At 63.0% G+C, this 84163-nt stretch carries 59 protein-coding genes, 2 pseudogenes and 1 riboswitch; of the genes and pseudogenes, 32 read left to right on the forward strand and 29 right to left on the reverse strand.

Annotation, left to right across the window (positions count from 1 at the left end; translation table 11 throughout):
* Nucleotides 1-141: 141 nt before the first annotated feature.
* Both mqo and ABI582_RS27310 read right to left on the reverse strand, forming a co-directional pair.
* Complete coding sequence (gene mqo / locus ABI582_RS27305; protein ID WP_174371609.1) at nucleotides 142-1650, reverse strand: malate dehydrogenase (quinone); 1509 nt, start codon at nucleotides 1648-1650, stop codon at nucleotides 142-144.
* A 601-nt stretch (nucleotides 1651-2251) separates the two neighbouring features.
* Entirely contained in the window at nucleotides 2252-2485 is a 234-nt protein-coding gene (locus ABI582_RS27310) for a hypothetical protein (RefSeq protein ID WP_442120833.1), read from the reverse strand.
* 145 nt (nucleotides 2486-2630) lie between these two features.
* Between ABI582_RS27310 and ABI582_RS27315 the strand changes: the two genes are divergently transcribed.
* Nucleotides 2631-3215: a YajG family lipoprotein gene (locus ABI582_RS27315; protein WP_016484885.1), complete on the forward strand. Its 585-nt coding sequence runs from the start codon at nucleotides 2631-2633 to the stop codon at nucleotides 3213-3215.
* Between the two features lie 167 nt (nucleotides 3216-3382).
* Here the strand turns inward: ABI582_RS27315 and ABI582_RS27320 are convergent, their stop codons facing one another.
* Nucleotides 3383-3589, reverse strand: a complete 207-nt coding sequence (locus ABI582_RS27320) for a hypothetical protein (protein ID WP_016501484.1) — start codon at nucleotides 3587-3589, stop codon at nucleotides 3383-3385.
* A 159-nt stretch (nucleotides 3590-3748) separates the two neighbouring features.
* On the opposite strand from ABI582_RS27320, the gene ABI582_RS27325 reads away from it, so the two are divergent.
* Nucleotides 3749-4009 (forward strand): hypothetical protein, encoded by a 261-nt coding sequence (locus ABI582_RS27325; protein WP_442120834.1) that lies wholly within the window; start codon nucleotides 3749-3751, stop codon nucleotides 4007-4009.
* Between the two features lie 117 nt (nucleotides 4010-4126).
* Here ABI582_RS27325 and ABI582_RS27330 read toward each other — a convergent pair whose 3' ends face one another.
* On the reverse strand, nucleotides 4127-5296 hold the full coding sequence (locus tag ABI582_RS27330; protein WP_442120835.1) for a 1-acyl-sn-glycerol-3-phosphate acyltransferase: 1170 nt from the start codon (nucleotides 5294-5296) through the stop codon (nucleotides 4127-4129).
* Nucleotides 5297-5418: 122 nt separating this feature from the next.
* Between ABI582_RS27330 and ABI582_RS27335 the strand changes: the two genes are divergently transcribed.
* From ABI582_RS27335 to ABI582_RS27350, 4 genes are all read left to right on the forward strand, one after another.
* Nucleotides 5419-5601, forward strand: coding sequence for a CPXCG motif-containing cysteine-rich protein (locus ABI582_RS27335; protein WP_019472473.1), 183 nt, complete (start codon nucleotides 5419-5421; stop codon nucleotides 5599-5601).
* A complete protein-coding gene (locus tag ABI582_RS27340; protein WP_016501480.1) occupies nucleotides 5601-5861 on the forward strand; it encodes a putative signal transducing protein in 261 nt (86 codons plus the stop codon). The genes ABI582_RS27335 and ABI582_RS27340 overlap by 1 nt, the downstream gene beginning before the upstream one ends.
* 15 nt (nucleotides 5862-5876) lie before the next feature.
* Nucleotides 5877-6497: an SOS response-associated peptidase gene (locus tag ABI582_RS27345; RefSeq protein WP_442120836.1), complete on the forward strand. Its 621-nt coding sequence runs from the start codon at nucleotides 5877-5879 to the stop codon at nucleotides 6495-6497.
* Between the two features lie 180 nt (nucleotides 6498-6677).
* A complete protein-coding gene (locus ABI582_RS27350) occupies nucleotides 6678-7496 on the forward strand; it encodes a M48 family metallopeptidase (protein ID WP_442120837.1) in 819 nt (272 codons plus the stop codon).
* A gap of 150 nt (nucleotides 7497-7646) precedes the next feature.
* Here ABI582_RS27350 and ABI582_RS27355 read toward each other — a convergent pair whose 3' ends face one another.
* The 3 genes from ABI582_RS27355 to ABI582_RS27365 all read right to left on the reverse strand — a co-directional run bounded on the left by ABI582_RS27355 (nucleotide 7647) and on the right by ABI582_RS27365 (nucleotide 10516).
* Nucleotides 7647-8231 carry a TMEM165/GDT1 family protein gene (locus ABI582_RS27355; protein WP_016501477.1) on the reverse strand — a complete coding sequence of 195 codons (585 nt, stop codon included), beginning with the start codon at nucleotides 8229-8231 and terminating at the stop codon, nucleotides 7647-7649.
* Nucleotides 8232-8318: 87 nt separating this feature from the next.
* Nucleotides 8319-8459: riboswitch (yybP-ykoY riboswitch) on the reverse strand.
* A gap of 39 nt (nucleotides 8460-8498) precedes the next feature.
* Nucleotides 8499-9497, reverse strand: coding sequence for a methyltransferase (locus ABI582_RS27360; RefSeq protein ID WP_442120838.1), 999 nt, complete (start codon nucleotides 9495-9497; stop codon nucleotides 8499-8501).
* Between the two features lie 53 nt (nucleotides 9498-9550).
* Entirely contained in the window at nucleotides 9551-10516 is a 966-nt protein-coding gene (locus ABI582_RS27365) for a 2-hydroxyacid dehydrogenase (RefSeq protein ID WP_442120839.1), read from the reverse strand.
* Between the two features lie 161 nt (nucleotides 10517-10677).
* Here ABI582_RS27365 and ABI582_RS27370 point away from each other — a divergent pair, with 161 nt between their 5' ends.
* The 8 genes from ABI582_RS27370 to ABI582_RS27405 all read left to right on the forward strand — a co-directional run bounded on the left by ABI582_RS27370 (nucleotide 10678) and on the right by ABI582_RS27405 (nucleotide 23187).
* Nucleotides 10678-12360, forward strand: coding sequence for a fatty acid--CoA ligase (locus ABI582_RS27370; protein ID WP_442120840.1), 1683 nt, complete (start codon nucleotides 10678-10680; stop codon nucleotides 12358-12360).
* Nucleotides 12361-12692: 332 nt separating this feature from the next.
* Nucleotides 12693-14579, forward strand: a complete 1887-nt coding sequence (locus ABI582_RS27375) for a DUF1302 domain-containing protein (RefSeq protein WP_258655233.1) — start codon at nucleotides 12693-12695, stop codon at nucleotides 14577-14579.
* 25 nt (nucleotides 14580-14604) lie between these two features.
* Nucleotides 14605-15969: a DUF1329 domain-containing protein gene (locus ABI582_RS27380; RefSeq protein WP_442120841.1), complete on the forward strand. Its 1365-nt coding sequence runs from the start codon at nucleotides 14605-14607 to the stop codon at nucleotides 15967-15969.
* Nucleotides 15970-16390: 421 nt separating this feature from the next.
* A complete protein-coding gene (locus tag ABI582_RS27385; protein ID WP_442120842.1) occupies nucleotides 16391-19108 on the forward strand; it encodes a LuxR C-terminal-related transcriptional regulator in 2718 nt (905 codons plus the stop codon).
* A 159-nt stretch (nucleotides 19109-19267) separates the two neighbouring features.
* A complete protein-coding gene (locus tag ABI582_RS27390) occupies nucleotides 19268-20875 on the forward strand; it encodes a response regulator (RefSeq protein ID WP_442120843.1) in 1608 nt (535 codons plus the stop codon).
* Nucleotides 20872-21564: a sensor histidine kinase gene (locus ABI582_RS27395; RefSeq protein ID WP_338746087.1), complete on the forward strand. Its 693-nt coding sequence runs from the start codon at nucleotides 20872-20874 to the stop codon at nucleotides 21562-21564. The genes ABI582_RS27390 and ABI582_RS27395 overlap by 4 nt, the downstream gene beginning before the upstream one ends.
* A gap of 146 nt (nucleotides 21565-21710) precedes the next feature.
* On the forward strand, nucleotides 21711-22355 hold the full coding sequence (locus tag ABI582_RS27400) for an MBL fold metallo-hydrolase (protein ID WP_442120844.1): 645 nt from the start codon (nucleotides 21711-21713) through the stop codon (nucleotides 22353-22355).
* Between the two features lie 109 nt (nucleotides 22356-22464).
* A complete protein-coding gene (locus tag ABI582_RS27405; protein WP_016501466.1) occupies nucleotides 22465-23187 on the forward strand; it encodes an OmpA family protein in 723 nt (240 codons plus the stop codon).
* 118 nt (nucleotides 23188-23305) lie between these two features.
* On the opposite strand, the gene pta is transcribed toward ABI582_RS27405, so the two are convergent.
* Together pta and ABI582_RS27415 are read right to left on the reverse strand one after the other, a co-directional pair.
* Nucleotides 23306-25393 carry a phosphate acetyltransferase gene (pta, locus tag ABI582_RS27410; RefSeq protein WP_442120845.1) on the reverse strand — a complete coding sequence of 696 codons (2088 nt, stop codon included), beginning with the start codon at nucleotides 25391-25393 and terminating at the stop codon, nucleotides 23306-23308.
* Between the two features lie 31 nt (nucleotides 25394-25424).
* Nucleotides 25425-25727, reverse strand: coding sequence for a DUF3565 domain-containing protein (locus ABI582_RS27415; protein WP_338746090.1), 303 nt, complete (start codon nucleotides 25725-25727; stop codon nucleotides 25425-25427).
* Between ABI582_RS27415 and ABI582_RS27420 the strand changes: the two genes are divergently transcribed.
* Nucleotides 25726-26211 carry an FKBP-type peptidyl-prolyl cis-trans isomerase gene (locus ABI582_RS27420; protein WP_016484906.1) on the forward strand — a complete coding sequence of 162 codons (486 nt, stop codon included), beginning with the start codon at nucleotides 25726-25728 and terminating at the stop codon, nucleotides 26209-26211. The genes ABI582_RS27415 and ABI582_RS27420 overlap by 2 nt on opposite strands.
* Nucleotides 26212-26355: 144 nt before the next feature.
* Nucleotides 26356-26838, forward strand: coding sequence for a glutathione peroxidase (locus ABI582_RS27425; RefSeq protein WP_338746091.1), 483 nt, complete (start codon nucleotides 26356-26358; stop codon nucleotides 26836-26838).
* 124 nt (nucleotides 26839-26962) lie between these two features.
* Here ABI582_RS27425 and ABI582_RS27430 read toward each other — a convergent pair whose 3' ends face one another.
* Nucleotides 26963-28153: a glycosyltransferase family 4 protein gene (locus ABI582_RS27430; protein WP_442120846.1), complete on the reverse strand. Its 1191-nt coding sequence runs from the start codon at nucleotides 28151-28153 to the stop codon at nucleotides 26963-26965.
* Between the two features lie 307 nt (nucleotides 28154-28460).
* Here ABI582_RS27430 and ABI582_RS27435 point away from each other — a divergent pair.
* Both ABI582_RS27435 and ABI582_RS27440 read left to right on the forward strand, forming a co-directional pair.
* A pseudogene (locus ABI582_RS27435) lies at nucleotides 28461-29060 on the forward strand (PAS domain-containing protein); the annotation flags it as partial.
* A gap of 171 nt (nucleotides 29061-29231) precedes the next feature.
* Nucleotides 29232-29648, forward strand: a pseudogene (locus tag ABI582_RS27440) (methyl-accepting chemotaxis protein); the annotation flags it as partial.
* Between the two features lie 188 nt (nucleotides 29649-29836).
* On the opposite strand, the gene cysZ reads toward ABI582_RS27440, so the two are convergent.
* Nucleotides 29837-30565 (reverse strand): sulfate transporter CysZ, encoded by a 729-nt coding sequence (gene cysZ / locus ABI582_RS27445; protein ID WP_442120847.1) that lies wholly within the window; start codon nucleotides 30563-30565, stop codon nucleotides 29837-29839.
* 332 nt (nucleotides 30566-30897) lie between these two features.
* Here cysZ and trxB point away from each other — a divergent pair, with 332 nt between their 5' ends.
* The gene (trxB, locus tag ABI582_RS27450) at nucleotides 30898-31860 is read left to right on the forward strand and encodes a thioredoxin-disulfide reductase (RefSeq protein WP_003247318.1); all 963 of its coding nucleotides are present in this window, start codon (nucleotides 30898-30900) and stop codon (nucleotides 31858-31860) included.
* A gap of 59 nt (nucleotides 31861-31919) precedes the next feature.
* Here trxB and nadC read toward each other — a convergent pair whose 3' ends face one another.
* Nucleotides 31920-32768: a carboxylating nicotinate-nucleotide diphosphorylase gene (gene nadC / locus ABI582_RS27455; RefSeq protein WP_442120848.1), complete on the reverse strand. Its 849-nt coding sequence runs from the start codon at nucleotides 32766-32768 to the stop codon at nucleotides 31920-31922.
* A 242-nt stretch (nucleotides 32769-33010) separates the two neighbouring features.
* On the opposite strand from nadC, the gene ABI582_RS27460 reads away from it, so the two are divergent.
* The 3 genes from ABI582_RS27460 (at nucleotide 33011) to ampE (ending at nucleotide 36664) form a co-directional block, all read left to right on the forward strand.
* Nucleotides 33011-35176, forward strand: coding sequence for a DUF1631 domain-containing protein (locus ABI582_RS27460; protein WP_442120849.1), 2166 nt, complete (start codon nucleotides 33011-33013; stop codon nucleotides 35174-35176).
* A gap of 88 nt (nucleotides 35177-35264) precedes the next feature.
* Nucleotides 35265-35837 carry a 1,6-anhydro-N-acetylmuramyl-L-alanine amidase AmpD gene (gene ampD, locus ABI582_RS27465; RefSeq protein ID WP_019472451.1) on the forward strand — a complete coding sequence of 191 codons (573 nt, stop codon included), beginning with the start codon at nucleotides 35265-35267 and terminating at the stop codon, nucleotides 35835-35837.
* A complete protein-coding gene (ampE, locus tag ABI582_RS27470) occupies nucleotides 35834-36664 on the forward strand; it encodes a regulatory signaling modulator protein AmpE (RefSeq protein WP_442120850.1) in 831 nt (276 codons plus the stop codon). Before ampD ends, ampE begins: the two co-directional genes overlap by 4 nt.
* 79 nt (nucleotides 36665-36743) lie before the next feature.
* Here the strand turns inward: ampE and ABI582_RS27475 are convergent, their stop codons facing one another.
* Both ABI582_RS27475 and cra read right to left on the reverse strand, forming a co-directional pair.
* Nucleotides 36744-37532 carry a TatD family hydrolase gene (locus tag ABI582_RS27475; protein ID WP_442120851.1) on the reverse strand — a complete coding sequence of 263 codons (789 nt, stop codon included), beginning with the start codon at nucleotides 37530-37532 and terminating at the stop codon, nucleotides 36744-36746.
* Between the two features lie 2 nt (nucleotides 37533-37534).
* Nucleotides 37535-38530, reverse strand: a complete 996-nt coding sequence (gene cra, locus ABI582_RS27480) for a catabolite repressor/activator (protein ID WP_338746099.1) — start codon at nucleotides 38528-38530, stop codon at nucleotides 37535-37537.
* 284 nt (nucleotides 38531-38814) lie between these two features.
* Between cra and ptsP the strand changes: the two genes are divergently transcribed.
* From ptsP to ABI582_RS27495, 3 genes are read left to right on the forward strand one after another with little or no spacing between them, the layout of a single operon-like run.
* The gene (ptsP, locus tag ABI582_RS27485) at nucleotides 38815-41667 is read left to right on the forward strand and encodes a phosphoenolpyruvate--protein phosphotransferase (protein ID WP_442120852.1); all 2853 of its coding nucleotides are present in this window, start codon (nucleotides 38815-38817) and stop codon (nucleotides 41665-41667) included.
* Complete coding sequence (gene pfkB, locus ABI582_RS27490; RefSeq protein ID WP_442120853.1) at nucleotides 41668-42615, forward strand: 1-phosphofructokinase; 948 nt, start codon at nucleotides 41668-41670, stop codon at nucleotides 42613-42615.
* Nucleotides 42612-44351: a PTS fructose-like transporter subunit IIB gene (locus ABI582_RS27495; RefSeq protein ID WP_338746102.1), complete on the forward strand. Its 1740-nt coding sequence runs from the start codon at nucleotides 42612-42614 to the stop codon at nucleotides 44349-44351. Before pfkB ends, ABI582_RS27495 begins: the two co-directional genes overlap by 4 nt.
* 60 nt (nucleotides 44352-44411) lie before the next feature.
* Here the strand turns inward: ABI582_RS27495 and ABI582_RS27500 are convergent, their stop codons facing one another.
* The gene (locus ABI582_RS27500; RefSeq protein ID WP_174370526.1) at nucleotides 44412-44633 is read right to left on the reverse strand and encodes a DUF3820 family protein; all 222 of its coding nucleotides are present in this window, start codon (nucleotides 44631-44633) and stop codon (nucleotides 44412-44414) included.
* A 202-nt stretch (nucleotides 44634-44835) separates the two neighbouring features.
* Between ABI582_RS27500 and ABI582_RS27505 the strand changes: the two genes are divergently transcribed.
* Nucleotides 44836-45312 carry a ferritin-like domain-containing protein gene (locus tag ABI582_RS27505; RefSeq protein WP_138737424.1) on the forward strand — a complete coding sequence of 159 codons (477 nt, stop codon included), beginning with the start codon at nucleotides 44836-44838 and terminating at the stop codon, nucleotides 45310-45312.
* On the opposite strand, the gene ABI582_RS27510 is transcribed toward ABI582_RS27505, so the two are convergent.
* Nucleotides 45309-46799: a sensor domain-containing diguanylate cyclase gene (locus ABI582_RS27510; RefSeq protein ID WP_338746103.1), complete on the reverse strand. Its 1491-nt coding sequence runs from the start codon at nucleotides 46797-46799 to the stop codon at nucleotides 45309-45311. The genes ABI582_RS27505 and ABI582_RS27510 overlap by 4 nt on opposite strands.
* 318 nt (nucleotides 46800-47117) lie before the next feature.
* Between ABI582_RS27510 and ABI582_RS27515 the strand changes: the two genes are divergently transcribed.
* The 6 genes from ABI582_RS27515 (at nucleotide 47118) to ABI582_RS27540 (ending at nucleotide 52871) form a co-directional block, all read left to right on the forward strand.
* A complete protein-coding gene (locus tag ABI582_RS27515) occupies nucleotides 47118-47522 on the forward strand; it encodes an NUDIX hydrolase (protein WP_442120854.1) in 405 nt (134 codons plus the stop codon).
* A gap of 472 nt (nucleotides 47523-47994) precedes the next feature.
* Entirely contained in the window at nucleotides 47995-48933 is a 939-nt protein-coding gene (locus ABI582_RS27520; protein WP_442120855.1) for a GSCFA domain-containing protein, read from the forward strand.
* A gap of 1 nt (nucleotide 48934) precedes the next feature.
* Nucleotides 48935-50233 (forward strand): hypothetical protein, encoded by a 1299-nt coding sequence (locus tag ABI582_RS27525; RefSeq protein WP_442120856.1) that lies wholly within the window; start codon nucleotides 48935-48937, stop codon nucleotides 50231-50233.
* A complete protein-coding gene (gene murB, locus ABI582_RS27530; RefSeq protein WP_442120864.1) occupies nucleotides 50217-51077 on the forward strand; it encodes a UDP-N-acetylmuramate dehydrogenase in 861 nt (286 codons plus the stop codon). The genes ABI582_RS27525 and murB overlap by 17 nt, the downstream gene beginning before the upstream one ends.
* Nucleotides 51074-51529 (forward strand): NUDIX domain-containing protein, encoded by a 456-nt coding sequence (locus tag ABI582_RS27535; protein ID WP_442120857.1) that lies wholly within the window; start codon nucleotides 51074-51076, stop codon nucleotides 51527-51529. The genes murB and ABI582_RS27535 overlap by 4 nt, the downstream gene beginning before the upstream one ends.
* Nucleotides 51530-52271: 742 nt before the next feature.
* Nucleotides 52272-52871 carry a class I SAM-dependent methyltransferase gene (locus tag ABI582_RS27540; RefSeq protein WP_442120858.1) on the forward strand — a complete coding sequence of 200 codons (600 nt, stop codon included), beginning with the start codon at nucleotides 52272-52274 and terminating at the stop codon, nucleotides 52869-52871.
* Between the two features lie 238 nt (nucleotides 52872-53109).
* Here ABI582_RS27540 and ABI582_RS27545 read toward each other — a convergent pair whose 3' ends face one another.
* The 13 genes from ABI582_RS27545 to ABI582_RS27605 all read right to left on the reverse strand — a co-directional run.
* Nucleotides 53110-54444 (reverse strand): OprD family porin, encoded by a 1335-nt coding sequence (locus ABI582_RS27545; RefSeq protein ID WP_442120859.1) that lies wholly within the window; start codon nucleotides 54442-54444, stop codon nucleotides 53110-53112.
* 205 nt (nucleotides 54445-54649) lie between these two features.
* On the reverse strand, nucleotides 54650-54874 hold the full coding sequence (locus ABI582_RS27550) for a hypothetical protein (RefSeq protein WP_049277257.1): 225 nt from the start codon (nucleotides 54872-54874) through the stop codon (nucleotides 54650-54652).
* Between the two features lie 287 nt (nucleotides 54875-55161).
* Nucleotides 55162-56565 (reverse strand): heavy metal sensor histidine kinase, encoded by a 1404-nt coding sequence (locus ABI582_RS27555; RefSeq protein WP_442120860.1) that lies wholly within the window; start codon nucleotides 56563-56565, stop codon nucleotides 55162-55164.
* Nucleotides 56540-57214: a heavy metal response regulator transcription factor gene (locus ABI582_RS27560; RefSeq protein WP_012270545.1), complete on the reverse strand. Its 675-nt coding sequence runs from the start codon at nucleotides 57212-57214 to the stop codon at nucleotides 56540-56542. Before ABI582_RS27560 ends, ABI582_RS27555 begins: the two co-directional genes overlap by 26 nt.
* A gap of 9 nt (nucleotides 57215-57223) precedes the next feature.
* Nucleotides 57224-60316 carry a multidrug efflux RND transporter permease subunit gene (locus tag ABI582_RS27565; protein ID WP_258655286.1) on the reverse strand — a complete coding sequence of 1031 codons (3093 nt, stop codon included), beginning with the start codon at nucleotides 60314-60316 and terminating at the stop codon, nucleotides 57224-57226.
* On the reverse strand, nucleotides 60313-61476 hold the full coding sequence (locus tag ABI582_RS27570; RefSeq protein WP_442120861.1) for an efflux RND transporter periplasmic adaptor subunit: 1164 nt from the start codon (nucleotides 61474-61476) through the stop codon (nucleotides 60313-60315). The genes ABI582_RS27565 and ABI582_RS27570 overlap by 4 nt, the downstream gene beginning before the upstream one ends.
* A gap of 271 nt (nucleotides 61477-61747) precedes the next feature.
* Nucleotides 61748-62482 carry a YkgJ family cysteine cluster protein gene (locus ABI582_RS27575; protein ID WP_442120862.1) on the reverse strand — a complete coding sequence of 245 codons (735 nt, stop codon included), beginning with the start codon at nucleotides 62480-62482 and terminating at the stop codon, nucleotides 61748-61750.
* Entirely contained in the window at nucleotides 62479-62790 is a 312-nt protein-coding gene (locus tag ABI582_RS27580; RefSeq protein WP_016501439.1) for a hypothetical protein, read from the reverse strand. The genes ABI582_RS27575 and ABI582_RS27580 overlap by 4 nt, the downstream gene beginning before the upstream one ends.
* Nucleotides 62791-62878: 88 nt before the next feature.
* Nucleotides 62879-63778 carry a chemotaxis protein gene (locus tag ABI582_RS27585; protein ID WP_049277265.1) on the reverse strand — a complete coding sequence of 300 codons (900 nt, stop codon included), beginning with the start codon at nucleotides 63776-63778 and terminating at the stop codon, nucleotides 62879-62881.
* A 206-nt stretch (nucleotides 63779-63984) separates the two neighbouring features.
* Nucleotides 63985-65169: an HlyD family type I secretion periplasmic adaptor subunit gene (locus ABI582_RS27590; protein ID WP_258655292.1), complete on the reverse strand. Its 1185-nt coding sequence runs from the start codon at nucleotides 65167-65169 to the stop codon at nucleotides 63985-63987.
* Nucleotides 65166-67334 (reverse strand): type I secretion system permease/ATPase, encoded by a 2169-nt coding sequence (locus ABI582_RS27595; RefSeq protein WP_016501436.1) that lies wholly within the window; start codon nucleotides 67332-67334, stop codon nucleotides 65166-65168. The genes ABI582_RS27590 and ABI582_RS27595 overlap by 4 nt, the downstream gene beginning before the upstream one ends.
* The gene (locus ABI582_RS27600) at nucleotides 67331-68767 is read right to left on the reverse strand and encodes a TolC family outer membrane protein (RefSeq protein WP_016501435.1); all 1437 of its coding nucleotides are present in this window, start codon (nucleotides 68765-68767) and stop codon (nucleotides 67331-67333) included. The genes ABI582_RS27595 and ABI582_RS27600 overlap by 4 nt, the downstream gene beginning before the upstream one ends.
* Before the next feature lie 63 nt (nucleotides 68768-68830).
* Nucleotides 68831-84163: BapA/Bap/LapF family large adhesin (locus ABI582_RS27605; protein ID WP_442120863.1), on the reverse strand; the 15333-nt coding region annotated here is incomplete at its 5' end.

The following is an 84163-nucleotide window of genomic DNA, read 5'->3' on the forward strand; positions in this document are numbered from 1 at the left end:
GCGGGCTCGCCCGCTCCCACAGGGATGAGGGCAGCGCCGAACCTGTGGGAGCGGGCAAGCCCGCGAAGAGGCCAGCACAGGCTGATAGAGATCCAGGCATAAAAAAACGCCCCGAGGGGCGTTTTTTCGTTACCGGGCGGTTCAGGCGTAGTGCTTGGCCGCCGGGCTGCTTTCCACCAGGTCCAGCGCCACGTCGTTGTCGGCACTGATCTTCTGGTACAGGGCAGCATCGGTTGCCAGGGTCTTCTCGCGCGCCGGGAAGATTTCCTTGAGCTTGGCAGCCCAGGCACCTTTGGCCTGCTCGGGGAAGCAGCGCTCGATCAGTTCCAGCATGATTGACACGGTCACCGAAGCGCCTGGCGAAGCCCCGAGCAGTGCGGCCAGGCTGCCGTCCTGGGCCGAGACCAACTCGGTACCGAACTGCAGCACGCCGCCTTTTTTCGGGTCTTTCTTGATGATCTGCACGCGCTGACCAGCCACCTCCAGGCGCCAGTCTTCGGCCTTGGCCTGCGGGTAGAAGCGACGCAGGGCTTCCAGGCGCTGCTCCATCGACTGCATCACTTCGCTGACCAGGTACTTGGTCAGGTCCATGTTGTCACGGGCCACGGCCAGCATCGGGCCGATGTTGCCCATGCGCACCGACAGCGGCAGGTCCATCAGCGAACCGTGCTTGAGGAACTTGGTGGTGAAGCCGGCGTACGGGCCGAACAGCAGCGAAGTCTTGCCGTCCACTACGCGGGTATCCAGGTGCGGTACCGACATCGGCGGGGCGCCCACGGCGGCCTGGCTGTAGACCTTGGCCTGGTGCTGCTTGACGATTTCCGGGTTGTCGCAACGCAGCCACTGGCCACTGACCGGGAAGCCGCCAAAGCCTTTGCTTTCCGGAATGCCGGACGCTTGCAGCAGCGGCAGGGCCGCGCCGCCGGCGCCGAGGAAGACGAAGCGGGCGTCGACTTCGCGGCTGCCGCCGCTGTTGACGTCCTTGATGCTCACGGTCCAGCCTTTGCCGTTACGGCGCAGGCCGACAACCTTCTTGCTGTACTTCACCTGCGCATCCGGCGAGTCGCCCAGCAGCTTGAGCAGCTTATTGGTCAGGGCGCCGAAGTTGACGTCGGTGCCTTTGGCTACGCGGGTAGCTGCAATGTGCTGGTCAGCCGGGCGGCCTGGCATCATCAGCGGCATCCAGTCGCTCATCACCGCCTTGTCTTCGGTGTATTCCATGTCAGCGAAGGCATGGTGCTGCTTGAGCAGCTCGAAGCGCTTCTTGAGGAAGGAAACACCCTTGTCACCCTCGACGTAGCTCAGGTGCGGGACAGGGTTGATGAACGCACGCGCCGAGCCGAAGTTGCCCTTCTTGCTCAGGTAGGCCCAGAACTGGCGCGACACCTCGAACTGGGCGTTGATGTGCACGGCCTTCTTGATGTCGATGCTGCCATCGGCGGCCTGGGGCGTGTAGTTAAGCTCGCACAGGCCAGCGTGGCCGGTGCCTGCGTTGTTCCAGGGGTTGGAGCTTTCCGCGGCTCCGGAGTCCATCGCCTCGACGACCTCAAGCTTCAGGGTCGGGTCAAGCTCCTTCAGCAGTACGGCCAGGGTGGCACTCATGATGCCCGCGCCTACCAGTACTACATCAACCGATTCGTTCTGCGCCATTTAACGCGTCTCCACAATCTACAGCTACCTAATTGACAGCATAGGACCTGGGGTAGCCAGGGTCGCCATGTCCGACTTTTCGCAGTTCTTGCAACTTCCGCGGACACCGCCAATCAGTCTTCGGGTTCAGCTATTGAACGCCGTTTGCCACGGGTGCGGCAATTCGACTTATGGTCAAGGTGTCGTGCGTGCGTTATGGAACGGTTCAGACACTCATACGGGATGAGCGCATTTGCCGCCTGTTCAGGGCTGTTCGGGACACATCTGCCGCTTTTGCACATGCCAGACTGTTCATTTGCTCGCCACACTCTTGTGAAGTTGTGAAAACCGTTTTTTCACGCTCTTTTGGAGACGTGAACCTCAAAAGGGGACTGCGCGATGGCAACCCGCAGGTTCATGCAGTGTGAAGGGCCGGAAAAGCAGGCACGACAGCCGATGCAAGACCTGAGTGGAAGGCTCTCTGTGGGCGAAGCGGGTGAAGTTGCCGGGGTCAATCGGCGAGTGCGGGGCCCGATCAGGAGACGTCCTTATAATCGGGGGGAGATTATAGCGATGTCGCAGGCAGAAATGTCGCCATTCGTGGTTTTTATTGCAGCGTTTGTCAGGCCGCGAGGATGCGCAGGTGCCAGCGGCGGCTTGCGCGGGCGCAAACCCGGGCGTCGGCGGGCAGCTCGCGGCCCAGCCAGGCCACCTGGATTTCACCGACCTGGACCCAGCCGCTGCCGCTTGGCACCTGGCTGCATTGCTTGAAAGCCAGGCATTTGCCTTGGCCATCGAGGCGGGCGTAGGTGAGGTGGCGCGGGCGTTGGAAGAGCAGAGTCCAGAGCGAGGCCATGGCGGCGAGTCCTTTGCGTGAGGGCTTGGCGCAAGGATAAGGGCGGGGCCATGAAACGATTGTGACAAGCGGTTCGCGCCGATGACTGGCCTGTGCCTGGCTAGGTATACTGTGGGCCTTTGCCGCATTTTCTGGAGAAACGCGCATGTTGCAACGTCTGTTGTTCGGTTTGATTGCCGTGGCCAGCCTCAGCCTGGTCGGTTGTGCCCACAGCCCGCAACAACTCAACCCGCAACCCACGCTCAAGGCCCAGCTCGCCCCTGTGGGTCACGGCCAGCCGGTCGTTGTGCGGGTAGTTGACGGTCGGCCTTCGCAATCCTTGGGCACCCGTGGTGGCATGTACCCTGAGACCAGCACCATCAGCGTCAGCGGTAACGACGTGGTACCCAAGCTGCAGGCCCAGGCCGAAGCTGCAGTGCGCCTGCTGGGCTTCACCCCGACGCCGAACGCCTCTGGTGCCCCCCAGCTGACCGTTACCCTGGCCGAGCTGAAATATCAGTCGCCCAAGGACAACCTGTACGTGACCGAGGCCACCATCGGCGCCACCTTCCGCGCCGACGTGCGCAATGGCGGGCGCAGCTACAGCGGCCGTTACGGCGCTTCGCTGGACCAGCGTTTCGGCATGGCGCCGAACCAGGACACCAATACCCAGTTGGTGGGTGATGTGCTGAGCGATGCCCTGACCCGCCTGTTCAAAGACCCGACCATCGGGCAGGTGCTGGGCCAGTAAGCGTTCGGCAGCATGAAAAAACCCGCTCCCTGTGCCAGGTAGCGGGTTTTTTGTTGCCTGTGCTGGCCTCTTCGCGGGTAAACCCGCTCCCACAGGTACAGCGCAGGCCTTGGATTCGGTGCGGTCCCTGTGGGAGCGGGTTCACCCGCGAAGAGGCCGGTTCAGGCTTACGCTGCTTCTACGTAGAAATCCAGCAAGCTGAAGCCAGTCCCGGCATCCACCTCTGGCAAATCTTCATGCACATGCCCGCCCAGCGCACAGTAGACCAGCCACTGGCGGTCCTGCACATTGATGGCAAAACCATCGATCAACGCCTGTTGTTCATCGCTCTGGGCAACGAGGTAGAGGCGGTCCTGGTTTTCGGCATGCAACATGAACAAGCTCCGGGTCATGAAAGGCCGACAGGGTGGCCTGTTCAGATGACGAGCGGATGACAGATGAAATTTAATGACACTTTGTCGCCCATGCCGGGCGCCGAACAGCGACTTGGGTAGAATGCGGGCCTTTGCCGCTGCTCACACCGAGGTTGCGTGATGTCCTTGCAAGTGCTCTGGGGGTTCCTGGCCGCCCATCCCACCAAGTTGATCAACCTGCTGGCGCTGCTGCTGACCTGCCCGGGCGGGTTGCTGCTGCACAGCGCACGGCGGCGCGAGGCCGAGACCCGCGAATACATGGCGGTGGAGGAGGGGGTGGTGGACGCGTTCGAGCTGCGGGTGCCCAGGTACTTCTACATCCTCGGGTTCGCTTGCCTGGCGATGGCGCTGCTACTGTCCTGGTTCAGTACTTGGGTCTGAGAAATCGGGGCCGCTTTGCGGCCCATCGCGGCACAAGGCCGCTCCTACAAGAGATCGCGTTCCCCTGTAGGAGCGGCCTTGTGCCGCGATGGGCTGCAAAGCAGCCCCGGCAATCTTTCAGGCTACAGGTGCCTGCTGCCTGACCTGGTACTGGTTACGCACCGGCGTCGCATACTGCAACACCAGGTAAGGCCGCTGCTCTTCGGGGCAGGCGTCCAGGCGGCGTTGCCATTCTTCCTTGGCCTTGGCCAGCTCGTCCGCTGGGAACACTTTCTCGGCACTTGGCACCTGCAGCGCCTCATCCTTGCTGTCCCACATCGCATACGCCAGGTAATGCACCGGGAACAGGCGGTAACCGCCAAGGATCTGCCGGTCGATTTCCGCTGCCAGCTGCTTGGTGTCCTCGTGGTACGCGGTCACCGGCGCGGTGAAGTTGATGTGCACGCGGCCCTTGTAGCCGGTAATGCCCTTGGCGATGCTGTTGTCATCCTCGCCCGGCGCCTTCGTGTAGGTACCGGTAGTGGCACGAATGTACAGCTCGCGGGCCTTGGCCTGGTCGCACGGGTCGTATTCGTAGCTGATCGACACCGGGGTCAGGTTCAGGCTCTGGATCACCGCACCGAACGGCTCGTCCTTGCGGCTCATGTGGAACATCTTGAGGATCGCCGAATCGGTACGGTCGTCACCGTCCTTGGCGCGGCCTTCGGCCTGGGCGATCCAGATCGACGTGGCGTCGTTGCGGATCGAGTGGTTGATGTAGGCCGAGAGCAACTGGTAAGCCGCCAGCTTCTCGCGGCGCCCGCTGATCGAGCGGTGCACGATGAAGCTCTTGTTCAGGCGCATCATGTCGCTGACAAACGGCTTTTGCAGCAGGTTGTCACCAATGGCAATACGCGGAGTGGGCAAGCCTGCGTGGTACACCGCGTAGTTGACAAAGGCCGGGTCCATGACGATGTCACGGTGGTTGGCCAGGAACAGATAGGCGGTGCCGGCCTTGAGCTGTTCCACGCCCGAATAGGTAACGCCGTCGGTGGCGCGGTCGATGGTTTGGTCGACGTAGTACTCGACTTTGTCCTGCAGGGTCGAAACGCAGGTGACGCCGGCGAATTCCTTGCGCAGGCGGCGGGCAATCAGCGGCTTGAGCAACCAGCCGAACGCACCGGCCGCACGCGGGAAGCGGAAGTGGGTGAGGATATCGAGGAATGCCGGGTCGCTGAGCAGGCGTGCCAGAACGGCAGGGACCTCAGCGTCGTCGTACGGTCGGATGGCATCGAATTCGCCCATCATGCTCTCTTGTTGGAAACGGCTAGGGTAATAAGGTAAGGGCGGGCTCCGAAAAACGGCTCGGACACACACAGGCCCTGTAAACAGACCGGCAATTATACGCATAAGTCACCCCGGAGGCCGCGATGCTGGAAACTGCGAACTACGATTGCCCTTATTGTGGCGAAGAAGTCGAAACCACGGTGGACCTGTCCGGTGGCGATCAGGAGTACATCGAGGACTGTCAGGTGTGCTGCAAGCCTATCCGCTTCGTGCTGCAGGTTCATGGCGAGGAGTGGATGCTGGATGTTTTCGGTGAGAACGACTGATGCGACGGATCTACGAACCTGAAAACCTGCTCGAAGCCGAAATGCTGGTCGGCATGCTGGCCAGTGAAGGCATCAATGTGCAACTGGTGGGCCGTGACTTGATGGGGGGCGTAGGCGAACTGCCCCTGCAAGGGCTGCTCGGGCTTGCGGTAGCGGATGAGCAGGCCGAGTACGCACGGCAGCTGATCGATGCGTACAATGATGCCCAGCCACTGGTTGGCGACGAACCGGAGAGCTTCCCCGGTACCTTGATCTGCTAGGTTCTGAATTCGCCCATGTGTGGACGTTATGCCCTGTTTCGCTGGCCCCAGGCGCTTGCCAGCCTGCCTGGCTTCCCCGAAGGCCAGCCGGCCCAATGGAACATTGCACCCGGGGCTTCGGTGCTGATCCAGCGCCAGCTCGACGGCCGGCAGCAACTGGCCAAGGCGCGCTGGGGGCTTACCCCGGCCTGGCTCACCGACCTGTCCCGTACCCCTGCCCACGCCCGTGCCGAAACCTTGGCCGAGCAGCCGATGTTTCGCGATGCATTGCGCCTGCGTCGCTGCCTGATGCCTGCCAACGGTTTTTACGAGTGGCGTGGCAGCGTGCGTAAACGCCCGTACTGGCTAACCCCGGGGGAGGGCTCGTCGTTGTATTTTGCAGCAGTGTGGGAGGCCTACCCGGTGCAGGACCAGGTGTGGCTGAGCTGTGCAGTGGTGACCCAGGCAGCCATGAACCAGCGTCGGCCGCTGATACTGGACGAGGCGGGGCAGGCGGCCTGGCTTGACCCGGATACGCCGGTTACCCGCTTGCACGAGTTGCTGGCCAGCCCGCCGGCAACCTTGCGGGAGCGGGCCTTGGCCAATTTCGTCAATGACCCGAAACTGGATGCGCCGGAGTGCCTGACCCCGGCCTGATGCTCTGCCTTCACTGGCCCTTTCGCGGGCACGCCCGCTCCCACAGGTCGCTCGGTATACCTGTGGGAGCGGGCATGCCCGCGAAGAGGCCGGTACAGGTGAAGAAAATCTTCCCTACGGCTATAGCGGGCACTGGCGACTCGGCCTAGGATACGGCGCATGTAAAAAGGGAGTGTTTTCATGCGTAAGTCTTTTGTCGTCAGCCTGCTCAGTGCTGGCATCCTGCTGGCCGGTTGCCAGGCGGTGAACACCACCAGCGGCGGTGCTGTCGGCGTCGAGCGCCAGCAGTACATGTTCAGCATGCTCTCGACCGATCAGGTCAACCAGATGTACGCCCAGTCGTACCAGCAGACCCTGGGTGAAGCATCGAGCAAGGGTGTGCTCGACAAGTCCAGCGCCGATGCCAAGCGTGTGCAGGCAATCGCCAGCCGCCTGATCGCCCAGGCACCCAAGTTCCGGCCGGATGCCGCGCAATGGAACTGGGAAGTCAACGTCATCAAGAGCGATGAGCTGAACGCCAACTGCGGCCCCGGCGGCAAGATCATCGTCTACACCGGGCTGATCGACCAGCTCAAGCTCACCGACGCGGAAATTGCCGCAGTAGTGGGCCACGAGATTGCCCACGCCTTGCGCGAGCACAGCCGTGAAGCCATGTCCAAGGCGTACGGTGTGGAAATGGCCCGCCAGGGGGCCGGTGCCATCTTCGGCCTCGGCCAAGGCAGCATGGCCATGGCCGACACAGTGGTGAACTACGCCATGACCTTGCCCAACAGCCGGGCCAACGAGAACGAGGCCGACCTGATTGGCCTGGAGCTGTCGGCGCGTGCCGGCTACGACCCGAACGCCGCGATCACCTTGTGGAACAAAATGAGCAAGGCTTCCGAGGGTGCACCGCCTGAGTTCATGAGTACTCACCCGGCGTCCGAAAGCCGCATTGCCTCGCTGCAGTCGGCGATTCCGAAGGTGATGCCGCTGTATCAGGCTGCGGCCAAGCCGTAAGACTTTGTTTTCGGTTTGCGCGGTCCCATTGCAGGAGCAGCCTTGTGCTGCGAAAGGGCCGGTAAGGGCAGTCCACTTGGGGTGCCTGTACCGGCCTCTTCGCAGCGCAAGGCTGCTCCTACAGGCTTTGCGTCAGGCTGTAACGTTCGGTCAGCCCACCCAGCCACTGGCTTTCATCGCCGTATAGACCGCAACGATGGCCAGCACGAAGAACGCCGTGGCCGCCAGGCGACGGATCAGGGTCAATGGCAGTTTGTCTGCCGCGAAGTTACCCGCCAGCACCACCGGCACGTTGGCGATCAACATGCCCAGGGTGGTACCGATGATCACCATGATCAGGTGCGGATACTGCGCCGCCAGCATCACGGTGGCGACTTGGGTCTTGTCACCGATTTCGGCCAGGAAGAACGCGATCAGCGTCGTCAGGAACGGCCCGAAGCGGCGCGCCGGGTTCTCGTCGTCATCCATCTTGTCGGGTACCAGGGTCCACAGCGCAGTGGCAGTGAAGCTCGCGGCCAGGATCCAGTGCAATGCCGAGTCGCTGAAGAAGCTGCCGAACCAGGCACCCACGGCACCGGCCGCGGCATGGTTGGCCAGGGTGGCGGCGATGATGCCGGCAATGATCGGCCACGGCTTGCGGAAGCGGGCAGCGAGAATGAGCGCGAGCAGTTGCGTCTTGTCGCCGATTTCGGCGAGGGCAACGATGGCGGTGGGGACCAGCAGAGATTCCAGCATCAGGATTCCTACGGGGGCGGGTCGACACGGCTATGACACGTACAGCCTCCCCGCCCCGGGTAAGGTGTGCGTGTCATAGGTCTTGTCAAACCCTGGATCCGTCTCTGCGGATCTCTCCATGCAGGCTGGCATGGTGGGTCGCACGCGCCATGGTCTGTTGACCAAGTATGTTGACGCGTACCGGGCGAGCTGGGTGCTCGCGGGAGACTACTCCCCTAGGACGGTGCGGATTCTGCCTAGTCAAAACGCTTTCGGCAAGCGCTGTTTTTATCCGCGTGTTGCGTGATAAATCCGGAAACCGTCAGCGTCGGCGCGCACCTGGCAGTTGCCCAGCGCACCTTCGATCAACGGCTGGTAGCGCAGGAAGCTGTTGGCAACAAGGCGCATTTCGCCGCCTTTTCGCAGATGAACGGCCGATTTTTTCAGCAGGTTTTCCGAAGCCTGGTAGTTGGTATGCACCCCGGTGTGGAACGGCGGGTTGCTCAGGATCAGGCTCAGTTCGGTGGGTGCCGCGTCGATACCATCACCACTGATTACGTCGCCTTCCAGGCCGTTGGCAGCCAGCGTCAGGCGGCTGGCCGCCACGGCGAAGGCATCCACGTCCAGCAAGGTTACCCGGCTTTGTGGATAGCGGCGCTTGACCGTGGCGCCCAATACCCCGGCGCCACAGCCGAAGTCCAGCACATGCCCGCCCGGCAGGCCATCGAGGTGCTTGAGCAGCAGGGCGGTACCGCGGTCGAGGCGCCCGTGGCTGAATACGCCAGGCAGGCTGACCACTTGCAACGGGCCGTCTTCCAGGGCCAGTTCGAAGCGTTCGGCCAGGCTTTCCAGCGGCTTGGCCTCGGGCGCCTGCTCAATGGTCACTTGCCACAGCTGGCAGTGCCGGGCGCTGTCCAGCTTGCGCGGTTTGCCAAAGGCTTGCAGCTGTTTGGCCGCGCCTTCGATACCGCCGCGCTTTTCGCCGACCAGGTACAGCTCACGGCCGGCCAGGCGCGACGCCAGGGCATTGAGCAGGTAGGCGGCCAGTTCGCGGGACTTGGGCAGGAACAGCACAGCGCTGTCGAAGGGCACTTCAGGCGGTTCGACACCATGGTGGCTGCGGCCGGCAAAGCGGCTGTCGAGCAGGGCCTGATCGCCTGCGTGCCACGTCCAGGCCTGGGCCTGCAGCAATTGGCCGAGCAGGCCATCGGCGGGGGCGCCGGCAATCAGCAGCGGCCCCTGGAACAGCTCTGCCTGGCGGAGCAATACTTCACTGCGCGGGTCCATGGACGACGCCTCCTGGAAAAAGTGGCGCAGTGTAGCAGAGGCGGCCGCCCCGCTCAGCTGACCACGCGGCGTGGCTGACCGGCGAAGAAGGCCTGGGCGTTCTCGCTGAGCTGGCCGACAATGCGTTGGCGCGATTCCACTGCCCCCCAGGCGCTGTGCGGGGTGATGATCAGCCGCGGGATGCCGGGTTCGAGCAACGGGTTGCCGTTGACTGGCGGCTCCACGCTGAGCACGTCGGTGGCCGCGCCGCCCAGGTGGCCATTGCGCAGGGCATCGGCCAGCGCCTGCTCGTCAATCAGGCCGCCACGGGCGGTGTTCACCACCAGCGCACCGGGTTTGAGCAGGGCCAGTTCGCGGGCACCGAGCATGTGCCGGGTGTGCTCGTTCAACGGGCAGTGCAGGGTCAGGGCGTCGACTTGTGGCAGCAGCTCGTCCAGCGGCAGGCGGTCGGCGCGTTCCGGGCGGCCGGGAATCTGCCCGCTCAGCACGCGCATGCCGAAGGCTTCGGCCAGCCGCGCCACCGCGCCGCCCAGTTCGCCGTGGCCGAGCAGGCCGAGGGTTTTGCCTTCAAGCTCGACGATAGGGAAGTCCAGCAGGCAGAACTGGCTGGCCTTGGCCCACTGGCCGTCGGCTACTGCCTGGTTGTAGTCGCACAGACGGGTGGCCAGGGCCAGCAGCAGGGCGAGGGTGTGCTGCGCTACGGACGGCGTGCCGTAGCCCTGGCAGTTGCACACCGTGATGCCTTGGGCGCGCGCTGCTGCCAGGTCGACATTGTTGGTGCCGGTGGCGGCCACCAGGATCAGCTTGAGCTGTGGGTTGGCGGCCAGGGTCGCGGCGTCGAGCATGACCTTGTTGCTGACCACCGCCACGGCGCCCTGCAGGCGCTGGCTTACCTGGTCAGGGCGGGTTGCATCGAACAGCTCCAACTCATCGAACTGGCTTCGTAGCGGGGAAAGGTCAAGGTCACCAAGGTCCAGGGAATGGTGATCGAGAAACACGGCGCGACGCGGGCTTGGCATCAGTAAGGCTCCGTTGGCAGGGCAGGGATGATCCATCACCCGGACAATGCCACTCATACCCCGCGCAGCCAAATCATTCCTTCGGCTGATTTAGCCGTCACATTCGCGAACTACAGTTGTTCCCAGACTTGTCCGGCCCGCTTTTCAGAAAAGGGATACCCATGCTGCAGACCCGCATCATCAAGCCCACCGAGGGCGCCTACGACTACCCGCTGCTGATCAAACGCCTTTTGATGTCCGGCAGCCGTTATGAAAAGACCCGCGAAATCGTCTACCGCGACCAGTTGCGCCTGACGTACCCGCAGCTCAACGAGCGCATTGCGCGCCTGGCCAATGTGCTGACCGAGGCTGGGGTAAAGGCGGGTGACACCGTGGCGGTCATGGACTGGGACAGCCACCGCTACCTGGAATGCATGTTCGCCATCCCGATGATCGGCGCTGTTGTGCACACCATCAACGTGCGCCTGTCGCCCGAGCAGATCCTCTACACCATGAACCACGCCGAAGACCGCGTGGTGCTGGTTAACAGCGATTTCGTCGGCCTCTACCAGGCTATTGCCGGGCAGCTGACCACCGTTGACAAGACCATGCTGCTGACCGATGGCCCGGACAAGACCGCCGAGCTGCCCGGCCTGGTGGGCGAGTACGAGCAACTGCTGGCAGCCGCCAGCCCACGCTACGACTTCCCGGACTTCGACGAAAACTCGGTGGCCACTACCTTCTACACCACCGGCACCACCGGCAACCCCAAAGGTGTGTACTTCACCCACCGGCAACTGGTACTGCACACCCTGGCCGAAGCTTCGGTCACCGGCAGCATCGACAGTGTGCGCCTGCTCGGCAGCAACGACGTGTACATGCCCATCACGCCGATGTTCCATGTGCATGCCTGGGGCATTCCCTACGCCGCCACCATGCTTGGCATGAAACAGGTATACCCGGGGCGCTACGAGCCGGACATGCTGGTCAAGCTGTGGCGCGAAGAAAAGGTCACGTTCTCCCATTGCGTGCCGACCATCCTGCAGATGCTGCTCAACTGCCCGAACGCGCAAGGGCAGGACTTCGGCGGCTGGAAGATCATCATCGGCGGCAGCTCGCTCAACCGTTCGCTGTACCAAGCCGCCCTGGCACGTGGCATCCAGCTGACCGCCGCGTATGGCATGTCCGAAACCTGCCCGCTGATCTCCGCCGCGCACCTGAACGACGAGCTGCAGGCCGGCAGCGAGGATGAGCGCGTCACCTACCGCATCAAGGCCGGCGTACCGGTGCCGCTGGTCGAGGCGGCCATTGTCGATGGCGACGGCAACTTCCTGCCGGCAGACGGCGAGACCCAGGGCGAGTTGGTGCTGCGTGCGCCGTGGCTGACCATGGGCTATTTCAAGGAGCCGGAAAAGAGCGAGGAACTGTGGCAGGGGGGCTGGTTGCACACCGGCGATGTTGCCACCCTCGACGGCATGGGCTACATCGACATCCGTGACCGCATCAAGGATGTGATCAAGACCGGTGGCGAGTGGGTGTCTTCGCTCGACCTGGAAGACCTCATCAGCCGTCACCCGGCCGTGCGCGAAGTGGCGGTGGTTGGGGTAGCCGACCCGCAATGGGGCGAGCGCCCGTTTGCCCTGCTGGTGGTGCGCGATGGCCAGGCCATCGATGCCAAGGCGCTCAAGGACCATCTCAAGCCATTTGTCGAGCAAGGGCACATCAACAAGTGGGCGATTCCTAGCCAGATTGCCGTTGTTACTGAAATTCCCAAGACCAGTGTCGGCAAGCTCGACAAGAAACGCATCCGCCAGGACATCGTCCAGTGGCAGGCCAGCAACAGCGCGTTCCTTTCCACGCTGTGACCGCCGTGCGGGTCGCGCGCGTCAGAACGCGACCCGCACGCTAGAGGCCCCGGCGCCTTGCCAAATGGCAGAAATGCGCCATCCTTGAGCTCTGCCAGCCCGCAACCGGGACAACACTGCAGCGAGTTGGCGGCATGGAGCGCAAATCACACTTTAGAGGGATCAAGCGCCTGTGCCTTGCTGGCTATAGTCGGGGCCAGGGGATTTTCAGGAATGGGGGAGGGCGACACGCGCAAGCCGTGTCGCCGCAGGTGCAAACCTGCAAACCGGTCGCTCGGGCCGTTCTTGAAAGGACTCACTGCCATAACAATAAAGTACATGGAGTAGCGTCGATGAAATCTGCAAACCTGTTCTGGCGCCGGGCCAAGTTGCCCCTGGCCGTCAGCCTTGCTTCCACGCTCGCAAGTCCTGCTTTCGCTGTCAGTTTCAACATTGGTGAAATCGAAGGCCAGTTCGACTCGTCGCTCTCCATCGGCGCCAGCTGGTCGACGGCCAACCCCAACAAGAACCTGATCGGGGTGAACAACGGCGGCAAGGGCCTGTCGCAGACATCCGACGACGGCCACCTGAACTTCAAGAAGGGCGAAACCTTCTCCAAGATCTTCAAGGGCATTCACGACCTGGAGCTCAAGTACGGCGACACCGGCGTGTTCGTGCGCGGCAAGTACTGGTACGACTTCGAACTGAAGGACGAAGGCCGCGAGTTCAAGGACATCAGCGACTCCGGCCGCAAGGAGGGCGCCAAGTCGTCCGGCGCCCAGTTGCTCGACGCCTTTGTCTACCACAACTATTCCATCGGCGATCAGCCGGGCTCGGTGCGCCTGGGCAAGCAGGTGGTGAGCTGGGGTGAGAGTACCTTCATCGGCGGCGGCATCAACTCGATCAACCCCATCGACGTGTCGGCGTTCCGCCGCCCGGGGGCCGAGATCAAGGAAGGCCTGATCCCGGTCAACATGTTCTATATCTCGCAAAGCCTTACCGACAACCTGTCGGCCGAGGCCTTCTACCAGATCGAGTGGGACCAGACGGTTGTTGATAACTGCGGCACGTTCTTCTCGCAGCCGGACATCATTGCCGACGGCTGTACCGACAACCTGCGTGTGCTCAACAGCAGCCGCACGGTGCCAGGTGCTGCCCAGCAGTTCCTCGCCACCCGGGGCGTGAACATCAACGAGGAAGGCGTGATGGTGCGCCGCGGCGCCGACCGTGATGCCCGCGACAGCGGCCAGTTCGGCGTGGCACTGCGCTATATGTTCGACCCGCTGGACACCGAATTCGGTGCCTACTTCATGAACTATCACAGCCGCGCGCCGATCTTCAGCGCCACGGGCGCTCCACCATCGGTGTTCGCCGGCCTGAGCGCGCTGCCTGCCCAGTTGCGGGCGCTGGCACCGCTGATTGTGGCTGGCAACTCCGAGTACTTCGTCGAGTACCCCGAGGACATTCGCCTGTACGGCCTGAGCTTCTCCACTACGCTGCCTACGGGTACGGCCTGGAGCGGTGAAGTCAGCTATCGCCCCAATGCCCCCGTGCAGCTGAATACCACCGATATCCTGTTCGCGGGCGTGCGTCCGATTGGTGGCGCGCTCACCAACGCGTCGCTGCTCTCCGGTACCCCCGGCCAAGACCTGCACGGCTACCGTCGCAAGGAAATCACCCAGTTCCAGACCACCCTGACGCACTTCTTCGACCAGGTAATGGGCGCCAGCCGCATGACCGTGGTGGGCGAGGTGGGGGTCACCCACGTTGGCGGCCTGGAAAACGCCCGCGAGACCCGCTATGGCCGTGACCCGGTCTTCGGGCCTGGCCCGCTGCCTGCCACCGGCGGCGCGGACACCTGCCAGGCACTCAATGCCAGCACCATCGCCGGCGCCGGCGCCGGGGCATCCACCACCAACCTGAATCGCAAATGCGAGAACGATGGCTACACCACCAGCACTTCCTGGGGTTACCGCGCACGGGTCATCTGGGACTACAACGACGTCTTCGCCGGGGTGAACCTCAAGCCCAGTGTGGCCTGGTCGCATGACGTTTCCGGCTACTCGCCCGGGCCTGGTGCCAACTTTGAAGAAGGCCGCAAGGCAGTCAGCCTGGGCCTGGACGCCGAGTACCAGAACACCTACACGGCCAGCCTGTCGTACACCAACTTCTTCGATGGCAAGTACAGCACCGTGGATGACCGTGACTTCGTCGCGCTCAGCTTCGGCGTGAACTTCTAAGCATACAGATCCAGGACGACACGACATGAACAAGACCAGAAGTCTGCTGCAAGCCGGTGTACTGGGCCTGTCCCTGCTGGCGACCAGCGTCATGGCTGCGGTATCCGCCGACGAGGCGGCCAAGTTGGGCAGTACCCTGACCCCGATGGGCGCGGAAAAGGCCGGCAACGCCGATGGCTCGATCGGCCCTTGGGAGCCGCTGTCGAAGAGTGCGGGCAGCGTTGACGGCAAGGGTTTCCTGGCCGACCCGTATGGCAGTGAAAAGCCGCTGTTCACCATCACTGCGCAAAACGCCGAGCAGTACAAGGACAAGCTTTCGCCGGGCCAGATGGCCATGCTCAAGCGCTACCCGGACACCTTCAAGATCCCTGTATTCAAAACCCATCGCGGCTCCACGGTACCTGCGGACGTGTTCGCCGCCATCAAGAAAAACGCCACCCAGACCACGCTGACGGAAGGCGGCAACGGTTTGAACAACTTCAACACGGCGGTGCCGTTCCCGATCCCGAAAAGCGGCCTGGAAGTGATCTGGAACCACATCACCCGTTACCGGGGGGGCAGTGTCAGCCGCCTGGTGATCCAGGCCACGCCACAGCAGAACGGCTCTTTCAGCCCGGTTTACTTCTCCGACCAGTTCGTCTTCCGCGACAGGATGAAGGATTACGACCCGAACAACCCAGGCAACATCCTGTTCTACTTCAAGCAGGAAGTGACCGCGCCAGCGCGCCTGGCCGGGACTGTACTGCTGGTACACGAAACCCTCGACCAAGTGAAGGAGCCGCGCAAGGCGTGGATCTACAACGCCGGCCAGCGTCGCGTGCGCCAGGCGCCGCAAGTGTCGTACGACGGCCCGGGTACCGCCGCCGACGGCCTGCGTACCTCGGACAACCTGGACATGTTCAACGGTGCGCCAGACCGCTACGACTGGAAGCTGGAAGGCAAGAAGGAGCTGTACATCGCCTCCAACGCCTTCAAGCTGGATGACCCCAAGCTGAAGTACGCCGACATCATCAAGGCCGGGCACATCAATCAGGACCTTTCCCGTTACGAGCTGCGCCGCGTCTGGCACGTGGTCGCAACCCTGAAGCCGGGCCAGCGGCACATCTACGCCAAGCGGGACTTCTACATCGATGAGGACACCTGGCAGGCCGCAGTGATCGACCAGTACGACGGCCGTGGCCAGCTGTGGCGCGTGTCCGAAGCCCATTCCCAGCCGTACTACAACAATGAGGTGCCGTGGTACACCCTGGAAACCATCTACGACCTGCAGTCGGGTCGTTACCTGGCCCTGGGCATGAAAAACGAAGAGAAGCGCGCGTACGACTTCGGCTTCACTGCCACCAAAGCTGACTTCCAGCCCGCTGCACTGCGCCAACAAGGTGTTCGTTGACCTGAAACCCCTTCACTCCGTGTGATCCCCAGAACGCCCCGGCCTGTCCGGGGCGTTTCTGTTTCCTGCTCCGGCGATAATTTCCAGTCAAACACAGGCCCTGTAGGAGCAGCCTTGTGCTGCGAAGAGGCCATTGCAGCCAAAGATTTTCTTTAGCCTTACCGGCCTCTTCGCAGCACAAGGCTGCTCCTACAGGTACTGCACTGGCGTTGAAAGCTGTGCAATCCCTGTGGAAACGGGCCATAAATCTGCTGAATACCTACGCAAACCCTCGCCCCAGCCCCCTGTCCATCAGCCATGTTGCTTTTTGTCGCAGTCTTTTCCGGGGCAATTGCGCCCATCATCTTCAAATGCGCTGCGTTACCGGCTAGTCTCGCAAGCATCCATATCGCCGTAGTCCTCCACCCAGAACGAGCCGGCCATGACAGATTTGTCCCGTACACATGGATTTGCCAGCCAGGCCTTGGGCCTGCTGGACGGGCGTTTCTTCCGGCCGCCGCTGCCGGACGGCCATGTGCCGCGCCTGCGCCTGTGTCAGCGCTTGCACGCCGGGCTGGGTGGCCGGTTGCTGCTGGTCAACGCCCCGGCGGGTTTCGGCAAAAGCTCCCTGGCCATCGAATTTTGCGAAGCGCTGCCCGAGCATTGGCGTAGCCTGTGGCTGGGCCTGAGCCAGCGTGATGCCGACCCAGGCCGCTTTCTTGAACGCCTGCTCGAAGGCCTGCAGCAGTACTGCCCGGCACTGGGCGGGCAGGCCATGGGCTTGCTGAAAATGCGCCAGCGCCACCAGCCATTTGCCTTCGAAGAGTGGATCGACGGCCTGCTCGACGAGCTGGCGCTGTACCTGCAAACCGATACCCCTTTGCTGCTGGTACTCGACGACTATCACCTGGCCCAGGGGCCGGTACTCGACCGTTGCCTGCAATTCTTCCTCAACCACCTGCCCGCCGGCCTGGTGTTGCTGGTTACCAGCCGCCAGCGCCCGGACTGGCACCTGGCGCGTTTGCGGCTGTCGCGCCAGCTTGTCGAACTGAACGAACAGGATTTGCGCCTCACCGACGAAGAGTCGCTGGCGGTGATCGGCCGGCAGCCAACGGCCCTGCGCGGCCAGGCACTCGACAACCTGATCCAGCGCAGCGACGGTTGGGTGGCCGGTTTGCGTTTCTGGCAACTGGCAGCCAGCGAGTCGGCGGACGAGCAAGCCTTGCCCCAGGCCTTACATGGCGGCGAAGGCTTGATCCGCGACTACCTGCTTGAAGAAGTCATCGACATGCTGCCCACCGACGTACAGGCGTTCCTGTACGACACGGCCTGCCAGGAGCGCTTCTGCGCCCCATTGTGCGATGCCTTGCGTGGCCGCCAGGACAGCGCCGCAGTGCTGCGCTTCCTGCAGGCGCACCAAGTATTTTTGGTGCCGCTGGACGAGCATGGCCACTGGTTCCGCTACCATCACCTGTTCTCCGACCTGCTGCGCAGCCGGCAGGCCAGCGAGCCACTGGCCGGTCTGCAACTGCGTGCCTGTCGCTGGTTTGAAAAGCAGGGCCTGCTGGACGAGGCGGTAGAGCAGGCGCTGCGTGCCGGCCACCTCGATGTCGCTGCCGACCTGGTGCAGAGCCTGTCCGAGGAGCAACTGCTGGCTGAACAGAACGTCGGCATGTTGCTGCGCTGGAAGATGGACCTGCCCGACAGCCTGCTGATCAGCACGCCCCGGTTGATCGTGCTGTACAGCTGGGCGTTGGGCCTGGCTTGCCAGCTGGACGCCGCCGAGGAACTGGCCGGCTACCTCAGCCGCTTTCTGCCCGCGCCTTCGGCCACCGCGCAAAAGTCGATGCTGGCCCAGTGGCTGGCGCTGAGTGGGGTCATTGCCCGCGGCCGTGGCGACCGCGAACGCACCTTGGCCTATTGCGGCGAAGCGCTGCAGAGCTTGCCGTGCAAGCGCTATGGCCAACGCCTGGTGTGTTTGTCGACGTTGTCCAACCTGGCCATTGCCGATGGCGACTTCTGGCGGGCCCGAGGCTGGAACCGCGAAGCCCTGGAGCTGGCCCAGCGGGTTGGCAACCCGTTGTTCGAGGCGCTGGCCCATTATGACCGTGCGCGGGTGCTGCATGCCCGTGGCGAGGTGTTGCACGCACTGGACGAAGTGCGCCAAGGGCTTCAGCGCCTGCAAGGGCTTTCGGCGCAGCGGCTGTATGCCGTGCGCGCGCGCCTGACGCTTTACGAAGGTTACCTGCTGGTCTCGCGCCTGCAGCCGGCCCAGGGCCGTGCGCGGTTGCGCGCGGGGCTGGGCGAGGCGCGGGCCTGCCGGGATATCAGTGTGCTTATCGGCCATTGCGTGATTGCTACGCTCGATGGCAGGGAAGGGCACTTTTCAGAGGCTTTTGCCGAATTGGCCGAGGCCGAGCGCCTGATGCATATCTGGGACGTGCCCCCGGTCTACTACCTGGCCATGATTACCCTGATCAAATGCGAACTGTGGCTGGCCCAGGGGCGTACCGACCTGGCCGAGTCCTGGCTGCTGCGCCTGGGCCAGACCTACGGCGGCGAGCAGCCGGCAGCCGCACCGGAGTTCCACCCGCTGCTGCCGTTGCACATTGCGTTGCAGCAGGCGCTGCTCGAGCGCATCCAGTTACGCGGTGACGACGCCTTACAACGCCTGGCAAGCCTGGTCGAGCGCGGCCAGGCCAGTGGCGGCATGCTGCTCACCGTCAGCGCCCTGTGCCAATGGCTCTCCCTGCTGCTGGACGAAGGCCGGGAAGGGCAGGCCGCGCAGTTGCTGCCAAGCCTGCTGGCATCCGCTCATGGCGGCGTGCTGCAACCGTTCCAGCCGCTGCTGGAAAAGCACCCGCACTGGCTTTCTGAGCAATTGCAGGCAGGTTCGTCATGCCCGGTTCAGGCAGAATTGCTCAAGCGCCTGCCGCAGCAGCGAAGCGCCACCACCGGCACCGGCGAAGCCCTGAGCGGCCGCGAACTGGCCGTGCTCGAACTGATTGCCCAGGGCTGTTCCAACCAGCAGATCAGCGAGCGGCTGTTCATTTCCCTGCACACCGTGAAGACCCACGCCAGCCACATCAACAGCAAGCTGGGCGTTGAGCGGCGTACCCAGGCGGTTGCCAAGGCCAAAGCCCTGGGGGTGCTGGCGTGATACTGGCCCTGCAGGTCATTGCCCGCTAAAGTGATGGCCAGCGGCCATGGATTGTAGCCGGCAATGCTCTACCCTCATCTTTCCCGACCGGCTGCCGATACAGCGATCGGTGGCATCGCTTCGCGCGATTTTTCAATCATTCCAAGGCAGGTCGTGTTGATGCTGCAGTACGGGCAAAAAAGCTTTCTGATCGTCGACGACTTTACTGACTTTCGCACGTCGACCCGTTCAATGCTGCGCGAGTTGGGCGTGCGCGACGTGGACACCGCCGACAGCGGCGAGCAGGCGCTGCGCATGTGCGCGCAGAAGCGCTATGACTTCATCCTGCAGGACTTCCACCTGGGCGACGGCAAGAAGAACGGCCAGCAGGTGCTTGAAGACCTGATCATCGACAAGCACATCAGCCATGAGTGCGTGTTCATCATGGTCACGGCCGAAAGCAGCCAGGCCATTGTCCTCAGCGCCATCGAGCACGAGCCCGATGCCTACCTGACCAAACCGTTCAACCGCGTTGGCCTGGCCCAGCGCGTCGAAAAACTGTTCCAGCGCAAGACGCTGCTCAAGCCGATTTTGCAGGCGCTGGACCGCAATCGCCCGGCCGAAGTGCTGGCCGCCTGTGCCGAGCTGTGCAAGAAAGACCCGCGCCTGGCACCGCTGTGCCTGCGTTATCGGGCCGATGCCCTGCGTAACCTCAACCGCTTCGAGGAACTGGAAAAGTTTCTCAAGGCCATTCTGGCCAGCCGCCCGCAGCCTTGGGTGTACGCCGCGCTGGGCGCCCTGATGCACAAGCGTGGCCAGAATGCCCAGGCCCAGGGTGTGTACGAGCAGGCGCTCAAGGCGTTCCCGATCATGCCCGGCCTGTACGACGGCATGGCCGAGGTGTTGGTGGCCCAGGGCCATACCCGGCGCGCGCAAAACCTGCTTGAAGAAGCCGTGCGGCTGTCGCCACTGTCGGTACGTCGGCAGTCGACGCTGGGCAAGCTGGCGCTGGAAAACGAAGACTTCGAGAGCGCGTCGAAGGCGTTCCGCCATGCGGTGAACCAGGGGCAGAGCTCGCGCTACAAGGATGCTGAAAACAACCTTGGCCTGGTGCAGGCGCTGATGAGCAAGAACGCAGGCTTCGGCCTGGACGCCCGTACCCGGGTCGAAATCAACACCACGCTCAGCGAGGTCGCCAAGGAAAACCCCGAGGACCAGGGCTTGCAGGTACGTGCGCGGATGATGAAGGCCGCCAGCCTGCAACAGGCGGGCGACCCGGAAACAGCCGGCAAGCTGACCGAACAGGCGATCCAGCGCCTGGACAAGATGAACCAGTTCTTCTCGGTCGATTCGGCCCTGACCGTTGCCGCCCAGTTGCAGGCAATGGGGCAGGAAGCCGCCGCCCTCGGCGTGCTGAAGAGCTGTGTGGAAAGTTATGGCGATGACCCCAAGGTCATGGAGAAAGTGGGCAAGCTGACGGACGACCCCAGCGTGCTCAACGCCATCACCGAAGCGGTCACCCTCAATCGCCAGGGTGTGCGCAGTTACCAGGGAGGGCAACTTGGCGAGGCGTTGCAGATGTTCCGCAAGGCGCTGGGTATGCAGCCGAAGAACATCAGCATCGCCCTTAACACCGCCCAGGCGCTGCTGCGCATTGGTGGTGAAAACCCTCAGCCCGCGATCATGCAGGAATGCCAGGACGCCTTGACCAGCGTGGCCGGTATCCCTGCCAGCGACAATCGCTATGACCGTTACCGCAAACTGCACATCCGAGTGTTCGGCGCATGAATCAAGACAATCAGGGGCTGGATTTTTCCACGGTGATCGCCTCCACCGTGCACGACCTCAAAAGCTCGTTGTCAGCGCTGATCCAGTCCCACAACCAGTGGGTGGAGCGCTTGCCCGAAGAGCTGCGCGGTGGTGCCGAACAAGGGATCATGGAGCACGAGTTTCGCCACCTCAACGGCATGCTGGTGCAACTGCTTGGGCTATACAAACTGGGTGTCAACCAGTTGCCGGTGTGCCCGGACTACCACGAGCTGGATGATTTCATCGAAGCCCAGCTGGCGGCGCATCAGGAAGTGCTCAAGCACAACGACATTCTCGCCACCTGGCGCATCGACACCGACAACCCGCTGGGCTTCTTCGACCGCGAACTGGTGGCCTCGGTGATTGCCAACGTCATCACCAACGCCACCCGCTTTGCCGGGCACGCCTTGCTGATCACCATCGAAGAGGCCGACAACCAGCTAGCCATCTGCGTGAACGATGACGGTCCGGGTTATCCAAAGCACATGCTCGAGCGCCAGGAGGAGTACATCCAGGGCATCGACTCGACCAGCGGCAGCACCGGCCTTGGCCTGTACTTTGCGGCGCGGATCGCGGCACTGCATGAAAGCGGCGGGGTGCGCGGGCGGATCGAGATCTCCAATGGCGGCGCGCTTGGGGGCGGGTTGTTCAGGTTGTTCCTGCCTTAAGATATGTGACGTCCATGAGATCGAGCGCCGCCCGCGCGGCGCTCGATTTCACAGGCGCCACACCTCCCAAGCCATGATCCGCGTGCGCCCACCCCATTTTCCTGTCAGGCTCCTGAAAGACCCCAGGCTTTGCTTTCGAGCTCATGATGACCCAAACCCCACCTGCCCTCATCCGTGAAACCTTCCCCGTAGGCCCCCTGCAATGCAACTGCACGCTGATCGGCGACCCGCTGACCAAGAAAGCCATCGTCGTCGACCCGGGCGGTGACCCGGAGAAGATCCTCGCGCGCCTGCAGGCCCACGGCCTGAAGCTGGTGAGCATCATCCATACCCACGCGCACTTCGATCATTTTCTTGCCTCGGGCAAGCTCAAGGAGCTGACCGGCGCCACGCTGCACCTGCACAAGGACGACCAGGTACTGTGGGACAACCTGGAGATGCAGTGCCAGATGTTCGGCGTTCCCTACACGCCGGTACCGGCACCCGATCGCTGGCTGGGCGATGATGAAGAATTGGCCTGTGGCTGTGGCGTGGCATTGCATACGCCTGGCCACACCCCGGGTTCGATGAGCTTCTGGTTCGCCGATGCCAAACTATTGATCGCCGGTGACACCTTGTTCCGCCGTGGCATTGGCCGCACCGATTTGTGGGGCGGTGACCAGCGGGCTATCGTGCGTTCCATCAAGGAGCGGCTGTACCGGCTGGACGAAGAGGCCATTGTGGTGACCGGCCACGGGCCCGATACCCGCCTGGGCGATGAGATGCGTGAAAACCCCTTTGTCCGTGCCTGAGGGCACATGAAGGCACTTTCATTGAATTTTTCATTGCCGATGCAATCCAAGGCTGGCATAGATCCCTTTGTGATCTGCCGCATTTAGGAATTTCAGTAGGAGCTTGTCCATGTTCACCATGCGTCGCCTGATTATCGTCGCAACTGCCGCTGCCCTGATGACTGGCTGTGCCGGCCAGAATCCTTATGACAACCAGGGTCAGGCGCAGGGCTCCACGGGGATGAGCAAGACCGCCAAGTACGGCGGCCTGGGCGCGCTGGCTGGCGCCATCGCCGGTGCTGCCATCGACCACAACAACCGTGGCAAGGGTGCGCTGATCGGCGCCGCCGCGGTAGGTGCTGCAGCAGCGGGTTATGGCTACTACGCCGACAAGCAAGAGGCCGAGCTGCGCGCCCAGATGGCCAACACCGGCGTTGAAGTACAACGCCAAGGCGACCAGATCAAACTGATCATGCCGGGCAACATCACCTTTGCCACCGACTCGGCCAACATCGCCCCAAGCTTCTACTCGCCGCTGAACAACCTCGCAGGCTCGTTCAAGCAGTTCAACCAGAACACCATCGAAGTGGTCGGTTTCACCGACAGCACCGGCAGCCGCCAGCACAACATGGACCTGTCCCAGCGCCGTGCGCAGGCGGTAAGCACCTACCTGACCTCGCAGGGTGTGGATGCTTCGCGTATTTCGGTGCGTGGCATGGGCCCGGATCAGCCGATCGCCAGCAACGCCGACGCCAATGGCCGTGCGCAGAACCGCCGGGTGGAAGTGAACCTGAAGCCGATTCCGGGCCAGCAGTATGACCAGCAACAAGGCCAGGTTCAGCAATATCCCTGATTGATGCCCGGGGCCGCCTTGCGGCCCTATCGCGACACAAGGCCGCTCCCACAGGCATTACGCGATCCCTGTAGGAGCGGCCTTGTGCCGCGAATGGGCTGCAAAGCAGCCCCAGCTTTTAGCGCACCACGCTGGCCTGAATGGCCGTCAGGGCAATGGTATGCACGATATCGTCAACCTGAGCCCCGCGCGGCAAGTCGTTCACCGGCTTGCGCAACCCCTGCAGCATCGGCCCCAGGCTGACCCCGTCGGCACTGCGCTGCACCGCTTTGTGCGTGGTATTGCCGGTATTCAGGTCAGGGAAGACGAACACCGTGGCACGCCCGGCCACCGGGCTATCCGGCGCCAATTCCCGTGCAATCGCCGGGTTGGCCGCCGCGTCATACTGCAGCGGCCCATCGATCACCAGCGCCTGCGTGGCACCCTGTGCCAGGCGTGTCGCTTCGCGCACTTTCCCGACTTCTTCATCACTGACCGAATCGCTTGAATAACTGATCATCGCCACCCGCGGCGCGATGCCGAAGGCCTGCGCCGATTCAGCACTCTGCCGGGCGATCTCCGCCAGTTCGGCAGCGCTCGGGTGTGGGTTCATCACGCAGTCGCCGTACACCAGCACCTGCTCGGGGAACAGCATGAAGAACACGGACGACACCAGGCTGGAGCCCGGCGCGGTCTTGATCAACTGCAGGGCCGGGCGGATGGTGTTGGCGGTGGAGTGCACCAGCCCTGATACCAGGCCGTCCACTTCGTCCAGGGCCAGCATCATGGTGCCGATCACCACCGGGTCTTCCAGTTGCTGCTCGGCCATCGGTGCGTTGAGGTTCTTGCTCTTGCGCAGCGCAACCATCGGCTCCACGTAGCGCCCGCGAATCAGTTCGGGGTCGAGGATTTCCAGGCCAGGCGGCAGGCTAATGCCTTGAGCGCGGGCCACGGCCTCGACATCTTCGGGCTTGGCCAGCAGCACGCAGCGGGCAATGCCGCGCGCCTGGCAGATGGCTGCGGCCTGCACCAGCAGCGGCTCGGCACCTTCTGGCAGGACGATGCGCTTGTTGGCCTGCTGCGCCCGCTGGATCAGCTGGTAGCGGAACACCGCTGGCGAAAGGCGCATCTCGCGCGGGGTACCGCAGCGTTGATGCAGCCAGGCCGCGTCGAGGTGGCTGGCGACGAAGTCGGTGATGAACTCGGCGCGCTCGCGGTCGTCGACCGGGATTTCGCGGTTCAGCGAATTGAGCTGGTTGGCGGTGTCGTACGAGCCGGTGCTGACCGACAGGATCGGCAAGCCGGCCTGCAGCGCACCGCGGCACAGGCCTAGGATGCGCGCGTCGGGCTTGCTGTCGCTGGTCAGCAGCAGCCCGGCCAGCGGTACGCCATTGATGGCGGCCAGGCTGACGGCAAGGATGATGTCGTCGCGATCGCCCGGGGTGACCACCAAGGTACCCGAGGTCAGCAGCGGCACCGTGTTGGCCACGGTGCGTGCGCAGATGATGATCTTGCTCATGCGCCGCTGCTCGTAGTCGCCGGCGTTGAGTACCTGGGCACCGAGCAGGTCGGCCACGTCGCGGGTGCGCGGGGCGTTCAGCTCAGGCTGGTAGGGGATGCAGCCGAGCAGGCGGAAGTCGTTGCCGCGCAAAAGGGGCGAGTGCTCGCGCAGGCGTGTGGCGAAATCCGCCATGCTTTCGTCGGTGCGCACCTTGTTGAGGATTACCCCGAGTACCTTCGGGTCGCGTGGGCCGCCGAACAGCTGGGCCTGCAGTTCGACCCGGCCAGACAACTCGCTGAGCACTTCGTTTTCCGGGGCCGACACCAGGATCACCTCGGCATCCAGGCTCTTGGCCAGGTGCAGGTTGACCCGCGCCGCATAGCTGGCGTGGCGCGTGGGCACCATGCCCTCGACCACCACCACGTCATTGCCGACGCAGGCTTGCTGGTAGAGGCGGATGATTTCTTCGAGCAACTCGTCCAGTTGGCCGTCGCCGAGCATGCGCTCGACCTGTGCCAGGCTCAGTGGCAGCGGGGGGGTGATGCCGTGGGTGCGGGCCACCAGTTCGGTAGAGCGCTCGGGGCCGGTGTCACCCGGGTGGGGCTGGGCGATCGGCTTGAAGAAACCGACCTTCAGTCCGGCGCGCTCGAGGGTGCGCACCAGGCCCAGGCTGATGGAGGTCAGGCCGACACCAAAGTCGGTCGGCGCAATGAAAAATGTCTGCATGCGTGCTTCTCGAAATAAGCGGTGCAAGAAATTAGCGGCCAAGGGTAGCGCCATCGGCCCCTTGTGCGCACCAGCCGCAAGCAAAAGGCTGGCCGATGCGCTGCGCGCGTTGTGCCGGGTCCAGCACCCAAGGGCGTGATTGCCACGGCGGCTGGTGGCGCAGATGCTGGGTATGGCCGCAGGACAGTTCGGCCACCCAGTGCCCTTCTTCGTCCTGGTGAAAGCCGGTGATCCGACTGATGGGCCGTTGCTCGTCCGCAGTGCGTTCGCAATCGGACGATGGCTTGGTTACACTTGTCCGCTCTACATACTTTTGCAAAAGGTCTTGCCCCATGCTGATCGCCGCCAACAAGGCTGTCTCCATCGACTATACCCTGACCAACGACGCCGGGGAGACCATCGACAGCTCCGCCGGTGGCGCGCCGCTGGTCTACCTGCACGGTGCCGGCAACATCATCCCGGGCCTGGAAAAAGCCCTGGAAGGCAAACAGGCCGGTGACGAGCTGAACGTTACCATCGAGCCGGAAGACGCCTATGGCGAATATCTGGCCGAGCTGGTCAGCACCCTGAACCGCAGCCTGTTCGAAGGCGTTGACGAGCTGGAAGTAGGCATGCAGTTCCACGCTTCGGCACCGGACGGCCAGATGCAGATCGTCACCATCCGTGACCTGGACGGCGACGACGTCACCGTTGACGGCAACCACCCGCTGGCCGGCCAGCGCCTGACCTTCCAGGTCAAGGTTGTCGACGTGCGTGACGCCAGCGAAGAAGAAATCGCTCACCGCCACATCCACGGTGAAGGTGGCCATCACCACTGATTTTCTGCGCTAAGCTCAGAAAGTCGCCAGGCGCTCGGGCAAGCCGATTTGCCTTCCTACGGGAGGTGGACGGTTTGGACGGGCGCCTTTTTAGTGGGCGGAATTCGCCTCGCGGCAACCGGGAACCTGAGAGGGGATGTCATCATGAGTGCATTTCACGACCTGAAACTCGAGGCGCTGAACGGCGGGGAACTGTCCCTCGCACCGTTCAAGGGCCAAGTGGTGCTGGTGGTCAACGTTGCCTCCAAATGTGGGCTCACGCCGCAATACAAGGCTCTGGAAAACCTCTACCAGGTTTACAAGGACAAGGGCTTCAACGTGCTTGGCCTGCCATGCAACCAGTTTGCCGGGCAGGAGCCGGGCAGCGAAAAGGAAATCCAGGAATTCTGCAGCCTCAACTATGGCGTGAGCTTCCCGCTGGGGGGCAAGCTGGAGGTTAACGGGCCGCAACGTCATTCGTTGTACCGCCTGCTGGCAGGCGAGGGGGCTGAGTTCCCTGGCGACATCAGCTGGAACTTCGAGAAGTTTCTGGTGGGCAAGGATGGGCGGGTGCTGGCCCGTTTCTCGCCGCGCACGGCGCCGGATGACCCGACGGTGGTGCAGGCAATCGAAAAAGCGCTGGCCTGAAAGTCTTGCGCGGTCCCTGTAGGAGCGGCCTTGTGCCGCGAATGGGCCGCAACGCGGCCGCACGATGGCTTTGACATCGAGATCTGGGGCCGCTATGCGGCCCATTCGCGGCACAAGGCCGCTCCTACACAGATCGCGTAGCACCCAGCCGCGAAGCGGGTGAGGCCGCAGCCTGGTTCCGGGCCGCATCGAGATACCCCTCAAACTGCTCGACAATCGCCGGCCAGCCCTGGCGGCTGGCATGCTGCCGCGCATTCAGGCGCACCCGGCGCAAGGTTTCCTCTTCCTCCAGCAGCCAGCAAGCCGCATCGACAAACGCCGCCTGGTCCCCCGGCATGGCCAGCGCCCCACTGTGGCCATGGCGAATATGCTGCGCAGCCGCCGCCTCGTCATAGGCAACCACCGCCAACCCCGAAGCCATGGCTTCGAGCACCACATTGCCAAACGTTTCGGTCAGGCTCGGGAACAGGAACAGGTCACCGCTGGCGTAATGCTCGGCCAGCACCTCGCCGCGCTGGGCGCCGCAGAACATGGCATCCGACATCTGTTTTTGGAGGGCGGCGCGCTGCGGGCCGTCACCCACCATGATCAGGCGCAGGCGCTTCTGTGGATAAGTCGTCTGCAGTGCCTCAAGGCAAGGCCGCAGCAAGCCAAGGTTCTTTTCCACCGCCAGCCGCCCGACATGCAACACGGCGATATCCTCCGGGCCCAGCCCCCAGCTTTCGCGCAACGCCTGGTTGCGCCGGGCCGGGTTGAACAGGCAGGCATCGACACCCCGGGCCAGCAGTTCCAGGCGCTCGAAACCGCGGCGTTCAAGCTCCAGGCGCTGGCTGAGGCTGGGCACCAGGGTAATCGCCGTGCGCCGATGGAACCAGCGCAGGTAGTGGGTGAGCAGGCGCGCCAGCAACCCCAGGCCGTACTGGCCGGAATACTGCGGGAAGTTTGTGTGAAAGCCGCTGACCACCGCGATGCCCAGGCGCCTGGCCGCGCGCAGGGCGCTGAGCCCCAGCGGCCCCTCGGTGGCGATGTACAGCACGTCCGGTCGCTGCCGCCGCCAGCGACGCAACAACGTGTGCATTGACACCTCACCCCACTGCAACCCCGGGTAGCCGGGCAGCGCCCAGCCACGGCACAACATCAGGTGCGGGTCGTTGCGCGCAGGCGCTTCACCGGCCTGGCGCGGGCGTACTACCTCGACCTCATGGCCGCGCTGGCGCAGCCCTTCGCCAAGGCGGCCAAGTGTGTTGGCCACGCCGTTGATTTCGGGTGGGAAGGTTTCGCTGACCAGGGTAATGCGTAGGGCGGCTGTATTCATGACAAAAAGTTTCCGCCTGCCGGGTTGCGCCGATGTGACCGTAATGTGACGTACGGATGACGCCTGACCGCTGACGCTTTTGCCTGCATGAATATTTCGTTGCACGGTGCTCAAGAAGGTGTAACCGGCAGCCGATGAAGATGCATTCGAAAAGGCGATGCGCTCCAGGAGTGCGGTGATGTTCAACAGCAAGCTCAAGCAAGAAATCCGGCAGCTGCGCGAAGACCTGATGTCCGTGGAACAGGTCAAGAGTAGCCTCGACAGCGAGATGCTGGTACTTCAGCTCGATCCACAGGGACGGATCGAGATGGTCAACGGTAATTTCGAGAGCGAAATGCTTTACCGTTCCGAACAATTGCTTGGACGCAACATCGAGGACATCGTCCCTACCCATGTGAAGTCGCTCGACTTCTACCAGCGCATGAAAAGCGCGATCAGCCGTGGCGAGCACCTCAACGGTGCATTCCGCCTGCTGCGCGGCAATGGCCAGGAAGCCTGGCTGCGCTCGATCCTGCAGCCGGTCAAGAACGGCGAGGGGCGCATCAAGTACTTCACCCTGCATTCCAGCGACCTTACCCGCACCATCGAGACATCCCGCGAGCATGAAAGCCTGATCAAGGCGCTGATGCGCTCGACCGCGGTGATCGAGTTCGACCTCGACGGCACCATCATCACTGCCAACGAACGTTTTCTGGCCACAGTCGGTTATCGCCTGGAGCAGATTCGCGGCAAGCACCACCGTATGTTCTGCGAGCCGGCGGAGGTCAACTCGACCGGCTACCAGGCGTTCTGGGACAAGCTGCGCCGGGGTGAATACGTTGCCGAGCGCTTCAAGCGTATCGATGCCCATGGCCGGGTGATCTGGCTGGAGGCTTCGTACAACCCGATCTTCGATGCCCACGACGTACTCTACAAAGTGGTCAAGTTTGCCACCGTGATTACCGACCAGGTCAATCAGGAGCAGGCGGTGGCCGAGGCAGCAGATGTTGCCTACAACACCTCGCTGGGTACTGATGTCAGCGCCCAGAAGGCCACCGATGTGGTCACCCAGACCGTCAGCGTGATGCGCGGCCTGGAAGCCTCGATGCAGGAGGCGGCCGAGGGCATTCAGGCGCTGGATACACAGTCGCGGGTGATTGGCTCGATCATCAAGACCATCAGCGACATTGCCGGGCAGACCAACCTGCTGGCCCTTAACGCGGCCATTGAAGCGGCCCGCGCGGGCGAGCAAGGGCGGGGCTTTGCGGTGGTTGCCGACGAAGTGCGCCAGCTGGCTTCGCGCACCAGCACCGCCACCGAGGAAATTGCCCGGGTAGTGAAGCAGAACGAGCAACTTGCGCAGGCGGCGGTGGAAATCATCGATACCAGCAAGCGCCAGGCCGAGCAGGGGCTGGCACTGGCCGACGAGACGGGTAGCGTGATTGTAGAGATCCAGGACGGGGCGAAGCGGGTGGTGGATGTGGTGGGGCAGTTCTCCAGCCGGTTGGGGCAGTAGAGCCCCGAGCAGATCTGGTCTGCCTCTTGATGGACTCAATCTCTTTCACCATCACTCAGGCTGCCGCCTCATCTTGTAGGAGCAGCCTGGTGCTGCGAAGAGGCCGGTAAGGCTAAAGATATCTTCGGCTGCAATGGCCTCTTCGCAGCACCAGGCTGCTCCTACAGGGGTCGCGTACACCTCGGCAGTCAGTTGCGCTCCCGCACCCAGAACAACGTAGCCCCAGCCACCGCCGCCGGCATCATCAGCACGTTCACCCCTGGGATCATCAGCGCCAGGTAGGTGATGCCGCCAAAGCCCAGCGACTGCCAGCGCTTGCTGCGTAGCCAGGCGAGCATGTCCTGCCAGCTCATCTTGTTGTTGTCCGCCGGGTAGTCGATGTACTGGATGGCCATCATCCATACCCCGAACATCAGCCACAGTGGCGCGGCGACGACGTTGACCACCGGGATCAGCGACAGGATGAACAGGCCGATGGCCCGTGGCAGGAAGTAGCCCAACTTGCGCATTTCGCGGCTGAAGGTGCGTGGCACCATGGCCACCAGCTCGCCCCAGCTGAACGCCGGGAAGGTGTCTTCGCCCCGCACCACCACTTCGACCTTTTCCGCCAGGAAGCCATTGAACGGCGCGGCAATGATGTTGGCCACCAGGGTGAAGGTGAAGAACACCATCAGCACCAGCAAGGCAACGAACAGCGGCCAGAGTATGTAGCTGAGAAAGCTCAGCCAGTCTGGCAGCGTTGGCATCAGGGCATCGAGCCACAGGCTGAACTGGTGGCCGGCGAAGTAGACCATGCCACCGAACAGCAGCAGGTTGACCGCCAGCGGCAGCAGCACGAACAAACGCAGGTTGGGGCTCAGCACCAGTTTCAGGCCTTCGCGCAGGTATTGGGGGCCGGAGAGGACAGGGGCTTGCATCGGGAGACTCCGCAGAGAAGGAAAACGCGCTGACCTTACCGAGTTTGCCGCGCCGACGAAAGGTGGCTGGCAGGCGGGACACGGGCTGTAACAAAAGCGCCAGGGGCTGAGCTACGGATGAAATCAGTGAATAGACGGTGCCTATGAGGTGGATTGTCTAAGGATATTTCCTTAATCTTTGCGACCTCGCTACAGTGCGCTCAACTTTTCCGCTTTCCGGGCCTGCGCGTTGTAGCCTTCCCCAAGTGCTGCGTGGGTCCGTTTTAATTTTCCAGCTGGCGCAGCCGGTACACCGATGCCGGCCCGTGCCGCCGGCTCGACAGGAGTTCGACATGTCTGAAGTACGTCATTCGCGCGTCATCATTCTCGGTTCCGGCCCTGCCGGTTACAGCGCTGCGGTCTACGCTGCCCGCGCCAACCTCAAGCCGCTGCTGATCACCGGCATGCAGGCGGGCGGCCAGCTGACCACCACCACCGAAGTTGACAACTGGCCGGGCGACCCCCACGGCCTGACCGGCCCGGCCCTGATGCAGCGCATGCAGGAACACGCTGAGCGTTTCGAAACCGAAATCGTCTTCGACCACATCAATGCTGTCGACCTGGCCAACAAGCCGTTCACCCTGCAGGGTGACAGCGGCAAGTACACCTGCGACGCACTGATCATCGCCACCGGTGCCAGCGCCCGCTACCTGGGCCTGCCGTCGGAAGAAACCTTCATGGGCAAGGGCGTTTCGGCCTGCGCCACCTGCGACGGTTTCTTCTACCGCAACAAGCCGGTCGCTGTGGTTGGCGGCGGCAACACTGCCGTGGAAGAAGCGCTTTACCTGGCCAACATCGCCAGCAAGGTTACCTTGGTGCACCGTCGCGAGACCTTCCGCGCCGAGAAGATCCTGGTCGACAAGCTCAACGCCCGCGTGGCCGAAGGCAAGATCGAGCTCAAGCTCAACGCCACCCTGGACGAAGTGTTGGGTGACAACATGGGCGTAACCGGTGCGCGCCTGAAGAACAACGACGGCAGCAGCGACGAAATCAAGGTTGACGGCGTATTCATCGCCATTGGCCACACCCCGAACACCTCGCTGTTCGAAGGCCAGCTGACCCTCAAGGACGGCTACCTGGTGGTCAACGGCGGCCGTGAAGGCAACGCTACCGCCACCAACGTTGAAGGTGTGTTCGCTGCAGGTGACGTGGCTGACCACGTTTACCGTCAGGCCATTACCTCGGCCGGCGCTGGCTGCATGGCGGCCCTGGACGTAGAGCGTTACCTGGACGGCCTGGCCAACGCCTCGTTCTGATCAGATAGCGCCCCAAAAAAACCGGCCGAAAGGCCGGTTTTTTATTGCCTGCGGTCAGCTCACAGGCTCAACCGCATCGACAGGTCCACTGCTTTCACATCCTTGGTCATGGCACCAATCGAGATGTAGTCCACGCCAGTCTCGGCAATTACCCGCAAGGTCGTCTCGTTCACCCCGCCACTGGCCTCCAGCTTGGCCTTGCCCGCGTTAATACGCACCGCTTCGCGCATTTCGTCCAGGTTCAGCTCGTCGAGCATGATGATGTCCGCGCCCGCTGCCAGCGCCTCGCGCAGTTCATCCAGGCTTTCCACTTCGATCTCTACCGGCTTGCCCGGCGCAATACGGTGCGCCGCCGTTACGGCCTCGGCAACACCACCGCTGGCGGCGATGTGGTTTTCCTTGATCAAGAAGGCGTCGTACAGGCCGATGCGGTGGTTGTCGCAGCCGCCGCAGGTAACCGCGTACTTCTGTGCCAGGCGCAGGCCGGGCAGGGTTTTGCGGGTGTCCAGCAGGCGCACCTGGGTGCCAGCCACCAGGTCGGCCAGGAAACGCGCACGGGTGGCGACCCCCGACAGCATCTGCAGGAAGTTCAGCGCGCTGCGCTCGCCGCTCAGCAGCGAGCGAGCCGGGCCTTCCAGGTGGAACAGCGGCTGGTTGGCCGTGGCGCGATCACCGTCGGCCACCTGCCAGTGCACGGCCACACGCGGGTCGAGCTGGCGAAACACGGCGTCGACCCAGGCAGTGCCGGCAATCACGCAGTCTTCGCGGGTAATGATGGTGGCCTTGGCCAGGCGCTCGGCCGGGATCAGCTGCGCGGTGATATCGCCACTGCCGATGTCCTCCAACAGTGCGCGGCGCACGTTGGCTTCGATTTCAGCGGTCAGGTCGGCAAGGCGTAGGTTCGGCATGGTCGGCTCCACAAGCTAGATGCCGGCGATTATAGGGCAGGGGGCCGATGTGTACATCCGCCCCGGCCATGACCTTTGGTCGGTCTTCGTGAGCTATGCCTGCAAACGAGGGTCATTAACCCGTCCATGAATCGGCGCTGGCAGCTGTGCGATTTTTTACCGATAATGGCGACCAGTATTTGGCGTCATAGCTTTGACGATTTACAGCCCCTTCGGGCATGACACCCTGCAAGGAGTCCAGGATGCAGAAAGAAGGCAAGGTGGTGCCCCTGGCGGCAGCCATCGACCGAGGGGGGCGTACGCCTCTGCCTTGCCTTCCGGTATTGCTCCTGCAAATGCGCGACAAGGCTGCGCTGCAATTGCGTCAGGGCTTGCAGGCGCTGTTCGACAATGCCGACGACACCTTGTTCGAGATGGCCGACAAGGCCGTTGATCGTTGCGACCAGAACCTGTACTTCGAGGCCATGCGCGATCTGCGCCTGAAGCGCAAAAGCATCGAGCGCGGCTTCCTTGATACGTTCTATGAAACCTACGCCCGCATCGGCCAGGTCGACCTGCTGGCGCATCTGGCGCATTTAGCAGAGCCCGGCAACCTGCGCAGCAATGTACAACTGGAGCGGGCTGCGGCAATCGAAGGCATGGTTGCGCGGGTATTGTCGCGCGATGGCATTGCCCTGCAGCAACTGGGCCTGCGTTTGCAGGCCTTGCTCGATCGCCCCGTGCATGAGCAGTGCAACCCGTTGGGCCCTGCCGCGTTGTGCGGCTACTTCCTCGAGGCTGGCCGTAACCTGGGGGTTGGGCTGAGGGTCAAACTGGTCCTGCTCAAGCTGTTCGAGCGTTATGTCTTGCGCGATCTCGACGTCATCTATGCCGAAGCCAACCAGTTACTGACCGTCGCCGGTGTGCTGCCCGAGTTGCAACCGGCCCCGCGCCGTCGCGCCGAGGATCGACGAATGAAGGCAGGACGGGGGGCGGCGAGCCAAGGTCTGGAAGTGAGTGCGGATGCGGCGGGGCAGGCCTTCTTTGCCTCTTTGCAAACCTTGCTGGCCCCGGCGCGTGGGCAGTTTGCACCGCGATTGCAGGCGGTGGCTGCTGCCCAGTCGATCAGCACCGCCGACCTGGTGCGCCTGCTTTCGCATTTGCAGCACTACGTGCCGGCTACCGGCGAGCCTGATGATTTCGAGCTCGGCCAACAGCTCGAACAACTGCTGCTGCGGGTCAGCGTGCGCAGTGGCACGCGCCGGCGCATCGCCGTGGCCGACGAGGACATGATCAACCTGGTCGGCCTGCTGTTCGCCTGTATTCAAGACGACGACAACCTGCCCGGCAGCTTGCGTGCGCTGATCGCGCGCCTGCATATCCCGCTGCTCAAGGTCGCCCTGCTGGACAAGGGGCTGTTCAGCCGGGCCAGTCACCCTGCACGCCGGCTGCTCAACGAAATCGCAGGCGCAGCCATTGGCTGGGAGTGCGGCGGCGAAGGCCTGCGCGACAGCCTGCACTTGCGGGTAGAGCGCGTAGTCCAGCGCTTGATCAATGATTTTGCCGAAGATACCGGCCTGTTTGCCGAACTGCTCGACGAGTTCCTTGCGTTCAACCAGGAGGAACGGCGGCGCAACGAATTGCTAGAGCAACGCACGCGCGACGCCGAAGAAGGGCGTGCCCGTGCCCTGCAGGCCCGGCAGCAGGTGCAGCAGGTGCTCAACCAGCGCCTGCGTGGCCGGGTTTTGCCCTTGGTGGTGGTGCAAATGCTGGTACAGGCCTGGAGCCAGGTGCTGCTGCTGGCCTGGCTCAAGCAGGGTGAAGCCTCCCAGGCCTGGCGGGATAGCTTGCAGACGGTGGACACGCTATTGGCCACTATCACCCCCGGGCATGAGCCGCAAACCCTGTTGCAGCAGGTGCCGGGCCTGCTCAAGGCGCTGCGCGATGGCTTGGCCAGCGTGGCCCTGAATTCGGCGGCAACCCGTGAGTTCTTCCTGCAACTGGAGCAATTGCACCTGCGTGCCTGCGCAGGCGCCGAGCTAGCGGTTGGCCATGGCCAACCCTTGGCCGAAGTGCTGGTGGACGAAGATATCGTGCTGGCGATTGCCGAAGAACCGTCCTGCGCGCCCTTGCACATTGCCGATGGCCAGGCTGCGGCGTTGCGGCAGGTGCAGCGCTTGCGCATCGGAACCTGGGTTGAAGTACTCGATGACGACGAACCGCTGCGCTGCAAACTGGTGGCACACATCGACAGCAGCGACCGGCTGGTGTTTGCCAACCGCACCGGCATGAAGGTGCGAGAGTGGAGCGGCGCGGGCCTGGCGCAGGCGCTACACCGGGGGGATGTGCGGGTGCTGGATGACGGGTTGTTATTCGAGCGGGCGCTGGAGGCGGTGCTCGACGGGCTGCGGCAACCGCAGGCGCGGTAGCCGGCAACATTACAATCATTCACATGCCAACGGCGTTGGCGGCAGGGCATACTGTGGTTCTGTTCAAGGCGCTTTCAGGATTTGCCCCATGCAATTGGACCGTGCCACTGGCTGGTTCCACGGAATCGGAATCACCCACTGCCCCTCGCCGAACTTCAATGCCCGCCCCGAAGGCGAATCAGTTTCCCTGCTGGTGATACACAACATCAGCCTGCCGCCGGCCTGTTTTGGTACCGGCAAGGTGCAGCAGTTCTTCCAGAACCGGCTGGACCCCAACGAACACCCTTATTTCGCCAGCATCGGCCACCTGACCGTGTCGGCGCACCTGTTCGTCGAGCGTGACGGCGCGGTGACCCAGTTCGTTTCGTTGCTCGATCGCGCCTGGCACGCGGGTGTGTCGTGCTTCGACGGGCGCGAAGGCTGCAACGATTTTTCCATCGGCATCGAGCTGGAGGGGACTGACGAGCTGCCCTATACCGATGCTCAATATGGCGTGCTGGAGGAGCTTACCCGGCACATTCGTAGCGCCTGGCCGGCCATCGACCTGGGCCGCATTCAGGGCCACAGCGACATTGCCCCGCAACGCAAGACCGACCCCGGCCCGTCCTTCGATTGGCCGCGCTACCGCGAAGCGTTGTTGCACAACGAGGACAAGGCATGAGTTTTCTGGTGTTGTTGCTGGCGCTGTGGGTCGAAAAATTTTCGGCCCTGCGCCATCAAGTGCAGCGTGATGGGTTCTTCCTGGGCGAGCTGGTTCGCCTGGAACGCGGTGGCAAGGTGCACCCTTGGTGGACGCTGACCATCGTGGTGTTGGCACCGGTAGCGCTGCTGGTGTTGCTGCTGCATGTGCTGGAACCGGTGGCCTATGGGCTGTTGGCCTTGCCGGTGCATCTGCTGGTATTGGTCTACAGCTTGGGCCGTGGCGATGCCAAGGCGTCGCTGGGCCCGTTCCGTGATGCCTGGCGGCGCGGTGATGATCAAGCGGCGCTGCATGTTGCAGAGCGTGACCTGGGCGTGGTGGCCGATGAGCCGCACAGCCTGTTGGTGCGTGTGCAGGGCAACCTGCTGTGGCAGGTGTACCAAGGCTTTTTCGCGGTGATCTTCTGGTATTTCGTGCTGGGCCCTGGTGCGGCGCTGGCCTATCGCCTGCTGGCGCTGTGCAGCGAGCATAGCCAGCAGCCTGCGTTGAAGGCGCGGGCCGAACAACTGCGGCACATCATGGACTGGCTGCCGGTTCGCTTGATGGCGTTGAGCTTTGCGTTGGTGGGCAACTTCCTTGCAGTGACCCGGGTGATGCTGCACGAGGTGCTCAACTGGCACATCAGCGCTGCACACCTGGTGGCGCGGGTGGGGCGTATTGCCGATGACATTCCCGATGAAGAAGACAGCCAGCGTGGGCTGGGGCGGCTGGACAGCCTGTGGGAGCTGCTGCTGCGCTGTGCGGTGTTGTGGTATGCCGGGTTCGCGCTGTGGACCGTGCTGGTTTGACATAGGGTCGCCTTGCTATTTGCGTCGCCTGGCAGATCGAGCGCCGCCCGCGCGGCGCTCGATCTGCCAGGCGCAGCAACTACAAAGGCGAGCACCAGCCAAACAACTCGCAAGCATTGCGGCTACTGGCTTGCGCCAGCGCCTCTACATCCACGCCCATCACTTGGGCCAGTGCCCCGGCAATGTCCGGCAGATGCTCCGGGCTGTTGCGTTGCCCCGGGTACATCACCGGCGCCATATCCGGCGCATCGGTCTCTAGCACCACACTCTCCAACGGCAGCCGCGCCAGCGTCTTGCGCAGCCGCAGCGCCTGTGGCCAGGTGCCGGCACCGCCAAGCCCAAGCCGAAAGCCTAGCTTGATGTATTCGCGCGCCTCTTCGTAACTGCCGGCAAACGCATGGATCACTCCCGCCCGCGCCGGCTTATAGCGTTTGAGCGTGGCGATCACCTGGGCATGGCTGCGGCGCACGTGCAACAGCGCGGGCAGGTCGAAGTCGCAGGCCATTTGCAGTTGCGCTTCGAACAGGTCCTGTTGGCGTGTCTTGTCCAGGTCTTCGAGGTAGTAGTCCAGGCCAAACTCACCCACGGCGCACAGCCGCGGGTCGCCATGCAGGCGTTCCAGCCATTCGCGCAGTTGCGTCAGGTGCTCCGGGCGATGCTGGTCGAGGTACACCGGGTGCAGGCCGAGTGCCGCGAACAGGTGCTGACCGGTGCAGGCGAGGTCCCACACCCGCTGGAAATTCGCCTGGTACACCCCCAGTACCACCATCCGTTCCACCCCGCGTGCCGCCGCGTTGGCCAGCAGGCGCGGGCGGTCGGCGTCGAAGTCGGGGAAGTCCAGGTGGGTGTGGGTGTCGATCAGGCGCATGTTCAGGCCGCCGTGATGCGCTGCTTGAAGGTGCGGCCCACGGCATGCACACCAGGTTCGTAGCGTTTTTCCTCGATTGCGGCCAGTGCCAGTTCCAGCGCGGTGGCGGCAATAAGGCCATGCTGCTGGGCCATGGCATTGACCGGCAGTGGCAGGAAGTCGAGCAACTGGTTGTCACCAAAGGTGCCCAGCTGCAACTGGCGCGAGTCGGCAGGGCGCGCCTGGAGGGTGTCGAACACCCCTTGCAGCAACACGTACGAGGTGGTCACCAGGGCATCCGGCAGGCCGCCCAGGTCATGGATAAGCTGTTGCATAAGGCGCTGGCCGCACTCACGGCTGAACGCCTCGCCCTGGTAACGACGGACATCGCCGGTATAGCCTTGCAGGGCTTCGTCGAACCCGCCGGCACGCGCCTGGCTGACCGACAGCTCGGGGCGTGCGCCAATCAGGGCAATGCTGCGTGGGGCTGCGCTAAGCAAGCTGGTAGCCAATTGCCGGCTGGCATCGCGATCATCGCTGATGACCGAGCAGAAGTGCGTAGGGTCAAGCCGGCGGTCGATGGCGATCACCGGCAGGCCTTTGTCCTGCATTTCGCGGTAGCTGTCGTCTTCCGGCGGCAGGCAGCTGGCGACGAACAGGGCATCGCAACGGCGCGCGCGGAACAGTTGCTGCAACTGGCGCTCGCTGTCGGGCTGGTCGTCGCTGCTGGCGATCAGCAACTGGTAGCCACGGGCGCGGGCGCCTTGCTCCAGCTGCTTGGCAATGCGGGCGTAGCTGGGGTTCTCCAGATCCGGGAGAATGAAACCCAGGGTGCGGGTGTGTCGGCTGCGCAGGCCAGCGGCCTGCGGGTTGGGTGTGAAGCCGTGGGCTTCGACCACCGCGCGCACCCGTTCGACAGTGGCGTTGCTGATGCGCTGCTGTTCAGCCTTGCCGTTGATGACGTAGCTGGCCGTGGTCACGGACACACCGGCCAGACGGGCGATATCGCTGAGTTTCACCGAATTTTCCTTGTTATTTCCGGGGCTGGCTCTGAGGCCGGACCGGGTATTTTGACCCGGCGCTGGCGCCATGCGCAGACGACCATTGTCGCAATTGTCCGACAGGATGGGGCTTTTTACCGGGCAGATTATCGAGTAACGTGGCCGTCTGGTCAGATTAAACGTTTCAGCTGCCGAATTTTCTGCCTCGGCTGCCATCTGTGCAAGGCTGTTGAACTGGCCCTTCATGTGAATTTCACAACAATACTCCAGTACCCGACCGGGAACTGCAAAAGGAGAAGGTCATGCTCGAACTCGCCAAGGAGCAGATAGCCATGGGCCAGACGGCCGCCGACAAGGCCGGGGCGTTGCGCCTGCTGGCGGACCGGCTGGTTGCCGATGGCCTTGTCGCGCAGGGGTATCTGCAGGGGCTGCAGGACCGCGAGGCGCAAGGCTCCACCTTCCTTGGCCAGGGCATTGCCATCCCCCATGGCACCCCGCAAACCCGTGACCTGGTGTATGCCACCGGCGTGCGCCTGCTGCAGTTTCCCGAAGGCGTGGACTGGGGCGATGGGCAAATGGTCTATCTGGCCATCGGTATCGCCGCCCGTTCCGACGAACACCTGCGCTTGCTGCAGCTGCTGACCCGCGCTTTGGGCGAAACCGACCTGGCCGAGGCGCTGCGCCGGGCCAGTTCCGCCGAAGCGCTGCTCAAGCTGCTGCAAGGCGCGCCACAAGAGCTGGCGCTGGATGCGCAACTGGTCGGCCTGAACCTGCCGGCTGAAGACTTCGACGAACTGGCCTGGCGCGGTGCCCGCCTGTTGCAGCGCGCCGATTGCGTCGACAGCGGTTTTGCCGCTGTGCTGCAGCAGGCCGAGCCGCTGCCACTGGGCGAGGGCCTGTGGTGGCTGCACAGCGAGCGCCAGGTGCGCCAGCCGGGCCTGGCTTTTATTACCCCACAGCAGCCACTGCGTTACCGCGACCAGCCGCTCAATGGCCTGTTCTGCCTGGCCAGCCTTGGCGCTGCTCATCAGGCCCTGCTTGAGCGCCTGTGTGAAGTGCTGATCGAAGGACGCGGGCAGATGCTCTATCAGGCCACCAGCAGCCGTGCAGTGTTGGAAGTGCTGGGCGGCGAGGCGCCAGCAGACTGGCCCAGCGCGCGCATTGTGCTGGCCAACCCGCATGGTTTGCATGCCCGCCCGGCCAAGGTGCTGGCGCAACTGGCGAAAGGTTTTGAAGGAGAAATCCGTATACGCCTGGTCGACAGCGCGCAACCGGCGGTATCGGTGAAGAGCCTGAGCAAGCTGCTCAGCCTCGGCGCCCGTCGTGGCCAGGCCCTGGAGCTGGTGGCCGAGCCGGGTATCGCCGCCGATGCCTTGCCGGTGCTGCTGGCTGCTATCGAACAAGGCCTGGGTGAAGCGGTGGAGCCGGTGCCGCAAAGCGCGGAGCCGGTTGCCAGTGTTGCCGAGCAGGTGCTGCAAGCCCCCGCGGCCGGTAGCCGGGTTCAGGGCGTGGGCGCTGCCCCCGGCATTGCCAGTGGCCCTGCCCATGTGTGTGTCGAGCGTGAGTTCGACTACCCCCTGCGCGGCGAATCCTGTGCCCAGGAACGGCAAAAGCTGCGCCAGGCCCTGGCAACGGTGCACAGTGAGCTGCAGGCCTTGGTCCAGCGCAGCGACAAGGCCATTGGCGAGATTTTCGTCACTCACCAGGAAATGCTCGCCGACCCGGCCTTGACCGATGACGTTGAGCAGCGCCTTGCCCTGGGTGAGAGTGCTGCGGCGGCGTGGATGGCAGTGATAGAAGCCGCGGCGCGCCAGCAAGAGGCGTTGCACGACGCCCTGCTGGCCGAGCGTGCCGCTGACTTGCGCGACATCGGCCGCCGCGTGCTGGCGCAGTTGTGCGGTGTGCACGCCCAGGCTGAGCCCGAGCAACCGTACGTACTGGTGATGACCGAAGTTGGCCCGTCCGACGTCGCCCGGCTGGACCCAAACCGGGTCGCCGGTATCGTCACTGCCCAGGGTGGCGCCACGGCACACAGCGCCATCGTCGCCCGTGCCTTGGGCATCCCGGCGGTGGTAGGCGCGGGGGCGGCGATCCTGTTACTGGCAGCAGGCACACCATTGCTGCTGGATGGCCAGCGCGGCGTGGTCAGCGTGGCGCCGCCGGAAGATGAATTGCAACGCGCCCTGGCCGAGCGTGATGCGCGCGAACAGCGTTTGCAGGCCGCCTGGGCCAACCGTTTTGAACCCGCTGTCACCCGCGATGGCCACGCCGTGGAAGTGTTCGCCAACATCGGTGAGAGCAGCGGTATCGCCAAGGTGGTGGAGCAGGGCGCCGAAGGTGTGGGCTTGCTGCGCACCGAACTGATTTTCATGGCCCACACCCAGGCCCCCGACGTGGCCACCCAGGAGGCCGAGTACCGTCGTGTGCTCGATGGCCTGGACGGGCGGCCGCTGGTGGTGCGTACCCTTGATGTCGGCGGCGACAAGCCGCTGCCGTACTGGCCGATCACCGCCGAGGAAAACCCCTTCCTCGGCGTGCGCGGCATACGCCTGACCTTGCAACGCCCGCAAGTGATGGAAGACCAGCTGCGCGCCTTGCTCAGGGCTGCCGACCAGCGCCCGCTACGCATTATGTTCCCGATGGTGGGCCAGGTGCATGAGTGGCGCGAGGCGCGGGCCATGGTCGAGCGCCTGCGTGCAGAAATCCCGGTGGCCGACCTGCAGCTGGGCATCATGGTCGAGGTGCCTTCGGCGGCCCTGCTGGCAGTGCAACTGGCCCGCGAAGTGGACTTCTTCAGTATCGGCACCAACGACCTGACCCAATACACCCTGGCCATCGACCGTGGCCACCCCAGCCTTTCGGCCCAGGCCGACGGCCTGCACCCGGCGGTATTGAGCCTGATCGACATGACCGTGCGCGCCGCCCATGCCCACGGCAAGTGGGTAGGTGTATGCGGCGAGCTGGCGGCCGACCCCCAGGCGGTGCCTGTGCTGCTGGGGCTGGACGTGGACGAACTCAGCGTGTCCGCGCGCAGCATTGCCGAAGTCAAGGCCCTGGTGCGCCAGGCCGATCATCAGACGGCCCGCGCCCTGGCGCGCGAGGCCCTGCAACAAGACGGCGCCGCAGCGGTTCGCGCGCTGGTGGAGCGTTACTGAATGGCCAAGATCCTCACCCTCACCCTGAACCCGGCGCTGGATATCACCATCGGCCTCGATACCCTGCGCCCGGGGCAGGTCAACCGCAGCCAGGCCCAACAGAGCCACGCGGCGGGTAAAGGGCTGAACGTTGCCCAGGTACTGGCCGACCTGGGGCACAGCGTGACCGTTGCTGGTTTCCTCGGGCGCGATAACCTGCAGCCGTTCGAGGCGCTGATCGACTGGCGCGGCTTTACCGACTGCTTTGTGCGCGTACCCGGCGAAACCCGCAGCAACATCAAGCTGGTTGAGGGCGATGGCCGCGTCACGGACATCAATGGCCAAGGCCCGGAGGTCGACGAGGCGGCATGCAGTGCCTTGCTGCTCCGCCTGCAGCAGGTCGCCCCGGGGCACGATGCCGTGGTGGTGGCGGGCAGCCTGCCGCGAGGGATCAGCGCCGACTGGTTCCGCCAGTTACTGGACCGGTTGAAGGCCCTTGGCCTGAAGGTGGCGCTGGACAGCAGCGGCGAAGCCTTGCGCGCCGGCCTGCAAAGCGCGCCCTGGTTGGTAAAACCCAATACCGAAGAGCTTGGCGAAGTGCTTGGCCAGGCTGTGGATAATCCAGCGCAGCAACGTGCTGCCGCCGAGCAGTTGCTGGCCCGCGGCGTCGAACATGTGGTGGTGTCTGCCGGCGAGCAGGGCGTCAGCTGGTTTGCCCGCGACCTGGCCCTGCATGCCTGCCCGCCCAAGGTAACGATTGCCAGCACGGTAGGGGCGGGGGATTCGCTGGTGGCCGGCATGGTCCATGGCCTGCTGCAGGGCGAGGCCCCTGCGCAGACGCTGGCCCGTGCCACGGCGATTGCCGCCCAGGCGGTCACCCAGGTTGGCTTCGGCATCCGTGACCGTGAGCAGCTGGCGCGACTGGAAGCCGCGGTGCAACTGACAGAACAACAAGAGGGTTGCCGATGAACATTGCCATTGTCACCGCCTGCCCCAACGGCCAGGTGTCGAGTGTGCTGAGCGCGCGCTTGCTGTCTGCCGCTGCCCAGCGGCGCGGTTGGAGCACCAGTGTGGAAGTGCAGGATGCCGGGCACCCCGAGCGGCAACTGAGCGCCGCGCAGATCGCCGAGGCCGACTGGGTGCTGGTGATCAGCACCGGCCCGGTGGACCTGGCCCGCTTCGTTGGCAAGCGCGTGTACCAGAGCACGCCCGCCCAGGCCTTGGCCGACCGCGAGGGCTTTCTCGATGAAGCGGCGGCCAACGCCCAACTTCTGCTAGCCGCAGCAGACGCGCCGGCCGCGGTTGCCAGCGCCGGCATACGCATCGTCGCAGTCACTGCCTGCCCGACGGGCGTCGCGCACACGTTCATGGCGGCGGAGGCCTTGCAGCAAGCCGCGCAACACATGGGCTATCAGCTCACAGTCGAAACCCAGGGTTCGGTCGGTGCGCGTAATCCTTTGTCTGCCGAGGCCATCGCTGAAGCGGATGTCGTGCTGCTGGCTGCTGACATCGAAGTGCCTACCGCGCGGTTTGCCGGCAAGCGCATCTACCGGTGCGGCACCGGCATTGCACTGAAGCAGGCACGCGCCACCCTGGAGAAGGCCCTGGCCGAAGCCAAGGTGGAAAACAGCGCCGATGCCGCAGCGGCGGCCACGACCGCGAAGGGTGAGAAAACGGGTGTATACAAGCACTTGCTCACCGGCGTGTCGTTCATGCTGCCCATGGTGGTGGCGGGCGGCCTGCTGATTGCGCTGTCGTTCGTGTTCGGCATCGAGGCCTACAAACAGCCGGGCACCTTGCCGGCTGCGTTGATGCAAATCGGCGGGGAGGCCGCGTTCAAGCTGATGGTGCCGCTGCTGGCGGGCTATATCGCCTGGTCCATCGCCGACCGCCCGGGGCTTGCGCCGGGCATGATCGGTGGCCTGCTGGCCAGCACCTTGGGTGCCGGCTTCATCGGTGGCATCGTCGCCGGCTTCATTGCCGGTTACAGCGCCAAGGCCATTGCCCGCTGGGCGCGCTTGCCCAGCAGCCTGGAGGCGCTCAAGCCGATCTTGATCATTCCGCTGCTGGCCAGCCTGATCACTGGCCTGGTGATGATCTATGTGGTCGGCCAGCCGGTGGCGGCCATGCTCGAAGGCCTCACGCACTTCCTCGACAGCATGGGCACCACCAATGCCATTCTGCTGGGGCTGTTGCTGGGTGGCATGATGTGTGTCGACCTGGGTGGGCCGATCAACAAGGCCGCCTATGCCTTCTCGGTGGGGCTGCTGGCGTCGTCGAGCTACGCACCGATGGCGGCGACCATGGCCGCCGGCATGGTGCCGCCGATCGGCCTGGGCATCGCCACCTTCCTGGCCCGGCGCAAGTTCGCCCAGAGCGAGCGCGAGGCGGGCAAGGCCGCGTTGGCGCTGGGGCTATGCTTCATTTCCGAAGGGGCGATCCCGTTCGCTGCCAAGGACCCACTGCGGGTGATCCCCGCCAGTATCGCCGGTGGTGCGCTGACGGGGGCATTGTCGATGTACTTTGGCTGCAAGCTGATGGCGCCGCATGGCGGCTTGTTCGTGCTGCTGATCCCCAATGCGATCAACCATGCCTTGCTGTATTTGCTGGCTATCGTCGCGGGTAGCCTGGTGACGGCGGTGGTGTATGCAGTGATCAAGAAGAGCGAGCGGGTAGAGTTGGCCGTGGCGCCCGTCAAAGGCTAGCGACTTCTGTAGCCTTTACTGGCCTCTTCGCGGGCATGCCCGCGAAGAGGCCGGAGCAGGTCAACGCCCATGCTTCTTGCGCAACGGCACCAGCAGATCCCCCAGCCCGTTGTGGTCGATTTCATGCATCAACGCCAGCAATCCGCCCAACTCACCCGCGGGGAAACCCTTGCGCGCAAACCACGCCAGGTAGTCCCCCGGCAGGTCGGCAATGATCCGCCCTTGGTATTTGCCGAACGGCATGCTGCGGGTCACCAGCAATTCGAGCATTTCCGGCTTCATCATCGACGCACCTGGCTGTGGAAAAGCGCCGACCATACTGCAATCTGCACGAAGGCCCAAGCGGCAATCATGCAGAACGCAGCCATCAGTCGTTTTCCGGTTTTATATAACCAATTGAAAAATAAAGAATTTATTTAATTTGAAAGCGTGGCACGAACGCTGCACCGGTATAGATGACTATCACCTGCCAAGGAGTTCGACCATGAGCAACCCCAACAAAGACGTGATTGACGTACTCAACGACCTGATCGAATACAGCAAGGATGGCGAGAAAGGTTTCAAAGCCTCGGCCGATGATGTGAAGAATCCCGAGCTGAAAGCGTTCTTCGTTCAGCGAGCCGGTGAATGCGCCAACGCCGCTGGCGAACTGCAAAGTGAAGTGCGCCGTCTGGGCGGCGACCCGGAAACCTCCACCAGCATCAGCGGCGACTTGCATCGCGGGTGGGTCAACCTGAAGTCGATGGTTACCGGCAAGGACGAAGAAGCGGTGCTGAACGAGGTTGAGCGCGGTGAGGACCACGCCCTCAAAGCCTACAAGGAAGCGCGCGAGAAGCTGGTAAAACTGGGCCGCAGTGCCAGCGACATGACCTACAACCTGGTGGAAAAACAGCTGCAAGGTGTGCAGCGCAACCATGACCAGGTAAAAGCCCTGCGCAACGCCGCCCGCGCCCGTTCCTAGGCGTCAGGGCCTTCTACCTGGTTACGGCCCTTGGCCTTGGCCCGGTAGAGCGCTTCGTCTGCAGCACCCAGCACGCCGCTCAGGTCGTGCTGGGTGGCGGACACGCCGATGCCGATGCTCACCGTCACCGCATGGACGTCATCGGCAAAGGGTGCCAGCGCTTCGACGCTGGTACGAATCCGCTCGGCTAGCAGCCGCGCCCCTGCAAGATCGGTTTCTGGCAGCACCACCTGAAACTCCTCCCCGCCATAACGAGCCGCTACATCAGCCGGCCGGCGAATGCTCGCCTCGATGGTCTTGGCCACCTCACGCAACGCGTGGTCGCCACCGGCGTGGCCATGGCGCTGGTTGAACGCCTTGAAGTGGTCCACATCTATCATCAGCACCGCCAGCGGCTTGCCATTGCGTTGCGCGCGCGCCCACTCCTGGCGCAGTACCTGGTCCAGACGGCGGCGGTTGGCCAGGCCGGTCAGGCTGTCGGTTGCGGCCAGCGTCGCCAGACCTTGTTCGGCCTCCTGGCGGCGGCGCAGTTCACGGCCCAGCAGCAGCGTCAGCCAGAGAATGCCCACGCACAGCACGCCCGTGGCGACGCTGACCAGAATCGCGGTGCGTCGCCAGGACTGGAACACCTCGTCGGCCGAGTGCACCACCAGCACGATCAGCGGCAACTGCGCGACCCGGGCGAAGGTGTAGATGCGCGGGTTGCCGTCGCTGCCAGAGCGGGCAGTAAAGTTACCGCTCTGTTCGCTGAGGATGCGCTTGAAGTTGGCCCGCTCGGCATAGTTGGTGCCGATCAGCGGGTCTTGCGGGCGTGAGGGCTGGCGGGCGAGGAGCTGCCCGTCGGTATTGAACAGGTTGATGCTGCTGTCGTCACCAATGTCCAGGCGCTGGAACAGCTCACTGAAGTACGACAGGCGCAATGCGCCTGCTGCCAGCCCGGCAAACTCGCCATCGGGGCCGGAGATGCGCCGGCTGAAGCTGATACACCAGTCCAGGTCGCCGAGCTTGGCCTTGAATGGCGGGCCTACCAGCAAGCCCAGATTGGCGTTGGCCTGGTGTGCCTTGAACACACCGGTTTCGCCAAAGTTGGCCTTGCGCGGCACATTGCTGGTGGAGTCGCCCACCACATTGCCTTGCTTGTCGAGCCACAGCACGTCACCGCGTTTGCGGTCGACGAAGGCTTCATTGAACAGCAGGCGTTGGCGCAACGGCCCGGGTATTTCCGGCAGCTCCTTGCGCCCGACGGCCCAGATCAGGCCTTGCAGTGACTGGTCGTAGAGTTCGGCGTTGCGCAGGATGTCGCTTTCGATCAGCTGGACGATGTTGTTGGACGAGCGAATCGCCGACAGCTCGACGCTGTCACGTTCACGCGCCAGCAGGAAGCTGACGATGGCCACGATGGCGAGCACGGCAAGGCAACTGCCCAGGTTGAGGGTCAGCTCGGGGTGCGACCTGAAAAATGCGAAACGCGGTAATCGGGTGGGCATGCTCGCTACTGCGTGGGCAGGGCCATTCGCGGCGGCGACATTCTAGGGAAGCCGTGATTGTCGGACAAGATTTGTCCGACGGAATCACGTTGTGCTGCATATCTTGATGTATCCCGCAGCCTTGGAGCGAGGTCGCGTTGCGCCGATCGGGCGGCGCTTGATTTCATAGGCGCCGAACATGCTGTGCCGAGCACCTTCCATCACTGGTACCTTCTCAGGCACTTTTCGTCACAACTTAAAACATTTTCTTATTTGACTAAGCTGCGACAAGTACTAACCTATTGACACTTATTTTCTAAGTGGCCTAGGGATTGATACATGGCATTTGACGATACATTTCGTTTGAGTTCTCATGCTGTGATACTTAACGAAAACAATGAGGTGCTTCTATTAAAAGCAAACTACGGAAGTTTCTCGTGGGGGCTTCCCGGCGGGGCCTTAGAAATTGGGGAGACTATTCATGAAGCATTAGTCAGGGAGTGCCTTGAAGAACTAAGTCAGCCAATCACCGCTGCAACACTGACTGGTGTATATTACCATAAGCAATATAACTCACAGGCTTTTATCTTTCGTTGCAGTATAAATGAAATTTCAAAAATAACGTTGAGCAGTGAGCATTCAGAGTACAATTTTTTCCCCATAGCTTCTCTCAGTGAAATCCAAGGTATTCGTGTCAATGATTGTTTAAACTTTTCTGGAGTCGTTACCAGCAGGAAGTTCTGAGCAAAAATTTTAATTATCCCAGCTTTCCATAGTATTCACCGAGCAATCCTACCCCCGCTTAACGCCCTTCATCTGCCCGCCAGAGCCGCGCCAAACAATTTCATACCTAGCTCTTGACTTTGCTGCTCGCAAGTTGACCTATCCCACGTATTGAATGCTTCTATTGCAGGCCGTATGAGGCATGCGCGCGTAATAAACTGCTCAGTTGAGCCTCGCATCTATTAGTTTGTACTAAATGTTTCCGCAGCTGCAATCCTTCATGTATCGCCAAGCGAGCACATGAGATTCAAATTATGGGGAATCAATAACGCATTGATATTACACAGAATAATCCATGCCTTGAAAATCACCTACATCACTAGTAGAAATTTCCTACGGTAACTTACCGTATTTCTCATCGCGATTTGTTTTAGGATCAGTATCGCAAGCTACTACTCAGATAAAACCTACGACACGATCACCGAAGGCAGCGATGAAGAAATATAATGACATGGATTTTATAGGCACAAGGTGGAGCAATTCCACGCATTCCCCATACAAGACACGAAATGCAAGCAGGTGGCTAACGAAGCGCTCGAAAATCTTATCAATTGGAAGCTGCTTTGCAGTTAATTTCGCACGCTGGATCTCTTTGCATAATATCTCTACTACAGCTCCCGAGTGGGGCCTACATTACAATACAAAAACTATACTTAATGAGCTGTCGCTTTGTACGAACGGATTACAGAGAAACATTACTTGGGCGGTCCAATCAGCCGATGGCAGGGTCCGTTTTCATGACGCAAAGAGACATCCCATCAATAAAGACTCCGAATTTGAGCTATCAGAGGAGCAGCTCAAATTAGAGACTCATGGGAAAAACGCAATAAAAAACTCTACTGCCTTCATCATCACCGTTGGTCTCAGCGAGATTTGGGAGCAGAGGATTGGAGATGAGTGGCATTACTTAAATCGAGCGCCCCTGCGAAATATCATATCTGACAAGCCACTCATCTTTCGCCACCGCTTTCAGACTGTAAGTGAAATTAAATCTGACCTTCTTGAAATAATAAATACTATTCATTCCGCACACCACGGAGCAGTACCAATAATTTTTACAGTATCTCCAATACCGTTAAAAACTAGCGGTGTCCCTTACGACCCTCGGATTGCAAATGTCAGGTCCAAATCAAATCTGGTTGCTGCAATTCATGAATTATTTGATGAACACCCAGAGCTAGAAAGCGTTTCATATTTCCCTGCCTTTGAGATGTTTTTTCAATCCTCAAGCCTACCCACGGCATGGCAGCATGATGGACGGCATGTTACAGCAGAGAAAATAGACTCCGTCTGTAGGATGTTCATCTCAATCTATGCGAAAAATAAAGAACAATTCAACAAGAATATCAATTTTATAGTGCCGGAGGTTTGAGGTGAACAGTGCAACTCTTACGCCATTAAATTACGATCTAAATCTAATACCTACGATTCATATATCACCCTCGAAAAACTCAACGCTTCCGTTATTAGCAGCCTCCATACTGATCGAAGGAGTCACCCTTCTAGAAATTGATGATGATCATATTGAAGATATTAAAACCATGATTATAATCCTGTCCAAGCTAGGTGCTCACTGCATCCAAGAAAAAGATCGATTAATCATTGATGCGCGTGGTCCTATTTACTCCGAAGCTTGTTTTAAAGAATGCTCGGATACGCGATACAGCTTATTACTGCTTGGTATATTGAGCTCACGGACTGGAAGTGCCAAAGTTTCGGTCCCTGGTGGCTGCGACCTGAACCGTCCTTTCGATTATCATGTCGAGTGCCTAACCAAGCTCGGAAACACAGTAAGCTATAACGATGACGAAATATCATGCACCAAAACTGCTGAACCGATAAAAACACTACAGTTACCGTACCCATCTGTTGGCACCACACTTCAAGCACTATTTTCTTGTGCCACTGGCAGTATAAACTCAACAATAACCATCCAGAATGCGGCTCTGGAGCCAGAAATTGATGATGTCATAGCCTTTCTCAATAAGGCCGGCACAAAAATTTTGCGAAACGGTAGTGACTTGATTGTAGTGCCCGTGAGCAATCAAACACTACAAGGAATCAAGCACAAACCCATTTATGATCGAATCGAGGCTAGCTCATATGCTTTTGCATCGATGGCCGTTAGAAAGCTGGTGCTGCTTAAAAACTGCCCAACTCAGTTCATGAGTGAACCACTTCAAATACTTGATAATTTGAAGTGCGCTTACTTTCTATTAGGCGCAGGTGACATCCTGATCGATGGCAGAGTATTTGAGGAAAATCAGCCCCTCGAAATCACAGCGCGCCCTTATCCAGGTTTTCCCACAGACCTGCAACCTATCTTAGCCGCTCTGTGCTGCACGCTTAGTTCAAAAAATATAATTCGAGACATGGTTATGCCATGCCGGACAAATTATGTCGATGAACTCAGGAAAATGGGCGCAGAGATTTCCTGCTTGGAAAATACAATTTCGATAAACGGGTTCAAAAAGAAAGCCAATCAAATATCGATAAACGTATCTGCTCCAGATCTGCGAGGTGGAATGGCAATTGTTCTGTTAGCTATCTCCAGCGGATGTCATATTAATATAACCGCCTTTAATCAAATATTGCGTGGCTACTCAAGAATAATAAGCAACGCCCAAATACTTGGGGGGCAGATAACTTATGATGATGCCAAAAAAATCTGACCTTACGGAATTTAATTCTTACTGTATTAATTCAAGCGCAGAGTGCACGTACTCTCCAACCAATTTGAGTGAACTGAAATCCGCAGTAGCACATAGCGAGGGCACAAATCGAATAATACTTGGAGGTGGTAGCAATGTAATCCTCAGCAAGTCCAACTATGATTGCGATACTTCATTTTTACTAATGCAGCGGATGCCCAAAAAAATCACTTGGGAAGACAATTTTTGCACGGTAAGTAATTCAGTCCGACTACAGACACTCGTCCAAGAATCAATTGACAGAGATCTGACAGGCCTCGAAAGACTGATAGGAATACCTGGCACAATCGGCGGAGCTATTTACATGAATGCCGGAGCTTTCGACTGTGATATTCATCAAACGTTAGTAGAAGTAACAACTATCAATATTGAAAATGCCTTAATCACCACTTATAACAAGGGCGAGCTAAATAACTCTTATCGAACCAGCATTTTTCAGGGTAGCAGAGAAATTATCATACAAGCAAAATTCAAGTTTATCCGAAGTGCACATGGCCAAGCCGTCGCTGTGTCAGCGAAAGCCATTCTCAATAAGCGCAGTATGACAATACCCTATATTTTACCGAACGCCGGAAGCGTGTTCAAAAGACCTAACCATGAGCTTAGGGTGGGTGAAATGATCGAGGCGTTAGGGATGAAAGGGTTTCGGATTGGGGGGGCTATGATATCCGAACTTCACGGCGGCTTTATTGTAAATATTTGCCAAGCAACCGGAGGCGACGTGATAGCACTAGCCCAATATATAAAAGACGCGGTTTTCAAAAAATACAATGCAACACTAAATCTAGAACAAATCATAATATGAAACTCTATTTCCTTGAGAATATCACAAGTAAGATCAAGTCAATTCTCGGATCCCCTAGCCTAGGCGTTAAAGCTGTGATATTTAACAACAAACAGCAAGTTCTTCTGATACAGCATACTTATCGTGTTGGCTGGCATTTGCCAGGAGGAGGAATAATTGCAGGAGAAACACCGCGTGGGGCCGTCTGCAGAGAAGTACTAGAGGAAACAGGCCTTAAAATTTCCAATCCTTTACTCACATCCGTACTATTGAATAAATGGAGGTATCAGCATGACTATGTCTTACTTTACAAGGTAACTGATTTTTTAGGTTTCCCAGAAATTCAAGATCATCATGAGATAGAAAACATTGGGTGGTTCAACTTGAACAAGCTACCAGATGGGATCACATCAAACACTAGAAGTCGAATATCCGAAATTCTTAATGGAGACAACCAAAATGATCACTGGTAACCATTTAAGAGTCACTTGCCTGCAAAAGCTAAACAGCACATGCCAAGAGTGGGTGCCTGACATAGTGTTCTCCTTCATTGATCCCGGCACTCGATTGACAGAGTACTTAGAGTATCAACCGGCTAAACATTTTATTTATGAGCTCTATGATCAAGAGCAAAACGCAAATCTTGAGCACATGGCATCAACCGTAAAAAGATATATGCGAGACATCAGCTCACTAGAAACCCGAGTTGGTACAAAATTACTGTTTCACTGCCACGCGGGCGTAAGCCGAAGTACCGCATTCGTTTATATTTACTTGTATTATCATGGGTCTAACGCCTTCTCGCAGCTATTGCAGTTAACAAACAAGCCCTGGCCAAACTATAAAATATGCGAAATCACTGAAGAGCTTTACTTTTGTGCTGGGGATCTTACCTCAGACCTCCAGCATTACAGGCAACAGCACAAAAAACGCTTGCGAGCTTACAGGCGCCTTAATCTTGCCAGAGGTTTAACTTCACCAGTAAAAAGATAAATCAGGATTTCTATATGAAAGACTACAGACTTGCAACTGGATTAAATGATAAAAATCGTCTGCAAATATTGAGTGAAATCTACAACCCCTCAAGCTTGGTTTTCTTGAGAAAACACGTATTTGACACTCAGGCGCCAGCATCAATGCTGGAGATAGGGTGTGGCCATGGACATATGACTTGCATCTTGGCTAAAGCCTTGAGTCCACACGGGGGGGGGAATCATGGGTAGGGATATATCCGAGAGTCAGCTTGAAATTGCAAGGGAGGCTGCAAGAAAAAATAATCTTAGCAATATCAGCTTTGAGTGCAGTGATATTAGTGATAAAACTGAAGTCCCTGGGGGCTTTGATTGCACCTACAGTCGTTTCCTCCTCATGCATTTGCATAACAGAGTAGACGCCTTGAGATCTATAAGCGAATCATTATCGCAGAGTGGGGTCTCAATATTTGAAGAGCCTTGCCTAAGTAGTCAGTTTTGCCACCCCTACTTTCCGGAGTTTTATGAGGCGAATGCCTTAACAATTAAGCTTGGCGAAAAACTGAACCTCAATTACAACAGTCCCGTGTCACTGCTGGAAGAAATCTCACAATTTTATCACATACAAGCCATTAACGTTTCGCAGCCTATATTGGCCACAAGCGAACACAAAATGATAATCTATGAATCATTTAAGCAAGTTTCAAAAGATTTACTAAGTCATGCCCTCTGCAGCGAGGCAGATGCACATCGAATAGCTGAGTCGCTTTATAACTTTTCTTACTCTCCCAGTGGTTTTGCAGCCGGACTGAGAGTGCTACAAATAAAGGCGCGGCTGAAATAGAAAATCAACTTGAGCAGCTATCAGTTGAGTACTAGTTTACTGCCATATGACCGCATGGCTCGACACTGCGGCGAACAGACAAGGCGGTCGCGTAGATTGGCATAGGCGCTAGTGGCCCGAAACAAAATGTGGGAGCGGGTTTACCCGCGAAGAATCCACCGCGGTGCTTGGCACCGGCTTCGCCGGTGTTCGCGGGTGAATCCGCTCCAGGGTTATAGGTTCTCCCTACAAACCGGAATCAGAACACGTTCAGCGGGTAGTCGACGATCACCCGCACTTCGTCGTTGTCGCTGTTGCTGTCGATCGACGCATAACCCTGGCTGCCACGGTGGGTGGCGTAGCGCACCAGTACCGACAGGTCCTTCAGGTCACCCTCCTGGAACACGTACTTCACGTCCAGGTCACGTTCCCAGTGCATGGCGTTCTTGCCATCTTCACGGTAGTAGTCGTAGTGGCTGGTGTCCTGCGTGGCTTTGGTCAGGTCGGCTTCACCGCGCGAGTACGACAGCGAGGTGGTCAGGCCAGGCACGCCGACACCGGCGAAGTCGTAGTCGTACTGCAGCTTCCACGAGCGCTCGTTCGGCGCGTTGAAGTCCGAGTACATGCGCGAGTTGTCCAGGTACACGCTGTCGCCCAGGTTGATGTAGTCGAACGGCGTGTTGCCATTGACCCGCTGGTAGGCGGCGGTGACGCTGTGGAAGCCTGCGTTGACGGTGAAGTGCACGCTGTAGGTGTTGTTGTCGATCTTGCCCAGCAGGGCCTGGCCGGTATCCTGGGTGTGGTAGAAGTGCACGCCCGGGTTCAGGCTGACCAGGTCGTTGACCACGTAGGTGTAGTCGAAGTCAGCGTAGTACTGGTTCCAGATGTCCTTCAGCTCGGCGGCGTAAAGGTTGGTGGTGATGTTGTCGGTACCGCTCCACGACGCGCCGGCCCAGTTCAGGTGCTTGCTCTTGTCGTGCTCGTCCAGCGACCCATAGTAGGTGTCGATGCGGCGGTGGCCGCTCTGGTTGTACGGGTGGGTGAAGCTCACCTGGCCGCCTTCGAGCAGCAGGCCGTCGATGCTGGTGTTGGTCAGGCTCACACCACGGAAGGTCTGCGGCAGCATGCGGGTTTCGCCGCCAGCGATCACCGGGTTGGTGAGGAACAGGTCACCGGCTTTCAGCTCGGTGTCGAACGCCTTGAGCTTGATCGCAGCGCCGGCAGTGGAGAACGAGTGGGGGGCAGCGCCCAGCTCACCGTCGTCCTTGATGTGCTCGGGCAGGATGCTGGTGCCGGCATGGCCGCCACCGCCGTCCAGCTTGAGGCCCAGCATGGCATGTGCATCGAGGCCAAAGCCGATCACGCCAGGGGTGTAGCCCGATTCGAAGCGTGCAACCGCGCCCTGGCCCCACTCGCGGGTGTCACGCACGCCGGCGTTGTGGTTGTCGCGGTTGAAGTAGGCATTACGGAAATGCAGGTTGAAGGACGAGCCTTCGATGAAGCCATCAGCCTTGTCTTCATCTGCCTGGGCGGCGAAAGGGATCGTTGCAGTCAACGCAATGAATAGCGGGGTAAAACGGAACGCGGAAGGCACCGGTACTAGCTCCTTTGGTCTGACGGTGGGGCAGTTTTTATTTTTGAATGTGCGTCTTTTTTATAGGTAGACGTTACAGCGTGGCTGAGAGTTAAAGCACATAAAAAAAGCCGCTGATCGGCAGCGGCTTTAAAAGGCTAACATATCGGCACCGGTGGTGCCCATGGCGTAGCCAAGGGAAATCTGGAGCAGTGACAGCGCTTGATCAGCTGTCGGCGTTGGCATCGACAGAAACTTTGGAAGCTGTCTGTTTTGCGTCTTTGGCGGCGTCAGCCTTGTTTGCAGCTACCGCCTCGCGGGCGTCTTGATGGACGGCGGCGAGCTCTGCATTACGGGTGACGAAAGCGCTGGATTCTTCGGCCATGGCCAGGGGCGACAACAACAGGGAAGACAGAACGAAGACGCTGGCAATACCCATACTGTTGGACATTTGAAACTACCTTCTTGCGGTGCAAGTGCTAATGAGGACAGGGGTAAAGTTAGCCCTTTCAGTACACTTGAAACAGAGCGAAGTGCGATAAGCACTGTTGCGCAAAAGGTAACGATCCAAAGAAAAGCAATAGTACTTTCGCCGCAAACTCCCGCGCTAGAGAGCCTGCGCGGTCCTTGTAGGAGCGGCCTTGCGCCGCGAATGGGCTGCGCAGCGGCCCCGGCAATCTCGGCCCTGCCAGAGAGTCTGGGGCCGCTTCGCGACCCTTTCGCGGCACAAGGCCGCTCCTACACAGAGCGCGCTGGCCTCAAGGTCGGCAACTGGATACCGAAGGTATTGAGCCCGGCCCCACTGCGCACAAACACCTCCCCCCCATGCATCAGTGCAATCGCCTTGACGATGGCCAACCCCAACCCATGGTTGCCGCCACCGCTGTTGCTGCGCGCCGCATCCACCCGGTAGAAGCGTTCGAACAGCAACGGCAGGTGTTCATTGTCAATCGCCGGCCCCGGGTTGCTCACCGCGATGCTGACCTGCTCGGGCCCGGCATCGATCTGCACCTGGATCACCTGATGCGGCGCGGTGTGCTGCACGGCGTTGTTCAGCAGGTTGATCAGCGCCCGGCGCAGCTGGGCCTTTTCGATGGGCGCCTGGGCGTCGCCGATCACGCTCACGCTGACCTGGGCGTCTTCGAGGATGTAATCCAGGTAGTCGAGGGTGGTTGCCACTTCCTCGGCCAGGGAGGCCTGGGTCAGGGCGGTAGCCTTGCTGCCTTGGTCGGCGCTGGCCAAAAACAGCATGTCGTTGATGATGCTGCGCAGGCGCTCCAGCTCTTCCAGGTTCGATTGCAGCACCTCGAAGTAATGCTCGGCACTGCGGCCGCGGGTCAGCGCTACCTGGGTCTGGCCGATCAGGTTGGTCAGCGGCGAGCGCAGCTCATGGGCGACGTCGGCGTTGAAGGCTTCCAGCCGTGAGTAGGCCTGGCTGACCCGGTCGAGTGCGGCGTTGAAGGCGCCCGCGAACTGTGCCAGCTCCGGCGCCAGGGCATGGGTTTGCAAACGCCCGTCCAGGCGTGGCGGGGCCAGGGCCTGGGCCTCGTTGGACAACGCCAGCAGCGGGCGCAGGCCAATGCGCGCCACCCAGTAGCCCAGTATTGAAGCCAACAGCACGCCAAGCACCGCCAGCCCGACAATCGCCACCAGCAGGCTGTGCTGGGCCTGCCAGAAGGTTTCGGTGTCGATGCCGATCAGAAAACGCATCGCCGGCCGCTCGCCCAGCGCCGGCAGCTCACTGACCAGCACCTTGTACGGGTAGGGCCGGTCGGGCAGGTGCAAGTCGCGCATACCCTGCGGGCCTTCGGCGAAGGCACGTACCAGCTCGCTGGGGTGGCCGTATTCGTAGGCCGGGTTGCTGCTGACCACCCAGAAGCGGATGCGCTTGTCTTCTTCGCTGAGCAGGTTGAGCTTGTTGTTGATCTTCGCCCAGTGTTCCTGCGTGCCGAAGCGGTTGAGGGTGGATTCGAGCACGCTGAAGCGTGCGTCCAGTTCGGCCTGCGGCAGCAGGTCCAGGCTGCGGTCGACCTGGCGATACAGCGCCGAGCCAATCAGCAGGAACACCCCCAGTGCCACCAGGATGAACAGCGCCGACAGACGCAGGGCGATGGAATTACCCCGCACGGTTTTCCAGGACATAGCCCATGCCTCGGATGGTGTGCAGCAGCTTGTTGTCGAAGGGCCCGTCGAGCTTGGCGCGCAGGCGTTTGATCGCCACTTCCACGACGTTGGCATCGCTGTCGAAGTTGATGTCCCAGACCAGCTCGGCAATCGCCGTCTTCGACAGGATTTCACCCTGCCGACGGGCCAGCACGCTGAGCAGCGAGAACTCTTTGGCAGTCAGGTCCAGACGCTGGCCGGCGCGGGTGGCCTTGCGTGCCATCAGGTCGATCCACAGGTCTGCCACCTGCACCTGCAACGGTTCATGGCTGCTGCTGCGGCGGGTGAGGGCTTGCAGCCGGGCGACCAGTTCGAGGAACGAGAACGGCTTGCCCAGGTAATCGTCGGCGCCTTCGCGCAGGCCATGAATGCGGTCTTCGACCCGCTCACGGGCGGTCAGCATGATCACCGGCGTCTGCTTGCGCGCGCGCAAGGCGCGCAGCACGCCATAGCCGTCCAGGCCAGGCAGCATCACATCCAGCACGATTACCGCGTAGTCGCCCTCCAGGGCCAGGTGCAGGCCATCGATGCCGTCCCGTGCCAGGTCAACGGTAAAGCCCTGTTCGCTCAGGCCGCGATGCAGGTAGTCGGCGGTTTTTTCTTCGTCTTCGATGATCAGCACACGCATGGTCTTGTCCTAGCTGGCACTTGGCGCTGCCGCAGGGGCAGCCTGGCGGCGGTGGAACAGGCGCTCCAGGGCCAAGTATATGACCGGGGTGGTAAACAGCGTCAGGGCCTGGCTCACCAGCAGGCCGCCCACCACCGCAATGCCCAGTGGCTGGCGCAGCTCGGCGCCGGTGCCAAAGCCGAACATCAGCGGTACTGCGCCCAGCAATGCGGCCAGGGTAGTCATGATGATCGGGCGGAAGCGCACCAGGCAGGCCTGGCGTATCGCCTGCTCGGGCGTCATGCCGTGGTGGCGCTGGGCTTCGAGGGCGAAGTCGATGAGCAGGATGCCGTTCTTCTTGACGATACCGATCAGCAGTACCACGCCGATCAGGCCCATGATGCTGAAGTCCTGCCCGCTGGCCCACAGCAGGATGATCGCGCCCAGGCCGGCGGAGGGCAGGGTGGAGATAATGGTCAGCGGGTGGACGAAACTCTCGTAGAGCACGCCAAGGATGATGTAAACCGCCACCAGCGCGGCGAGGATCAGGTAGGGCTGGCTCGACAGCGAGCTCTGGAACGCCTGGGCGGCGCCCTGGAAGTTGCCGGTGATCGAGTCGGGCATGCCTAGCTCGCGCTGCGCACGCTCCAGGATCTGCACCGCGTCGCCCAAGGCCACGCCGGGGGCCAGGTTGAACGACAGGTTGGCGGCCGGGAACAGGCCGTCGTGGCTGATCGACAGCGGCCCGGTGCTTGGCGCGGCGACATGCGCCAGGGCTGACAGCGGCACCATCTCGTTGGTCAGGGGCGAACGCAGGTAGAAGAAATTGAGGCTTTCGGCCTTGCCACGCTGTTGCGCGTCCAGTTCGAGGATGACCTTGTACTGGTTGGTCTCGGTCTGGAATTCGCTGATCTGGCGCTGGCCGAAGGCATCGTACAAGGCCTGGTCGACGTCGGTGGTGGTCAGCCCGAAACGCGCCGCAGCCTGGCGGTCGATATCGATGCGGGTGACGCTGGCGCCCAGTTGCAGGTCGTTGGACAGGTCGCGCAGCGCCGGGTTTTCCCGCAGGCGGTCGGTCAGGCGCTGGGTCCACAGGTTGAGCGCGACCCCGTCATTGCTCTTGAGCACGTACTGGTACTGGGTGCGTGACGGGCCGGAGCTGAGGTTGATGTCCTGGCCGGCGCGCATGTACAGGACGATGCCCGGCACCTGGGCCAGCTTCGGGCGGAGCCGGTCGATCCATTCGCTGGCCGAGACGTCTCGCTCGCCGCGGGGCTTGAGCGAGATCCAGAAACGGCCGTTGGCGATGGTCTGGTTGCTGCCGGTCACCCCCACCGAGTGCGAATAGGCGCGCACTGCCGGGTCGTCTCCGATGATCTTCGCCAGCGCCAGGTGCTTCTCGATCATCGACGGGTAGGACACATCCGCCGCTGCCTCGGTGGTGCCAAGGATGAAGCCGGTGTCCTGCAGCGGGAAGAAGCCTTTGGGGATGCCCACGTAGCCGGCCACGGCCAGCGCCAGGGTAATGCCGAACACCCCCAGGGTGATCCGCCGGTGGGCCAGCGCGCGGTCCAGGCCTTTTTCGTACCAGCCCAGCAGGCGCTGGCCGAAACCGCCCTGGTGGTCGCCGGGTGGGCGGCGCATGAACAGCGCCGAAAGAGTGGGGGCCAAGGTCAGCGATACCACCACCGAAATCAGGATGGTCGCCGTGGCGGTCAGGGCGAACTCCTTGAACAGCCGGCCCACCACACCGCCCATGAACAGCAGCGGAATGAACGCGGCGATCAGCGAGAAACTGATCGACACCACGGTGAAACCGATCTCGCCGGCGCCTTTGAGCGCCGCGGTGCGGCTATCGTCGCCGGCTTCCAGGTGGCGATGGATGTTTTCCACCACGACGATCGCGTCATCGACCACGAAACCGACGGCAATGACGATGGCCACCAGGGTCAGGTTGTTGAGGCTGAAACCGAACACGTACATCAGCGCGCAGGTGGCGATCAGTGAGACGCCGAGCACGCTGGAGACAATGAAGGTGGCCGACCACTGACGCAGGAACAGCGCCATTACCCCGATCACCAGCGCCACCGCGATCATCAGGGTCAGCTCGACCTCGTGCAGCGAGCTGCGGATGGTCTGGGTGCGGTCCTGCAGCACCGACACTTCAACCGACGCCGGGAGCATTTCCTGCAAGCGCGGCAAGGCGTCGAGCACCCGGTCCACGGTGTCGACGATATTGGCCCCGGGCTGGCGGAAGATCACCAGGTTAAGCCCCGGCTGATTGCCCGACCAGGCCCTTACATACGCGTTCTCGGCACCGTTGATGACCTTGGCCACGTCCTTCAGGTGCACCGGGGCGCCGTTGCGGTAGCTGACAATCAGCTGCGCATAGTCTTCGGGGTGAAACAGCTGGTCGTTGGCGGCGATGGTCGAGACGCTGTGCTCGCCGTACAGCGCGCCTTTGGCCAGGTTCAGGCTGGTCTGCTGGATGGCCAGGCGCACGTCGGCCAGGGTCAGGCCGATGGCTGCCAGTTTCTCGGGTTGTGCCTGCACCCGTATGGCCGGGCGCAGTTGGCCGGTGATGTTGATCAGGCCGACCCCGTCGATCTGGCTGAGCTGGCGGGCGAGAAGGGTTTCGGCGTAGTCGCTGAGCTCGTTGCCGGGCATCTGTGCAGAGCTGACGGTGAGGATAACCACCGGGCTGTCGGCCGGGTTGACCTTGCGCCAGGTGGGCGGGCTGGGCAGGTCCTGGGGCAGGCGGGCGGTGGCGGTGTTGATCGCCGCCTGCACCTCCTGCGCGGCGGTGTCGATGTTCTTGTCGAGGGTGAACTGCAGGATCAGCGTGGTCGAGCCCAGCGCGCTGCTGCTGGTCATCTGGGTCATACCGGGGATGGCGCTGAACTGCACCTCCAGCGGCGTGGCCACCGACGAGGCCATGGTTTCCGGGCTGGCACCGGGCAGCTGGGCAGTGACCTGGATGGTCGGGAAGTCGGCCTCGGGCAGCGGCGCCACGGGCAGCCGCGGGAAGGCGATGGCGCCCAGCAGTACCAGGGCGAAGGTCAGCAGCAGGGTGGCGATGGGGTGGTCGATGCACCAGGCCGAGACGCCATTGCGGGTGTTCATGGCTGGCTCCTGCGGTCGGCCATCTCGGCAGGCGCCGGGGCATCAGGGGTGATCTCGACCCTGGAACCGGGTTTGAGGCGCGACTGGCCGTCGAGCACCAGCTGGTCCCCGGCCTTGACCCCGGCGACGATGTTCAGCGTGCTGTCCTGGTACAGCACCTTGACCGGCACGCTGGTGACCTTGTCGCCGTCGACGCGGTAGACGAAGTGGCCATCGATGCTGCGTTGCACCACCGGGGGCGGTACCACCAGGGCGTCTTCGTCCATTGCCGTGCGCAACCGTACGGTGACCAGTTGCCCCGGCCACAGCAGGCCGTCCTTGTTGTCGAATTCTGCCTTGACCCGCACCGTGCCGGTGTTGGCCGAAATCTGGTTGTCGATCAGCGCAAGGTGGCCTGCGCCCAGCAGGTTGCGCTCGCCATCGGCATCCATGTAGGCCTCGACCAGCGCAGGCGTTTGCGCCTTCAGCAGGCCTTGCAGGGTCGGCAGCATCTGTTGCGGCAGCGAGAACTCCACAGCGATCGGGTCGATCTGCGTCACGCTGAACAGCCCTTGGGTGTCGCTGGTGCGCACCAGGTTGCCGGGGTCGATATTGCGGATGCCGACGCGCCCGGTTACCGGTGAGCGTATCTGGGTGTAGGAGAGTTGCACCTCGGCATTGGCGATGGCCGCCTGGTTGCCCTTGACCGTGGCCTGCAGCTGGTTGACCAGTGCCTGTTGCTGGTCGAGGGTTTGCTTGGACACGCCATCATCGCTGCTGAGCAGGCGGTAGCGCTTGAGGTCGACGCCGGCCACCTGGATCTGTGCCTGGCTTTGGCCGAGTTGTGCACGGGCCTGGTCAAGGCTGGCGCGGATGCTGCGGTCGTCGAGGGTGGCGAGCAGGTCGCCTTGCTTGACCCACTGGCCTTCCTTGACCAGCACTTGAGTGAGTATCCCCTCCACTTGTGGCCGGACCTCGACGCTGTGCAGCGACAGCACCGAGCCGATGGCGCTGGCATAGCGCGGCACGTCCTGCTGGGCGACGCTGACCACGCGTACCGGTATGGCGGTTTGGGCGCGAGTAGCCGGTGCGGGTTGGCGCTGGCTGAACCAGATGCCTGCTACCACCAGGGCCAGGAGCGCCAGGGCGGCGAGGAAGGCAGAGCGGGACGGACGTCGCATCGGTGCGGGCACCTTGGCCAGAAGGGAGGGAAACGGTTGTCTGTACTCAATCTTATAGCCCCCGAACCAGGTCGGCAGCGTGACGGCTGGCTGACAGCGCTGTCAGTTTCGCGTGCCGCAGAAGGCGATCCCGTGTAGGAGCGGCCTTGTGTCGCGATCGGGCCGCGAAGCGGCCCCGGCAATCTATGTGGTAACGCCGAAATCCTAGGGCTGCTTCGCAGCCCGATCGCGACACAAGGCCGCTCCTACAAGGGGATCGCGTACGTCTTGTTTAGAAACCGATGAAGGCGTAGTACACCGGGGTTTCGCTGGTAGTGCGCAAACCAAGCCCCTGCAAGCTGGCGACCAGCGTTTCATCCTCCACATGCAAGGTCCACTGCCCATCGTTATCCCACTGCTCGCGCGCCAGCGCCGTGGCAAACGCGCCCATGTCCGGCAGGTAGGCGGTAAAGCCATTGCCCTTGAGCGCACTGGTGGTCATGCCCAGCGCCTGGCATACCGCCACCTTGGCGGCAATGTCATCGCGGTCGGCCTGTCGCGAGGCTTGCACCAGTGCTTCCAGTTCCGCATCCACCAGTTGCGTGCCGTGAATCAGCTCTGGCCCTTGCTGCCAGGCTTCCGGCGGGCAGTCCTTGCTGTCCGGGCGCAGCGGAATGTGCGGGTTGATTTCTACCGGGTAGATGCGACAGACCAACGGGCGCTGGTCGTAGATGGTGCACAGGTCGTTGTCGTCGAGGTTGCGGCAACGCCCGGGGTTGAACGCGGCGAAGGTCACCGACACACGTGCCTCGCCGTCGCCGCAGGCCACTGGATACGAGCGGCGCAACACATGTTCGCGCTGCTCAGGCGGCATGCCGGGGCCATCGGCCACGAAGGCCTCGATCAGCACTATCACCTGGCCGGCATCATCTGCCCAGCGGCGGGCCTCGGCCAGCGTCAGGGGCACATGGTGCCCGGTGCAGCACTTGCCGCAGCCGGTACAACCGAATCGCAAGCTGTCGGTCACTTGGCTTCCGGGCTCCACTCGCTGATGAAGGCACGCTGGTGCTGGCGGTCGTACAGGCACAGCTCGGTGCCGGTGCGTTGCTGCATGTGCTTCTGCGGGTAGACGCCTTCGACCAGCAGGGCGCTCATGCCGACCTGGTCATCGAACTCGGCGGGCTTGCCGCGGGCGTGGGCATCCTTGAACTGGCTGGCGGCCAGGCAGGCCTTGAGCATCTGTTGGCGCTGCTCGTTCCAGGCCTGGCTGCTGGAGGCCTGGGCGATACCGCTGAAGAGGGCGCAGGTGATCAGGATAGAGCTGAAAAACTTCATACGCGATTCCGGCAAGTTGCTTGCGAGGGGCGCGAATTATGCCCGACTCACCCCCGGCGGCAAGCCGGGGAGTTTGTCGCTTAATATATCAGTGCTCGGCAAACACCACGGTACGTGCGGCCACCACCAGACAATCGGTCAGCTCTGGCGAGGAGAACTTGGTGAGGATGGCGTTGGCCCCGGCCTGGGTTGCCTTCTCGCTGCTCATGGCGCTGTCCAGCGAGGTGTGCAGCAGCACGTACAGGTGCTGGAAGTCAGGGGTTTCGCGCAGGGTACGGGTGAAGGCGTAGCCGTCCATTTCGCTCATTTCGATGTCGGAGACGATGATGTTGATCTCCTGGGCGGTGCCTTGCAGCTCCAGCAACACGTTGATGGCGTCTTTGGCGCTGCGCGCGGTGTGGCATTCGATGCCCAGGTTACGCAGGGTGTGCACCGACTGCTGCAGCGCCACCTGGCTGTCGTCCACCACCAGGATATTGGCGGCGGCCAGCAGGCTGGCGTCTTCTTCGCTCAAGGTGCCGTGAGGCGGTTCGGCCTGCGGTGGGGCGATGGAGTGGATGACTTTTTCGATGTCCAGCACCTGCACCAGGGTGTTGTCGACGCGCGTCACGCCGGTGATGTACGAGCGGTTGCCCGAAGCAAAGGGCGGCGGTTTGATGTCGGTGCTCAGGCAATGCACGATGCGGCTCACCGCCTGCACATGCAGGCCTTGGCGCGAGCGGCTGATCTCGGTGACGATCAGGCAGCCGCCTTGCGGGTCTTCCAGTGGCCGCTCGCCGATGGCGCGTGACAGGTCGATGACCGACAGCGAATGGCCACGCAGGGTCGCCACACCTTTCACGTTGGGGTGCGATTCCGGCAGCTTGGTCAGCGGCGGGCAGGGGATGATTTCGCTGACCTTGAGCAGGTTGATTGCCATCAACTTGCCGCTGCGCAGGGTGAACAGCAGCAGGGACAGCGAGTCCGCGCGGGCATTTTGCGTGGCCATGGTGACCTTCGGTGGGGAACAGGGGATAACTGGTTATCGGCCTGTTCAGGCTGGGCTTTAGCCTTGCTTTGCCGGCAATGGCCCAATCGCTCAGGCTCGCTCATTTCCCTGTAGGAGCAGCCTTGCGCTGCGAAGAGGCCGGCAAGGCAAAAGATCATCTTGGGCAGCGATGGCCTCTTCGCAGCACAAGGCTGCTCCTACAGCCACTACCGTTCCCGCAGGGCCTCCTTGGCCCGGTTCAGCGGCTTGATCAGGTAATCGAGGATGGTCTTCTCGCCGGTGCGGATATCCACCGTGGCAATCATCCCCGGCACGATCGCAAAGTGCTTGCCGGCCTTGTTCTGCAAGCTGTCCTGCTCGGTGCGGATGAACACCCGGTAGTAGTAGATTTCCGGTTTCACTTCATCCTGCAGGGTGTCCGGCGAGATCCCCACCACCTTGCCATCCAGCCCGCCATACACCGAATAGTCATAGGCACTGATCTTGACCTTGGCCGCTTGATCCGGGTGGATGAAGGCGATATCGCGCGGCGCGATGCGGGTTTCGATCAGCAGGCGTTCGTCCATCGGCACAATCTTCATCACCTGGCCACCGGGCTGCACCACGCCGCCCAGGGTGTTGACCTCGATGTCCTTGACGATGCCCCGCACCGGCGAGCGCAGGGTCAGGCGGGTAAGCGAGTCACTGCGCCCGCGGACCACTTCCGACAGGCTGTCGGCCTCGGCGCTGGCTTTGGCCAGCTCTTCCCGGGCACGCACCAGGTAGTCGGAGCGGGCTTCGTTGGCCTTGAGCTCCAGCTCCGAACGCTGGCGGTTCAGGCGGATCACTTCAACCCGGCTGGAGGCGCCCATCTTTGCCAGGTTCTCGGTAATCTTCAGCTCGCTGCGCACCAGTTGCAGCGAGTCCTGGATGCCCGCCAGGGTCTGCTCCAGGCCGCGGCGACGTGTCTGGTACAACGCGGTTTCGGCTTCGATCAGGTCGGGCGAGTCGCGCAGGCTTTCCGGGAATGTCAGCGGCTTGCCCGTCACCTCGGCCTGCAGGCGGGCCTGGCTGGCCTTGGCAGCGCGGTACTTGGCGTCGCTCTCGCCAACACTGGAGGCAGTCTTGGTCGGGTCGAGCTGGGCCAGCACCTGGCCGCGCTCGACCAGGTCGCCTTCGGCCACGCTCATCTGCGCGACGATGCCGCCCTCGAACGACTGGATCACCTGCTCCCGCGAACTGGGGATCACCTTGCCGGTGCCGGTGGACACTTCGGTCACCTCGAACCAGGCGGCCCAGGCCAGGAACGCGGCAAGCATCAAGGCGCAAATGGTGATGATGCGGCCGGCGCGGAACACCGCCTGGTCGTCCTGCCCATCCAGGTAGGAGGCCGGGAGTTCATGGTTGCTCATGCCTGGGCTCCTTGCAGTTTGGCCAGCGCGGCATCGCGGGTGTCATCGATGACGATGCGCCCGCCGTCCAGCACCAGGATGCGGTCGACCCGTTGCAGCACGCTCAGGCGGTGGGTGGCGATCACCAGGGTGCGGCCCTGGCAGAAGCGTTCGAGGTTATCCAGCAGCTTGCGCTCGGTCATGTCGTCCAGCGACGCGGTCGGCTCGTCCAGCAGCAGTACTTGCGGCTGGCGCACCAGCAGGCGCGACAGCACCAGGGCCTGGCGCTGGCCGCCGGACAAGCCCAGGCCGCCTTCCAGGATCAGGTGGTCCATGCCCTTGGGCAGGCGGCGGACGAAGTCCAGCGCGCCAGTGGCAGCCAGCGCGGCTACCAGCTCCTGGTCACTGGCCTGGCCGGCGCCGAGGGTGAGGTTTTCCCGCAGGGTGCCGTGGAACAAGCGCGCGTACTGTGGCAGCAGGCCCACGTCACGGCGCAGGTCGGCAGGGTCGAGGTGGCCCATGGCGATGCCGTCCAGGCTGACCTCGCCTTGCACCAGGTCCATAGCCCCTCCCAAGGCTTGCAGCAGGGTCGACTTGCCGGCGCCGTTGCGCCCGAGCACGGCAATGCGCTCGCCCGGCTGGATATCCAGCTGGCCGATGTTCAGCACTGGCGGGGACTCCTCGCTGTAGCGGAAGTTGGCCTGGCGCAAGCGGTACTCGCCACGAATCGCCGGCAGGTGTACGCGGGCTTCGCCTTCGGGGTGGTCGACCGGTGACTGCATCAGCTTGTCCAGCCCTTGCAGGGCCACCTTGGCCTGCTGCCAGCGGGTCAGTACATGGGTCAGCTGCGCCAGTGGCGCCATCATCCGCGACGACAGCATCGACGCCGCCACCAGGCTACCGGTAGTAAGGTCGCCGGCGATGACCATCGGTGCGCCGACCACGATGACCACGGCAAACACCGCGCCCTGCACGTTCTGGGTCCAGGTCACCAGGCCGTTGGTGAGGGTGCGCAGGCGCAGGTTGGTGTGGGCGCAGGCGGCGTTGTACTGGTTCCACTGCCGTTCGAAGCGTGCTTCGGCCTGCAGTGCCTTGATCTCGTCCAGGCCCTGGATGCTTTCTACCAGCATGGCGTTGCGCAGCGCCGACTCACGCATGGAGGCATTGGCCAGCCGCGCCAGGCGCCGTTGCGCCAGTACCCCAGGCACCACCATGGCCAGCAGCGCGGCTAGCGGGATGAACACCAGCACGCCGCCGATCAGCCAGAACACGAACAGGAACAACAGGAAGAACGGCAGGTCGGCCAGCGCCGTGGCGGTGCTGGAAGTGATCAGGTCGCGGATCGATTCCAGCTCGCGCAACTGCGAGATGAACGACCCGGTGGACTTCGGCCGCACCGAGTTGCGCAGGCGAAGGGCATGCCCGTAGACCAGGTCGCTCACCCGCAGGTCGGCGCGTTTGCCGAGCAGGTCGGTCACCTTCAGCCGCAGCAGGCGCATGCTGAAGTCGAACACCAGCGCCAGCACTACACCCCCGAACAACACGTACAGGGTTGGCAGCGACTCGGCCGGGATCACCCGGTCGTACACCTGCATCGAGAACAGAACCCCCGCCAGGGCCAATACGTTGGCGACCAGCGAGGCGACCATCACTTGCCCATAGGGGCGCAGGTCGCGCAGCACGATGCGGGCAAACCAGTGGCGGTCGTAGGGTGCGGTGTAGTCATCGGTGCGCACATCGCGCAGTGGCCGAGCCGGGCGCAGCAGCGCAACGCGGTTGATGCGGCCCTTGAGGCTGTCGCGGGGCAGGCGAGAGGTCAGGCCCTGGTCACCGGCAAACACCACCGCCAGGTCGTCCTCTTCGGTGACCGACTCCACCACTGCCAGCTGGCCATCGTCCAGTTCCAGTACCAGCGGTGTACGCCACTGTCGCAAGCCCTTGGCGTCGAAGCGCACGAAGCGCAGGGCCAGGCCGGCCTGGCGCGCCATGTGGCGAAGGATTTCATCCAGCGGGCGGGCATCCTCGACGGCGGCCAGGCGAATACGCTGGGGCGACACGTCCAGGCGGTAGTGGTGCGCCACCTGCAGCATCACTTCCAGCCACGGCCCAAGGTCCGGTCGATGAGGCGCTTCGGCCGCGGGGGCCGTGGGTTGTTCAGGCAGGGTCACATTGATCGAATCGGTCATGGCTGGATCTCCACCCCTTGCAGGTTGCGCCCCTCAAGGCCAAAGGCCGTGCGCAGGGCGCCGGTGTTGTACAGGCAGTCGACATCCAGGCGCAGCAGGTCGGAGCGGGTGCCGGCGAGTTCGAAGCGTGACTGGTAGATCTCCTGCTCGGCGTTGAGCAGGTCGAGCAGGGGCCGCGTGCCCAGGTCCAGGTACTGGCGGCCGTAGAGCATCCGCGCTTCCTGGATGCTGACCTGGCGCGCTTCCAGCGAAGTCAGCCGGCGGCCTAGCCCGGAGGTTTGTGCCATGGCCTCGGCCAGGCCACGACGGGCTTGCAGGCGGGCCGCATCTTCGGCGGAGTCGGCGGCGGTCAGGGCGTGACCGGCGGCGCGGCTGCGGGCACTGATGGCACCCCCTTGATAGATAGGTACCTCGACGTTCAGGTAGATGCCCGCCTGGGTCCGGTCCATGCGTGAGTTGTCGCGGTTGTAGTCGTTGTCCAGGTAGTGGTTGACCTGCGGTTGCAACGACAGGGTCGGGTAGGCCTCGGCCTTGGCCTGGGCCAGCTCGGCCTGGCCCTGGGCGCGCTGGGCGAGGGCCATCAGCACGGCAGGCAGGCGGTCATCGCCTTGCGAGGGCCGCTTGCAGGCCTGATTCAGCGCTGCTGGCGAATCCTCGGCCAGCGCCGGTGGGGTGATGCGCCCCATCAGCGCCGCCAGGGTCGAACGCCAGCGCTCGTACTGCGACTGGTATTCCTCCAGCGTGGCGCGGGCGCTTTCCACCCGTGACTCTGCCTGCACCACGTCGGAGCGGGTGCTGGCGCCCATGTCGCTGCGCTGGCGGGCCATGCCGGCAATGTCACCGACCCCGCGAATCTGGTCGCGGGCAATGGTCATCAGTTGCTCGTAGCGGCGAGTTTCGATCCAGGCATAAGCGGTGTCGCGGGCCAGGTCGTCGACCACCAGCAGGATATTGGCCTGGGCGCGCGCGGCGGCCGCCTGGGCCGCGCTGACGGCACTGTCGACCTTGCCGAAGTCGTAGAGCATCTGCTTGAGCGACAGGTTCAGGGCCTGGCTGTTGCGGTCGCCGCCATAACCGGTGTCATAACCGGTGCGGATACCGCCGGAAATCTGCGGGTAATACCCGGCGCGGGCGACGTTGATGCCTTCGCCCTGCTTATAGAGGTTGCCGATGGCCTCGGCGATGCTGGGGTGCCATTGAGCGGCCTGCAGCACCGCGTCGGTCAGCCCCAGCCGCTCGCCACTGGCGACCGGGGCCATGCCGGTGGCGGGGCGTGCGGGCACCGCTTCGGGCGCATCGCGTAACAGCGATGGCCCGATCTGGCGCAGTTGAGGGTCTATGTCATCGGCTGCCTGGGCAACCGGGTGGAAGTTCAGGGCCAGGAGCCCGAAGGCTCCCAGCAACAGCGGTGACAGCGGACTGCTTCGCTTCACATAGTTCCCTTACTGCTGGTCGTCCTTGCCGCCGGGCATTTGCCCGGCGGGTTTGCAGCGGCCTCAGACCACATGGATACCGTTCTGCACCCACAGGTGGTGGCTTGGATCCTCCTGGGCCGTGTATTGGTTATAGTCGATACCGTCGGCAGTTTGGTTCCCGACCAGCGTCCAGTTGTCCGTCATGTGAACCGAGTCTTTGTCGTCCCCTTTGATGATGAGTGTGTCGGTGCCGGTTTCGGTGATTGCCACCACGTCCGCCAGGTTCAGGGTAAGCGCCACCGAACTGGTGTCGTTGAGGTCGATGACTTCGATGTCGTGCACGCGCCCGGCCAGGTTGCCCAGGTCGATGCTGGCATCGCCGCCGCCCCACAGCAGGGTGTCGGTACCCGTACCACCCTCGACGCTGGCGAAGTTCTGGTCGACCACCACCAGCGTGTCGTTGCCCGCACCACCCTGCAGGGTGATGTGGCCACCCTGGCTGCCATCGAGGTGGTCGTTGCCGTCGGTGCCGGCGATCACATCGGTGGCGGCTGCCAGGCTGGCCAGCGCTACGGCCTCGTCACCGGTGTCGGCCTGCAGCGAAGTGAAGGTGGTGAGGCCGGCAGCATTGTCCAGGTTGACGGTCAGCGTTGCGGTGTCGGTGGTGCCGTTCGGGTGGGTCAGCTCGTAGGTGAAGGTGTCGTGCTGGCCGACCACCGCCGAGGTAAGCCCCGGGTTGAGCGTGTAGGTGTAGCTGCCGTCGGCATGCACCAGCAGCGTGCCGTAGGTGCCGGCCACGCTCACCCCGTTGTAGCCCGGGATGGTGTAGGTGTTGGCCGCTGTCAGCACGCTCAGCACGGTCAGTGCCGAACCGACGTTGTCGTCACTCAGCAGGTTGCCGGTGGCTGCCGTGGCGCCGCTGACCACGAACTCGGTCAGGTGCGTGGTGGTGGCGTTGAGGCTGGTGGTGATGGAGCTGAGCAGGCCGATGCCGCCGGCGGTGACACGTACGTGGTAGGTGCCGGTCCCCTGGTTCTGGAAGGTATACCCCGCGCCGCCACCCAGCAGGCTGATCAGTGAACCACCCGGCACCGACTGCACCAGCACGTACTGGCCGGTGGCCGGGTTGAGCTTGAGCAGCTCGATGGTGGTGCCGTTGAGCAGGCTCAACAGGTTGGTGGAGTTGACCACCACCTGCAGGTTGGCCGTGGTATCGGCGGCAACCGTGGTGGTGTAGGTGGCCTGGCGGGTACCGATCACCGGCAGGCTCAGCGAGCCCAGCGTACTGCTGCTGGTGTCCACGCGGTTGGCCAGGGTGACGTGGCTGGTACCGACATCGTTGACTGCGTCGACCACCGTGGCCGGTGCAGCGTAGTTGGTGTTGCTCCAGACCTCCGTGGCTTGCGGGCTGTCGATGCGCACGTACAGGTTGGCGGTATCGGACAGGCCGTTCGGGTGCACCAGCTGATAGCTGAACACGTCCACCTTGCCGACACTGTTCGGGCTGCCGTTAGGCGTGTAGGTGTAACTGCCATCGGCACTGATCACCAGGGTGCCGTACTGGCCCTGGACCGTGGTCGAGGTACCGGCCGAGACATAGCTGCCGTTTTTCAGCACTTGCAGCACGGCGGCGCTGTCCGGGCCACGGGCGTCGACCGCGCCATCGGTGCCCACGTCGGTGATGACGTTGCCCGAGGTGGCCGTGCCGGTGCCGGTGAACTGGGTCAGGCTGGTGGAGGTGATGTCCAGCGTGGTGCTCACGTTGGTCACCAGGCCGATGCCGCCACTGCCCACGGTCAGCCGGTAGTCACCGGCTTGCAGCACGCCGATGTCCACCTGCAAACCGATCGGCAGCACGATCAGGTCGAGCAGGCCCTGCGTGTTACCGGTGGCGATGGTCACCCAGGCACCGCTGGCGTCTTTTACCTGCAGGGTGAAGCTGGTGTTGTTGAGCAGCGCCAGCACGCTGTTGGTGGTCAGTGTGAGGGTCGGATCGGCCGTGGTGCCTGCCGCCACCGTCCAGGTGTAGGTCTTCGAGAAGCCCGACAACAGCGTGGTGAAGCTGTCTGTGTAAGTCTTGGTGGCACTGACCGCTGCCAGGTTGACCGTGGCCGTGGCCAGGTTGTCGCTGGCGATGACCGGCGCGTTGGCATCCACATCCGGCGCGGTGACGTTGACGTTGCCCGACACGTTGCCGCGCGGGTCGCTGAGGGTCACCGAGAGGATCTGGCCGTTGTCCTGAGGCGGGCTCAGGGTCACGGTAAAGGTGCCGTTCGGCTGCACCGTCGTGGTTTGCAGCACGGTACCGCTGGCGCTGCGTACGGTCACGGTGGCGCCCACTTCGCCAGTACCGGTCAGGGTACCGCCGTCGGCACTGATCAGCAGGTTGCCGGCAGCCGCAGGCGGGGTCAGGTCTGGTGCGGTCAGTGTAGTGCCGGTGGAGACGTTGCCGACGCTGTCGGTGAGGGTGACGCTGAGTGCCTGGTTGTCGATCTGCGCCGCAGTCAGGCTGACCACGAACAGGCCGTTGCTGCCCACCGTCGCGGTCCCCAGCACGGTGCCGGCGCTGTTGCGCACGGTGACCGTGCTGCCGATCTGGCCAGAACCGCTGACCGAGGTGCCGTTGGCGTTGATGGTGGCCAGCGGTGCGGCTGGCGGGGTGGTGTCTGGCGCGGTCAGGCTGGTGCTACCGGACAGGTTACCGGCAGCATCGGCCTGGCGCACCACCAGCAGTTGCCCGTCGTTCTGTGGCGAGGCCAGGTTGATGGTGAAGGTGCCGTCGGCTTGCACCACTCCGGTGCCGACCTGGCCGTTCGGGCCCTGGACCGTCACGGTGGCGCCCGCTTCACCGTTACCGGTGAGCACGGTTCCCGCGCCGTTGATGGTGACGTTGGTCGGTGTTGCAGGTGGTTGCACGTCCGTGGCGGTGTAGCTGGTACTGCCGGACACATTGCCCGCAGCATCGGCCTGGCTCACGCCCAGTACTTGGCCGTTGAGCTGTGCGGCGTTCAGGTTGACGGTAAACACGCCACCGCCATTCACTACCGCGGTGCCGAGCACGTTGTTGCTGGCGTCGCGCACGGTCACCGTGGCACCGGCTTCACCGGTGCCGGTCAGCACCAGGCCGTTCAGAGACAGCCCGGTCACCAGCGGGTTGGCCGGTGGCGTGATGTCGGCGGCTTGCAGGAAGGTCGGCTGCGATTCACCGCCTACCAGTGCTACAGCAGTCACCGAAATATGCTGGCCGTTGAGCTGCGCTGTGTTCAGCGTCAGGGTAAAGGTGCCGTTCAGGGTAGCGCCGCCTGTGCCGATCAGGTTGCCTGCGGCATCGTAGACGCGGATGCCCACGCCACTCGGCGCATTACCGGCCAAGGTCAGGCCGTCGCTGCCCAGCGTCACGTTGGTGGGGGGCACTGGCGGTGCGATCAGTGGGGTGACGTACGTCGCGACCGCGGAGGTATTGATGCCGTCGGATTGCGTCACTGCCAGGGTTGCCAGCGAGCCCGCCGCCGGCACCAGCGTTATCTGGAAGTTACCCGCGGCATCTACGGTGCCAGTGCCGATCACCGATCCGCCGCGGCTGATGGTGACGGTGGCATTAGGCTCGCCCTTGCCGGTCAGCACATCGAACGTGTTGTTGATGGCCATGTCGGTGACCACCCCAGGCGGTGAAGTGTCGTTGGTCTGATAGGGCACAACCACAGACGCGTTGCCGGCATCGTCCGTGGACACCACCGTGAGCAACTGGCCGTTGTTCTGCGGCGGGTTGATCGGCACGGTGAACTGGCCGTTTGCACCCACTTCCACGATGCCTACGACGTTGTTGTCCGGGTCGCGCACCGTGATGGTGGTGCCGGCTTCTGCCGTACCGGTCATCGACGTGCCTGCCGGGTTGAGCAACAGGTTATCGGGTTGCACTGGCGGCGTGAGGTCTGGCGCGTTCACCTGCAGGGGCGCCGACGGGTTACCGGTGGCGTCCTGGGCGATGACGGTGAGGACTTCGCCGTTGATCTGCGGGTTGTTCAGGTTGAGGACAAAGGTGCCGTCCGGGTCGACCGTCACCTGGCCCAGCAGGTCGCCGTTGTTGTTGACCACGGTGACACGCGTGCCGGCTTCGGCAGTACCGATCACCTGGGTACCGCTGTCGTTGATGGTGGCGATCACGGTGGCCGGTGGCGTGGTGTCCACCGCCGTGACCGAACTGATTGGTGAGATGTTGCCGGCTGCATCGGTCAGGGTTACCTGCAGTACCTGGCCGTTGAGCTGCGCGCCATCAAGCTCGACGATGAAGGTGCCGTCGGCGCCCACTGTGCCGGTACCGACCTGCGTGGTACCGACGAAGACGCGCACGGTGGCGCCCACTTCGCCGACTCCGCCCAGCTCGTCGCCTGCCGCATTGAGCCGCAGCTCGGTTGCCGCCGCAGGTGGCGTGTGGTCCGGCGCTCGCACGTCGACTGGCAGGCTGACGTTGCCGGGTGGGTCGGCCTGCAGCACCGACAGCAACTGGTTGTTGATTTGCGCGGGTGACAGTTCGACGCGGAAGCTGCCGTCGGCAAGCACGGTACCTGTGCCCAGTACGGTACCGGCGGCGTTGCTCACGATTACCGTCGCGCCGGCTTCGCCTTGGCCGCTGACCACACTGCCGTCGGCGTTGATCACCACCTGGGTGAGCGGTGCTGGCGGGGTGAAGTCCGGGGTTTGCAGGGTTGCCACCGCCGACACGTTGCCGGCCGCATCGGCCTGGGTGAAGCTGAGCAGCTCGGCGTTGCCCAGTGCCGGGTTCAGGGTGATGGTGAAGTGGCCGCTGGCATCGACGATGGCGCTGCCGATTTCGTCGCCGGCCGGGTTGGTCACGGTCACCAGCGCGCCTGCTTCGCCACGGCCGGTGAGGGTGACGCCATCCCCGGAAACGGCCAGTTCGGCAGGCGCCGTTGGCGGCGTAGTGTCGGGTGCAGTGATGGCGCTGGCGGCAGACTGGTTGCCAGCCGCATCGGTCAGCACCACTTGCACTTGCTGGCCGTTGGCCTGAGGCGATGTGAGGTTGACCTGGAAGGTGCCGTCGGCACGCACCGTTGCACTGCCCAGCACCGACCCATCGGCGGCGATTACCCGCACGGCGGCACCTGCTTCACCAGTACCGTCGAGCAGGCTGCCACCCCCGGCGAAGGCCAGGTTACCGGCAGCATCCGGGGCGACGCGGTCAGGGGCGATCAGGCTGACGCTGTTGGACTCGTTGCCGGCCACATCGGACTGGCTGGCGCTGAGCTGTTCGCCGTTGATCTGTGCGGCGCCCAGGTTGACGCTGAAGTTGCCGCTGGCATCGACCACGGCCGTACCCAGTTCGATACCGCCTTCGCCAAGCACGGTAACGGTGGCACCTGCCTCGCCGCGGCCACTGAGCACAACGCCGTCGCTGGACAGCACCAGGTTGGTCAGCGGTTGCGGTGCCGTGGTGTCCGGTGCCTGCAAGGTGGCAGGCAGCGATACGCTGCCATCGGTGCCCGTTGCGCTGACCTGCAGCACTTCACCATTGGCCTGAGCACTGCCCAGGTTGACCGTGAAGGTACCGTCGTTGGCAACCGGGCTGCTGCCCAGCAATACGCCGTTGGGGCCATACACCTTGACTGTGCTGCCCGCGTCGGCCGTGCCGGTCACCGACAGGCCGTCGCCGGCCAGTACCAGGTTGTCCGGTGTTGCCGGTGCCAGAACACCCGGCGCAGTGACGCTTTGCGCAGGGGAGACGTTCTGTGCGGCATCGGCCTGGACCACGCTCAGGCTTTCACCGGTGATCGCGGCCGGCGACAGGGTGACGCTGAAGTGGCCGTCGGCGCCGACCGTGGTGGTGCCCAGCACGGTATTGTCGGGTGCCCGCACGGTCACGGTTGCGCCTGCTTCGCCATTACCTGTCAGCGTGGCGCCACTGGCGGAAACCGCCAGGTTGGTCACGGCGGCTGGCGGTGTGGTGTCGGCTGCGGTGTAAGGCGCGGTCGGCGACACGTTGCCGGCTGCGTCGGTGGCGGTCACCTGCAAGGTCTGGCCATTGGTCTGGGCGCTGTTGAGGGCGACCTGGAAGGTGCCGTTGCTGCCGGCTACCGCCGTGCCCAGCACGTTGCCGCTGGCATCGCGTACGGTCACGGTGCTGCCGGCTTCGGCGTTACCAGTCAGTTGCAGCCCGGTACCGGACAGGGCGAGTGCGGTGGGAACTGCAGGCGGGGTGAAGTCCGGCGCGGTGACTGCCACGGCGGTGGAGGTGTTGTTGCCCGCGTCCGTCTGCGTAACGCTCAGGTGCTGGGCGTTGAGCTGGGCACTGTTGAGTGTGAGGGTAAAGCTGCCATTGGCCGCCACCAGGCCGGTGCCGATGATGGTGCCATCCGGGCCGCGTACGGTAACTGTGGCGCCGGCTTCGCCCAGGCCGGTCAGGGTCAGGCCGTTGTTGTTCAACACCACGTCGGTCAGCGGCGCTGGTGGTGTCAGGTCCGGGGTCGTCACATTGACTGCTGGCGACGTGTTGCCGGCGGCATCCACTTGCGTGACGCCGATAGCCTGGCCGTTGGCTTGCGGGGTGTCGAAGGTCACCGTGAAGCGACCGTCGGCGCCCACCGTGGCGGTCCCGAGCACCGCACCGGCAGCGTTGCGTACCTGTACCGTAGCGCCCACCTCACCGCTGCCGGAAAGCTGCCGGCCATCCTGGCTCAACTGCGGGTTACTGATGGCCGCTGGCGGTGTGCGGTCTGGTGTGGCCAGGCTGGCTGGGCCGGAGACGTTGCCCGCAGCATCGCTGAGGGTGACCTGCAGCGGGCTGCCGGTGACTTGCGCGCTGGGCAGGGTGATCTGGAACTGGCCGCTCTGGTTGACGGTGCCAGTGGCCAGGATGGCGCCGCTGGCGTCGCGTACAGTGACGCTGGCACCGGCTTCACCCTGGCCGCTGAGCACGGTGGCCGCACCGTTGAGGCTGAGGTTGCTGGCCGCCAGCGGTGCCTGCAGGTCGGGCGCCTGCAGGGTGGCCGCGAGCGAAACGTTACCGGCAGCATCCGCCTGGGTCACGATCAGGCTCTGCCCATTGGCCACGGCCGGCGAGAAGCTGATGCTGAACAGTCCATTGCTGCCGACGGTGGCGGTCCCCAGCAGCGTGCCCTGGGCATCTGTCACGCGCACGGTGGCACCCACTTCGCCTTGGCCGGTCAGCGTGCTGCCGGTGGCGTTGAGGGTTACCTGGGCCGGCGCGTTCGGGGCCGTAGTGTCATTGGCGACGACGATGGCTGGCACCGAAGGCTGGCCATCGACGGTAGCCTTGGCACTGACCTGCAAGGTCTGGGCGTTGAGCTGGGCGTTCTGGAAGAACACACGGAAGGTGCCGTCGCTGCCAACCGTGGCGGTGCCCAGGGTGGTGCCCCCGGAGGTCACGGTAATCAGCGAGCCGACTGTACCTTGGCCGGTCAACAGGAAGCCGTCGGCGCTGATGGCAAGGGCCGACGGTGTGGCCACTTCCGTGCCTGTCGGGCCAGCTACCGGCACCTCGGGTGATTCATTGCCGGCAGGGTCGATCACCACCACAGCGACGGTTTCGCCGGTTGCCAACGGCGGGTCGACCGGCACCACGAAGGTACCGTCCGGCCCTACGGTTACGGTGCCGCGTACGGTGTCATCCGGGTTGCGGATTTCGACCGTGCTGCCAGGCTCGGCGGTGCCGCCGACCGTGCCGCCGTCCGGGCTCACGCTAATGCCGGTGGCCGGCAGGGGATCGGTGGTGTCCGGTGCGGTGACAGAGACCGGCGCCGAGTCATTACCGGCTGCGTCGGTCACCACCACGGTCACGGTCTGGCCGTTGTTCTGCGGGGTATCCAGCGGCACGCTGAAACTGCCATCCGGGTTGACCGGCACAGTGATCACATTGCCGGCCCCATCGCTCACGGTCACCGAACTGGCGCCAGGTGCGTTACCAGTCACAGCAGTGCCATCGCCGTTGACGGCCACGTCGGTCGGCAGGGCCGGTGGGGTGATGTCCGGTGCAACGATCTGGCTGGCTTGCGAGACATTGCCGGCGGCATCGATCAGCGTCACATCGAGGGCCTGGCCGTCCAGTTGGGCGGGCGACAGTGGCACCGTGAAGTTGCCGCCTGCTGGGACGACGATGGTGCCTATCAACGTGCCGTCGGCAAGCCGCACTTCTACCGTGGAACCTGGCTCACCGGTACCCTGGATGGCGCTGCCGCCCGGGGTAATGGAAAGGCCCGCAGGCGCAGTGGGCGCAGTGCTGTCGTCAGCGGTGAAGGTGGCCGACGGCGAGGCATTGCCGCCGCCATCGATCAGCACCACCGACAATACTTCACCGTTGGTCTGGGCGGGGGCAAGTGTCACTTCGAACGTGCCGTCTGTATCCACCGCAATGGTGCCTAGCAGGTCACCCGCGGCATTGCGTACCTCTACGGTGCTGCCAGGCTCGCCCTGCCCGCTGAGCACGGTGCCGGTAGGGTCAAGGCCCAGGCCTTGCGCCGGCAGCGGTGCCTCGAGGTCAGGTGCAGTGACGGTGCCAGCGAGCGAGTCGTTGCCAGTATTGTCGGCCTGGGTGACAGACAGCGTCTGGCCATTGAGCTGTGGCGGGTCGATTGTCACCTGGAAGGTACCGTCAGGCTGGACCGTTGCGGTGCCCAGTATGGCGCCGCCAGTGCCGGTCACGGTCACCTGCGCACCTGGCTCGCCGCTGCCGCTCAGGCTGCTGCCGTCGCCAGCCAGAATCAGGCCGGTGGGTATATCGGGTGCCTGGGTATCCGGTGCTGGCAAGTCGACTGCCGCTGACAGGTTGCCAGCCGGGTCGCGTTGCTCCACGGTCAGTGCCTGGCCGTTGGTCTGCGGCGTGTCGAGGGTGATTTCGAATGCGCCGCCAGCGCCGACCACGGTGCTGCCCAGCACGCTGCCGTCCGGCCCGCGCACGGTGACGGTGGCACCGGGTTCGCCGTTGCCGGTGACCGTGGTGCCGGTGCCATCGATGGCCGGGGTGGTGACCACTTGCGGAGGGGTGGAGTCGGGTGCAGTGAAGTCTACGGGCCCTGCGCTGTTGCCCAGGTTGTCAGTGGCTTCGACTGTGAGGCTTTCACCATTGCGCTGCGGTGCGTTGAGGGTGACATCGAAGCGGCCGTCGGCGCCTACGGTGGCGGTGCCCAGCACGTTGCCGTCGGCGTCGCGCACGGTGACGATGGAACCGTTCTGGCCTTGGCCGGTGAGGTGAATGCCAGCGCTATCGATGGCCAGCCCCGAGGGTTGCAGCGGGCCATCGGTGTCCGGTGCCACGATGGTGGCGGTCGAGGTATTGCCCGCTGGGTCGCGCAGTACCACGTCCAGTTCCTGACCGTCGGTCTGCGGCGGGATCAGGACCACGCTTATCACGCCGTCGGCACCGACCTGAGCGTTGCCCAGCACAGTGCCGTCTGCACTGATCACCTGTACGGTGGTGCCCGCTTCGCCGCGGCCGGTGAGCAGGCCGCCATCGGCACTCAGTTGCAGTTCGCTGGCTTCATTGGGCGGGGTGATATCGGGGGCGGTGATCTGGGTCGGCAGCGAGCTGTTGCCAGCGCCGTCAACCGCCACCACATCCAGTGTCTCGCCGTTGGCCTGGGCCGGGCTCAGGCCGATGGTGAAGCTGCCATCCTGGCCGGCCTCAACGCTGCCCAGCACATTGCCCTGTGCGTCACGCACTTGCACCTGCGTACCGGCCGGTGCAGTACCGGAAACGCTGGAGCCGTCGCCGGCCACCACCACGCCACTCGGGCTTTCGGGCAGCGGGGTATCGGCAACGGTCACACTGACCCCTGCCGAGGTATTGCCGGCGGCATCGGTCTGCACCAGCACGATGTTCTCACCTGCGGCCAGCGGTGCTTCCAGGTCAACCACGAAGGTGCCATTGGGCGCCACGATGCCAGAACCGAGCACGACACCTTGGGTATCCCGCACTTCCACCGTGGCACCGGGCTCACCACGGCCAGACACGGCCAGGCTGCCATCGCCTGCAACCACGTCGGTGACAATCGTCGGTGCGGTGATGTCCGGGGCCACATAGCTCAGCGGCACCGAGGTGTTGCCTGCCGCATCGGTCACAGTGATGGACAGGGTTTCGCCATTGGCCTGTGGCGGGTCGAGGGTCAGGCTGAAGCTGCCATCCGGCCCGGCAATGGCGCTGCCGATCAGGTTGCCCGAGGCATCTTTCACTTCCACCCGGGCGCCCCCTTCTGCAGTGCCGACCAGGCTGTCGCCATTGCTCAGCACCAGGTCGGCGGGTTGCAGCGGTGCTACCTGGTCCGGCGCCGTCAGTGGGCTAGGTGTAGAGACGTTGCCGGCGGCATCGGTCAGGGTCACTTGCAGCGACGAGCCATCCACCACCGGGGTTGGCAGTTGCACATTGAAGCTGCCATCCGGTTGCACGGTGCCGCTTACCAGCACCTGGCCCTGATCGTTACGCACCTCCACAGTGGTGCCTGCTTCACCACGGCCGGACACCGTGCGGCCATCGACGCTGATCACCAGTTGGGTGGCAGGCGCTGGCGGTGTGGTATCACCGCCGTTATCAATGATCGGTGCAGTGACGGTGCCGGCTGTGGAGGCATTGCCTGCGGTATCGGTGGCGGTCACCTGCAATTGCTCGCCCGCCACTTGTGGCGGGGTGAGGCCGATGCTGAACGTACCGCCGGCACCGACCACGACGCTGCCCAGCACGGTAGTGCCGTCGGCTGCCAGCACACGCACGGTGCTGCCGGCCTCGGCACGCCCGGTCACCACGCTGCCGTTGGCGCTGACGGCGAGTTCGCTTGGTGCGGCAGGTGCGGTGATGTCGGGCGCGGTCACTTGTACCGGCAGTGACGAGGCCCCGTTGTTGTCGATGGCGACCACGTCCAGCAACTGGCCGTTGGCCTGGGCCGGGTTGAGCACCACGGTGAAGGTGCCCTCGGCACCCACCACGATGCTGCCGACCACGGCGCCGTTGGCGTCATGCACTTCCACGCGGCTGCCGACCGGCGCGGACCCGCTGACGCTGGTGCCATCCGCAGCGACTACCAGGTCGCTCGGGCTGGCCGGTGTGGGCACAAGCGGTACGTCGAAGGTCAAGGCCTCGGACGCATTGCCGCTGGCGTCGGTCTGCACCAGGCTCAGGCGCTCGCCCGGCAACGCGGCCGGGTCCAGGTCGAGCAGGAAGGTGCCGTTGGCGGTCACCGTGCCCGTGCCGATCACGGTGCCATTGACGTCGCGTACTTCGACGGTGGCCCCGGCTTCGCCGCGACCGCTCAGGGTCAGGCCGGCTGTACCGACCACGATGTTGCTGACTGCGGCAGGCGGCGTGGTATCCGGTGCATCGAACGGCAATGGGGTCGAGACATTACCCGCGGCGTCCACCAGGCGGATGTCGAGGACTTCGCCATTGGCCTGGGCAGGGGACAGGGTAACGCTGAAGCTGCCGTTCGGGTTGACCACGCCAGTGCCGATCACGTTGCCCGAGGCGTCGCGCACCTGCACGGTAGCGCCAGCTTCACCGCTACCGGTCAAGGTAACGCCGCCGGCCAGGTCCAGGCCGGTCGGCTGGGCGGGGGCCTGCAGGTCTGGGGTGGCCACCGTGCCAGGGGTGGAGGCATTGCCGGCGGCATCGGTCAGCACCACTTGCAGCGTACTGCCATCGTTCACCGGCGGGGCCAGGGTGATCTGGAAGGTGCCATCCGGGTTGACCGTTCCGTTGGCCAGCACGTTGCCTTGGGCATCGCGTACTTGCACGCTGGCGCCCGCTTCGCCACGGCCGTTCAGTTGGCCACCGGCCAGGCCGACGACCAGGTTGGTCGGGGCCTGAGGTGGCGTGGTGTCGACACCGTCGATGTCTGGGGCCGTGACACTACCGGCGCTGGAGGCATTGCCGGCGGCGTCGGTGGCGGTGACTTGCAGCACTTCACCGTCCACCTGTGCGGGGCTGAGGGTGATGCTGAAGCTGCCGGTGGCGCCCACTACCGCCGTACCCAGCACGGTAGTGCCATCGGCGGCCAGCACACGCACGGTGCTGCCCGCTTCGGCACGGCCGGTGACGACGGTACCGTTGGCATTGATCGCGAGTTCGCTCGGGGCGGACGGCGCGGTGATATCCGGCGCACTGATCTGCACCGGCAGGGACGATGCACCCGTGCCGTCGATGGCGACCACATCCAGCAGCTCGCCGTTGGCCTGGGCCGGGTTGAGGATGACGGTGAAGGTGCCTTCGGCGCCCACTACCACGCTGCCGACCAGGTTACCGTTGGCATCGCGTACTTCCACGCGGCTGCCGGCCGGTGCAGCACCCGTGATGCTGGTGCCATTAGCCGCCACCACCAGATCGCTTGGGCTGGCCGGGGCAGGGGTCAGGGGCACCTCGAACTGCAAGGCTTCGGACGCATTGCCGCTCGGGTCGGTCTGTACCAAGCTCAGTGCGGCGCCCGGTTGGGCTGCCGGGTCGAGATTGACCACGAAGGTGCCGTTGGCGCCGACCGTGGCAGTGCCGATGACAGTGCCGAGGGCATCACGCACTTCGACGGTGGCACCGGCCTCGCCGCGACCGCTGAGCACCAGGCCACCGGTACCGACTACGACATTGCTGACAGCAGCAGGCGGGGTGATGTCCGGTGCATCGAACTGCAGCGGTGCAGAGCTGTTGCCAGCGGTATCCACCAACCGCACGTCCAGCGCCTCGCCGTTGGCCTGGGCCGGGAACAGGGTGACGCTGAAGGTGCCGTCCGCGTTGACCAGGCCGGTACCAATCACGTTGCCGGCGCTATTGCGCACCTGCACCGTGGCGCCAGGTTCGCCGCGGCCGGTGAAGGTGACGCCATCGGCCAAGGCCAGTTCGGTCGGCTGTGTCGGGGCTTGCAGGTCTGGCGAGGCGACCGAGCCCGGTTGCGAGACGTTGCCAGCGGCGTCGGTGAGGGTGACTTGCAATGTGCTGCCGTCGTTCACGGCAGGGGACAAGGTTACCGCGAAGGTGCCATCCGGGCCGACAGTGCCGGTTGCCAGCACGGTGCCTGCGGCGTCCCGCACTTGTACCGTGGTGCCGGCCTCGCCACGCCCGCTCAACTGGCTGCCGGCGAGGCCGATCACCAGGTTGGTCGGTGCGTCAGGTGGCGTGGTATCGCCCCCGTCGATGTCTGGCGCGGTGACCGAGCCAGCGGTCGAGGTGTTGCCTGCCGCATCGGTGGCGGTGACTTGCAGTACTTCGCCGTCGACCTGGGCCGGGTCGAGGGTGATGCTGAAGCTGCCCGTGGCGCCCACCACCACGCTACCCAGCACGGTGGTGCCATCGGCGGCCAGCACACGCACGGTGCTGCCTGGTTCGGCACGGCCGGTGACTACCGTACCGTCAGCGTTGACCGCCAGTTCGCTTGGGGCGGCAGGTGCGGTGATGTCCGGCGCGGTGATCTGTGTTGGCAGGGACGATACGCCAGCATCGTCGATGGCCACCACGTCCAGCAGTTCGCCATTGGCCTGGGCCGGGTCGAGGACCACGGTGAAGCTGCCATCGGGGCCCGCTACGACGCTGCCAATCAGCGCGCCGTTGGCATCATGCACTTCCACGCGGGTGCCTGCTGGTGCCGTACCGCTGATGCTGCTGCCGTCTTCGGCGAACACCAGGTCGCTGGGGCTTACCGGGGCGGTGGTCAGCGGTACGTCGTACTCGAGGGCAACGGAGGCGTTGCCGCTCGGGTCGGTCTGCACCAGGCTCAGTTGCTCACCCGGCTGTACCGCCGGGTCGAGGTTGATCAGGAAGGTGCCATTGGCGGCAACCACACCGGTGCCGATCACGGCGCCGTTGGCATCACGCACTTCGACAGTGGCGCCAGCTTCGCCGCGACCACTCAGGGCCAGGCCGTCGTTGCCGACCACGATGTTGCTGACCGCCGTCGGAGGGGTAATGTCCGGCGCATCGAACTGCAGTGGGGCAGAGCTGTTGCCGGCGGTATCTACCAGGCGTACGTCCAGGGCTTCGCCGTTGGCCTGGGCAGGCGCAAGGGTCACGCTGAACAGGCCATCGGCGCCGACTACACCCGTGCCGATGATGTTGCCACCGGCATCACGCACCTGCACGGTGGCACCCGGTTCGCCGCGACCGGTGAAGGTCACGCCGTCAGCCAAAGCCAGCTCGGTGGGCTGGGCAGGGGCCTGCAGGTCCGGCGAGGTGACCGAGCCGGGTTGCGAGACGTTGCCAGCGGCGTCGGTGAGGGTTACTTGCAGCGCGCTGCCGTCGGTAACGGCAGGGGTCAGGGTTATTGCGAAGCTACCATCGGCAGCGACAGTGCCGGTAGCCAGCACAGTACCTGCCGCATCGCGAACCTGCACAGTGGTGCCAGGCTCGCCGCGCCCGCTCAGCTGGCTGCCGGCCAGGCCGATTACCAGGTCGGTCGGGGCTGCCGGTGGCGTGGTATCGACACCGTCGATGTCCGGCGCGGTAACCACGCTGGTGGGCGATGTGTTGCCGGCGGCATCTGTTGCCGTGGCTTGCAGCACTTCCCCATCGACTTGTGGCGGCGCGAGATTGATGCTGAACACGCCGGTCGGGCCGACCACGGCCGTGCCCAGTTCGGTGCCATCGGCGGCAACGATACGCACGGTGCTGCCGGGTTCGGCACGGCCGGTGACGCTACCATCCGTGCTGACGGCCAGCTCGGTCGGTGCGGCAGGCGCAGTGATGTCCGGCGCGGTGATTTGTGCCGGCAGCGAGGATACGCCACTGTCATCGATGGCGACCACGTCCAGCAGTTCGCCGTTGGCCTGGGCCGGGCTCAGCTCGATGCTGAAAGTGCCGTCGGCATTGGCGATGGCGCTGCCGATCAGGGTGCCGTTGGCGTCGTGTACTTCGACGCGGCTGCCCGCTGGCGCGGAACCAGTCAGAGTAGTGCCGTCGGCATCAATGGCCAGGTTGCTCGGGCTAACTGGTGCCGTGGTCTGCGGTACGTCGTACTCCAGGGCCACCGAGGCGTTGCCGCTTGGGTCGGTTTGCACCAGGCTCAGTTGCTCGCCCGGTTGCGCGGCTGGATTCAGGTCGATGAGGAAGGTGCCGTTGGCACCGACTACGCCAGAGCCGATGACGTTACCGTTGGCATCGCGTACCTCGACGGTGGCACCCGGCTCACCACGGCCGCTCAGTGCCAGGCCATCAGCGCCGACCACGATATTGCTTACTGCGCCAGGTGGCGTGATATCCGGGGCATCGAATTGCAATGGTGCAGACGTGTTGCCGGCCGCATCCACCAGACGTACGTCCAGTGCTTCGCCATTGGCCTGCGCAGGGTTCAACGTCAAGCTGAACAGGCCATCGGCGCCAACAGTGCCAGTGCCGATGAGGGTGCCGGCGGCGTTACGGACTTGCACGGTTGCGCCTGGCTCGCCGCGACCGGTGAAGGTCACGCCGTCGGCCAG

Source organism: Pseudomonas sp. SAS7 (genome assembly GCF_052112345.1).
GTDB lineage: Bacteria > Pseudomonadota > Gammaproteobacteria > Pseudomonadales > Pseudomonadaceae > Aquipseudomonas > Aquipseudomonas putida_Q.

Coding starts and splice junctions, on each gene's coding strand:
- ABI582_RS27360 (WP_442120838.1), bottom strand. CDS start 9,497: ATGGACCCGCGCAGTGAAGTATTGCTCCGCCAGGCAGAGCTGTTCCAG.
- ABI582_RS27550 (WP_049277257.1), bottom strand. CDS start 54,874: ATGTCCAACAGTATGGGTATTGCCAGCGTCTTCGTTCTGTCTTCCCTG.
- ABI582_RS27430 (WP_442120846.1), bottom strand. CDS start 28,153: ATGAATACAGCCGCCCTACGCATTACCCTGGTCAGCGAAACCTTCCCA.
- ABI582_RS27535 (WP_442120857.1), top strand. CDS start 51,074: ATGAAACTCTATTTCCTTGAGAATATCACAAGTAAGATCAAGTCAATT.
- mqo (WP_174371609.1), bottom strand. CDS start 1,650: ATGGCGCAGAACGAATCGGTTGATGTAGTACTGGTAGGCGCGGGCATC.
- ABI582_RS27565 (WP_258655286.1), bottom strand. CDS start 60,316: ATGAACACCCGCAATGGCGTCTCGGCCTGGTGCATCGACCACCCCATC.
- ABI582_RS27385 (WP_442120842.1), top strand. CDS start 16,391: ATGACAGATTTGTCCCGTACACATGGATTTGCCAGCCAGGCCTTGGGC.
- ABI582_RS27380 (WP_442120841.1), top strand. CDS start 14,605: ATGAACAAGACCAGAAGTCTGCTGCAAGCCGGTGTACTGGGCCTGTCC.
- ABI582_RS27375 (WP_258655233.1), top strand. CDS start 12,693: ATGAAATCTGCAAACCTGTTCTGGCGCCGGGCCAAGTTGCCCCTGGCC.
- ABI582_RS27335 (WP_019472473.1), top strand. CDS start 5,419: ATGCTGGAAACTGCGAACTACGATTGCCCTTATTGTGGCGAAGAAGTC.
- ABI582_RS27370 (WP_442120840.1), top strand. CDS start 10,678: ATGCTGCAGACCCGCATCATCAAGCCCACCGAGGGCGCCTACGACTAC.
- ABI582_RS27585 (WP_049277265.1), bottom strand. CDS start 63,778: ATGGCCACGCAAAATGCCCGCGCGGACTCGCTGTCCCTGCTGCTGTTC.
- ABI582_RS27505 (WP_138737424.1), top strand. CDS start 44,836: ATGAGCAACCCCAACAAAGACGTGATTGACGTACTCAACGACCTGATC.
- ptsP (WP_442120852.1), top strand. CDS start 38,815: ATGCTCGAACTCGCCAAGGAGCAGATAGCCATGGGCCAGACGGCCGCC.
- ABI582_RS27405 (WP_016501466.1), top strand. CDS start 22,465: ATGTTCACCATGCGTCGCCTGATTATCGTCGCAACTGCCGCTGCCCTG.
- ABI582_RS27420 (WP_016484906.1), top strand. CDS start 25,726: ATGCTGATCGCCGCCAACAAGGCTGTCTCCATCGACTATACCCTGACC.
- ABI582_RS27515 (WP_442120854.1), top strand. CDS start 47,118: ATGGCATTTGACGATACATTTCGTTTGAGTTCTCATGCTGTGATACTT.
- ABI582_RS27345 (WP_442120836.1), top strand. CDS start 5,877: ATGTGTGGACGTTATGCCCTGTTTCGCTGGCCCCAGGCGCTTGCCAGC.
- ABI582_RS27395 (WP_338746087.1), top strand. CDS start 20,872: ATGAATCAAGACAATCAGGGGCTGGATTTTTCCACGGTGATCGCCTCC.
- ABI582_RS27475 (WP_442120851.1), bottom strand. CDS start 37,532: ATGCGCCTGATCGACACCCACACCCACCTGGACTTCCCCGACTTCGAC.
- ABI582_RS27570 (WP_442120861.1), bottom strand. CDS start 61,476: ATGCGACGTCCGTCCCGCTCTGCCTTCCTCGCCGCCCTGGCGCTCCTG.
- ABI582_RS27425 (WP_338746091.1), top strand. CDS start 26,356: ATGAGTGCATTTCACGACCTGAAACTCGAGGCGCTGAACGGCGGGGAA.
- ABI582_RS27315 (WP_016484885.1), top strand. CDS start 2,631: ATGTTGCAACGTCTGTTGTTCGGTTTGATTGCCGTGGCCAGCCTCAGC.
- ABI582_RS27580 (WP_016501439.1), bottom strand. CDS start 62,790: ATGAAGTTTTTCAGCTCTATCCTGATCACCTGCGCCCTCTTCAGCGGT.
- ABI582_RS27390 (WP_442120843.1), top strand. CDS start 19,268: ATGCTGCAGTACGGGCAAAAAAGCTTTCTGATCGTCGACGACTTTACT.
- ABI582_RS27555 (WP_442120860.1), bottom strand. CDS start 56,565: ATGTCCTGGAAAACCGTGCGGGGTAATTCCATCGCCCTGCGTCTGTCG.
- ABI582_RS27325 (WP_442120834.1), top strand. CDS start 3,749: ATGTCCTTGCAAGTGCTCTGGGGGTTCCTGGCCGCCCATCCCACCAAG.
- ABI582_RS27595 (WP_016501436.1), bottom strand. CDS start 67,334: ATGACCGATTCGATCAATGTGACCCTGCCTGAACAACCCACGGCCCCC.
- ABI582_RS27415 (WP_338746090.1), bottom strand. CDS start 25,727: ATGGGGCAAGACCTTTTGCAAAAGTATGTAGAGCGGACAAGTGTAACC.
- ABI582_RS27590 (WP_258655292.1), bottom strand. CDS start 65,169: ATGAGCAACCATGAACTCCCGGCCTCCTACCTGGATGGGCAGGACGAC.
- ABI582_RS27310 (WP_442120833.1), bottom strand. CDS start 2,485: ATGGCCTCGCTCTGGACTCTGCTCTTCCAACGCCCGCGCCACCTCACC.
- ABI582_RS27340 (WP_016501480.1), top strand. CDS start 5,601: ATGCGACGGATCTACGAACCTGAAAACCTGCTCGAAGCCGAAATGCTG.
- ABI582_RS27330 (WP_442120835.1), bottom strand. CDS start 5,296: ATGATGGGCGAATTCGATGCCATCCGACCGTACGACGACGCTGAGGTC.
- trxB (WP_003247318.1), top strand. CDS start 30,898: ATGTCTGAAGTACGTCATTCGCGCGTCATCATTCTCGGTTCCGGCCCT.
- ABI582_RS27365 (WP_442120839.1), bottom strand. CDS start 10,516: ATGCCAAGCCCGCGTCGCGCCGTGTTTCTCGATCACCATTCCCTGGAC.
- ABI582_RS27460 (WP_442120849.1), top strand. CDS start 33,011: ATGCAGAAAGAAGGCAAGGTGGTGCCCCTGGCGGCAGCCATCGACCGA.
- ABI582_RS27510 (WP_338746103.1), bottom strand. CDS start 46,799: ATGCCCACCCGATTACCGCGTTTCGCATTTTTCAGGTCGCACCCCGAG.
- ampD (WP_019472451.1), top strand. CDS start 35,265: ATGCAATTGGACCGTGCCACTGGCTGGTTCCACGGAATCGGAATCACC.
- murB (WP_442120864.1), top strand. CDS start 50,217: ATGCCAAAAAAATCTGACCTTACGGAATTTAATTCTTACTGTATTAAT.
- ABI582_RS27400 (WP_442120844.1), top strand. CDS start 21,711: ATGACCCAAACCCCACCTGCCCTCATCCGTGAAACCTTCCCCGTAGGC.
- ABI582_RS27350 (WP_442120837.1), top strand. CDS start 6,678: ATGCGTAAGTCTTTTGTCGTCAGCCTGCTCAGTGCTGGCATCCTGCTG.
- ampE (WP_442120850.1), top strand. CDS start 35,834: ATGAGTTTTCTGGTGTTGTTGCTGGCGCTGTGGGTCGAAAAATTTTCG.
- ABI582_RS27520 (WP_442120855.1), top strand. CDS start 47,995: ATGAAGAAATATAATGACATGGATTTTATAGGCACAAGGTGGAGCAAT.
- pfkB (WP_442120853.1), top strand. CDS start 41,668: ATGGCCAAGATCCTCACCCTCACCCTGAACCCGGCGCTGGATATCACC.
- ABI582_RS27320 (WP_016501484.1), bottom strand. CDS start 3,589: ATGTTGCATGCCGAAAACCAGGACCGCCTCTACCTCGTTGCCCAGAGC.
- nadC (WP_442120848.1), bottom strand. CDS start 32,768: ATGCCGAACCTACGCCTTGCCGACCTGACCGCTGAAATCGAAGCCAAC.
- ABI582_RS27500 (WP_174370526.1), bottom strand. CDS start 44,633: ATGAAGCCGGAAATGCTCGAATTGCTGGTGACCCGCAGCATGCCGTTC.
- ABI582_RS27560 (WP_012270545.1), bottom strand. CDS start 57,214: ATGCGTGTGCTGATCATCGAAGACGAAGAAAAAACCGCCGACTACCTG.
- ABI582_RS27540 (WP_442120858.1), top strand. CDS start 52,272: ATGGGTAGGGATATATCCGAGAGTCAGCTTGAAATTGCAAGGGAGGCT.
- ABI582_RS27355 (WP_016501477.1), bottom strand. CDS start 8,231: ATGCTGGAATCTCTGCTGGTCCCCACCGCCATCGTTGCCCTCGCCGAA.
- ABI582_RS27495 (WP_338746102.1), top strand. CDS start 42,612: ATGAACATTGCCATTGTCACCGCCTGCCCCAACGGCCAGGTGTCGAGT.
- cysZ (WP_442120847.1), bottom strand. CDS start 30,565: ATGCAAGCCCCTGTCCTCTCCGGCCCCCAATACCTGCGCGAAGGCCTG.
- pta (WP_442120845.1), bottom strand. CDS start 25,393: ATGCAGACATTTTTCATTGCGCCGACCGACTTTGGTGTCGGCCTGACC.